Source organism: Labedaea rhizosphaerae (assembly GCF_004362825.1).
GTDB lineage: Bacteria > Actinomycetota > Actinomycetes > Mycobacteriales > Pseudonocardiaceae > Labedaea > Labedaea rhizosphaerae.
Window position 1 is genome coordinate 576,313 of sequence record NZ_SNXZ01000001.1, and the last position, 113,834, is coordinate 690,146.

111 protein-coding genes, 1 tRNA gene and 1 riboswitch (2 of these 113 only partly in view) are annotated in these 113,834 nt (G+C 70.3%); of the genes, 51 read left to right on the top strand and 61 right to left on the bottom strand.

The window, feature by feature from the left end; all coding sequences use genetic code 11:
* The 3 genes in view from modA to EV186_RS02440 are tightly spaced (at most 29 nt apart) and all read right to left on the bottom strand, a layout consistent with a single transcriptional unit that may run on beyond the window.
* On the bottom strand, window positions 1–34 hold the 5' portion of the coding sequence (gene modA, locus EV186_RS02430) for a molybdate ABC transporter substrate-binding protein (protein WP_133847429.1). 734 nt of this gene lie to the left of the window's left edge; the window shows 34 of its 768 coding nt (coding positions 1–34); it begins with the start codon at window positions 32–34; its stop codon lies beyond the left edge, outside the window.
* Between the two features lie 17 nt (window positions 35–51).
* Entirely contained in the window at window positions 52–444 is a 393-nt protein-coding gene (locus EV186_RS02435; protein ID WP_133847430.1) for a TOBE domain-containing protein, read from the bottom strand.
* Window positions 445–473: 29 nt separating this feature from the next.
* On the bottom strand, window positions 474–947 hold the full coding sequence (locus EV186_RS02440; RefSeq protein WP_133847431.1) for a MarR family winged helix-turn-helix transcriptional regulator: 474 nt from the start codon (window positions 945–947) through the stop codon (window positions 474–476).
* Window positions 948–1,044: 97 nt separating this feature from the next.
* Here EV186_RS02440 and EV186_RS02445 point away from each other — a divergent pair, with 97 nt between their 5' ends.
* The 4 genes from EV186_RS02445 to EV186_RS02460 all read left to right on the top strand — a co-directional run bounded on the left by EV186_RS02445 (window position 1,045) and on the right by EV186_RS02460 (window position 5,187).
* On the top strand, window positions 1,045–2,667 hold the full coding sequence (locus EV186_RS02445) for a DHA2 family efflux MFS transporter permease subunit (RefSeq protein WP_133847432.1): 1,623 nt from the start codon (window positions 1,045–1,047) through the stop codon (window positions 2,665–2,667).
* Window positions 2,668–2,688: 21 nt separating this feature from the next.
* Entirely contained in the window at window positions 2,689–3,723 is a 1,035-nt protein-coding gene (gene moaA / locus EV186_RS02450) for a GTP 3',8-cyclase MoaA (RefSeq protein WP_133848715.1), read from the top strand.
* Between the two features lie 85 nt (window positions 3,724–3,808).
* Window positions 3,809–4,048, top strand: a complete 240-nt coding sequence (locus EV186_RS02455; protein WP_243753912.1) for a MoaD/ThiS family protein — start codon at window positions 3,809–3,811, stop codon at window positions 4,046–4,048.
* Window positions 4,049–4,539: 491 nt separating this feature from the next.
* Entirely contained in the window at window positions 4,540–5,187 is a 648-nt protein-coding gene (locus EV186_RS02460; RefSeq protein ID WP_133847434.1) for a transglycosylase family protein, read from the top strand.
* A 255-nt stretch (window positions 5,188–5,442) separates the two neighbouring features.
* On the opposite strand, the gene EV186_RS02465 is transcribed toward EV186_RS02460, so the two are convergent.
* The gene (locus EV186_RS02465; protein WP_133847435.1) at window positions 5,443–6,420 is read right to left on the bottom strand and encodes a molybdenum cofactor biosynthesis protein MoaE; all 978 of its coding nucleotides are present in this window, start codon (window positions 6,418–6,420) and stop codon (window positions 5,443–5,445) included.
* A complete protein-coding gene (moaC, locus tag EV186_RS02470; protein ID WP_243753786.1) occupies window positions 6,417–6,896 on the bottom strand; it encodes a cyclic pyranopterin monophosphate synthase MoaC in 480 nt (159 codons plus the stop codon). The genes EV186_RS02465 and moaC overlap by 4 nt, the downstream gene beginning before the upstream one ends.
* A gap of 58 nt (window positions 6,897–6,954) precedes the next feature.
* Between moaC and EV186_RS02475 the strand changes: the two genes are divergently transcribed.
* Window positions 6,955–7,764, top strand: a complete 810-nt coding sequence (locus EV186_RS02475) for an LLM class F420-dependent oxidoreductase (protein WP_133847437.1) — start codon at window positions 6,955–6,957, stop codon at window positions 7,762–7,764.
* Here EV186_RS02475 and EV186_RS02480 read toward each other — a convergent pair.
* The gene (locus EV186_RS02480) at window positions 7,761–9,143 is read right to left on the bottom strand and encodes an NAD-dependent malic enzyme (protein WP_133847438.1); all 1,383 of its coding nucleotides are present in this window, start codon (window positions 9,141–9,143) and stop codon (window positions 7,761–7,763) included. The two genes, EV186_RS02475 and EV186_RS02480, sit on opposite strands and share 4 nt — an antisense overlap.
* A gap of 17 nt (window positions 9,144–9,160) precedes the next feature.
* On the bottom strand, window positions 9,161–9,343 hold the full coding sequence (locus EV186_RS02485; protein ID WP_133847439.1) for a hypothetical protein: 183 nt from the start codon (window positions 9,341–9,343) through the stop codon (window positions 9,161–9,163).
* A gap of 71 nt (window positions 9,344–9,414) precedes the next feature.
* Between EV186_RS02485 and EV186_RS02490 the strand changes: the two genes are divergently transcribed.
* Window positions 9,415–11,685 carry a helicase-associated domain-containing protein gene (locus EV186_RS02490; protein WP_133847440.1) on the top strand — a complete coding sequence of 757 codons (2,271 nt, stop codon included), beginning with the start codon at window positions 9,415–9,417 and terminating at the stop codon, window positions 11,683–11,685.
* A gap of 68 nt (window positions 11,686–11,753) precedes the next feature.
* On the opposite strand, the gene EV186_RS02495 is transcribed toward EV186_RS02490, so the two are convergent.
* From EV186_RS02495 to EV186_RS02510, 4 genes are read right to left on the bottom strand one after another with little or no spacing between them, the layout of a single operon-like run.
* Complete coding sequence (locus EV186_RS02495; RefSeq protein WP_133847441.1) at window positions 11,754–12,362, bottom strand: GTP-binding protein; 609 nt, start codon at window positions 12,360–12,362, stop codon at window positions 11,754–11,756.
* Entirely contained in the window at window positions 12,343–13,014 is a 672-nt protein-coding gene (locus EV186_RS02500) for a DUF742 domain-containing protein (protein ID WP_133847442.1), read from the bottom strand. Before EV186_RS02500 ends, EV186_RS02495 begins: the two co-directional genes overlap by 20 nt.
* 24 nt (window positions 13,015–13,038) lie before the next feature.
* The gene (locus EV186_RS02505; protein WP_133847443.1) at window positions 13,039–13,464 is read right to left on the bottom strand and encodes a roadblock/LC7 domain-containing protein; all 426 of its coding nucleotides are present in this window, start codon (window positions 13,462–13,464) and stop codon (window positions 13,039–13,041) included.
* Window positions 13,461–16,583 (bottom strand): nitrate- and nitrite sensing domain-containing protein, encoded by a 3,123-nt coding sequence (locus EV186_RS02510; protein ID WP_133847444.1) that lies wholly within the window; start codon window positions 16,581–16,583, stop codon window positions 13,461–13,463. Before EV186_RS02510 ends, EV186_RS02505 begins: the two co-directional genes overlap by 4 nt.
* Window positions 16,584–17,419: 836 nt before the next feature.
* On the opposite strand from EV186_RS02510, the gene EV186_RS02515 reads away from it, so the two are divergent.
* Genes EV186_RS02515 through EV186_RS02530 form a run of 4 tightly spaced genes read left to right on the top strand, consistent with a single transcriptional unit; the run spans window position 17,420 to window position 20,885 of the window.
* Window positions 17,420–18,451, top strand: a complete 1,032-nt coding sequence (locus EV186_RS02515) for an ABC transporter substrate-binding protein (RefSeq protein WP_133847445.1) — start codon at window positions 17,420–17,422, stop codon at window positions 18,449–18,451.
* 19 nt (window positions 18,452–18,470) lie between these two features.
* On the top strand, window positions 18,471–19,226 hold the full coding sequence (locus EV186_RS02520) for an ABC transporter permease (RefSeq protein ID WP_133847446.1): 756 nt from the start codon (window positions 18,471–18,473) through the stop codon (window positions 19,224–19,226).
* Entirely contained in the window at window positions 19,223–20,089 is an 867-nt protein-coding gene (locus EV186_RS02525) for an ABC transporter permease (RefSeq protein WP_208115456.1), read from the top strand. Before EV186_RS02520 ends, EV186_RS02525 begins: the two co-directional genes overlap by 4 nt.
* Before the next feature lie 7 nt (window positions 20,090–20,096).
* Complete coding sequence (locus EV186_RS02530; protein ID WP_133847447.1) at window positions 20,097–20,885, top strand: ABC transporter ATP-binding protein; 789 nt, start codon at window positions 20,097–20,099, stop codon at window positions 20,883–20,885.
* Window positions 20,886–20,888: 3 nt separating this feature from the next.
* Here the strand turns inward: EV186_RS02530 and EV186_RS02535 are convergent, their stop codons facing one another.
* Together EV186_RS02535 and EV186_RS39350 are read right to left on the bottom strand one after the other, a co-directional pair.
* Window positions 20,889–21,587 carry an LppU/SCO3897 family protein gene (locus EV186_RS02535; protein WP_133847448.1) on the bottom strand — a complete coding sequence of 233 codons (699 nt, stop codon included), beginning with the start codon at window positions 21,585–21,587 and terminating at the stop codon, window positions 20,889–20,891.
* Between the two features lie 84 nt (window positions 21,588–21,671).
* Window positions 21,672–22,490, bottom strand: coding sequence for an LppU/SCO3897 family protein (locus tag EV186_RS39350; RefSeq protein WP_208115457.1), 819 nt, complete (start codon window positions 22,488–22,490; stop codon window positions 21,672–21,674).
* A 150-nt stretch (window positions 22,491–22,640) separates the two neighbouring features.
* Between EV186_RS39350 and EV186_RS02545 the strand changes: the two genes are divergently transcribed.
* The 5 genes from EV186_RS02545 (at window position 22,641) to EV186_RS02565 (ending at window position 26,323) form a co-directional block, all read left to right on the top strand.
* Complete coding sequence (locus EV186_RS02545) at window positions 22,641–24,302, top strand: DNA repair helicase XPB (RefSeq protein WP_133847449.1); 1,662 nt, start codon at window positions 22,641–22,643, stop codon at window positions 24,300–24,302.
* A 180-nt stretch (window positions 24,303–24,482) separates the two neighbouring features.
* Window positions 24,483–24,998 (top strand): DUF4253 domain-containing protein, encoded by a 516-nt coding sequence (locus EV186_RS02550; protein ID WP_243753787.1) that lies wholly within the window; start codon window positions 24,483–24,485, stop codon window positions 24,996–24,998.
* Window positions 24,999–25,128: 130 nt separating this feature from the next.
* Window positions 25,129–26,070, top strand: a complete 942-nt coding sequence (locus tag EV186_RS02555) for a helix-turn-helix domain-containing protein (RefSeq protein WP_166658996.1) — start codon at window positions 25,129–25,131, stop codon at window positions 26,068–26,070.
* The gene (locus EV186_RS02560; RefSeq protein ID WP_133847452.1) at window positions 25,986–26,162 is read left to right on the top strand and encodes a DUF397 domain-containing protein; all 177 of its coding nucleotides are present in this window, start codon (window positions 25,986–25,988) and stop codon (window positions 26,160–26,162) included. The genes EV186_RS02555 and EV186_RS02560 overlap by 85 nt, the downstream gene beginning before the upstream one ends.
* Entirely contained in the window at window positions 26,159–26,323 is a 165-nt protein-coding gene (locus EV186_RS02565) for a DUF397 domain-containing protein (protein WP_133847453.1), read from the top strand. The genes EV186_RS02560 and EV186_RS02565 overlap by 4 nt, the downstream gene beginning before the upstream one ends.
* 4 nt (window positions 26,324–26,327) lie before the next feature.
* Here EV186_RS02565 and EV186_RS02570 read toward each other — a convergent pair whose 3' ends face one another.
* From EV186_RS02570 to EV186_RS02625, 12 genes are all read right to left on the bottom strand, one after another.
* A complete protein-coding gene (locus tag EV186_RS02570; RefSeq protein ID WP_133847454.1) occupies window positions 26,328–26,915 on the bottom strand; it encodes a DUF6461 domain-containing protein in 588 nt (195 codons plus the stop codon).
* A 475-nt stretch (window positions 26,916–27,390) separates the two neighbouring features.
* The gene (locus EV186_RS02575; protein WP_133847455.1) at window positions 27,391–28,512 is read right to left on the bottom strand and encodes an HNH endonuclease signature motif containing protein; all 1,122 of its coding nucleotides are present in this window, start codon (window positions 28,510–28,512) and stop codon (window positions 27,391–27,393) included.
* A 279-nt stretch (window positions 28,513–28,791) separates the two neighbouring features.
* Window positions 28,792–29,604 (bottom strand): serine hydrolase domain-containing protein, encoded by an 813-nt coding sequence (locus EV186_RS02580; protein ID WP_133847456.1) that lies wholly within the window; start codon window positions 29,602–29,604, stop codon window positions 28,792–28,794.
* A 10-nt stretch (window positions 29,605–29,614) separates the two neighbouring features.
* Window positions 29,615–30,160 (bottom strand): NADAR family protein, encoded by a 546-nt coding sequence (locus tag EV186_RS02585; protein WP_208115458.1) that lies wholly within the window; start codon window positions 30,158–30,160, stop codon window positions 29,615–29,617.
* A gap of 20 nt (window positions 30,161–30,180) precedes the next feature.
* Window positions 30,181–30,714, bottom strand: coding sequence for a DinB family protein (locus tag EV186_RS02590; protein ID WP_424981890.1), 534 nt, complete (start codon window positions 30,712–30,714; stop codon window positions 30,181–30,183).
* Between the two features lie 19 nt (window positions 30,715–30,733).
* Complete coding sequence (locus EV186_RS02595) at window positions 30,734–31,471, bottom strand: SRPBCC family protein (protein ID WP_133847458.1); 738 nt, start codon at window positions 31,469–31,471, stop codon at window positions 30,734–30,736.
* Window positions 31,472–31,544: 73 nt separating this feature from the next.
* Window positions 31,545–32,399 (bottom strand): FAD binding domain-containing protein, encoded by an 855-nt coding sequence (locus EV186_RS02600; protein ID WP_133847459.1) that lies wholly within the window; start codon window positions 32,397–32,399, stop codon window positions 31,545–31,547.
* Window positions 32,396–34,834 (bottom strand): xanthine dehydrogenase family protein molybdopterin-binding subunit, encoded by a 2,439-nt coding sequence (locus EV186_RS02605; RefSeq protein ID WP_133847460.1) that lies wholly within the window; start codon window positions 34,832–34,834, stop codon window positions 32,396–32,398. Before EV186_RS02605 ends, EV186_RS02600 begins: the two co-directional genes overlap by 4 nt.
* A gap of 4 nt (window positions 34,835–34,838) precedes the next feature.
* Window positions 34,839–35,366 carry a (2Fe-2S)-binding protein gene (locus EV186_RS02610; protein ID WP_133847461.1) on the bottom strand — a complete coding sequence of 176 codons (528 nt, stop codon included), beginning with the start codon at window positions 35,364–35,366 and terminating at the stop codon, window positions 34,839–34,841.
* Between the two features lie 308 nt (window positions 35,367–35,674).
* Complete coding sequence (locus EV186_RS02615; RefSeq protein WP_133847462.1) at window positions 35,675–36,811, bottom strand: XdhC family protein; 1,137 nt, start codon at window positions 36,809–36,811, stop codon at window positions 35,675–35,677.
* Entirely contained in the window at window positions 36,804–37,931 is a 1,128-nt protein-coding gene (locus EV186_RS02620) for a vWA domain-containing protein (RefSeq protein WP_133847463.1), read from the bottom strand. Before EV186_RS02620 ends, EV186_RS02615 begins: the two co-directional genes overlap by 8 nt.
* Before the next feature lie 304 nt (window positions 37,932–38,235).
* Window positions 38,236–39,756: an FAD-dependent oxidoreductase gene (locus EV186_RS02625; protein ID WP_133847464.1), complete on the bottom strand. Its 1,521-nt coding sequence runs from the start codon at window positions 39,754–39,756 to the stop codon at window positions 38,236–38,238.
* Window positions 39,757–39,817: 61 nt separating this feature from the next.
* Here EV186_RS02625 and EV186_RS02630 point away from each other — a divergent pair, with 61 nt between their 5' ends.
* A complete protein-coding gene (locus tag EV186_RS02630) occupies window positions 39,818–40,438 on the top strand; it encodes a TetR/AcrR family transcriptional regulator (RefSeq protein WP_133847465.1) in 621 nt (206 codons plus the stop codon).
* Between the two features lie 23 nt (window positions 40,439–40,461).
* On the opposite strand, the gene EV186_RS02635 is transcribed toward EV186_RS02630, so the two are convergent.
* A complete protein-coding gene (locus EV186_RS02635; RefSeq protein WP_243753788.1) occupies window positions 40,462–41,814 on the bottom strand; it encodes an IS4 family transposase in 1,353 nt (450 codons plus the stop codon).
* 602 nt (window positions 41,815–42,416) lie between these two features.
* Complete coding sequence (locus EV186_RS02645) at window positions 42,417–43,313, bottom strand: helix-turn-helix domain-containing protein (protein ID WP_166658997.1); 897 nt, start codon at window positions 43,311–43,313, stop codon at window positions 42,417–42,419.
* Between the two features lie 204 nt (window positions 43,314–43,517).
* Between EV186_RS02645 and EV186_RS02650 the strand changes: the two genes are divergently transcribed.
* Window positions 43,518–43,748 (top strand): hypothetical protein, encoded by a 231-nt coding sequence (locus EV186_RS02650; protein ID WP_133847468.1) that lies wholly within the window; start codon window positions 43,518–43,520, stop codon window positions 43,746–43,748.
* Here the strand turns inward: EV186_RS02650 and EV186_RS02655 are convergent.
* The 5 genes from EV186_RS02655 to EV186_RS02675 form a co-directional block, all read right to left on the bottom strand.
* The gene (locus EV186_RS02655; protein ID WP_243753789.1) at window positions 43,745–45,013 is read right to left on the bottom strand and encodes an MFS transporter; all 1,269 of its coding nucleotides are present in this window, start codon (window positions 45,011–45,013) and stop codon (window positions 43,745–43,747) included. The genes EV186_RS02650 and EV186_RS02655 overlap by 4 nt on opposite strands.
* A complete protein-coding gene (locus EV186_RS02660; RefSeq protein WP_133847469.1) occupies window positions 45,010–45,612 on the bottom strand; it encodes a winged helix-turn-helix domain-containing protein in 603 nt (200 codons plus the stop codon). Before EV186_RS02660 ends, EV186_RS02655 begins: the two co-directional genes overlap by 4 nt.
* 136 nt (window positions 45,613–45,748) lie before the next feature.
* Window positions 45,749–46,909 (bottom strand): S53 family peptidase, encoded by a 1,161-nt coding sequence (locus tag EV186_RS02665; protein ID WP_243753790.1) that lies wholly within the window; start codon window positions 46,907–46,909, stop codon window positions 45,749–45,751.
* A gap of 277 nt (window positions 46,910–47,186) precedes the next feature.
* Window positions 47,187–48,077: an AAA family ATPase gene (locus EV186_RS02670; RefSeq protein ID WP_133847471.1), complete on the bottom strand. Its 891-nt coding sequence runs from the start codon at window positions 48,075–48,077 to the stop codon at window positions 47,187–47,189.
* Between the two features lie 63 nt (window positions 48,078–48,140).
* Window positions 48,141–50,078, bottom strand: a complete 1,938-nt coding sequence (locus tag EV186_RS02675) for an NPCBM/NEW2 domain-containing protein (RefSeq protein WP_133847472.1) — start codon at window positions 50,076–50,078, stop codon at window positions 48,141–48,143.
* Window positions 50,079–50,262: 184 nt separating this feature from the next.
* Here EV186_RS02675 and EV186_RS02680 point away from each other — a divergent pair, with 184 nt between their 5' ends.
* The 7 genes from EV186_RS02680 (at window position 50,263) to EV186_RS02710 (ending at window position 54,146) form a co-directional block, all read left to right on the top strand.
* Window positions 50,263–50,469, top strand: coding sequence for a PspC domain-containing protein (locus EV186_RS02680; RefSeq protein ID WP_133847473.1), 207 nt, complete (start codon window positions 50,263–50,265; stop codon window positions 50,467–50,469).
* A 32-nt stretch (window positions 50,470–50,501) separates the two neighbouring features.
* Window positions 50,502–50,849, top strand: a complete 348-nt coding sequence (locus EV186_RS02685; protein WP_133847474.1) for a hypothetical protein — start codon at window positions 50,502–50,504, stop codon at window positions 50,847–50,849.
* A gap of 80 nt (window positions 50,850–50,929) precedes the next feature.
* Window positions 50,930–52,081, top strand: a complete 1,152-nt coding sequence (locus EV186_RS02690; protein WP_133847475.1) for a C1 family peptidase — start codon at window positions 50,930–50,932, stop codon at window positions 52,079–52,081.
* A gap of 17 nt (window positions 52,082–52,098) precedes the next feature.
* Window positions 52,099–52,539: a hypothetical protein gene (locus tag EV186_RS02695; RefSeq protein WP_133847476.1), complete on the top strand. Its 441-nt coding sequence runs from the start codon at window positions 52,099–52,101 to the stop codon at window positions 52,537–52,539.
* A 106-nt stretch (window positions 52,540–52,645) separates the two neighbouring features.
* A complete protein-coding gene (locus tag EV186_RS02700; RefSeq protein WP_133847477.1) occupies window positions 52,646–52,954 on the top strand; it encodes a protease inhibitor I42 family protein in 309 nt (102 codons plus the stop codon).
* 134 nt (window positions 52,955–53,088) lie between these two features.
* Entirely contained in the window at window positions 53,089–53,694 is a 606-nt protein-coding gene (locus tag EV186_RS02705) for an RNA polymerase sigma factor (protein WP_133847478.1), read from the top strand.
* A gap of 5 nt (window positions 53,695–53,699) precedes the next feature.
* Window positions 53,700–54,146, top strand: coding sequence for a carboxypeptidase regulatory-like domain-containing protein (locus EV186_RS02710; protein ID WP_133848720.1), 447 nt, complete (start codon window positions 53,700–53,702; stop codon window positions 54,144–54,146).
* On the opposite strand, the gene EV186_RS02715 is transcribed toward EV186_RS02710, so the two are convergent.
* Window positions 54,147–54,788: a hypothetical protein gene (locus EV186_RS02715; protein ID WP_133847479.1), complete on the bottom strand. Its 642-nt coding sequence runs from the start codon at window positions 54,786–54,788 to the stop codon at window positions 54,147–54,149. It lies immediately after the preceding gene.
* A 99-nt stretch (window positions 54,789–54,887) separates the two neighbouring features.
* On the opposite strand from EV186_RS02715, the gene EV186_RS02720 reads away from it, so the two are divergent.
* Window positions 54,888–56,630 carry a serine/threonine-protein kinase gene (locus tag EV186_RS02720; RefSeq protein ID WP_166658998.1) on the top strand — a complete coding sequence of 581 codons (1,743 nt, stop codon included), beginning with the start codon at window positions 54,888–54,890 and terminating at the stop codon, window positions 56,628–56,630.
* A gap of 260 nt (window positions 56,631–56,890) precedes the next feature.
* Here EV186_RS02720 and groL read toward each other — a convergent pair whose 3' ends face one another.
* The 3 genes from groL to EV186_RS02735 form a co-directional block, all read right to left on the bottom strand.
* On the bottom strand, window positions 56,891–58,513 hold the full coding sequence (groL, locus tag EV186_RS02725) for a chaperonin GroEL (protein WP_133847481.1): 1,623 nt from the start codon (window positions 58,511–58,513) through the stop codon (window positions 56,891–56,893).
* A gap of 217 nt (window positions 58,514–58,730) precedes the next feature.
* Window positions 58,731–60,047 carry a serine/threonine-protein kinase gene (locus EV186_RS02730; protein ID WP_133847482.1) on the bottom strand — a complete coding sequence of 439 codons (1,317 nt, stop codon included), beginning with the start codon at window positions 60,045–60,047 and terminating at the stop codon, window positions 58,731–58,733.
* A gap of 31 nt (window positions 60,048–60,078) precedes the next feature.
* On the bottom strand, window positions 60,079–60,714 hold the full coding sequence (locus EV186_RS02735; protein WP_133847483.1) for an AIM24 family protein: 636 nt from the start codon (window positions 60,712–60,714) through the stop codon (window positions 60,079–60,081).
* Between the two features lie 78 nt (window positions 60,715–60,792).
* On the opposite strand from EV186_RS02735, the gene moeA reads away from it, so the two are divergent.
* On the top strand, window positions 60,793–62,019 hold the full coding sequence (gene moeA, locus EV186_RS02740) for a molybdopterin molybdotransferase MoeA (RefSeq protein WP_133847484.1): 1,227 nt from the start codon (window positions 60,793–60,795) through the stop codon (window positions 62,017–62,019).
* Here the strand turns inward: moeA and EV186_RS02745 are convergent.
* On the bottom strand, window positions 62,003–62,575 hold the full coding sequence (locus EV186_RS02745; protein ID WP_133847485.1) for a nucleotidyltransferase domain-containing protein: 573 nt from the start codon (window positions 62,573–62,575) through the stop codon (window positions 62,003–62,005). The genes moeA and EV186_RS02745 overlap by 17 nt on opposite strands.
* Before the next feature lie 191 nt (window positions 62,576–62,766).
* Here EV186_RS02745 and EV186_RS02750 point away from each other — a divergent pair, with 191 nt between their 5' ends.
* The 4 genes from EV186_RS02750 to EV186_RS02765 all read left to right on the top strand — a co-directional run bounded on the left by EV186_RS02750 (window position 62,767) and on the right by EV186_RS02765 (window position 67,216).
* Entirely contained in the window at window positions 62,767–63,045 is a 279-nt protein-coding gene (locus EV186_RS02750) for a GlsB/YeaQ/YmgE family stress response membrane protein (protein WP_133847486.1), read from the top strand.
* Between the two features lie 208 nt (window positions 63,046–63,253).
* Window positions 63,254–63,958 (top strand): phosphatidylserine decarboxylase, encoded by a 705-nt coding sequence (locus EV186_RS02755; RefSeq protein ID WP_133847487.1) that lies wholly within the window; start codon window positions 63,254–63,256, stop codon window positions 63,956–63,958.
* Between the two features lie 3 nt (window positions 63,959–63,961).
* The gene (locus EV186_RS02760; RefSeq protein WP_133847488.1) at window positions 63,962–64,939 is read left to right on the top strand and encodes a CDP-alcohol phosphatidyltransferase family protein; all 978 of its coding nucleotides are present in this window, start codon (window positions 63,962–63,964) and stop codon (window positions 64,937–64,939) included.
* A gap of 18 nt (window positions 64,940–64,957) precedes the next feature.
* Window positions 64,958–67,216 carry an AAA family ATPase gene (locus tag EV186_RS02765; RefSeq protein ID WP_133847489.1) on the top strand — a complete coding sequence of 753 codons (2,259 nt, stop codon included), beginning with the start codon at window positions 64,958–64,960 and terminating at the stop codon, window positions 67,214–67,216.
* A 178-nt stretch (window positions 67,217–67,394) separates the two neighbouring features.
* Here EV186_RS02765 and EV186_RS02770 read toward each other — a convergent pair whose 3' ends face one another.
* Window positions 67,395–68,003 carry a LytR C-terminal domain-containing protein gene (locus tag EV186_RS02770; protein ID WP_133847490.1) on the bottom strand — a complete coding sequence of 203 codons (609 nt, stop codon included), beginning with the start codon at window positions 68,001–68,003 and terminating at the stop codon, window positions 67,395–67,397.
* On the bottom strand, window positions 68,000–68,296 hold the full coding sequence (locus tag EV186_RS02775; protein ID WP_133847491.1) for a DUF3263 domain-containing protein: 297 nt from the start codon (window positions 68,294–68,296) through the stop codon (window positions 68,000–68,002). The genes EV186_RS02770 and EV186_RS02775 overlap by 4 nt, the downstream gene beginning before the upstream one ends.
* A gap of 147 nt (window positions 68,297–68,443) precedes the next feature.
* Here EV186_RS02775 and EV186_RS02780 point away from each other — a divergent pair, with 147 nt between their 5' ends.
* The 3 genes from EV186_RS02780 (at window position 68,444) to EV186_RS02790 (ending at window position 70,942) form a co-directional block, all read left to right on the top strand.
* A complete protein-coding gene (locus EV186_RS02780) occupies window positions 68,444–69,013 on the top strand; it encodes a peptide deformylase (RefSeq protein ID WP_133847492.1) in 570 nt (189 codons plus the stop codon).
* Window positions 69,014–69,098: 85 nt separating this feature from the next.
* A complete protein-coding gene (locus tag EV186_RS02785; protein WP_133847493.1) occupies window positions 69,099–70,019 on the top strand; it encodes a S1C family serine protease in 921 nt (306 codons plus the stop codon).
* A gap of 308 nt (window positions 70,020–70,327) precedes the next feature.
* Window positions 70,328–70,942, top strand: a complete 615-nt coding sequence (locus EV186_RS02790) for a LysE family translocator (RefSeq protein WP_133847494.1) — start codon at window positions 70,328–70,330, stop codon at window positions 70,940–70,942.
* Here EV186_RS02790 and EV186_RS02795 read toward each other — a convergent pair.
* Window positions 70,899–71,543, bottom strand: a complete 645-nt coding sequence (locus tag EV186_RS02795) for a hypothetical protein (protein ID WP_133847495.1) — start codon at window positions 71,541–71,543, stop codon at window positions 70,899–70,901. The two genes, EV186_RS02790 and EV186_RS02795, sit on opposite strands and share 44 nt — an antisense overlap.
* 187 nt (window positions 71,544–71,730) lie before the next feature.
* On the opposite strand from EV186_RS02795, the gene thiC reads away from it, so the two are divergent.
* The 4 genes from thiC to EV186_RS02815 are packed head-to-tail and all read left to right on the top strand — an operon-like array spanning window position 71,731 to window position 75,810.
* Complete coding sequence (gene thiC, locus EV186_RS02800; RefSeq protein WP_133847496.1) at window positions 71,731–73,368, top strand: phosphomethylpyrimidine synthase ThiC; 1,638 nt, start codon at window positions 71,731–71,733, stop codon at window positions 73,366–73,368.
* Complete coding sequence (gene thiD / locus EV186_RS02805) at window positions 73,365–74,192, top strand: bifunctional hydroxymethylpyrimidine kinase/phosphomethylpyrimidine kinase (RefSeq protein WP_133847497.1); 828 nt, start codon at window positions 73,365–73,367, stop codon at window positions 74,190–74,192. Before thiC ends, thiD begins: the two co-directional genes overlap by 4 nt.
* Window positions 74,189–74,869: an MOSC domain-containing protein gene (locus EV186_RS02810; RefSeq protein ID WP_133847498.1), complete on the top strand. Its 681-nt coding sequence runs from the start codon at window positions 74,189–74,191 to the stop codon at window positions 74,867–74,869. The genes thiD and EV186_RS02810 overlap by 4 nt, the downstream gene beginning before the upstream one ends.
* A 5-nt stretch (window positions 74,870–74,874) precedes the next feature.
* On the top strand, window positions 74,875–75,810 hold the full coding sequence (locus EV186_RS02815; RefSeq protein WP_133848721.1) for an NADP-dependent oxidoreductase: 936 nt from the start codon (window positions 74,875–74,877) through the stop codon (window positions 75,808–75,810).
* Between the two features lie 230 nt (window positions 75,811–76,040).
* Here EV186_RS02815 and EV186_RS02820 read toward each other — a convergent pair whose 3' ends face one another.
* The 4 genes from EV186_RS02820 to thiO all read right to left on the bottom strand — a co-directional run bounded on the left by EV186_RS02820 (window position 76,041) and on the right by thiO (window position 78,509).
* Window positions 76,041–76,472 (bottom strand): MarR family winged helix-turn-helix transcriptional regulator, encoded by a 432-nt coding sequence (locus EV186_RS02820; protein WP_133847499.1) that lies wholly within the window; start codon window positions 76,470–76,472, stop codon window positions 76,041–76,043.
* Between the two features lie 35 nt (window positions 76,473–76,507).
* Complete coding sequence (gene thiG, locus EV186_RS02825; protein ID WP_133847500.1) at window positions 76,508–77,263, bottom strand: thiazole synthase; 756 nt, start codon at window positions 77,261–77,263, stop codon at window positions 76,508–76,510.
* A 2-nt stretch (window positions 77,264–77,265) separates the two neighbouring features.
* On the bottom strand, window positions 77,266–77,466 hold the full coding sequence (thiS, locus tag EV186_RS02830; RefSeq protein ID WP_133847501.1) for a sulfur carrier protein ThiS: 201 nt from the start codon (window positions 77,464–77,466) through the stop codon (window positions 77,266–77,268).
* Window positions 77,463–78,509 carry a glycine oxidase ThiO gene (gene thiO, locus EV186_RS02835; RefSeq protein ID WP_133847502.1) on the bottom strand — a complete coding sequence of 349 codons (1,047 nt, stop codon included), beginning with the start codon at window positions 78,507–78,509 and terminating at the stop codon, window positions 77,463–77,465. Before thiO ends, thiS begins: the two co-directional genes overlap by 4 nt.
* A riboswitch (TPP riboswitch) is annotated at window positions 78,501–78,610 on the bottom strand. It overlaps the preceding gene by 9 nt.
* 27 nt (window positions 78,611–78,637) lie before the next feature.
* On the opposite strand from thiO, the gene thiE reads away from it, so the two are divergent.
* Window positions 78,638–79,288, top strand: a complete 651-nt coding sequence (gene thiE, locus EV186_RS02840; RefSeq protein WP_133847503.1) for a thiamine phosphate synthase — start codon at window positions 78,638–78,640, stop codon at window positions 79,286–79,288.
* 49 nt (window positions 79,289–79,337) lie between these two features.
* On the opposite strand, the gene EV186_RS02845 is transcribed toward thiE, so the two are convergent.
* Together EV186_RS02845 and EV186_RS02850 are read right to left on the bottom strand one after the other, a co-directional pair.
* Window positions 79,338–80,477, bottom strand: a complete 1,140-nt coding sequence (locus EV186_RS02845) for a S1 family peptidase (RefSeq protein ID WP_133847504.1) — start codon at window positions 80,475–80,477, stop codon at window positions 79,338–79,340.
* 231 nt (window positions 80,478–80,708) lie between these two features.
* Entirely contained in the window at window positions 80,709–81,431 is a 723-nt protein-coding gene (locus tag EV186_RS02850; protein WP_133847505.1) for a hypothetical protein, read from the bottom strand.
* A 134-nt stretch (window positions 81,432–81,565) separates the two neighbouring features.
* Between EV186_RS02850 and EV186_RS02855 the strand changes: the two genes are divergently transcribed.
* Both EV186_RS02855 and EV186_RS02860 read left to right on the top strand, forming a co-directional pair.
* Complete coding sequence (locus EV186_RS02855; protein WP_133847506.1) at window positions 81,566–82,504, top strand: threonine ammonia-lyase; 939 nt, start codon at window positions 81,566–81,568, stop codon at window positions 82,502–82,504.
* A 181-nt stretch (window positions 82,505–82,685) separates the two neighbouring features.
* Complete coding sequence (locus tag EV186_RS02860; protein WP_243753791.1) at window positions 82,686–83,363, top strand: Crp/Fnr family transcriptional regulator; 678 nt, start codon at window positions 82,686–82,688, stop codon at window positions 83,361–83,363.
* Here EV186_RS02860 and EV186_RS02865 read toward each other — a convergent pair.
* The 3 genes from EV186_RS02865 to EV186_RS02875 form a co-directional block, all read right to left on the bottom strand.
* Window positions 83,335–83,556, bottom strand: a complete 222-nt coding sequence (locus EV186_RS02865; RefSeq protein ID WP_133847508.1) for a hypothetical protein — start codon at window positions 83,554–83,556, stop codon at window positions 83,335–83,337. The two genes, EV186_RS02860 and EV186_RS02865, sit on opposite strands and share 29 nt — an antisense overlap.
* 84 nt (window positions 83,557–83,640) lie before the next feature.
* Window positions 83,641–85,209: an MFS transporter gene (locus EV186_RS02870; RefSeq protein WP_133847509.1), complete on the bottom strand. Its 1,569-nt coding sequence runs from the start codon at window positions 85,207–85,209 to the stop codon at window positions 83,641–83,643.
* Window positions 85,206–85,961, bottom strand: coding sequence for a GntR family transcriptional regulator (locus tag EV186_RS02875; RefSeq protein WP_133847510.1), 756 nt, complete (start codon window positions 85,959–85,961; stop codon window positions 85,206–85,208). The genes EV186_RS02870 and EV186_RS02875 overlap by 4 nt, the downstream gene beginning before the upstream one ends.
* Window positions 85,962–86,126: 165 nt before the next feature.
* On the opposite strand from EV186_RS02875, the gene EV186_RS02880 reads away from it, so the two are divergent.
* The 5 genes from EV186_RS02880 to EV186_RS02900 all read left to right on the top strand — a co-directional run bounded on the left by EV186_RS02880 (window position 86,127) and on the right by EV186_RS02900 (window position 92,463).
* Complete coding sequence (locus EV186_RS02880) at window positions 86,127–87,179, top strand: SIS domain-containing protein (protein ID WP_133847511.1); 1,053 nt, start codon at window positions 86,127–86,129, stop codon at window positions 87,177–87,179.
* A gap of 59 nt (window positions 87,180–87,238) precedes the next feature.
* Window positions 87,239–87,667 (top strand): winged helix-turn-helix transcriptional regulator, encoded by a 429-nt coding sequence (locus tag EV186_RS02885; protein WP_133847512.1) that lies wholly within the window; start codon window positions 87,239–87,241, stop codon window positions 87,665–87,667.
* Entirely contained in the window at window positions 87,664–88,614 is a 951-nt protein-coding gene (locus EV186_RS02890; protein WP_133847513.1) for an N-acetylglucosamine kinase, read from the top strand. Before EV186_RS02885 ends, EV186_RS02890 begins: the two co-directional genes overlap by 4 nt.
* A gap of 1,185 nt (window positions 88,615–89,799) precedes the next feature.
* Window positions 89,800–91,554 carry a Xaa-Pro dipeptidyl-peptidase gene (locus EV186_RS02895; protein ID WP_208115459.1) on the top strand — a complete coding sequence of 585 codons (1,755 nt, stop codon included), beginning with the start codon at window positions 89,800–89,802 and terminating at the stop codon, window positions 91,552–91,554.
* 105 nt (window positions 91,555–91,659) lie between these two features.
* A complete protein-coding gene (locus tag EV186_RS02900) occupies window positions 91,660–92,463 on the top strand; it encodes an SGNH/GDSL hydrolase family protein (protein WP_133847515.1) in 804 nt (267 codons plus the stop codon).
* A gap of 158 nt (window positions 92,464–92,621) precedes the next feature.
* Here EV186_RS02900 and EV186_RS02905 read toward each other — a convergent pair whose 3' ends face one another.
* The 10 genes from EV186_RS02905 to cbiM form a co-directional block, all read right to left on the bottom strand.
* Window positions 92,622–95,438 (bottom strand): AfsR/SARP family transcriptional regulator, encoded by a 2,817-nt coding sequence (locus EV186_RS02905; protein ID WP_133847516.1) that lies wholly within the window; start codon window positions 95,436–95,438, stop codon window positions 92,622–92,624.
* Window positions 95,439–95,735: 297 nt separating this feature from the next.
* Window positions 95,736–96,638 carry an ectoine hydroxylase gene (gene thpD / locus EV186_RS02910; RefSeq protein WP_133847517.1) on the bottom strand — a complete coding sequence of 301 codons (903 nt, stop codon included), beginning with the start codon at window positions 96,636–96,638 and terminating at the stop codon, window positions 95,736–95,738.
* Entirely contained in the window at window positions 96,635–97,069 is a 435-nt protein-coding gene (locus EV186_RS02915) for an ectoine synthase (protein ID WP_133847518.1), read from the bottom strand. The genes thpD and EV186_RS02915 overlap by 4 nt, the downstream gene beginning before the upstream one ends.
* Window positions 97,070–97,087: 18 nt before the next feature.
* Window positions 97,088–98,335, bottom strand: coding sequence for a diaminobutyrate--2-oxoglutarate transaminase (gene ectB / locus EV186_RS02920; RefSeq protein WP_133847519.1), 1,248 nt, complete (start codon window positions 98,333–98,335; stop codon window positions 97,088–97,090).
* Window positions 98,336–98,375: 40 nt separating this feature from the next.
* On the bottom strand, window positions 98,376–98,882 hold the full coding sequence (gene ectA / locus EV186_RS02925) for a diaminobutyrate acetyltransferase (RefSeq protein ID WP_133847520.1): 507 nt from the start codon (window positions 98,880–98,882) through the stop codon (window positions 98,376–98,378).
* A 141-nt stretch (window positions 98,883–99,023) separates the two neighbouring features.
* The gene (locus EV186_RS02930) at window positions 99,024–100,208 is read right to left on the bottom strand and encodes a DUF445 domain-containing protein (RefSeq protein ID WP_243753913.1); all 1,185 of its coding nucleotides are present in this window, start codon (window positions 100,206–100,208) and stop codon (window positions 99,024–99,026) included.
* Between the two features lie 111 nt (window positions 100,209–100,319).
* Entirely contained in the window at window positions 100,320–101,156 is an 837-nt protein-coding gene (locus EV186_RS02935) for an Abi-alpha family protein (RefSeq protein WP_243753792.1), read from the bottom strand.
* 802 nt (window positions 101,157–101,958) lie between these two features.
* A complete protein-coding gene (locus tag EV186_RS02940; protein ID WP_133847522.1) occupies window positions 101,959–102,720 on the bottom strand; it encodes an energy-coupling factor ABC transporter ATP-binding protein in 762 nt (253 codons plus the stop codon).
* Window positions 102,713–103,651 carry a cobalt ECF transporter T component CbiQ gene (gene cbiQ, locus EV186_RS02945; RefSeq protein ID WP_133847523.1) on the bottom strand — a complete coding sequence of 313 codons (939 nt, stop codon included), beginning with the start codon at window positions 103,649–103,651 and terminating at the stop codon, window positions 102,713–102,715. The genes EV186_RS02940 and cbiQ overlap by 8 nt, the downstream gene beginning before the upstream one ends.
* Window positions 103,648–104,706, bottom strand: coding sequence for a cobalt transporter CbiM (cbiM, locus tag EV186_RS02950; protein ID WP_133847524.1), 1,059 nt, complete (start codon window positions 104,704–104,706; stop codon window positions 103,648–103,650). The genes cbiQ and cbiM overlap by 4 nt, the downstream gene beginning before the upstream one ends.
* 127 nt (window positions 104,707–104,833) lie before the next feature.
* Here cbiM and EV186_RS02955 point away from each other — a divergent pair, with 127 nt between their 5' ends.
* Window positions 104,834–105,178 (top strand): YciI family protein, encoded by a 345-nt coding sequence (locus tag EV186_RS02955; protein WP_133847525.1) that lies wholly within the window; start codon window positions 104,834–104,836, stop codon window positions 105,176–105,178.
* A 163-nt stretch (window positions 105,179–105,341) separates the two neighbouring features.
* Here the strand turns inward: EV186_RS02955 and EV186_RS02960 are convergent.
* Window positions 105,342–105,417, bottom strand: a tRNA-Thr gene (locus EV186_RS02960).
* A gap of 110 nt (window positions 105,418–105,527) precedes the next feature.
* Here EV186_RS02960 and EV186_RS02965 point away from each other — a divergent pair.
* From EV186_RS02965 to EV186_RS02985, 5 genes are all read left to right on the top strand, one after another.
* Window positions 105,528–106,967, top strand: coding sequence for a threonine/serine exporter family protein (locus EV186_RS02965; RefSeq protein WP_424981913.1), 1,440 nt, complete (start codon window positions 105,528–105,530; stop codon window positions 106,965–106,967).
* 201 nt (window positions 106,968–107,168) lie between these two features.
* Window positions 107,169–108,614, top strand: a complete 1,446-nt coding sequence (locus tag EV186_RS02970; protein WP_133847526.1) for an alpha,alpha-trehalose-phosphate synthase (UDP-forming) — start codon at window positions 107,169–107,171, stop codon at window positions 108,612–108,614.
* Window positions 108,615–108,637: 23 nt separating this feature from the next.
* Window positions 108,638–111,166 carry a trehalose-phosphatase gene (gene otsB / locus EV186_RS02975; RefSeq protein ID WP_133847527.1) on the top strand — a complete coding sequence of 843 codons (2,529 nt, stop codon included), beginning with the start codon at window positions 108,638–108,640 and terminating at the stop codon, window positions 111,164–111,166.
* 56 nt (window positions 111,167–111,222) lie between these two features.
* Window positions 111,223–111,792: an RNA polymerase sigma factor gene (locus EV186_RS02980; protein ID WP_133847528.1), complete on the top strand. Its 570-nt coding sequence runs from the start codon at window positions 111,223–111,225 to the stop codon at window positions 111,790–111,792.
* Window positions 111,785–112,795 carry a hypothetical protein gene (locus EV186_RS02985; RefSeq protein ID WP_133847529.1) on the top strand — a complete coding sequence of 337 codons (1,011 nt, stop codon included), beginning with the start codon at window positions 111,785–111,787 and terminating at the stop codon, window positions 112,793–112,795. The genes EV186_RS02980 and EV186_RS02985 overlap by 8 nt, the downstream gene beginning before the upstream one ends.
* 18 nt (window positions 112,796–112,813) lie before the next feature.
* Here the strand turns inward: EV186_RS02985 and radA are convergent, their stop codons facing one another.
* On the bottom strand, window positions 112,814–113,834 hold the 3' portion of the coding sequence (gene radA, locus EV186_RS02990; RefSeq protein WP_133847530.1) for a DNA repair protein RadA. 359 nt of this gene lie beyond the right edge of the window; only the last 1,021 of its 1,380 coding nucleotides appear in the window; its start codon lies off the right edge, out of view — the gene reads right to left on this strand; the stop codon is at window positions 112,814–112,816.

Genomic DNA, 113,834 nt, shown 5'->3' on the forward strand with positions numbered 1-113,834 from the left:
CGGCGAGCACCGCCGTGAGCTTCACCCTGTTCATCCGCGTTCTCCCCAGGCTCACGGCGTCTCGACGACGACCTGGGTCGCCTTGACCACGGCCACCGCCAGCACGCCGGGTTCGAGGCCGAGTTCGCGCACGGCTTCGGCGCTCATCAGCGACACCACCCGGTGCGGCCCGCACTGGAGCTCGACCTGGGCCATCACGGTGTCGGTGACGACGTCGGTGACCAGGCCGACGAACCGGTTGCGGGCGGAGCGGCCGACGCCCGTCGGGTCGGCCACCTCGTTGGCCGACGACTTGGCGAACGCGGCGAGCGCGGCCCCGTCGACCACCTTGCGACCGGCGCCGTCGGTGCCGACCGGGAGCGTCCCCGCCTCGGCCCACCGGCGCACGGTGTCGTCGCTGACCCCCAGGAGCTTGGCTGCCTCAGCCAACCGGAATTGCGGCATGCAGGAGAGATTAACGCCGCAAGTGCGGATCAGTCACCAGCGGCGGGCTTGACGTTCAGCATCGATCGCATCTCGTCCAGCAGCGCGCGCTGGTAGCGCTCGACGACCTCGAGCTCCTCCAGGGTGAACTGCTCCATCACCTTGCGCATGGTGTCGACGACCCCGCTGAACAGGTGCGCGAAGCGTTCGGGGTCCTCCTGGGACACCTCGATGAGGACCTTGCGCCGGTCGTAGGGGTCCCGCACGCGGCGGACGAACCCCCGCCGCTCCAGCCGGTCGATCACGCCGGTGACCGCGCCGGTGGACAGGCCGGAGAGCTCGGCGAGCCGGCCCGCGGTGATCGGCTCCTCGGCACGCATGGCCAGGTCGAGGCACTTGTGGTCGGTGCCGGAAAGCCCCATCTGCTCGGCGATGCGGGTGTGGAACATCACAGTCAGCGTGCTGCTTTCCCGGCCCAGTTCGCCGAAGCGCGCGAACAGGTCGGCAGGGATGTCGCTTGACATGCGGCCACACTCCTTCTACCGTCCAAGCATCTTAGTTCCTAAGAGACTTAGACCGTCATTCACTCTTCACTAGAGACATGATACCTGGGGGTGCCACATGGACCAGTCGTCTTACTCAAGAAGGTGGCTAGCGCTCACCGTCCTGCTCGTCGCGAGCTTCATGGACCTGCTGGACACCACGATCGTCAACGTCGCGCTGCCGGCGATCCGGTCCGACATCGGTGCGTCCTATACAGAGGTGCAGTGGGTGGCCGCGGGCTACACGCTGGCGTTCGCGGTCGGCCTGATCACCGGCGGGCGGCTCGGCGACCGCTACGGCCGCAAGCGGATCTTCCTGCTCGGCATGGCCGGGTTCACGGCGTTCTCCACGCTCTGCGGGGTCGCGCCGAACCCGGAGACGCTGGTCGCCGCGCGCGTGCTGCAAGGGCTGTCGGCGGCGATGATGGTGCCGCAGGTGTTGTCCACGCTGTTCGCGATCTTCCCGCCCAAGGAACGGACCGCGGCGGGCGGGCTCTTCGGTGGCATCGGCGGGCTCGCGGCCCTCGTCGGACCGCTGCTGTCCGGTCTGCTCATCGACGGTGACCTGTTCGGGCTCGGCTGGCGGGCGATCTTCCTGGTCAACGTGCCGGTGGGGGTCGTGGCGATGATCGCGGCGATCGTGATCGTGCCGGAGACCCGCTCGCCGAACCCGCTGCGGCTGGACCTGCCCGGCGTCGCCTTGCTCAGCGCGGCGATGTTCGCCATCGTCTTCCCGTTGGTGCAGGGCCGCGAGCTCGACTGGCCCGTGTGGACCTTCGTGCTGATGGCGGTCGGCCCGGTGCTGGTCGGGGTGTTCGTCTGGCACGCCCGGCGGCGCGAGGCACGCGACCAGGCGCCGCTGGTGCCGATGAAGCTGTTCAAGGACCGGCACTTCGCGATCGGGCTGTCGATGGGCGCGGTGTTCTTCGCGGCGATGAGCGCGTTCTTCCTGACCTTCACCCTCGCCCTGCAGATCGGGCTCGGGTTCACGCCGTGGCGCGCCGGCCTGATCACCCTGCCGTTCTCGGTGGGCTGCGGGATCGCCATCGGGGTGGCCAGCAAGCTGGTCGAGCGGTTCGGCGGCCGGGTCGCGACGGTGGGCGCGGTGGTGATGGCCGCGGGTGCCGTCGGCGCGAGCTACACGCTGGCGGGCGACTTCGACGCCGGGTTCTGGGCGCTGATGCCGTGGATGCTGCTCGGCGGGGTCGGCATGGGCGGCATCATCGGCCCGATCTTCGCGCTGGCCACGGCGGGCGTCGGCGGCCAGGAGGCGGGCGCGGCGTCCGGGACGATGAACGCGGTCAACCAGCTCGGCGGCGCGATCGGGGTCGCGGTGCTCGGCGTCCTGTATTTCGGGATGCTGCCGGGGCAGGCGGCCACGTCCTATGACGCGGTCGTGACCGGACCCGCTGCGGCGCAAGCGAAGGCCTGTTTCGTCGACCGCGTGACCGCGAAGGACCCGCTGCAGCTCCCGGCCAGTTGCATCGGCGTCCCGCAGATTCGGGACACCAGTCCGATCAGGACCGCAACTGCGGACACTTTCACCGCGACGCTCGTGCACACCTGCTGGTACGTCGCGGGTGCGCTGGTGCTGGTCGCCGTGCTGAGCCTGTGGTTGCCGCGCCGCGGGGCCAACGCCACGCAGCCCGGGCCGGTCCGTTCGGACGGGGACACCAAGGATTTCGCGACTACCCTGGCGTGAGTGACAGCCATCGATCTCGGCATGCCGGCCGTCCCGGCCGAGGAACCTGGTCAGCGCCCGGACACCCGGGCGCTGATCGACTCGTTCGGGCGGGTGGCCACCGATTTGCGGGTGTCCCTGACCGACCGGTGCAACCTGCGCTGCACCTACTGCATGCCCGCCGAGGGCCTGGACTGGATGCCCAGCGACCAGGTCCTCACCGACGAGGAGTTGCTGCGGCTGATCCGCATCGCGGTGACCGAACTGGGCATCACCGACATCCGCTTCACCGGCGGGGAACCGTTGCTGCGCAAGGGGATCACCGAGATCATCGCGCGCACGGCCGCGCTGGCGCCGCGCCCGACGATCTCGGTGACGAGCAACGGCATCGGTCTGGCCAAGCGCGCCGTGGAGCTCAAGGAAGCCGGTTTGGACCGGGTCAACATTTCGCTGGACACCATCGACCGCGAGCTGTTCGCGTCGATGACCCGGCGGGACCGGCTCCCCCACGTGCTCGCCGGACTGGCCGCGGCCCGCGAGGCGGGGTTGTCGCCGGTGAAGGTGAACACGGTCCTGTTGCGCGGGGTCAACGACGACGAAGCCGTGCCGCTGCTGCGGTTCTGCGTCGAGCACGGCTACCAGTTGCGGTTCATCGAGCAGATGCCGCTGGACGCCCAGCACGGCTGGAACCGCGCGAACATGGTGTCCGCCAACGAGATCCTCGACAAGCTGAGCGCCGCGTTCACCCTCACGCCGAGCCCGCGCAAGCGTGGCGCGGCACCGGCCGAGCGGTGGTTGGTGGACGGCGGACCGGCGGAGGTCGGCGTGATCGCGTCGGTGACCCGGCCGTTCTGCGAGGCGTGCGACCGGACCCGGCTGACCGCCGACGGCGCGCTGCGGTCGTGCCTGTTCAGCCAGGTGGAAACCGACCTGCGCGGGCCGCTGCGCGCGGGGGCCGACGATGACGAGATCGCGGGGCTGTGGCGTGGCGAGATGTGGCGCAAGCTCGCCGGGCACCAGATCAACGAGGCGGGCTTCGCGCAGCCCATCAGGCCCATGAGCGCCATCGGAGGGTGAGTTGACCAACGACGTCTATTCGCCCGAGCCCGGCGCTTCGCGGGCGCCGAGCGGGGACGAGGGGGGAACCGGCCTCGTCGTCCGCGTGCGGTACTTCGCGGGGGCACGCGCGGCGGCCGGGACGGCCGAGGAGAGCGTCCAGCTGCCCGTCGGGTCGACGGTGCACGACGCGGTGGCGGCGATGCGGGCACGGCACGGCGAGGGCCTGTCACGGGTGCTCGCCGCGTCCAGCTTCCTGGTCGACGGTGTAGCTGTGCGTGACCGGTCCGTCGTGCTTTCCGACGGGTCCGGGCTGGACGTTCTGCCGCCCTTCGCGGGCGGCTGAGGCCGCCATGAGGCCGCCGCAGTGCCGACCCGATCGGCCGAACGGTCCCGTGAACTGCATGATGCAGCTCTCACTTAGCGTGAATAATCTCGGTAAAGACACGGCCCGGTAACAGCCCGGTTCGCCACTTTGACCAGCGAAAAGGGCTGCAATCGTCCGAAGTGGCCGGACGTTACTGTGACCGTCGTCACCACCCGGTTCGATTTCATATCCCCCGTTTCGTTACGTACCGTCGCTTCTTGGTTGGCCCCGAACCAACCACGCATTACCCGGTGCCCTTAGCGCCGAGCCCTGTCCGAAGGGCGCCGGGTCGAAACGAACCCCCGAGTGAAAGCAACTTCCGGACAGGGGCGAGGGACCTAGGCGAACGCACCCCGTGTGCGTTCTGTAGCCAGGGATGTCGGCGACAGCCGGCCGGGCCACCCGAGGCCCGCCCGCCAACGCGTGCCGCGTGAACCGCGGCGCCGCGCAGGCGTGGGAGGGAGACCCTGATGGCGTACCGAGGTAAGCACCGCAAGGCATCGTCCGCTACCCGCACCATTGCTCGCGTCGTCGTTGCCGGCGTCGCGGTGGGCGCACCACTGGCCGTCGCGGCCAGCCCCGCGTCCGCTGACAGTGGCGTGAACTGGGACGCCGTCGCGCAGTGCGAGAGCGGCGGCAACTGGCACATCAACACCGGCAACGGCTACTACGGCGGTCTGCAGTTCACGCAGAGCACGTGGCGGGCCAACGGTGGTTCCGGCAGTCCGCAGAACGCCTCCCGTGCCGAGCAGATCCGCGTGGCCGAGAACGTGCTCAAGACCCAGGGCATCGGCGCGTGGCCGGTGTGTGGTCAGCGCGGCGGTTCGGCCCACGTGTCGGCCAGCGGCAGCACGCACCAGAGCACCAGGCACCACCAGAGCACCACGCGGACCCAGTCGCAGCACCGCACCAGCACCCCGAAGTCGACGCACAAGCACGCGCCGACCAAGGTGCTGACCGGCAACGGTGACTACACCGTCGTCGCGGGCGACACGCTGTCCAAGATCGCCGACCAGCTCAACGTGGCCGGCGGCTGGCACAAGCTGTACGACAAGAACAAGAACATCGTGCAGGACCCGAACCTGATCTTCCCGGGTCAGAAGCTGGTCACCAAGTGACCCAGCGGTAATACCGCGAAAAGGCTGGTCCTGACGACCCAGCGATGAATACCAACAGCCCCACCGCCATCCCCCGGCGGTGGGGCTGTTCGTTCACTACGAAACCCCGAGCCATTGGGTTTTCCCGAACCACCACGCCTCAAACATCGCAACCGCCGGCCAATGGGGAACGGAACGCAACCCAGCCACGGAAACCCACGAAACCGCAGGCCAAACAACGCAACCCAGCCATTTCCGGAAATTCCGGGGAGGCGGCTACGGACAGTTGACCCATTCGTCGGTGCCGTCGGCGAAGGTCTGGTGCTTCCAGATGGGCAGCTGTGCCTTCACCTCGTCCACCAGCTCCGCGCACGCCACGAACGCCTCGCGCCGGTGCTCGGCCGCCACGGCCACCGCCAGGGCCACGTCGCCGACCTTCAGCGGCCCGATCCGGTGGCTCACGGCCACCGCCCGCAGGCCCGGGTGCCGCGCCCCCACCTCGGCGGCAACCCGCTCGACCACCTCGGCCGCGCTCGGGTGCCCCGTGTAGTCCAGCGTCAGCACGTCGCGGCCGTGGTCGTGGTCGCGCACGGTGCCCGCGAACGTGACCACGGCGCCGGTGCCCGCGTCGCCCACCAGCACGGCGTGCTCGTCGACCGACAGCGGTTCCTCGGTCACCACGGCCCGGCGGAGCTGCGCGGGGCCCTGGAACCGCGGCGCGTCGTGTCCGTGCTGCGCAGCGTGGCCCCCGTGCTGCCCAGCGTGGTCACCCTGGCCGGGCCTGGGGTGGTCGACGCCCTTGAGCTGCTCGACGGCGTGGTCCAGCACGTCGGCGAGCACCCCGAGGCCGTCACGCACCCCGCCGGTCGAGCCGGGCAGGTTCACGACGAGGGTCCGCCCGGCCACCCCGGCGACCCCGCGCGACAGCACGGCCGTCGGCACCTTGGGCAGCCCGGCGGCCCGGACGGCGTCGGCGAGGCCCGGGACCTCGTAGTCCAGCACCGAGCGGGTCGCCTCGGGGGTGCGGTCCGTCGGGCTGATGCCGGTGCCGCCGGTCGTGACCACCACGTCCACGCCCTCGGCCACGGCGTCGCGCAGCGCGGCCGCGACCGGGTCACCGTCGGGCACGACGACCGGCTCGGGCACCGTGTACCCGCGTTCGGCGAGCCAGGCGGCGATCACCGGGCCGGTGCGGTCCTCGTACACGCCGGCCGACGCGCGGTTCGACGCCGTGATCACCCGAGCGACGCTCATCGATCCTCCTTGCGGGTCCAGCTGCCGGTCTTGCCGCCCTCTTTGCGCTCCACGCGTACGGCGTCGAGCACGGCGTCCGGATCGACGGCCTTGATCATGTCGTGCACGGTCAGGCCCGCGACGGCCACCGCGGTCAGCGCTTCCATCTCCACGCCGGTGCGGTCGTTGGTGCGCACGGCGGCGGTGATGCGGACCTCGGTCTCCCCCAGCTCGAGGTCGAGCTCGACCCCGGAGATCGCGATGGGGTGGCACAACGGGATCAGGTCCGGCGTGCGTTTGGCGCCCATGATCCCGGCGATGCGCGCGGCCCCCAGCGCGTCGCCCTTGGGCAGGCGCTCCGCGTCGAGCAGCGCGATGACCTCGGCGGTGGTGCGCACGACGCCGGTCGCGACGGCCGTGCGCGCGGTGGTCTGCTTGCCGGAGACGTCGACCATCCGGGCGGCGCCGGAGGCGTCCACATGGCTCAATTCACCCACGTACCGATGGTAGAGAACTCCGTCGCCGATCTCTTCGGCGGCGAGCAGAATCGCCACCATGAAGATCGGCATCATCCTTGGCAACGGCCACACCCCGCACCCCGGCGAGCTCGGCCGCGCGGTCGAGCAACGCGGCTTCGAGTCCTTGTTCTACCCCGAGCACACCCACATCCCGGTGCGCAGCAAGCGCGCCGACGGCACGCCGACGCGGAACTACGCGCGCACGCAGGACCCGTTCGTCGCGCTCGCCGCGGCCGCCGCGGTGACCTCCCACATCCTGCTCGGCACCGGGGTTTGCCTTGTGCCGCAACGGGATCCGTTCACCACGGCGAAGGCCGTGGCCACCCTCGACGACCTGTCCGGCGGTCGCGTGCTGCTCGGCGTCGGGGCCGGGTGGAACCGCGAGGAGATGGCCGACCATGGCACCGACCCGCGCACCCGGATGGCGCTGATGGCCGAGCGGGTCAAGGCGATGCGCGCGATCTGGACCGAGGACGAGGCGTCCTTCCACGGCGAGTTCGTCGACTTCGAGCCGGTCTGGGCCTGGCCCAAGCCGGCGCGCCCGGTGCCGGTCCTCGTCGGCGGCAACGGTCCGGGCACCGAGGACCGCGTCCTGGACTTCGGCGACGAGTGGATGCCCCAGTGCGGCCCGCTCGAGACCGTCGACGAACTGCGTGACCGCATCGCCCGGCTGCGCGACCGGGCCGGGCGGTACGTACCGGTCACCCTGTTCGGTGTGCCGCACAGGCGGGACCTGCTCGACCAGTTCACCCAGGCGGGCGTCGACCGCTGCCTGCTGCCGATCCAAGGTCCCGACACGGCCACCATCATGTCCACTCTGGACGCTCTGGTGCCGCTGCTCGGTTAGGCGTGGGCCGCCTTGCGCACCGCGTCGGCCACGGCCGTGGCCACGGCCGGGTCGAACACGCTCGGCACGATGAACGACGGGTTGAGCCGGTCGCCGTCGACGACGTCCGCGACGGCGTCGGCGGCGGCCAGCAGCATCGCGTCGCTGATGCCGCGGGCCTGCGCGTCGAGCAGACCCCGGAACACGCCGGGGAACGCGAGCACGTTGTTGATCTGGTTCGGGTAGTCGCTGCGCCCGGTGGCGACGACGGCGGCGTGCTTCTGCGCCTCCATCGGGTCGACCTCGGGGTCGGGGTTGGCCAGGGCGAACACCACCGCGCGGTCGGCCATCGTCGCGACCTGCTCGGCCCCGAACAGGTTCGGGGCGGACACGCCGATGAACACGTCCGCACCGACCAGGGCGTCGTGCAACCGGCCGGTCATGCCCTCGCGGTTGGTGGTGTCGGCGATCGAGCGCAGGTTGTCGTCGAGGTCGTCGCGACCCTGGTGCACGATGCCGTTGACGTCCACGGCGATCACGTCGCCCGGGTTCTTGTGCAGCAGCAGCCGGATGATCGCCGACCCGGCGGCGCCGACCCCGCACACGACGATCTTGCAGTCCTCGATCTGCTTGTCCACCACGCGCAACGCGTTGCGCAGCGCGCCGACCACCACGATCGCGGTGCCGTGCTGGTCGTCGTGGAAGACCGGGATGTCCAGCTTCTCGCGCAGCCGCGCCTCGATCTCGAAGCAGCGCGGCGCGGCGATGTCCTCGAGGTTGATCCCGCCGTAGACCGGCGCGATCAGCTCGACCGCGCGGATGATCTCCTCGGTGTCCTGGGTGTCCAGGCACACCGGCCACGCGTCGACGCCCGCGAACTTCTTGAACAGCGCGGCCTTGCCCTCCATCACCGGCAGCGCCGCCGCCGGGCCGAGGTTGCCCAGGCCGAGCACGGCGGAGCCGTCGGTCACCACGGCGACCGTGTTGCGCTTGATGGTCAGGCGCCGCGCGTCCTCCGGGTTGGCCGCGATCGCCTCGCAGACCCGGGCCACGCCGGGGGTGTACGCGCGGGAGAGGTCGTCACGGTTGCGCAGGGCGACCTTGGAGTTGACCTCGATCTTGCCGCCGAGGTGGATCAGGAACGTCCGGTCGGAGACCTTGCGGACCGCGACGCCGGGCAGCGCCTCGAGCGCGTCGGTGATGTCCTTCGCGTGGTTGGCCGACACCGCGTTGCAGCTGATGTCGACCACGATCCGGTCGGCGTGCGACTCGACGACGTCGAACGCGGTGATCACGCCGCCGACGCGGCCGATCGCGCCGGTCAGGTCGCCCGCGGCGCTGGCGGACGGGGGTGCCTCCACCCGGACGGTGATCGAGTAACCAGGGCCGGGCACGGGCATCGGGTTCGCTCCAGCGACTACTTGTTGATCTCGGTTACCGGGTGTTCGTAGCCGAGCTGCTCCACCGGCAGCGGGAACTCCAGGTCGCCGAACGGGGACATCGAGCCGGCCACGTCGGCGCGGAGCTCGTTGACCACGTGGTCGTCCGGGGACTTCGCCGGCCAGGTGGGGTCGATCCTGTGCGAGAGGTCCTTCGCCACGAGTCCTCCAAGTCCTCACTGCTGCCGGATCGAGAGAATACCCGACTCACCGTGCGTATACCGTGGTCAGGGTGCCCGCTCTCACCTTGATCGACTGGCTTCGCCAGCAGGACGACGAGGCGCTGGCCACGCTGCTGCAGGCGCGCCCCGACCTGGCGACCCCACCGCCGGCGGACACCGGGGTGCTCGCGGCCCGCGCGGCCACCCGCGCGTCGCTGGCCCGGGTCGCCGAGCAGCTCGACGCGTTCACCCTCGCCGTGCTGGACGCGCTGCTGGTCGCCGACGCCGACCACGAACCCGTGCCGCTGACCGAGGTGGCCGCCCTGCTGGGCACGGGTGTGCCGGCCGACCGCGTGGCCGCTGCCGTGCACCGGTTGCGCGAGCTCGCCGTCGTGTGGGGCGCGGACGAGACCCTCTCGCTCGTGCCCGCGGCCCGCGAGGCGGGCACCGCGTTCCCCGGCGGGCTCGGCGCCCCATCCCCGGAGCTGGACAGGGTCGACCTCCAAGCCCGGCTGTCCACATTGGACGAGCCCGAGCGGCACATGCTGACCGCCCTCGCCCAGGGCAGTCCGATCGGGCGCACCAAGGACGCCGCCCGCGTGGTCCCGCTCGACGAGGCGCGGACCCCCGTGCAACGGCTCCTCGCCCTGGGCCTGCTGGTGCGCCGGGACGCCGAGACCGTGGAGCTGCCCCGTCAGGTCGGGCTGGCACTGCGCAGCCCGGACAGTCCACTGGGGACGGTCCCGGTGGACGAACCGGCGATGGGTGTCAAGAAGCACGACCCCGACAGGGTGGACGCCACCGGCGCCGGCGAGGCCATGGAACTGGTGCGGCGCATGGAAAGCCTGCTCGCACTGTGGTCCGCCGAGCCGCCGCCGGTGCTGAAGTCCGGCGGTCTGGGCGTGCGCGACGTGCGCCGGCTCGCACGCGAGGTGGAGACCGACGAGCCGACCGCGACGTTCCTGGCCGAGCTCGCCGCCGGGGCCGGGCTGGTGGCCGACAGCGAGGCGCTGAGCCCGGAGTGGGTGCCGACGACGCAGGCCGACGTGTGGCTGGTGTCGAGCCAGGCCAACCGGTGGGCCGCGCTGGCCGCCGCGTGGCTGGAGCTGCCCCGGCTGCCGGGTCTGGCCGGGCGGCGCGACGACAAGCAGCGGCTGCTCGCCCCGCTCTCCGACGAACTGCGCCGGCCCGCCGCGGCCATCGAGCGCGCGAACGTCCTGGAGGTGCTCGCCGACCAGCCGGTGGGCGCGGGCGTCGCCGAACCGGACGACGTGGCCGACGTGCTCGCGTGGCGGGCGCCCCGGCGCGGGTCCTCCCGCTTCCGCGACGACCTGGTGCGCTGGACGTTCACCGAAGCCACGGCCCTGGGCGTGATCGCGCTCGGGGCGTTGACCTCGCCGGGCCGCGCGTTGCTGCTCGACGGCAGCACGGACGCGGCGAAGCGGATGCAGGCGGCGATGCCCGCGCCGCTCGACCACGTGCTGGTGCAGGCCGACCTGACCATCGTCGCGCCGGGCCCGTTGCAGGCCGACCTGGCCGCGATGATCAACCAGCTCGCCGACGTCGAGTCCGCGGGCAGCGCGACGGTCTACCGAGTGAGCGAGGAGTCGGTGCGGCGCGCGCTGGACGCCGGGCGCACGGCCACCGAGCTGCACGAGCTGCTGCGCACACGCTCCCGCACCCCGGTGCCGCAGGGCCTGACGTACCTGATCGACGACGTCGCCCGTCGGCACGGCCGGCTGCGGGCCGGCTCGGCGCTGTCGTTCCTGCGCTGCGACGACGAGGTGCTGCTGACCGAGGTGCTGACCCACGCGAGCGCGGCACGCCTGGAGCTGCGCCGGATCGCGCCGACGGTCGCGGTGAGCCCGGTGCCGCTGGCCGACGTGCTGGACGAGCTGCGTTCGGCCGGGTTCACGCCCGCGGCGGAGGGTCCGGAAGGCGAGATCGTGGACCTGCGTGGCCCCGGACGCCGGATCCCTGCGCGGCCCCGGCGCAAGCTCCCGGCCCCCCGGGTGGCGTCGCGGGAGCGGCTGCTGGAGATCGTCCGGGACCTGCGCTCCCACGACACCGCGGCCGGGATCCGGCGTGGCCGGACGGTGGCGCTGGCCGGTGGCGCGGGCGCGGACACGTCGCAGACGCTGGCGTTGCTGCAGGAGGCGGTCCGGTCGGGTCAGGACGTGTGGATCGGCTTCGTGGACTCCCACGGGGTGGCGAGCCAGCGCGTGATCCGCCCCGAACGCGTCGGTGGTGGCCTGTTCGTCGGCCGCGACCGCGCCCACGGCGAGACCCACCGCTTCCCGCTGCACCGCATCACGACCGCGTCGCTTGTCGACCCCGCCTGACGCCCGAACCCTACCCAGCGCGAAGAGCCCGCTGGGGGTGCCAGCGGGCTCTTCGCGAAAGCCGGGACCTAGACCGCGCGGGCCGACATGCGCTGGTGCATCGCGTGCTCGACCAGGGTGATCAGGGTTTCCTTGGTCGACGCCCGGTCGCGGGCGTCGCAGGTCACCACCGGCACCGACTGCTCGATCGTCAACGCGTCGCGCACGTCGTCGACCCGGTGGTGCAACACCCGGTCGAAGCAGTTGATCGCCACGATGTAGGGCAGCTGCCGGTCCTCGAAGAAGTCGATCGAGGCGAACGCGTCGGCCAGCCTGCGGGTGTCGACCAGCACGACGGCGCCGATGGCCCCGCGCACCAGGTCGTCCCACATGAACCAGAACCGGTGCTGACCGGGCGTGCCGAAGAGGTACAGCACGAGGTCGGAGTCGAGCGACACGCGCCCGAAGTCCATCGCCACCGTCGTGGTGACCTTGTTCGGCGTCGCCGAGAGGTCGTCCACGTCGACGCTGGCCTCGGTCATGACGGCCTCGGTGGTCAGCGGGACGATCTCGGACACCGAGCCGACCAGCGTGGTCTTGCCGACCCCGAAACCGCCGGCGACCACGATCTTCGCGGAGGTCGTCGGCTGCGGCGCCACGCCGCTGGGGTTCGGACGACTAGAGCCTGCGGAGCCCACTGAGCACCCTTTCCATGAACTCGATCGACGGCCTGTCACCGACGACCATGCCGCTCTGGTGAATCAGGACAAGGCCCATGCCCGCCATGTCACCGATCAGTACGCGCGCAACACCCAACGGCAACCGTAGATGGGCCGCAACCTCGGCCACCGACCTGGTGTCGAGGCAGAGCCCGCAAATGGACCTGTGCTCGGGCTGCACCACGGATTCCAGCGTCTTGCCACGCTCGCTGGTGGACACCAGCGCCTCGATGGCCAGGTCGTAGTCGGACCTGGTCCGGCCGCCGGTCTTCGTGTAGGGCCGCACCAGCGACCCCGTCTCGACCATCGGCTCGGGGATCGGCGGCAGGTCGGGCACCACCGGGATGTGGTCGGAGTTCCAGTCGGACTGCGCCGGCACACCACCGGAGTCGCCGTACAGCGTCGCGCTCGGACCGCCGAACAGACGCGTGCGGAACCCGTCGATGTCGAACCGGTTCGGCATGCTGCCCGTCCCGTGGTCCGGGAGTTCCTGCCACGCTTGCTCGGTCATGTCCTGCGGCCTCCGCCTGTCACCCCTCTGCTCCTGCTGCTCGCCGCGCCCCCGCGCGAACCCGTCCCCCTCGTCGCCGAGCCGTCGGCGCGGACGACGAGGCGGACGCTCGGCGTTCATCGCACGCTCATCTCCTCGCCCCGGTCACCGACGGTGCGCGCCCTGCAGCTGCGCACGCAGCTCCGGCGTCATCTGCTGACCCACGCGCTCCACGAGCAGGGTCATCTCGTACGCCACGAGACCGATGTCGCAGTTGGGGGCGGCAAGCACGGCGAGGCACGAGCCATCGGAGATGGACATCAGGAAGAGGTAGCCGCGGTCCATCTCGACCACGGTCTGGTTCACCCCGCCCGCCTCGAAGCAGCGAGCCGCACCCTGGGTGAGGCTCACCAGCCCGGATGCCACCGCGGAAAGCTGCTCGGCGCGGTCCCTCGGCAAACCCTGGGAGCCGGCCAGCAGCAGCCCGTCCGCCGAGACCACGACTGCGTGTGCCACTCCGGGCACCTGACGGACGAAATCTGTGATCAGCCAGCCAAAGCTGCCTGGCTGCTGAACGGACGCGGTCGTCACTCCTGCTCCTCGTCTAGACGGCTCTGGATAGAGCCTGACCTGTCACCAGGGTATGCCTCAACCAAAGCGTGCCGACCACGGCGCAAGCCCTGCTGGAAGCTGGACATGCGCCCACGGATCGCCTCCGCCGAGCGCGGTGGCAACTGCGGCGTCGGCCGCAGCTGTTGCTCCTCGTGCGTTTCGCGCTGCTCCTGCGTGTGGCGGGGAGCGGCGGAACCGGGCACGAGATGGGCTTTCGGCACGCGCTTGGGCAGGCCTGCCGTGGTCTTGGCCTCCTCTTCCTGTGGTGCGTTCAGCAATGCTTGCGCTGCTTGCCAACCCTCGTCGCCGGGCGACTGCCACGCGGCAGCGCGCTCGTCGGCGGCGTCGGCGGCGGTGGGCTGGTGGCCGTTGGCGCCGTTGGCACCGCTGCCGTTCGTGCTGACCTTGCCGTTGCCGTTGGTGGCGGCCTGCGGCGCGGGCGGCGGGTTCATCGACTCCGAGTCGGCCTCGAACCACTGCGACAGGACGGCTTCGTAGATCGGCAGCCGTTCGGTCGGCGAGTCCATGGCCTCGGCCGCGGGGTCGGGCTCGGGCGGGGCCGGCGGACCGGCCTGCTCGGGCTCCTGCAGCGGCAGCGGCTCGCCGAACAGGGCGAGGCTGCCGAAGTCGCCGGTCTGCTCGACCGGGCGCGGCGGCTCGGGCTCCGGCAGCCCGGTGGGCACCGGCGAGAACGGCTCGGCGGAGCGCGAGATCTGCTCCTCGCTGCGCCCGCCGCGCTTGGGCAGCGGGATGTTCGCGCTGCTGTCGGACGGGTCGAGCGGCATGAACCCGGTCGTCGGCGCCGAGGTCGGCATCGACAGCGACGAGGGCCCCGAGGGCGGCGGTGACATGGCCGTCGTGGGCTGCTCGCCGGTCCGCTCGGGCCAGCGCGGCTCGTCGGGCACGTCCGGGCGCTGCCTGCTGCCGCTGAACGCGTCGGCGATGCCGCCGGTCTTGACCTGCGGCTCGGCCGGGTCGACCGGGCCGAACGCCGTCGTGATCGGCGCCTGCGTGCCGGTGATCGCCGGCATGGACATCGAGGTCGACGCCGAGGTCGGCAGCATGGTGCCGGTCGCGCCGAACCCGCCGCCCCGCATGGGCTGGATCAGGTCGGCCGGGACGGTGATCCGGGCGATCAGGCCGCCCTCGATGTCCTCGTTGTCCCGCAGCCGCACCACGATGTTGTGCCGCTTGGCCAGCCGCGCGACCACGTACAGACCCATTCGGCGGGTCACGGCGACGTCCATGTCCGGCGGGTCGGCCAGGCGCGCGTTGGCGGCCTCGATGTCCGACTCCGACATGCCGACACCCTGGTCGGTGATCTGGATGGCCAGTTCCTTCTTGCGGGTCACAGCCATCCGCACGACGACCTTCTTCTCCGGCTCGGAGAAGGTGGTGGCGTTGTCCAGCAGCTCGGCGATGAGGTGCACGAGGTCGTTGACCGCGCGGCCCATCACGGCCACGTCCGGGGCGGACGTGACCTCGATGCGGGCGTACTGCTCGACCTCGGACACCGCGGCGCCGACCACCTCGGCGCCCGGGACCGGGCGGGCGAGCTGGCGGGACAGGCCGGTGCCGGAGAGCACCAGCAGGGACTCCGAGTTGCGCCGCATGCGGGTGGCGAGGTGGTCGAGCTCGAACAGGCTGGCCAGCTGGTCGGGGTCCTGCTCGTCCTGCTCCAGCCGGTCGATCAGGTTCAGCTGGCGTTCGACCAGCGCCTGCGACCGCCGCGACAGGTTGACGAAGATCGAGTTGATGTTGTCGCGCAGCAGCGCCTGCTCGGCCGCCAGGCGGACCGCCTCGTTGTGCACCTTGTCGAAGGAGCGGGCCACCTGGCCGATCTCCTCCGTGGTGTACACGGGCATCGGCTCGACGGCACGCCCGGCCGCCTCGACCGGGTCCGGGGCCCGCAGGATGTCGCGGACCTCGTCGGGCAGCCGACGCTCGGCCAGGTCGTCCGACGCGCGGCGCAGGGTGCGCAGCGGCCGCAGCAGCGACCCGGTGACGACCAGCATCAGGATCAGCGCGAGGACCAGGGCGGCGGCGATCAGCACGGCGTCGCGGATCCAGCTCGTGGTCGCGGTCTTCGCCAGGTTCTTGGTGAGCGTGTGCAGCTCGTCGAGCTGCTGGATCTCCACGTCGCGCAGCTTCTTCATGGTGCCGCTCGCGGCCGGGTCGAGCTTCGCGATGTCGATGCCGGTGGGCTGGTTCGCGTCACCCTTGTTCAGGGCGATCTGGGCCAGCTGCTCGCGGTTGTCGACCTCGGTTCCGGCCACCGTGTTCTGGTAGTCCTCGCGCTCCTCGGACGTCGCACCGTTGTTGAAGTCCGCGAGGGCCGCGGTGAACTGCGCCTGCGCCGCGCGCAGGGCCTGCACCTGGCCGGGGCCGAACGTCTGGCCGAGGGCCGCGGCGCGCAGGATCGAGTTCTCGATCCCCATCTGCTCCTTGGCCCGCCCGATCGCGTCGATCACGTCGGCCTTCTCGGTCACACCACGGTCGTCGGACACGCGGGTGATCTCGCGGCCCAGCTGCAGGACCTCGGCGATGACCAGGTTGTACTGCCGGATGAGGTCACCGGCGGGGTACTGGGTGGTCGCCGCCTCACGGAACGACGTGAGCGCGCCGGGCACTTCCGGGTGCCCGGCGGTCGCCGGGGTCCCGAGGCGCGCGACGACGGCGTCGTAGAGCCGCTGCACGGCGGGGTCGAGGTCGCCGATCTTCGACCGCTCGGCCTGCAGCGCGAGGATCGCGTTGCTGGTCTGGGCGACCTGGTTGTTCACCGGGGACTTGTCGGCCCGGCCGCCGCCGGCGACGAAGCCGACCTCCTGGTCCCGCTCGCCCTGCAGCTTGTCGGCCAGTTCGGCGGTGACCTGGGTCAGCTCCACCTGGGTGACCGCGCGGTTGTAGTCGTTGGCCCGCTGGACCTCGGTCTGCACGCGCAGGCCACCCAGCACGATCGCGAGGATGGCGGGCACGAGCAGGACCACGGCCATCTTCGTGCGCACGCGCCAGTTGCGCAGGCCATGGGTGACGGAACGGGGCCGCGCGGCGAGGATCGCCTCGTCGCGCTCGGCGCCGGCCGGTCGGTCTGCGACCACTTCTCAGCACGCTCCCCGGGTCGATGCCGGGATGTCCGCCCGGCCGGAGTCGAACGGGCACGCCTGAGACGCCCTCATGCCGGGACACGCCTGCAAGCTCGCCATCACCGCAGCACTCCCCGACCACAACCCGTGGAACACACCGGAACCTCTCGTCACCGCTGGCGGTCGCCCCGACCGACTCTCCCGGCGGACAAGGGGCACAGCGCTGCGCTGGTCACCTGGCCGGCAACCACGCCAGACCTGGTGCTTGTGAAGCCGGCCGTGGGACGGCCGTTGGGTGCTTCACCGAGTTCCCGGGGGAGCGGGGTGGGGTACATCGCGCCAAAAGGTACCGAACAGTACTGGGAGATGTCAGCCCTAAGGGTGACTAACTCGTCACGGACTTACGGACTGTGGACATTTCGTGCACCCCATTGCGACTCATGGGGCACTCGCCTGCCTGCGACGCTAGGTGCGCTCGTCCACGAGAGGCACCTGACCGACTACCTAAAGTCACCGACACCGTTACGTGACGCACGTCACAGTTGACTACGGGCTGCGACCGGTCCGTCGCAGGTCGCACGTCCTGTTCCGGCCAGGAGGGTTGCCGGGCGGTAGCCGAACCGTTACGCGGCATCGGAACTCGCTAGGCCGATCGGTGCATTTCTCTAACGCCTATTCCGGTGACAGTTGCACACGAAACTTGATCGTTATCGCACCCGCTGCTACCTGCGGTAACCGGTGGGCCGCCAACAGGTGACACCCAAAAGCATGCATCTTGTTGGTGGCTACCATGGCCCGCGTCCGACCGGCGACCTGTCGGCGACAACCACTCGCGCAAATGGAGAACACGCATGACTCGAACCAAGGGTGTCGGCTCCTTGACCAGACGGGCTGGATTCGTCGCGGTTGCCGCACTGGCCATCACGGCGCTGGCGGGGTGCAGCGCGTTGGGTGGTTCCGATTCCGGCAGTTCGGGTGGCAACGGCCAGGTCGAGAAGGCGAAGATCAAGGTCGCGGTGATCCCCGGCCTGATCGACATCGCCGGTTACAAGCGTGCTCAGGCGGCCGGCTACTTCAAGGCCGAAGGCCTCGACGTCGAGGACGTCTCGATCAAGACCGGAGCGGACGCCCCGCCGCTGCTGATCAACAAGTCGGTCGACTTCGCGTTCGGCAACTGGACCTCCGCGCTCGGCGCGCAGGCCAAGGGCACGTACAGCAAGGTCGGTGGTGAGGTGGCCGTCGCCGACGCGCTGACCGCCACGGAGGGCATGACCGCCCTTGTCGCCCTGCCGAGCTCCAACATCAAGTCGCCCAAGGACCTCAAGGGCAAGAAGATCGGCGTCAACGCGCTGAAGAGCAACGTGACGCTGACCTCGGACGCCGTGCTGGCCGCCAACGGGCTGCAGAGCTCCGACGTCACCTACACGAAGGTGCCGACGGCGGACGCCCTGAACGCGCTGACCAACCACCTCGTCGACGTCATGTCGCTGCAGGAGCCGAACCTGACCCAGGCCAAGCAGAAGCTCGGCGTCGTGACGGTGGCCGACCGCGCGACCGGCCCGGTGGCCAACTTCCCGGTCTCGGGTTACGTGTCCACGGGTGACTTCGTCAAGGCGAACCCGAAGACGGTGGCCGCGTTCCAGCGTGCGGTGGCCAAGGGCCAGGCCGACATGACCAACCGCCAGACCCTCGAGGACACGCTGCTGCAGTACACCCCGATCGACAAGAGCGTGGCCAAGCTCGTGGTGGCCGGTGTCTTCCCGACCGTGGTCGACAAGACCCGTCTGCAGCGGCTCGCCGACCTGATGCTCACGTACAAGATCATCGACAACAAGCTGGACGTCTCGCCGATGTTCGTCGCGGCGCCGGCCCAGGGGCAGTGACCCAGGTAGTGCTGGTTCCATGCGCCTGATCCGCAATGTGGCCGGAGTGGTCGTCTTCCTCCTGATCTGGGAGGGATTCGGCCGCTCCGGCTACCTGCCGGTGGACTACTTCCCGCCGCCCACGGTGGTGGCGGGAACGCTGGCGGACCAGTTCAGCTCGCCGGAGTACCTGCGCGCGCTGGTCGCCACGCTGCTCACGTGGCTGATCGCGTTCGGCATCTCGGTCGGCGTCGCCGTGCCCGTCGGGCTCGTCCTGGGCAGCGTGCCGTTCGTCCGGGACGCCACCCGCTCGGTCATCGAGTTCCTGCGGCCCATCCCGGCCGTGGCCATGATCCCGCTCGCGCTGGTCCTGTTCGGCAACGGTCCGAGCATGAAGATCACGCTCGCGGTCTACGCGGCGATCTGGCCGATCATGTTCAACGTCATCTACGCGCTCGGCCAGGTGGACCAGCAGTACCTGGACACCGCGCGCTCGTTCGGGCTCGGCCGGGTGCGCACCACCCTGCGGGTCAAACTCCCCGACGTGCTGCCCTTCGCGATCACCGGCTTCCGGTTGTCGGCGACGGTCGCGCTGCTGGTGATCGTCGCCATCGAACTGGTCAACGGCGGTTCGATCGGCATCGGCACCTACGTCATGCAGTACGGCGAGAACGTCGGGCACATGGACATCGTGTTCGCGGGCGCGGTCGTCGCCGGTGCGCTCGGCGTACTGATCAACAGCGGCATCGCCCTGCTGCAGCGCAAGCTGGTGCCCTGGGGCGGGGGTACCGAATGACCGCGACGGCCGAGCGGTCCGTGGCGCCGGCGACCACCGAGGCCCCGCGACCGCGCCGCCCGCTCCCCCTGCGCCTGCTCATCGGGTTCCTGCGGCACTGGCTGCTGTTCATCGTGCTGATCCTGCTCTGGCAGTGGTACACGGTGGGGGACGAGGACCCGTACTTCCCGCCACCGACGGAGATCGTCGGCAAGATGCACGATCTCTGGTTCTCCGGACCGGCGTGGCACCTGTGGCTCACCCAGGACGCGATCGACAACGTGCTGCCCAGCATCGGCCGGCTGCTCGGCGGCTGGGCGATCGCGTCGGTCATCGGCGTGCTGCTCGGCATGGCCATCGGCCGCTCGCCGGTCCTGCGCGACTTCGTGAACCCGCTGGTGTCGTTCCTGCGCGCGGTGCCCGCCCCGCTGCTGCTGCCGGTTTTCATGATCATCTTCAAGTTCGGCCTGGCGATGCAGGTCGCCACGATCGCGTTCGGCGTCGTCTGGCCGGTGCTGCTCAACACCGCGGACGGGGCCGCCTCGGTCGACAAGACCCAGGTCGACACCGCGCGCTCGTTCCGCATCCCGCGCCTGCAGTGGCTCTTCGGGGTCGTGCTGCCCGCCTCGCTGCCGAAGATCCTCTCCGGCCTGCGCATCGGCCTGGGCCTGTCCCTGGTGCTGATGGTCGTCTCCGAACTGGTCGGCACGACCAACGGCATCGGCTACGAGCTGCTCAACGCCCAGCAGAGCTTCGAGAACGCCGCTTTGTGGGCCGGGGTCGTCCTGATCGGCATCCTGGGTAACGTGCTGAACGGGCTGTTGATGCTCGTGGAGCGCCGTGCCCTGGCGTGGCACGGCGCGAACTCCCGCGAGAAGGAATGAGGCAACGATGCTGGATGTGACTGGTCTCGGTCACGCGTTCGGCGCCAACCAGGTCTTCACCGACATCTCGCTCACGGTCAACGAGGGCGAACTGGTCTGCATCGTCGGCCCGTCCGGCTGCGGCAAGTCCACGCTGCTGCGTTCGATCTCCGGGCTGATGACGCCGAAGTCCGGCGAGATCCTGCTGCACGGCCAGCCGGTGCGGGGCAAGGTGCCCGGTGACCTCGCGGTCGTGTTCCAGGACTACAGCCGCTCGCTCTACCCGTGGCTCACCGCGGCGGGCAACGTCGAGTTCCCGCTCAAGCGGCTCAAGCTCACCACCGCCGAACGCAAGGAGCGGGTCCGCGAGGCGCTCGAGTGGGTCGGCCTCGCCGACGCCGGCAAGAAGCGGCCGCGGCAGATGTCGGGCGGCATGCAGCAGCGCGTCGCGATCGCCCGCGCGCTGGCGTACCGGCCGGCGCTGATGCTGATGGACGAGCCGTTCGCCTCGGTGGACGCGCAGACCCGCTTCGAGCTCGAGGATCTGCTGCTGCGGGTGCGCCGTGAACACGACTGCACGGTGCTGCTGGTCACCCACGACATCGACGAGAGCGTCTACCTGGGCGACCGGGTCGTCGTGCTGTCCCGCCCACCGGCGACCGTCGCGGCCGACATGAAGGTCGAACTGCCCGCCCAGCGCGACCAGATCAAGACTCGCGCGTCGGAGGCGTTCGTGTCCCTGCGCAGCGAGGTCGCCCGCCTGCTGCACGGCAGCGGGAATTCGGAGGAGAACGAGACCGAGGCCGCCGAGGAGTAGCCGTCAGGTCCCAGTGACCTCGTTCAGGCAGAGCGTCTCGCCGGGTTCCGGGTACACCAAGGTGAGCCCGGTGTCCGCCGGGCAGGCGCTCTCGGCGGCCTCACCGTTGACCACCTTGTCCGCGCGGGCCTCGGCATCCGCGGCCGTGCACGCCACCTTCGCGGTGGTGCCGCTGGAGACGTGGCTGAAGCAGTCGCCTTCGACGGCGTTGAGCATGAGGCACAAGGTGAACTCGTCGCCGCGACCGGACTGCGTGTAGGTGTCGTAGGAGTCCGACGGGCACTGCTCGTGGGTGCCGTCCATCTTGGTGCCGACCTTGAACACCGCGTCGGGTGAGGTGCAGTCGACCTTCTCGACGCGGGCGTCGGTGGTCGAGGCGGAAATGACCTTGATGCAGTCCCCAGCCACCGCCTGCGACGGCTGGGCCTTCGCCCATTCGACGGGGCTGCGGTGGTCGTTGTTGACCACGACGAACGCGATCACGCCCAGCACCACGGCGATCGCGATGCCGGCGACGACGAAGGGCGCCTTGCGCTTCGGCGGGACCGGCGCCTGCCCGTATTGGAACGGCACCTGCACGGGTGGCCGCGGAGGCTGCTGTGGCCACGGCTCGCCTCCGCCGCCCGGCGGCTGCTGCGGCGGGTAGGGCTGCATCGTCGACTCCGAAGGGACGGGCCGGAAGTACCACTCGAATGTAGCCACCCGGCGGGCCCGTCGGGGCCGGGTTGACCGAAGACCCGCCTGCCGCCACGGCGGTGACGGCGGCAGGCGGGTGCTCTGGTTATGTCAGGAACCCTGGCCGCTGCCGACCGGGTCGACGCACACGGTCACCCCCGGCTTGGGCTCGGGGTAGTCCAGCGGGAGGCCGGTGTCCTCCGGGCACGCCTTGACGTCGGCCTTGCCGTTGATGACCTTGGTGACCTTGCCCTCGGCGTCGGGCGCCGTGCACGCGACCCGGGTGGTCTTCTTGTTCTCGTCCTGCGAGGTGAGGTTGGCGAAGCACTCGCCTTCCTTGGTGTTCAGCATCAGGCACAGCGAGAAGTCGTCGCCCTTGCCGGACTGCATGTACTGGATGTACGAGTCCGTCGGGCAGTCACCGGTCGCGGTGTCGAGCTTGATCCCGACCTTGTACACCGCGTCGGGCGAGGTGCAGTCGATCTTCTCGACGTCGGCGTCGTTGGCCGCCGCGGAGTTGACCTTGATGCAGTCGCCCGGGTTGGCCGACGAGGGCGCCACCTTGCCCTTCTGGATGGCGTAGATCACGGCGACGACGATGACCACCAGCACGACCCCGGCGGTCACGAACAGCCGCGTCTTCGACTTCTTCGGGGTGGGCGGGTAACTCGGCGTGGCGGGCACCGGGCCACCCGGCATCTGCGGCGGCTGCTGGCCGGGCATGCCCCCGGGCGGCGTCCCCGGTCCCCCGACCGGCTGGCCGTACGGTGGCTGCTGCGGCGGGCGCTGCGGCTGCTGCTGGCCGTAGGGCTGCTGAGGCGGCGGCTGCTGACCGTACGGTGGCTGCTGCGGCTGCTGCGGCTGCTGCGGCGGCCGCGGGCCGTAGCCGCCCCCCGGCGGCGGTGGCTGCGGCGGGTACTGCTGGGTCATCGAGACTCCGAACGGGAGAGATTTGGGGTGCCAGGCCCTCGCTGGCCGGAGCAATGTATCCGGCCGGGATGACATCGCGACGCGCAACCGTTGAAGTTCTCTGCAGGGTGACCAAATGATCGCTGACCGAAAACAAGGGAGAATGCGTACGTGACCGACGGCCCCTTGATCGTCCAATCCGACAAGACGCTGCTGCTCGAGGTGGACCACGAGCTCGCCGACGACGCGCGCATCGCGATCGCGCCGTTCGCCGAGCTGGAGCGCGCGCCGGAACACGTGCACACGTACCGCATCACCCCGCTCGCGCTGTGGAACGCCCGCGCCGCCGGGCACGACGCCGAGCAGGTCGTCGACGCGTTGTCGCGGTATTCGCGTTATCCCGTTCCGCAGCCGTTGTTGATCGACGTCGTGGACACGATGGGCCGCTTCGGACGTTTGCAATTGGCAAATGACCCGGCGCACGGCCTGGTGATGAGCACGACCGACCGCGCGGTGCTCGAAGAGGTGCTGCGCAACAAGAAGGTCGCGCCCATGATCGGCGCGCGCATCGACGACGACACCGTCGTGGTGCACCCGAGCGAGCGCGGCCGGCTCAAGCAGGTGCTGCTCAAGGTCGGCTGGCCGGCCGAGGACCTCGCCGGCTATGTGGACGGGGAGGCGCACCCGATCGAGCTGGACGAGGCCGACTGGCACCTGCGCGACTACCAGCGCAACGCGGCGGCGGCGTTCTGGGCCGGCGGCTCCGGTGTGGTCGTGTTGCCTTGTGGCGCCGGGAAGACGTTGGTCGGCGCGGCCGCGATGGCGCACGCCAAGGCGACGACGTTGATCCTGGTGACCAACACCGTCGCCGGCCGGCAGTGGAAGCGCGAACTGGTCGCGCGCACGTCGCTCACCGAGGACGAGATCGGCGAGTATTCCGGTGAGCGCAAGGAGATCCGGCCGGTCACCATCGCGACCTACCAGGTGATCACCCGCAAGACCAAGGGCGAGTACCGGCACCTGGAGCTGTTCGACTCCCGCGACTGGGGCCTGGTGATCTACGACGAGGTGCACCTGCTGCCCGCTCCGGTGTTCCGCATGACCGCGGATCTCCAGTCGCGGCGGCGCCTGGGTCTGACGGCGACGCTGGTGCGTGAGGACGGCCGCGAAGGCGACGTGTTCTCGTTGATCGGCCCGAAGCGCTACGACGTGCCGTGGCGCGACATCGAGGCGCAGGGCTGGATCGCGCCGGCCGAGTGCATCGAGGTCCGGGTGACGCTCACGGAGAACGAGCAGCTGCAGTACGCGACCGCCGAGCCCGAGGAGCGGTACAAGCTCTGCTCGACGGCGAACTCGAAGCTGGCCGTCGTTCGGTCCATTGTGGACAAGCACGCGGGTGAGCCGACGCTGGTCATCGGCGCGTACCTCGACCAACTGGAATCGTTGGGCGCGGCCCTGGACGCGCCGATCATCCAGGGCTCCACGAGCAACCGCGAGCGCGAGTCCCTGTTCGACCAGTTCCGCCGGGGCGAACTGCGCACGCTCGTGGTCTCGAAGGTCGCGAACTTCTCCATCGACCTGCCGGAGGCGTCGGTCGCCGTGCAGGTCTCGGGCACCTTCGGCTCGCGGCAGGAGGAAGCGCAACGGCTCGGGCGGCTGTTGCGGCCCAAGGGCGACGGACGGCAGGCGCACTTCTACTCGGTCGTGTCGCGGGACACGTTGGACACCGACTACGCGGCGCACCGCCAGCGCTTCCTGGCCGAGCAGGGCTACGCGTACACCATCGTCGACGCCGACGACCTGCTCGGACCGTCCCTGCCCGACATTCGCTGAGCTTTTGTCGGTGGCTGGTGCTAGCCTCAGGCTCGAACATCAGTTCGAACGTGAGTGAGGCGAGTCATGACCGTCGTTGCACCGGCAGTTCCTGCCGTTGACCTGCCCTCCGGCCGTCGCCACGGCCGGTTGTGGGTGAGCGATGCGCCGGTGACGGACCCATGGCTCTATCCCGCGTGCGTGTCCCGGTTCGAACGCACCGGGCAGTGGCCGGTGCTGATCCCGGTGGACACGAGGTTCAGCAGTCCCGAGGCGCGACGGGTGCTGGTGGACTGGGTGCTGGCCGACTGGGCCGTGCCGCACCCCCGGGAGGCCGAGCCACCCCGCTACGAGACGGATCCGTTGGCCGACGCGGCAAACACGGGTTCGGTGCTGACCGGAGCCGGCGGCCGTCACGGGTTACACCGGCTCGGCCTGGCCGAGGTCGACGACCCGGCCGACATCCCCGGCCTGCTGGGCTGGGGGCCTGGTGGCGCGGGCGCGGTGCTGCGCAGTTGGCAGAGCCGTTTCGGCGCGCGGCTGGTCGTGCTGGGCACGCAGACGATGGTGCTGTCGGTGGCCCGGCCGCCGACGACCATGGCCCAGGCGGAACGGGTCGCGGCCGAGCACAAGGTGTTCAAGTCGGAGACGGCGAACAAGCGGTCCTACGCGAGCTCGCTGGTGCGGGCGCGGAGGTGGCGCCTACGGTATGCGTAAGGATTTTGCTTGCCCTGCAAGCGAATCGGGTGTGATGCCCCCTTTGAGTGGACTTGGCTTGCGCTGACACCATTCGCCGCCCTGATCGTTCTAGGTTGGTTTTCCGGAACGCAAAGGGGTGGTGGCAGTGGTGGAACACCGGGAGTCGTCCGCGCTTTCCCGCGAGCTTGGCGCTGAGTTGCGCAAGGCTCGCGAGAAGGCCGGGTATGTGGGGTACCAGCTCGCGAACCGTTTGGGTTGGTCCGCGAGCAAGGTCTCGCGCGCGGAAACGGGCCTGCAGCCACCAAGCGAGGTGGACACGGCGATCTTCTTGTCGTACTGCCATGCGGAGCGGGACGAGATCAAGTACTTGATGGGCGTCGCCCGCGAGCTGAGCGACGCGTATCACTTGCGCCCGCACGGTTCCGGCCTGCCCGATGAGCTGCGCACCCTGATCATCCAAGAGACCACCGCCGACGTGATCACCGAGTTCGAGGTCACCCGCATCCCCGGCCTGCTACAGACCGATGACTATGCGCGCGCGCTCTTCATGGCTGGCGTTGTGCCGCCAAAGGAAATCGGTGCGCGGGTCCAGGCCAGGGTGGATCGGCAATCACTGCTTGCGCGTCCCAAGCCCGACATCACCTTTTTCATCCACGAGTCGGCACTACGCACACCGGTTGGCAGCAATCGGGTGATGCACGAGCAGTGCTTGAAGCTGCTCTTCGACGTACACCGGCATGGCTCGGTCATCCGGGTGATCCCGATCGAGCACGGTGCGCATGCCGGGATGTCAGGCGCTTTCCGGATCATGCAAGTCACCGGCTACAACCCTGTGGTGTACGTGGAAACCCAGACGGTGAGCCTCTTCCTCGAGAAGGTCTCGGAGGTGACAACATACCTCCGGATGGTCGACAAGCTGGCTCTCGCTGCGCTGGATGAGGGACAATCGCGAGAGCTGATTGCACAGCTCGCAAGCGATTACGACCGACCCGAAGGATCCATGACATGGCCCGCGCTTGGCGCACCAGTTCCCACAGCGGCGACAACGGGAACTGTGTTCAGGTCTCCCTCACCACCACCGACGCCCTAGTCCGCGACTCCAAGAACACCACGGCGCCCGTCCTCGACTTCACCCCCGCCGCGTGGCGCACCCTGCTCACCCGACTCGACCAGCAGCCATGACGCGGACCTGGCGCACGAGTTCCCACAGCGGCAACGTCAACTGCGTTCAGGTCTCCCTCACCACCGCCGATGCCCTAGTCCGGGACTCCAAGAACACCAGCGGCCCCTCCCTGCGCTTCACCCCGAAGGCGTGGCGCGCCCTCGTGACCCGCATGCCGTAGCCGGTCACGGCAGCCGCGCGCCGGGCACGTCGCGCAGCAGGACGTCGGGGTTGGGGATCCGGTAGGTGGGCGCCTTGAGGGTCAGCCAGAACCGGTCGAACGAGATCCTGGTCCGCTCTTCCATGGCGGCCAGGCTGGCCGCCTTGTAGTGCTCGATGTCGAAGTCGCTGCTGAGCCAGTCCGGGTGGATCGCCCCGGCGCCGGGTCGCGTGTCGGCGAACAGGGGCTCGAAGTAGGCGGTGATCTTCCCGTCTTGGGCCTCGGTCACGTATGCGTGGCCGTGGCGGTTCCAGTAGACGCCGAAGTACCGCCCGCCCTGGCGGGTCACCCGCCGCGCGATCTCCGGGACTTTGCCGCTCCAGCCGTTGTTCTCGGTCATCGCGACGAACCCCGGCGCGGCCAGGATCCGCAGGCAGAAGTACTGCCCGAACTCGTCCGCGGGCACTGCCGACTGCTCGAACGTCCGCGTGCCCATCCGTATGTCCGGATCCCCGCCGTGCGCCCGCACGACGTTCGACGCCAACACCCCGTTCGTGACCGCGATGGTCCACGCCAGGCCCTGCTCCTCCTCGATCCACGCGTACTTAGCCACCGAGCTGTGCATCCGCTTCCTCCACGACGTCGCCGACACCCACTAGCAAGCACCCATGCGCCCAAGACAAGCAAGTAGCCCTTTCAGGCGAATTTCGTGCCCGGCTCCGGCCTCCGCTTCCCCGCCCCCGTCAGCCTGCGCCCCGATCCCTCTCGCCGAACTGAGCAGCTCGCCGGCGTGATCTCGGCTCCCGACTCGGCGGTTGCTCTCGAAACGAGCGTCGCTTGCCGGGGTGGTGGCTGGAATGGGTGGCTGATTGGGGGTTGAGTCTTCGGGGATGGCTGCTCTCGACCGGGTGTTGCTGCCGCGGGTGTTCGCCGCCGGTGGCTGGGTTGGTCTCGGGGTTGGGGGCGGCGAACACCCTTGCCACCGGTGCCGGTGGTTGCGCTGCGAGGGTGGCCCGGTTGAGGGGTTGCGTTGCGTGGGCAGCCTGCAGCGGGCGCGGTGGTGCCGGCGGTGGCTGAGTTACAAGAATTTAGGAGGCGCGTTGTAGCCAGGGTGGTGGGGTGAATACCGGCAGCCCGTTATCCATGTGCACCGACCATTCGGTGTGATGGATCAACCGATGGTGGTATGGGCATACCAGCACGAGATTATCCAATGTCGTTGATCCGCCGTCTGCCCAATGCTGAATGTGGTGGGCGTGACATTGATGCGGTGTTCGCGCGCACCCGGGGGCGGCGCAGCCTTGGTCGCGGATGGCGAGGGCTCTGCGCAATCGCTTATCGGCCAGGCGTCGGGTTTCCCCGATATCCAGTGGCTGGGATTTGCTGTCGAGGACGATGGGGATGAGTTTCGCCTCGCACGCCACGCGGCGGGCCTGTTCTGGGGTCAGGGTGCGGGCGTCGTCGAGGATGGCCCGGCCGATGCGGGTTTGCAGGGTCTCCAGGGAGACCGTGACCGCGATGTGGGGGCGTTCGCCGCCTTCGGCGGGGGCTTGGCCGGAGTCGGCGGCGAACCCGATGATCTCGGCCAGCGCGTCGCCCTGCCGCTCGCTCAGGATCCGGTCATCCTGAGGCTGGGGCTTGGCCAGTGGGGAGAGCAGCGCGCGCAGCACGCTCGCGTCCTCGGTGCCGAGCCGGAACTGGCCTGACAGGGATCCGTCGCGGTGTTCGTAGAGGTCCAGCGTGTTCTGCGCGTCCACCACAGTCGGCTCGACCGGCTTGCGACCGTCGGGGTTCAGCGCGTCGACGATGCGCTTACCGAGGTGGATGAGCTGGGTCGGGTTGAACTCCCGAGCCAGCTCGGTCATGTCTACGTCGACCTGTTCGGCGTGCTCGACCGGGACGAGTTCCACCGCGGTGGCGATCTTGTCGACGTGCGCGCCAGAGATCTCCCCCGCGGCCATCGCCGCCCGCGCGGCAGGCAGCCGCGGCGGGATCGACTGGCCGGTGATCCCGACCTTCGGGCACAACAACTCGACGTGATGTTCAAGACGCTTGGCTTCAGGAGCGGTCAGATGCAGGACATCCTGCAGAAACCGCCACAACTGGGGATACCCGGACTCTTTCCACTCCAGGTGGGAAATGTCGTCGAGCAGCTTCAACTCCAGTTGTCGCATCTGCGCGACAGTCGAGTTAAGCTCCCCCAGCTCCATACCCCGATCATACCACAACAAACGACCAAACGGCCTAATCGAAGAATGGTGGAATATTCCGGTTCTTCCACGCAGCCCAGCCACCACCGGGACCACCCGCAAACGGCAGGAAACAACGCAACGCAACCATTCAACCGGCCACCCAAGCAACGCAAACCGCCGGCACCGTTGGCAAGGGTGTTCGCCGCCCCGACCCGAGACCAACCCAACCACCCGGCGGCGAACACCCGCGGCAGCCGCCCTTAATAGCTCCTAATCGAGCCCCAAGCGCCAGAGACCTCAGGCGAACTCGGCCAACACGGCATCCGTGAACGGCGTCCACGCCCCGACCGCCCACGGCCCGAAGTCCTTGTCCGTCAACGCAACGCAAGCCAGCTTCGCCGCTGGGTCGACCCACAGGAACGTCCCCGACTGTCCAAAGTGGCCGAACGTGGCGGGCGAGCTGTTCTTGCCGGTCCAATGTGGACTCTTGTGGTCACGCAGCTCGAAGCCCAGACCCCAGTCGTTCGGCTTCTGCATCCCGTATCCCGGCAGCACGCCGTTCAACTCCGGGAACGCCACCGACGTCGCCTCCTCGACCGTCGCCGAATCGACGAGCGTGGGCGCCTGCAGCTCGGCCGCGAACACCGCCAGGTCATCGCAACTGGACTCGGCCCCGGCCCCGGCGGATCCGACAAGGCGCGTCGAAGTCATCCCCAGCGGCTGGCAGACCGCTTGGTCGAGGTACTCCGCGAACGCGATCCCCGACGCCCGCGCGACCGTCTCGGCCAGCACCGCGAAGCCGGTGTTGGAGTAGATCCGCCGCGTCCCCGGCAACGCCTGCTGCTGCTCGGTGTCGAAGGCCAGCCCGGAGGTGTGCGCGATCAGGTGCCGCACGGTCGAACCGTCGGGACCAGCCGGGTCGGTCCACTCGACGGCACCCTCCTCGACCGCGATCAGCACGGCGTACGCGCTCAGCAACTTCGTCACCGACGCCAGCGGGAACACCCGCCCGCCGTCGCCGTACCGGCCGATCACGTCGCCCCCGGACGCGACGACCGCGACCGCCGCGTTGTCCACCGGCCACGACTCGATCAAGCGCGCGCTGTCCATGCGCCGCACCCTATGACACCAGCCGGTCCCGGACTTCCATCAGTGCGAACCCCAGCAGGTTCGTGCCGCGCCAGGTCGACGGGGTGGTCGCGCGCGGGTCGTCGGCCGCGAGCCCGATCCCCCACACCGGGTCCACCGGGCTCGCCTCGACCAGCACCGCGTCGCCGGTGCCCACGAGGAACTTGCCCAGGTCGTCGTGCTGATCGAACTTGGCCAGGTTCCCGCGCACCACGATGTCGAAGGCCGCCGCCTGCCAGGTCTCGTCGTCGAAACCGCGCACGGTCCGGCCCAGCTTCTTGGCCGCCGCCGGTTCGTCGGTCTCAAGGATCTTCATCGCGGCTTCCTCGTCGCCGAACAGCCGTGCCTTGCCGACCATCATGAAGTGCTCGGCGGTCGCGAACCGCTCACCACCGACCACGAACGCGGCGGGCCACCACTGGCTCAGGCAAGCGGTCCCGATGCGCCCGTCCTTGCGCGGCCGGTGCCCCCAGAACCGCACGTACTCGATGTTCTCCCCGGCGGCTTCCCGCCGCACCAACTCCGCCACCCGGTCCACGGGCGCACCCTAACCGCGGCTCAGGCCTGAGCGGCGCGCGCCGCGCTCTCGATGGCCGCGCACCGGGCGATGGCGTCCTTGCTCGGCGGGGCCGCGCCGTCGACGCCCACCGCGCCGTCGATCGACTCCCGCAGGATGTCGGCGTGGCCGGCGTGCCGGGTGGTCTCGGTGATCATGTGGAGCAGCACGCCGAAGAGCGTCACCTCGGGCTTGCGCCACCACGACACCCGCCCGGGCGCGTCGAGCGGGAGGCCCTCGATCGTCGCGTCGGTGTGCGCCCACACCGAGCGGTAGAACTCGACGACCTCGGTGCGCGACTCGTGCTCGGTCGCCCACAGGTCGGTGCCGCGCGGAGGCAGCGGCCGCGGGAACGGCCGGTCGAAGACCTCACCGAAGTAGCGGGCCTCCCAGGTCGCGAGGTGTTTGACCAGGCCGAGCAGGTTGGTGCCGGTGGGCGTCAGCGGCCGGCGCACGTCGTACTCGGAAAGCCCGTCGAGCTTCGCGAGCACCGCGCCGCGGACGAACCGCAGTTCTTCGTGCAGGGTGGCTTTCACATTGATCAAAGCTGATCACTCACCGCCGTCGCCGGATGATCAGGAAGATGATGAGCGCCAGCAGCGCGGCGGCCACCGGAGCTGCTCGCTTCGCGACCGACGCGCCGGCGAACTCCATCAGGTCGATGGGCTCCGACGTCGGCTGCGGTTCGACGAGCCGGGGCTTGGCGGCGGCGGACTCAGCGGCAGGCGTCTCGGCGGCGGGCTTCTCGGCGGCGGGCGGCGGCTCGGCCTTCTCGGCCGCCGACTGCCCCGGCGCCTCCTCAGCCGGAACCGAGGACGAGGACGCGGCCGGCGCCGAGGAAGCATCAGGGGTCGTGCCGAGCTTGGCCGCCAGGCATTCCGAGAACGCGTTGAGGATCTTCCCGCCGACCTCGGCGATGAGCCCACGGCCGAACTGGGCGGGCCGGCCGGTGATCGCCAGGTCGGTGTGCACCGTGCCCTCGGTGCCGTCGTCCACCGACGCGAGGGTCACCGTCACCGTGGCCGCGGCGGTGCCGTTGCCCCGGGAGTCCTTGCCGGAGGCCTTGATCACCACCTTGCGGGCGGCTTCGTCCTGCTCCAGGAACTCGCCGGAACCCTTGTACAGCAACGAGATCGGCCCCAGCTTCACCTTCACCGTGCCGGCGAAGGTGTCGCCTTCGACGCTGGTGAGCGTCGCACCGGGCATGCACGGCGCCACCCGCTCGGGGTCGAGCACCGCCTGCCACACGGTGTCGATCGGGGCGGGGACTTGGAACTTGTGCTCGAGCTGCACGGTCGGGCCTCCTTGAGAAAACGACCGGGGTGGTGTCCGTTCTACCCGGACACCACCCCGTTCGCACATCTGATCAGGAACCGGCGGCGGCCGCTACTGCCCGTCCGGTCAGTACCTCGGCGAGGTGCTTGCGGTAGCGCTCGTCGGCATTGCCGTCGGCGGTCGGGCTGGTGCCCTCGGCGGCGTGCGCGGCCGCCGCCTTGATGGACTCGGCGTTGGCGGGCTGCCCGACCAGGGCGTTCTCCACGCCGGTGGCCCGAACCGGCGTCGCCGCCATGTTCGTCAGGGCGACCCGGGCCTCGGCGATGGTGCCGCCGTCGGCCCGCACACAAGCCGCGACGCCGACGATCGACCACGCCTGCGCGACGCGGTTGAACTTCTCGTAGTGCGCGCCCCAGCCGGTGTGCTTGGGCACGCGCACCTCGACCAGCAGCTCGTCGGGCTGCAACGCCGTGGTGAAGAAGTCCACGAAGAACTCCGCCGCGGGCACGGTCCGCCGCCCGGACGGCCCGGCGATCACGAACTCCGCGCCCAGGGCCACGGCCGGGGCCGGTAGGTCACCGGCGGGGTCGGCGTGCGCGAGGGCGCCGCCGAACGTGCCGCGGTGGCGGACCTGCGGGTCGGCGACCGTGTCCGTCGCCAGCTTGATCAGCTCCGCGTGCTCGGCGACCAGCGGGTCGCGTTGCACCTCGTAGTGCGTGGTCATGGCGCCGATCACGATCGCGTCGCCGTCCTCGCGCACGCCCCGCATGTCGCCGACCTTGCGCAGGTCGACGATCGTGGTCGGCGCGGCCAGGCGCATCCGCAGCACCGGCAGCAGGCTCTGCCCGCCGGCCAGCACCTTCGCGTCCTCGCCCGCCTCGGCGAGCGCGCGCACCGCCTCGTCGACGCCGGCCGGGGCCACGTAGTCGAAGTTCGCCGGAATCACTGCTGACCTCCTGGCACGTCGATCGAGCCGAGACCGCCGCCGGACTCGCTGCCGAGACCGCCCGCGTCGGACGGTCCGCCGTTGATGGCCGTCCACACGCGCATCGGCGTGGTCGGCATTTCGATGTCGTTCACGCCGAAGTGCCGCACCGCGTCGACCACGGCGTTGACCACCGCGGGCGTCGAGGCGATCGTGCCGGCCTCACCGACACCCTTGACGCCCAACGGGTTCGTCGTGGACGGCGTCTCGGTGCGGTCGGTGGTGAACGAGGGAAGGTCGGCCGCCGAGGGCAGCAGGTAGTCGGCGAACGTGCCGCTCTGCAGCGTGCCGCTCTCGTCGTACACGGCCTCCTCGTAGAGCGCCTGCGCGATGCCCTGCGCGAGCCCGCCGTGCACCTGGCCGTCGGCGATCAACGGGTTGACCACGACGCCGATGTCGTCGACGCACACGTACTTGCGCAACGTGACGCGGCCGGTCTCGGTGTCCACGTCGACCGCCGCGAGGTGCGTGCCGTGCGGGAACGAGAAGTTCTCCGGGTCGTAGACGGCCTCGGAGTCCAGCGTCGGCTCCACGCCGTCGGGCAGGTCGTGCGCGGCGAACACCGCGAGCGCGATGTCCTGGATCGCCGTGGACTTGTCGGTACCCCTGACGGTGAACTTGCCGTTCGCGAACTCGAGGTCGTCTTCTGAGGCTTCCATCATGTGCGCGGCGATCGGCTTCGCCTTGGCGATCACCTTCTCCGCCGCCTTGACCACGGCGATGGCGCCGACCGCGAGCGAACGCGAACCGTAGGTGTCCAGCCCCTTGTGCGAGGACTGGGTGTCGCCGTGGAGCACCTCGACGTCCTCGAACGGCACGCCCAGCTGGTCGGCGACGATCTGGCTCCACGCCGTCTCGTGGCCCTGCCCGTGCGGCGAGGAACCGGTGATGACCTCGACCTTGCCGGTGGGCAGCATCCGGATCGCACCGTGCTCCCAACCGCCGGCGCCGTAGTCCAGCGAGCCGAGCACGCGTGACGGCGCGAGCCCGCACATCTCGGTGAACGTCGAGATGCCGATGCCCAGCTGCACCGGGTCGTTCCGGTCGCGGCGTTCCTTCTGCTCGCGGCGCAGGCCGTCGTAGTCGAAGAGCTCCATCGCCTTCGACGTCGCGGCCTCGTAGTTGCCGCTGTCGTAGGTCAGCCCGCACACCGTCGTGAACGGGAACTCCTCGTGCTTGATCCAGTTCTTCTCACGCAACTCCATCGGGTCCATGCCGAGCTCGACCGCGAGCTCGTCCATGATCCGCTCGATGGCGAAGGTGGCCTCCGGACGACCGGCGCCGCGGTAGGCGTCGGTGATCGTCTTGTTGGTGAACACGTTCGTGCACGCGAACCGGTACGCGGGGAACTTGTAGATCGCGTTGAACATGAACGCACCCAGGATCGGCACGCCCGGCGCGACCAGGCCCAGGTAGGCACCCATGTCGGCGATCAGGTCGACCTTGAGGCCGGTGACCGTGCCGTCGCGCTTGGCCGTGATGGTGATGTCCTGGATCTGGTCCCGGCCGTGGTGCGCGGTCATCATGCATTCCGAGCGCGTCTCGGTCCACTTGACCGGCTTGTTCAGCTTCCGCGCGACCGTCACCGTCAGCAGTTCCTCGGGCAGCACGCCGATCTTGCCGCCGAACCCGCCGCCGACGTCCGGCGCGATGACCCGGATCTTGTGCTCCTCGATGCCCAGCGTCAGCGCCGTCATCGTGCGCAGGATGTGCGGGACCTGGGTGGCCGACCACATGGTCAGCTGGCTGCTGGTCGGGTCGACCAGCACCGAGCGCGGCTCCATGAACGCCGGGACCAGGCGCTGCTGGCGGAACCGGCGGGTGACGGTGACCTCGGCGTCGCGGATCGCGTCCTCGACGCTCGCGCCCGTGCCCGCCTCGCCGGAGTCGAACACCCAGAGGGCGTTCTTGTTGGTCTCCAGGTCGGGGTGCACGAGGTCGGCGCCGTCCTTGAGCGCCTCCTCGATGTCGAGCACCACGGGCAGGTCCTCGTAGTCGACCTCGATGGCCTCCATGGCGTCGCGGGCCTCGGCGGCGCTGCGCGCGATCACCACGGCGACGCCCTCACCGGCGAAGTTCACCGTGTCGGCGGCGAGCATCGGGCGGCGCGGGGCCTTCATGTCCGGGGTGATCGGCCACGCGCACGGCATGCCGATCGAGCTCTCGGGGTCGACGTCCTTGGCCGTGTAGACGGCGACGACGCCGCGCATCTTCTTCGCCTCGGTCGTGTCGATCGAGGTGATCTTGGCGTGCGCCATGGGGCTGCGCAGGATCGTCGCGTGGAGCATGCCCGGGACGGTCAGGTTGTCGGTCCAGCGGGTCCGGCCGGTGATCAGCCGCGCGTCCTCCTTGCGCAGCCGGGCCTTGCCGATCTCCGGTTCGATGGTCGCGGTCATGTGGTCACTCACCTCCGGCGGCGTGGCTGGGGGTGCGCTCGTCGACGCGTTCGGCCTCGGGGCCCGCGCCGGGACGCATGTGGTGGGCCGCGTCCCGCACCGCCTTCACGATGTTCTGGTAGCCGGTGCAGCGGCAGAGGTTGCCCTCCAGCCCTTCGCGCACGGCCTTCTCGTCCGGGTCCGGGTTGTCGGCGAGCAGGTCGACCGACTGCATGATCATCCCGGGGGTGCAGAACCCGCACTGCAGGGCGTGGTTGTCGTGGAACGCCTGTTGCACCGGGTGCAGCGTGCCGTCGCGGGCGAGGCCTTCGATGGTGGTCACCTCGCTGCCGTCGGCCTGCACCGCCAGCACCGAGCAGGACTTGATGCTGTGCCCGTCGAGGTGGACGGTGCACGCGCCGCAGTTGCTGGTGTCGCAGCCGATGACGGTGCCGGTCTTGCCCAGCCGTTCACGCAGGTACTGCACGAGGAGCATGCGTGGCTCTACATCATCGGAGTACTCGGTTCCGTCCACGGTCACGGTGATGCGCATGAGGCCTCCACGACGGTTCGTCCGCAGAACAACCGGCCCGACACCAGTACGTCAGTGATCGGGCTCACAGAGTGCAGCCTTCACCCCTGCGGCCATTCGGACAACCCCGTGTAGGCCACTCCGCCGGAATACACCCGACCGGACGGGGCACTTGTGACGAACCAACACGCTGACGCCCGGTACCTGTGGATCATCACAACGGCGATACCGCACGGTATGGCCTTGACCTGGGCATCTGTTACCTGCTCACCGAGTTGTGGACATACCCGGTGAGCGTTGTGCGGCGCGAGCGGAGTGTCGAACGCCGGTCAGCGGATCCCACCTTCGGCGGGCTCGTGGTGGATCTTGCCCGCGGTGTCGGCCAGGCGTGCGCCCGCGCCGCCCCAGCGCAACGAGATGATCTCCGCGGCGATCGACACGGCCGTCTCCTCGGGCGTGCGGGCGCCGAGGTCGAGCCCGATCGGCGACGCGAGCTTGGCCAGCTCCTGCTCGGCGACACCGGCCTCGCGCAGCCGCCGCATCCGGTCGTCGTGCGTGCGCCGCGAACCCATGGCGCCGACGTAGCCGAGCTTGGCCCGCAACGCGACTTCGAGCACCGGAACGTCGAACTTCGGGTCGTGGGTGAGCACGGTGACCACCGTGCGCTCGTCCACCCGGCCCGCCTCGATCTCGGCGGCCAGGTAGCGGTGCGGCCAGTCGACGACGACCTCGTGGGCCTGCGGGAACCGGCTGCTGGTGGCGAACACCGGCCGCGCGTCGCACACCGTGACCCGGTAGCCGAGGTAGCTGCCGAGACCGGCCATGGCGGCGGCGAAGTCGATGGCGCCGAACACCAGCAGGCGTGGCGGCGGCTCGAAGGAGTTGACGAACACGGACATGCCCTCGCCGCGCCGCTGTCCCTCGGGTCCGTAGTGGACGGTCGCGGTGCGGCCGGTGGCCAGCAGCCCGCGGGCGTCGTCGGCCACCGCGGCGTCCATCCGGGCGCTGCCCAGCGACCCGGCGATGCGGTCGGGCCAGACGACCATGCGCTTGCCGACCATGGCCTCGTTCTCGTGCGCGACGATCGTGGCGAGCGCGACCGGGACCTCCGCCTCGACCGACTCGGCCAGCTCGACCAGCTCCGGGAAGCCCGCGCTGTCGACCGGCTCCACGTACACGTCGAGGATGCCGCCGCAGGTCAGCCCGACCGCGAACGCGTCGTCGTCGCTCACGCCGTAGCGCTGCAGCACAGGCTTGCCGCTCTCGACGACCTCCTGCGCCAGCTCGTAGACCGCGCCCTCGACGCAGCCGCCGGAGACGCTGCCGGTGACCGACCCGTCGGGGGCGACCAGCATCGCCGCGCCCGGCGAGCGGGGCGCCGAGGAGAAGGTCGCCACGACGGTGCCGAGGCCGACGGTCTCGCCGGCCCGGTAGCGACGGAGCAACTCGTCAAGGACGTCACGCACGGCGCACCTCCACCAGCAGTTCTTCCAGCGTCGCCAGGCTGTGCCCGGCGAGCAGGCGGTCCACGTGGGGCAGGGCAGCCGCGATGCCGGACTGGACGGGTGCGTAGCCGTCGTGCCCGGCGTGCGGGTTCACCCAGATCACCGAGTGGGCCAGTCTTTGCAAACGAGCCACCTGCTCCTTGAGTAACGCCGCGTCGCCCCGTTCCCATCCATCCGAGAACAAGACGACGATGGCCCGGCGGGCCGCGCCGCGCTGGCCCCAGCGGTCGAGGAAAGCCCGCAAGGTCTCCCCGAGCCGGGTGCCGCCGGCGAAGTCCGGGACCGCCAGAGCGGCCTTGGCCAGCGCGTTCTCCGGGTCGCGTTGGCGCAGTTGGCGCGTCACGCGGGTCAACCGGGTACCCAGGGTGAAGACCTCGGTGTGCATGGGTGTGCGCCGCGCCACGACGTGCGCGAACCGCAGGAGCGAATCGGCGTACGGGCTCATCGAGCCGGAGACATCGACCAGCAGCACGACGCGGCGCGGTCGCTTGCCGCGGCGGTGGCGCTTGAGCCGGATCGGCTCGCCGGCGGTGGCCAGCATCGCGCGCAGCGTGCGATCGGGGTCGAGGTCGCCGCGGTGGTGTGGGCGCAGGCGCATCGCCGCCCGGCGCGGTGGCTCGATGGTCAGCGTGGCGAGCAGTTCGCGCAGGTGCTTGCGCTCGGCCGCGCTGAGCTCACCGAGGTCGCGGTGGCGCAGCACCTCGGTGTCGCTGGCGGCGACCTTCAGCGAGTCGTCGCCGGGTTCCGGGGTCGGACCCGCCGCCATGGCGAGCTGCTGCAGCGCCGCGATCTTGGCCCGTTTGGTCTTCTCCTTGCGGGCGCGGGGCGCGCGCGAGGAGCGTTGAGGCATGAACCAGGACGCGAACGCCTCGTCGTAGCAGGGCAGGTCGTCGGGCTCACCGCACAGCGTCAACCGCCCCGCCCAGTAGACCTGGGTCGGGTCGGCGGCGTCGAGGGTGTCGACGGCGCGCAGGAACGCCTGCACGCGCTCCGGCTCGCAGGCCAGGCCCGCGTGGCGCAGAGCCGCGGCGAACCCGACCAGACCCGGGACGGGATCGGCTGCGCTGGTTGTTGCGGACACAATCTCATTGTCCAGCAAATCCGCGCCGCGCGCTCCTACCCATCCGGGCGCGCTCACCCCGGCACCGGTCGAGGTGACCGGTGCCGGAGCCGCCCGCGAACAGATGCGGGCGATGCCGCTCCGCGCTGCTTCGGGCCCGGTCGGGTGAGCGGGCACGGCGCTGCGGAGCGCTTCACGCGGCGAGCGCGGGGAGTTTTGGGCACTGCCGGTGAAACCGCGCCGCCACTCGTCAGCCCCACCGTCGCGCCGCGCATTCCGGTCCCGCGTTCGCAGGACCAACTATGACAAGCGGATGTCCGGTTTCCTAATGGTTTTCCGCTCGCTCGAACCAGCGGGCCACCGCCTCGGCCAGCCCGTCGGTGGTGCCGTCGTCGGTCGCCCAGGCAACGTAGCCGTCCGGGCGGATGAGCACGCCCGTCCACTCCGGGTGCGCGCCGCAAATCGTTGTCACCACACGGATGTCGGCACCCTCGACCGCCTCCCGCAGCGCCGCCGAGTCGTCGAGGTCCAGCAGGATCGCGCTGCCGTCCTGCTGGAGTTCGCCGATCCGCCTGCCGTCGGCCAGTTCCGGGTCCGGCGCGCGCCGCCCGACCAGCGGGTGGTCGCCGAGCGCGTACGTCTGCGTCATGCCGGAGATGAACTTGGTGAAGTACTGGTTGCCCTCGTCGAGGTCCATCAAGTCCGAGACGACCGTGCGCAACGCCTCCACCAGCGGGTCCGGGCGCATCAACGCGACCTGGGCCCGCGTCATCTCCAGCACGCGGGCGCCGAGCGGGTGGCGCTCCTCGGTGTAGGTGTCGAGCAGCCCGTCGGGCGCGGTGCCCTTGACCGTGGCGGCGAGCTTCCAGCCGAGGTTCATCGCGTCGCCGATGCCCAGGTTCAGGCCCTGGCCACCGAACGGCGAGTGCACGTGCGCGGCGTCCCCGGCCAGCAGCACCCGGCCCATCCGGTAGGTGGTGGCCTGGCGCGCGTTGTCGGTCCACCGGGTGGCCGTGCGCACACCGGTGATCCGAACGTCCTTTTGCGACAGTCGACGCAGGCTGTTCTCCAATTCCTGCGCGGTGACCGGGTCGTCGCGGTCGGCAGGCGGGCCGTCGAACTCGACGGTGAGGATGCGGCCCTTGATCGGGCCGTGGACGTACATGCCGTCGGGCACCCGCTGCCAGCCGACGCCGAGCAGCTCCGCTCCGTCGATGTCCACAATGGCCTGGTGGCCGGTGATCGTCGGGGCCGTGCCGGGGAAGTCGAAGCCCGCCGTCTTGCGCACGGTGCTGCGCCCGCCGTCGCAGCCGACCAGCCACGCGGCCTCCACGTCACCCTGTCCGGTGTGGACGGTGACGCCGTCCGCGCGCGCGGTGAACGACGTCAGCGCGCAGCCGCGCCGCAGCTCGACACCGAGTTCGAGCGCGTGCTTCTCCAGCAGTTCCTCGATCTGCTGCTGCGCGACGGCGACGATCGCGGTGGCCTTGTCGCTGGCGACCACGTCCGGGTCGGCCGGGTCGAGCCGGGTGGGGTCGAGCTTGAACAACCCGGCGAAGTGCCCGCCGATCTTCTTCATGCCGCCGCGCTCGAACATCTTGCGCACCTCGGGCAGCAGCTCCGCGGTGCGCTCCATGACGGCCGTGCTCAGCGGGGCGAGCAGGCCGCGCCGGTAGAACGCCTCGGCGGTCGGCACGTTGATGGCGCCCGCCTTGATGGTGTCGCTGCGCTCGGCCAGGGGGTCGAGCACCAGCGTCGACACACCCCGCAGGCGCAGCTCGCAGGCGAGCATCAGGCCGACCGGGCCCGCGCCCGCCACCACAACGTCGTAACTCTCCTCGGTCATGGTTCCGAGTGTGCCCGCAAAGTTGTACCGAGTCAAAAATTTTATCGGGTAAAGTCCGGCCGTGGCTGGTTTGCGGGAGCGCAAGAAGGCGGAGACGCGCCGCCGGATCTCCGACATCGCGACGCGGCTCTTCCTCGAGCGCGGGTACGCGAACGTGACCGTCGCCGAGGTGGCCGAGGCCGCGGGCGTGTCGAAGATGACGGTGTTCAACTACTTCGCCACCAAGGAAGACCTGCTGCTGGACCGGCAGCCGGAGAACATCGAGATGCTGCGCGACGCCGTGCTGAACCGGGGGCCCGGCCAGTCGGTGAGCGCCGCGCTGCGGGAGTGGTGCCAGGACATGCTGGCCGCCCGGCACCCGATGGCCGCGGTCGGCGCCGGCGTCACCACGTTCTGGCACGAGGTCCTGTCCAACCAGGACCTGCGCAACCGCGCGCTGCAACAAGCCGAGGAACTCGGCGAGGCCCTGGCCGACGTGCTGGTGCACGCCATCCCCGACGACCGGTGGCACGCCGAAGCCGCGGCCCGGCTCCTCGGCGCCACCATCGGCACCGTGTTCACCACGGCCATCAAGAAGCAACTGTCAGGGGTTCCGGTCGAGCAGGTCCGCGCCGAGCAGATCGACGTCATCGACGCGGCCTTCGACCTCCTCGACGGCGGCCTGGCGAACTACGGCGCCTAACCGCAATGCCGGGAAGTTAAGGGTCATGGGTCGGTTGTCAACCCGGGCAGGATCTTGATGGTGATCTTGGTTGGATAGTTGGTGCGGTCGATCGAGCCTTTGGCGCGGTGTTTGGAGATTGCGCGTTTGACCACGCGGGGACAGAGCCGGGTTCGGCGTGGGGGTAGGAGGTAGGCCCGCACGGCGTGCCCGATCTTGCCCACGAGATCGATGACGGTGTCGGTGATGATTCCGGCCGCGTGAACGAGTTGATCACGTGCGGCGTTCAGTGCGACGGTGAATCCGGCGCGATCTGGTGGGATGTTGTGTCCGAGCAGCGCGTCGGCCATCGCCAGGCGCAGCGCCTGGTAGCCGCTGAGCAGTGCGTAGATTTCCTGCTCGATCCCGGTGGGGGTTCGCGCGCGTAGGACCTTTCCGCCCAGGAGGGTGGATTTCATCTCCAGGAATGTTGTCTCGATCTCCCAGCGCTGGTGGTAGAGAGCGACGATCTCGCGGGCGGGGTAGCGGTGGTGATCGGTGAGTGTGGTGAGCAGCCGGTAGTGGCCGGTGTGCTGCTTGCGGCCGCCGAGGGTGGCGGTGATCTCGGCGTCGATCACCCGGATCTCGAGCCCGCCAAGGCGAGACAGCCAGGATCGGTCGGGCAGGTGGTTGATCGGGGGAAGGGCTCGGTTGTTCTTGGCGCGGATGAGCAGGTCCGCTCCGGTGGCGGCGATGCGGGTGATCAGGTCTCCGGCGGCGAAGTTGCGGTCGCCCAGCAACAACATTCCCGGTCGCAGGCTCCCGAGCAGGCGTGGCGCCATGCTGGTCTCGCCGACCCGCCAGGACCCGAACGCGATGTCGAGGACGGTGCGGGTGCCGCAGGCCACCACCGCCATCAAACGCAGCATGGGATACCCCGAGGGCCCGTTGCCGCCGCCCTGGTAGGGGAAACGGGTCAGGTTGGCGGGACTGTCCGGGACGAACAGGGTGGTGCTATCGATGGCGCAGACCAGCAGTTTCCGCCAGCGGACCGCTCCAGCGGCGGGACCAGCGAGCAGCCCGAACACCGCGGCCAGCGGAGCAACCCCGACCCGACGACGAGCCTGGGTCAGCGCCGAGGAACTCGGCCTGGCCACCGAGATGCCGTCCAGTCCGGCGATCAGCCGCGCCCAAACCTGCAGGTAACCGAGCTCGCTGAACAAGCCGGCCGCGATGAGCAGATACACGACCACCCGAGAAGGCAGATCCCGGAGCCGTTTCTGAGTTGCCCTGGTCACCGCGAGCGCCTCGTCAACCAACTCGAACGGGACGAGACGGGTCAGTTCACCCAGATGACCAGGCGCGAAACGACCCTGAGCCACACACACGCGACGCGTGATGAAACACTGATCTTCCAACGGAGTTCCTGCCGAACGGTGATCTTGGTCGACGCTGTTCTAGCAGGAACTCCGTTGCCCATCTCAGCGGGTTGACACCCACGCCCAACTCTTAACTTCCCGGCATTGCGCCTAACCGACCGGCTGGGGCAACCGCATCTCCGTTGGTCCGAGGATTGATTGCTCTACGGATCTTTTGAATTCGTGCCAAGCGAGCCGTCGTTGCAGCCGCCAGCCAGAAGGTCGCATCACGTAGTCACGCCACTCGACCGAGTCGAGCGAGAACCCGGGGGTCACTCGTTCGGGTCGCAACAACGCGACCTCGTCATCACCGTCCTGCTCCCACCCCAACTCGGTGGTACTGCAGAGCATGCCCCAAGAACTCATCCCACGATAGGTGCGTCTGCGCATCTTCGTCGCACTGCCAGGCACACGAGAGCCTGGCGGGGCCACCGGAACGAAGTCACCAGGAATTACGATATCGGGCCCGCCAAATACTATTTGCTGTTTTGCGTGTCCAACATCCACTTGTGCACGTCTGATCCAATTGGCATCCAGCGAGCACGCAACCTCGATTACCTGCCCCGCTACCACACCAGTCGTCTTCACATCATCTCGCATTCTCACAGGCTTCTTGCACTTTTCCACAGTCGATCGAAGGTCGTCCGCGCCCGGTCCCGATGGTGTCCGGTCATGAGCATGTCGCTGTTGGTCACGGAGTTGGGCCGGATCACGTAGGCCAGCCCGCCGTCAGAACTGATGTAGTCACTCAGCTGCGCGTACAGCGCCGCCTCTTCAGAGCGGACTCGTTGCACGTCGAGCTGGTAGAGACCGGCTCCGGTGACAACCGGGTGATCAGTGCGCCGGAATTCACAGTTGGCCCACACCACGCCCTCGCCGACTTTGTCGGTGAGCAGCCCACGGAAATCGGGAACCTTGTCCTCGACGTCGCCGGGAACCAAGAATCTGTACCTGCACCCTCGGGTCAGATTGCCCGCCACGACATCGAGGAAGGTACCTGCCGCAGGCGACTCACCGGCCACTTCGATCAGGTCAAAGCCAAGATCGACACTGAGAATGTCGGCTTTGACACAGAACCGCTCGAGCCGGGCGGATTCGTCATCCTGAATCAGCCCTTCACGTCCCGCGGTCGCCGACTCCGCCAGCTCACGAGCAACCGAATCGACCCGATCCGCGAGCACCCGGCCGATCCGGCCGACCAACGCGCTGTGCTGGGACACTCTCGTGCGCACCGAAGTGAGCGACACGTCGATGAGTTGGGCCATCGACGAATGATCTACGCGCTGTTCGCCGGCGCCTTCGCCGTGGACCAGGTAATCGAGGCTGACGCCGAAGAAGTCGGCGAGGTCGAGCAGCTTTTGGAAGCTTGGTCTGGTCTGGTTGCGCGTGTATTGGGACAACGCGGCCGCACTGACACCTACCGCTCGCAAGATCTCCTGGCGATTTCTACTGAAGCCGCGCTCCTCGATCAGGCGGCTCAACGTCTCGCCCAGCTTCACTTCGCGTGGTGGCACTTCACTCGCCCCACCGTTCGGGGTACCTGAACGACATCAAGTCCGCCTGATAGTCAAGTTTGGCCGAAGTTTCAAAAAGTGACACTTTCATGACGGCCGTTGACCGCCGCCGTGACAGGGGGATACTTCTCCCTGAGCGGCTCGGAATCAAGTGCACCTCGACACTGTTTAGTTGGGGCGGTGGGCGCGATGGTTGTGCTGATCTTCTTGCTCGGAGCTTTACTCGGCGTCGTCGTCGGAGTGATCGTCTGCATCCGGTACGTCCGCCAGGAGATGACCGCCCGGATCGAGCCGACGATGCAGTTGGTGCAATCCCGGCTCGCGAACGTCCAATCCTCTGTGGACATGGCGCTGGCAGCATGGCACGCGGAGATGCACAGCCATCACCTCGGACGGGCGAGCCGGGACGCGACTGACTAACCGACCGGCACCGGCGCGCGGCCCGGCATCTCGGACGGCAGGTCGCGCAGCCGGCGGATCGGGCCGGTGAGCACCACCGCGCCGGCCAGGACGAGGGCGGTCATGCTGAGCACCATCGTCGGGCGCAGGCCGATCGCGTCGCCGAGGGCACCGCCCAGCAGGGCGCCGACCGGGATGGTGCCGTAGCTGAGGAACTGCCAGCTCGCCGAGATCCGGCCGAGCATCTCCTGCGGGCAGTACGTCTGCCGGAACCCGCCCTGCAGCACGTTGCTCACCACGATCGCCCCGATGAGCATGAACCCGCCGACCAGCGCCAACACGAGCCCGGCGCCGGGACCGGCGAACGCGACGAGCAACCCGAACGGGGCCGCGGACAACTCGACGCCCAGCAACGCCCGGGCCGTACCCACCTTGCGTCCCAGCCAGTTGGCCGTGGCCGCCCCGGCCAGGCCGCCCACGCTCATGACCGCCAGCACGGTGCCGACCCCCGCCGCACCGACGCCGAGCACCCGGATCAGGAACAGCACCAGCACGGCCTGCGCCATGTTCAGCGCGAGGTTGGCCGCGGCGCTCGACAGCGCGAGCGTGCGCAGCAGCGGATCACGCACCGTCAACCGGAAGCCCTCGGCGATCCCCGCCCACAGCGCCACCGGCTCGGCGGCCGGCGCGGGCTCTCGTTTGCGGATGCCGAGCAGGCACACCACCGACACGAGGCTGCTGGCCGCGTCCAGCGCGAGCCCGGTGACCACGCCGAAGAGCTGGCTGACCACGCCGGCCAGCCCCGGCCCGGCGACGTTGGCGAACGCCTCGCTGCCCTGCAGCTTCGCGTTGGCCTCGGGCAGCTCCGGCTTGGCGACCAGGCTCGGCAGGTACGCCCGGTACGCGGTGACGAAGAAGACCCGCGCCACCCCGGTCACCAAGGCCGCGAGCAGCAGGTGGGTGAACGTCAGCACGTCGCACCAGGCCGCGATCGGCACGCTGGCCAGTGCGACGACGGTGACCAGGTCGGCCGCGATGAGCACCGGCCTGCGGCGCATGCGATCCACCCACGCGCCCGCAGGCAGGCCGATGAGCAGCCAGGGCGCCCAGCCGATCGCCGTCAGGGCGCCGACGTCGAAGGCGTTGGCGTGCAAGACGAGCACCGCGAGCAGCGGAATGGCCACTTCGGACACCATGGTGCCCAGCCCGCTCGTGGTCTCGCCGATCCACAGCAGCCGGAAGTCGCGCTGCCACCACAGGCCGCCCAGGCGCCGGCCCGCGCTCACGACTGCTCCTCGTCGCCGGGCCGCACGGCCCGGTGCGGGAACGATTGGTACTGCACGACAACGATCTCGCTGCCTTCACCCACGCAGGCCTCGTCCGGGTCGTGCTCGGCCTTGTACCGGTCGACGATCGCGGTCACCTCGGCGTTGAGCGCCTTCAACGCATCCGGCGTCAACCGCAACCGCCAGTCCGACGCGGCCGCCGCGCGGTACCACTCGGCGTCCCAGTCCTCGGACAGGAAGTTCGTCAGCCGGTTGCTCACGGTCTGCACCTGCTCGTACAGGTAGACCGACAGCGGCCCGCGCAGGTCCGGGTTGGCCAGGAACTCGGCCGGTTCCACCGACATGCTGCGCGGCTTCATGCGCCACCAGCGCTCACGCTTGGTCCCCCGCTCGACGTCCTCCTCGATGAAGTCGTGCTCGGCGAGGTGGCGCAGGTGCCAGCTGACCGTGCCGCTGCTCTCCCCGAGCCGGCGGGCGAGGCCGGTCGAGGTCGCCGCGCCGTCGAGCCAGAGCAACTCCATGATCCGCACCCGCAGCGGGTGGGCGATGGCACGCAGGCTGCGCGCGTCGAACTGTTTGTGCCCCCGGTCCTCACTCATGAGGCCAAGGTAGCTTGCAGAGGCTCATTTGCAAAGAGTCCTCTGCGAAGAAGTCTCTGCAACCGAGATGGAGCGGGGCGGGGCCGGTGGGTGAGCCGGCCCCGCCCCTGGTCACGAACCGATCAGAACGAACCGATCAGAACGCGGTCGCCCCGTTCGGGGTGCCGAGCCCGGTCGGGCCGTCGTAACCGGTCTTGCCGGTGCACAGGTACGAGCCACCGCACGAGCCGTTGCTGCCGCTGGTCACGTCGTACAGCGAGCCCGCGTTGGCGTACACGGTGTTCGCGCCGTTCACGCCGGACACGCCGTTCAGCGCGTACACCGAGCCGACGACCGGCGCGGCGACGCTCGTGCCGCCGAACACCAGCCAGCCGCTCAGGCCCTGGTAGGCCGTGCTGTCGTACACGGCGACGCCGGTCGCCGGGTCGGCCACCGCGCTGACGTCGGCGACGGTGCGCTTCGAGCAGCCGGTGTCGGTCTGCCACGACGGCTTGCCCACGTACTTCGAGCAGCCGCTGCCCGCGCCGCTCCACACCGTCTCCGACCAGCCGCGCGCGGTCGAGGCCGTGCGCAGGCTGGTGCCGCCGACCGCGGTCACGTACTTCGACGCCGCCGGGAACTCGACGCCGTAGCCCGCGTCCCCGGAGCTGACCGTGATGGCCACCCCCGGGTGGTTGTAATACGTGTTCTCGTCGCTGGTCTCACCCGAGTACTCGGTGCCGCCGTAGCTGTTGCTGACGACCTCGGCACCCAGGCGCACCGCGGTGTTCACCGACGTACCCAGGTTGACCAGGGACGACGAAGAAGCCTCGACGAGCAGGATGTTGCATTTCGGGCAAATCGCGGACGCCATGTCGACGTCGAGCGAGATCTCCTGCGCCCAGCCACCGTTCTTCTTCGGGTAGGTGGTGCCGCCGTTTTGGTCGGACTTCGCGAAGCACGCGGTGGTGCTGGAATTGATCGACGACGGCGAGCAGGACGCGAGCGCGGGAATTCCGTATTGCGCCCGGTAGACATTCACGTCGGCGAACGCGGTCGGGTCGTCGTAGGCGTCGACGATGGCGATCGTCCGCCCCGCGCCCGCGCTGCCCGACAAGGACGCGACGTTGTACGCCGACCGCAGGTCGGTCGGCCCGTAGCCGGACGGCGTGGCCGCAAGCCCTTGCTTGCCAACGATGTCCGTGCGGACCCACGCCTGGCACGCCGCTGCGCCGGGGGCGGTCGCCGCGCACGAACGCTGCGCGTGCACGCCCGCGGCCGCACCCGGCGTGGGTGCCGCGGTCGCGGATTGCGCCATTCCGGTGACAAGCGTCACCAGAGCGGCGGCCGCCGCTAATCCGTAGAGAGAACGCAAAGGAACCTCCGGGGGAAATTGCAGGGAACCGGATCGGGGATCCGGCGCGCCCTCGAAGGTACGTCCGCGTTTGCCAACAATCAGGTGTTGATTTCCGACGCCGAACATGGTGGCTAGCGGACCGTGGCGAAAATCCTTGCCTGAACACGCCCAGTGATGGTTGCCAATTGCCAATCCCGGCGTGGCGCCGAGTGGTGAACCGGCCAAAAGGACATAGTGGTCAGCCGGCGAGCAATTGGTCCAGGCTCGCGGCCACGACCCGTTCGGCGTCCTCGCGGTACTTCAGCACCGCACCCAGCGTGGTCGCCGCGGACTCCGCGTCCAGCTCCGTGCGGCCGAGCGCCAGCAACGCCTGCGCCCAGTCCAGCGTCTCGGCCACCCCCGGCGGCTTCAACAACTCGGCCTCACGCAGCCGGCGCACCGCGGCGGCGACCTGGGTGGCCAGCCGCTCGCTGATGCCCGGCAGCCGGCGGCGCAGGATCGCCACCTCGCGGGTCAGGTCCGGGTGCTCCAGCCAGTGGTAGAGGCACCGGCGCTTCAGCGCGTCGTGCACCTCGCGCGTGCGGTTGGACGTCAGCACCACCAGCGGCGGCACCTCGGCCTTGACCTCGCCGAGCTCCGGCACGGTCACCCGGTTCTCGCCGAGCACCTCGAGCAGGAACGCCTCGAACTCGTCGTCGGCGCGGTCGACCTCGTCGACCAGCAGCACGCACGGCGCCTGCTCCAGCGCCTGAAGCAACGGCCGGGCCAGCAGGAACCGCCGCGTGTAGAGCGACTGCTCGGCGGCGTCCGCGTCCAACTGGCCACCCGACGCGGCTTCCAGCGCACGCAGGTGCAGCAACTGGCGCGGGAAGTCCCAGTCGTAGAGCGCCTGCGAGGCGTCGATGCCCTCGTGGCACTGCAAGCGGATCAGCTGGACGTCGAGCGCGGCGGCCAGTGCGGCCGCCAGCGACGTCTTGCCGGTGCCCGGTTCGCCCTCGCAGAACAGCGGCTTGCCCATCCGCAACGCGAGGAACGCGGCGGTCGCGACGCCCTCGTCGGCGAGGTATCCGACCCGGTCCAGGGCACCGGCGAGATCGTCAGGCGAGTCCACCGGTGCCCAAGCGTTCATGCCGACGAGCCTAATAGCCGTTGCCGGATCTCGGCCGGTCGAGCGCGAAGTCCGCCCTAAAGGTCAGCACGTGACCGCCGCACCCGCCCAGTCGGCGTGGTCGTAGGTGTTGCCGTCGCCGCCGTCGGTGACCCGCAGGTCGAGCACCCGCACGCCGGACACGTCCACGTCCACCGGAACGGCCGCGACACCCTTGTGCTGCACGCCGGTGGCCGCGAGCCGCGTCCCGTCGCCCCAGACCTCGAACGCCACGCTGCCCGCGCCGGTCTCGTCGTCCAGCCCGACCAGCGCGGAGAACGACGAGCAGCCACCGCCCAGGAACACCCGCACCGAGGAGGGCGCGTGCGTACCGAGGCCCGTCGGGTAGACGGTGCCCGCGATGGTGATCGGGTGGCCGTCCCCGGCGGCGGTCTCGCCGTTGCTGGTGTCGCGTTCGACCGGTCCCCAGCCGTTGCTGCTCGACACGAACGGCAACGCCGAGACCTGCGACTCCCCCGCCGCGGGCGGCTGAGCCGTCACGGTGGACGCCGTCGCGGACCTCGTCACCGAGGCCCCGCCCGCCTTGTACGTCACCGAAGCGGCCAGCTCGGCCGGCCCGGTGCCGGACGGGTGGACGGTCCAGTCGTGCCGCCACGCGCCCTCGACGCTCGGCGCCGACGCGGTCGTCCCGCCGTCCACGGTCCACCCGGCCGGCACGGTCAAGGTGGCCTGGACGTGGGTCAGCGCGGGCGATCCGTCGTCGTGCAGCGTCGTGGTGACCGTGAACGGCCGGTCCACGGCGGTCACCTCCGGCGTCGTCAGGGCCAGGGTGGTCAGCGGCGGCTGCGCGCCCCCGCCCGGCCAGACCCGGTAGACCACGGCGCCGTGCGAGGCGGCCGTGCCGTGCAGCGTGCCCGCGCTCTGGCTCTCCGCGCCGGACCACAGGTCCCGCACCCGGTAGTGGTCGGCCGTGGGCAGCCCGAGCTCGGCCGCGGTCACCGCGATGTCCGCGCCCGACCCGCCCCGGTTCAGCAGCACGACCGCGACCGAACCGTCGGACATCGGCTTGGCCCAGACCTCGGCGTCACCGTCGTCGCGGAGCTTGTGGCCCTGCACGCCGCCCCAGTCCTTGTCGACGGCCACGAGGTCCTTGTTCTCCAGGATCGCCTTGGTCGCGCCGTCCATCGCGCGCAGGTCGTTGCCCGCGATCAGCGGCGCGTTCAGCAGCGCCCACAACGCGAAGTGCGCGCGGTACTCGGTGTCGCTCATGTGCCCGTTGCCGACCTCGAGCATGTCCGGGTCGTTCCACGCGTTCGGGCCGGAGTGCGCCTCCAGCCCGACCTGCTGGTCGAGGATGCCCATCACGCTGCCCCAGCTGTCGTTGATGTCGCCGGTGGTGCGCCACAGCTCGCCGTACTGCGCGGCCCAGTTCCACGGCTGGTTCGAGCCCCACTCGCAGATCGACAGCACGATCGGCCTTCCGGTGGCGCGCAAGGCATCCGACATCGCCTTGTACCGCTCCTGGGCCGGGCGGCCCTGGTTGTTGCAGTTGTCGTACTTGAGGTAGTCGACGTCCCAGGACGCGAAGCTGCGCGCGTCCGCGGTCTCGTGGTCGAGGCTCGCGGGCAGGCCCTGGCACGTCGCCGTGCCCGCCGAGGAGTAGATGCCGAGCTTGAGCCCGCGTACGTGCGCGTAGTCGGCGAGGGCCTTGATGCCGTGCGGGAACCGCTGCGGGTCGGGCTGCAGGTTGCCGTTCGCGTCGCGTTGCGGCGCCATCCAGCAGTCATCGATGTTGAGGTATGTGTACCCGGCATCGCGCATACCCGTCGACACCAGCTCGTCGGCGGTCTCGCGGATCAGGTCCTCGTCGATGTCGCAGCCGAACTTGTTCCAGCTGTTCCAGCCCATCGGCGGGGCGGGCAGCAGGTTCTGGCCGGGCACCGCGGCGGCGGACGGCCCGAACACCGCGGCGGTCGCGGTGACCAGCACCGAAGTCAACAAACCGATCAAGATCCGACGCATGTGACCACCTCGAACGTTGGCAACCTCCCCTGATCTACGCACAAACGAACAAGAACCGTCAATACTCCACAGGAGGGTCAGGGTCGCCGCTGGTCCTCATCCAGCAGGTCAGGGCGAACCCTGAGGCCGGATTTCCGGGCCGATCCCCGATGTCACGGCGAGGTGCGCGACGCATCCTTGAGCCATGACGAACAACGCGACCACCACCACCAAGCTGACCCGCAGCCGCGACGACCGGATGATCGCCGGTGTCTGCGGCGGCTTCGCCAAGCGCTTCGGGCTCGACCCCGCGCTCGTGCGGGTGCTGCTCGCCGCCGCGACCGTCCTCGGCCTCGGCTCGGGCGTCGTGCTCTACGTGATCTGCTGGCTGGTGATGCCCGAGCAGGGCTGACCGAGTCAGTTCGCGCCACTACGCTGCGCCGGGTGAGCGAGCAGGAGGAGCCTCCCGGCGCCGCGACGAGCCAAGCTATGACGAGTCGGGCGCTGGTGTTGCTCGGCTCGGCACTCGCGCTGGCCACGTCCGGGGTCGTGAGCTTTCTCGTCCTGGTCTTCTGGCCGGTGCTCGCCCACCTGCAGGGGCTCACCGCGGGTGTCGTCTTCGGGGTCATCGGCTACGTTTTATTGGTCATTTCAACAATTGCGGCCGCTAACTTCATGGTGATCCGCCGCGTCCGTTCCGGGCCGGTCGCCATGATCGGCTGCGGCACCCTGATCGTCGGCACAGTGATCGCGTTTGGCCTGCTCATCGCCGTCCTGGCCGGATCTCGATAAGGCCCTTCGGCCCGTATCCCCCTGCCTGGGACGGGTACCTAATTGAGGTCCCCCTCCACCATTTTTTGCAGGGAGCAATCATGAGCCCTGACCGACCTCATTTGTCCGAACTCGCCACCGTCCGCGCCGCATTGTCCGATCTCGGCCAGCCCTGGCAGGCGGCCGAGACGCGGATGAGCAGGCTCTCCCCCGAATGGCGGGCGGCACGCCTGGGCGTGCCCACCCCGACCGACCAGGACCTGTCCGAACGCCGCGGCCAGCCCGAGGCCATGGCCGCCGCCGCGCTCGCCGCGCACGGGCAGTCCGTCACCGCCGCGAACGCACCGCAGGCGAGCCTGCCCGCGTCGTTCGACCTGCGCAACGTCGGCGGCAACAACTACGTCACCGCCATCCGCGACCAGGGCGGCTGCGGCAGCTGCGTGGCGTTCGGCTGCGTGGGTGCCATGGAGAGCACCGCCGCGTACACCCACGGCAGCCCCGGCATGGCGCTGGACCTGTCCGAACAGCACCTCTTCTTCGTGCACGCCAAGGCCCGCGGCTACACGTGCGCGACCGGCTCGTGGCCCGACGACCTCTTCTCCGACTGCGCCGCCAAGGGCATCACGTTCGAGGACTACCTGCCGTACCACGACAACGGTTCCGGCACGCTGAACGCCGACTGGCCCAACCGCCTGGCCAAGGCCGTGGGCCTGGTCAACCTGACCGGCGACCCGGCCGCCATCAAGCAGCACATCTACAGCTACGGCGGCGTGGCCTCGTGCTTCGTGGTCTACAACGACTTCTTCCACTACCGCAACGGCGTCTACAAGCACACGACCGAGGACGTGGCCGGCGGGCACTGCATCACGCTCATCGGCTGGGACGACGCGGACGGCTGCTGGATCGGCAAGAACCAGTGGGGCACCGGCTGGGGCGACGGCGGCTTCTTCCGCATCGCCTACGGCGACTCGTTCATCGAGGACTACCCCGGCGACCGGCCCACCGTGTTCGGCTGCACCGGCGTGAACCTGCGGGCGTGGCTGCCCGCGCAGCGCGTGCTGCGCCTGTTCGCCACGGCCAACGACGCCAACGGCTGGGCCTATCTGCAGAACTTCGGCTGGGCGCACCTCGCGGGTGGCCCGCACACCACCACCAACAAGCTGGACGAGCTGACCCACGCACGCGCCAGCGGCCACGCGGTCGCGCCGTTCCTCGACGGCTCCGAGCTGTCCAGCGTGCTGGTCTACGACTGAACCGGAAAGGACACACCATGACCAGCACCGGAAGCCGCACCCGCAAGCCGAAGCCCGACCACGCACCGCCGGACGTGCACGGCATCACCACCGCCGCCACCCCGGGCGCCGACCCCTCGACCATGCCGCCCCCGCCGCCGGACACGCTGACCGGCACCCCGGTCAGCGCGACCACGATGGACGTCAGCGCGCCGCGGCCGCCGCAACTGGACCCGCAGGGCATCAGCGCGCCCGCCGCCGGCTGGGTCTACGGCCGGGTGATCACGCACCTGTGGTCCTACGACGCCTCGACCGGCGTCTGGGCCTGGGTGGACGGCATCGGCTGGAAGCGGCTCGCGCCGAACTCGGAGTTCGGCCACAGCCACATGGCCTTGCTGGCGACCATGGCCACGCACGGCAACCTCACCGTCGACTACCACGAGGACGCCTCGGGCCGTATCGATCAGGTGCTCGCCTGACGATAAGGGCGTGATGGCATCCGATCGGTACGGACCTCGGCATGGACGCGGTGCCCGGACGAAGGCAGGGGATTCGTCCGGGCACCGCGCCCGCTCTGGAGCAGTTATGGCACTGGTTCACCTCGCCGAGGCGGACGCGGCCAAGACCACCCGGCTGCGCCGCGGCGACACGGTCGAACTGCGGCTCGCGGAGTCGCCCACCACCGGTTACCGGTGGCAGGTGCGGCCCTCCGTGGGCCTCGCGACGATCACTGACGAGCACATCCCGGCGGCCACGCGACCGGGGGCCGGCGGCGAGCGGCGGGTGGCCCTCGACGTGACCGAAGCGGGCACCCACGAGCTGCGGGTCGAGCTCGCCCGGCCGTGGGAACGTGAACCTGACCGCGCTCTGACGTTCTTGATCGAGGCAGAATGAGACATTTGGATCGGGTATGCGGCCGTTCGAGTGACTTGGATCTGCACGAAGCACGATTCGGTAGACACGGCGTCGCCACGGCGCGATATCCCTTGACGCGACTGCGAGACGAATCGCGGAGTGGGGTGGGATCGATGGGCGAGCTCGGCACGACGAGCACAGGCGTGCCGTGGGACGGGCTGCAGGGCACGGAACGGCACGCTGCGTGCCTGACCGCGGCCAGGGCCGGCAACTCCGCGGCGCTGGACGTGCTCGTCGCCGAGTTGACGCCGTTGGTCTGGCACGTCGCCCGCGGCCGGGGCCTGGACCGCGGCACCGCCGAGGACGTCGTGCAGACGGTGTGGCTGTCGCTGCTCAAGCACCTGGATCGCCTGGAGCAGCCACGCGCGCTCGTCGGCTGGCTGATCACCACCACGCGACGCGAGTCGCACCGGACCTGGCAGCGGCGCACCGATCACGTCGAGTTCACCCCCGACGTGGTCGAGCAGGTGCCGAGCATCGAACCGCAGCCGGAGGCCGTGGCGTTGCGCGAGGAGCGCGACCGCCAGCTCTGGGCGGCGTTCGGCCAGTTGAGCCAGCGCTGCCAGGAACTGCTGCGGCTGACCGTGCTCGCCGGTCGCGCGGAGTACCGCTCGGTGGCCGAGGCGCTGCACATGCCACACGGGAGCATTGGCCCGACCCGGGGTCGTTGTTTGACGTCGCTACGAGCGCTGCTCGACGAAGATGGGGGAGCCCGGTGAAGACCATGGAACCGTACGACGAGGAGCAGTTGCTCCGGAACCTGGACGCCCTGCTCGACCTCGCCGACCCGGTGCCCGCCGACCTGGTCGAACGCGTGAAGTTCGCGATCGAGATCGAGGACATCGACGTCGAGGCCGCCCGCTGGGAGCGCAGCCAGCTCGCCGGCGTGCGCGGCGACTCGCCCGGCACGATCACCTTCTACGTCGGCGACCTCACGGTCATGTTCAACGTGACCCGCACCGGCGAGTCCCACCGCATCGACGGCTGGCTGGTGCCCGCAGGCGAGCACGGGGTCGAGGTGCGCGTGGCCGAGCACGGCTCGACCACGACGACCTCCGACGAGGGTGGCCGGTTCGTGCTGACCGAGGTGCCGCGCGGGATCACCCAGATCCTGGTCCGGATGAACGGCGGCACACCCCGGACCGTCGTCACCCCGACGGTCGTCCTGTAGTCAGCCCGCCAGCTGCAAGGAGTCCTGGACGGCGCCGAGGACCTTCTCGGCACCGGTTTGCTCGCTCGCCGGGTAGTAGACGCCCATCCGCGCCTGGGTGATGTCGTCGATGCCGATGAACCGGTAGGTGCACTGGACGGTCTGCCCGTCGCGGCTGAACTGGTAGACGATTTCCGCCGCGCCCAGCCCGGTGGGTCCGCCCGGCGCCAGCGTGCGCTGGCTGATCATCCGGAAGCCGTCGGCCGCGTTCACCCGGTTCAGCTCGTCGGCGGCCGCCTTGGCCGGGGCCACCTGCAGGTCCGTGCCGGTCAGGCCCGCCGTGACGTCCACCCGCAGCCGCACCTGACCGCTGGGGTCCAGGAAGTCCGACCAGTACGTGTCGCGCTTGGTCTCGGTCCAGCCCCGCGGCACCTCGACGAACGCACCGGAGCCGCCGTTGGCCGGGTCCGGTTTGTAGGTCCAGGACTTGTCCACATAGGTGTCCGGCTCGACGAACGGCCGCGCGGGCGTGGTGGTCGTCGTCTTCGTCGGGGGCGTCGTGTTGGTCGTCAGGGGGTCGACGCCGGAGACCTGGGTCGGCCCGGAGCAGGCCGCGAACCACAGCCCTGACGCCGTGACCAGCCCAGCCAGCACCCGCCTCATGTCGCCCCCGATCCCCTCACCGTGTCCGCCGTGCGCTTCTTGTGATGCCACATACGGGCACGAAGTTGGCGCGGACAGCGAACAGGCATGATACGGGCCATGGCGGTGCCGGAACGGATCGGTCGATTCGACATCGAGGGGCGGATCGGCGGCGGTGCGTTCGCGACGGTGTGGAAGGCGCGCGACGAGGCGCTCGACTCCGACGTGGCCATCAAGGTGCTGTCGGAGAACTGGCTGGACTCCACGGACGTGCGCGCCCGGTTCCTCGCCGAGGCCCGGTTGCTGCGCCGCGCCGAGTCCGACCGCGTCGTGCGCGTGCACGACCTCGGCGAACTGGAGGACGGCCGCCCGTACCTGGTGATGACCTTCGCCGACCGCGGCACGCTCTCGCAGCGCCTGGCCGACGGCCGGTTCTCCTGGCGGGTCGCCACGGACGTCGCCATCGAGATCGGCAAGGGCCTCGTGGTGCTGCACGCGGCCGGGGTGCTGCACCGCGACATCAAGCCGTCGAACATCCTCTACCGCTCCACCCCCGGCGGCGGCGAGCAGGCGATGCTCGGCGACCTCGGGCTGGGCAAGCTGCTGGCCGAGGCGTCGATGCTGACCCTGGCCGGCGGCACACCCGCGTACATGGCGCCCGAGCAGGCACAACCGGGTGCGCCGGTGAGCGTGCGGACGGACGTCTACGGCCTGGCTTCGTTGCTGTACCGGGCGTTGACCGGTCGCACGACGCACAGCGCGGCCTCGCTCGCCGCCGTCGCCGACCCGTCCCGCTCGGCGGTGGCGCCGCCGAGCACGTTGATCCCCGACATCCCGCGCGCGCTGGACGCGGTGGTGTTGCGCTCGCTGGAGCCGGACCCGGACCGCCGCCACCCGGACGTGCGGTCGTTCATCGCCGACCTGCGCGACGTGCTCGAGGACCGCGTCCCGGCCGACGACTCGACCGTCGCGGGCACGACCCGCGTCAACCCGGTCGTGGACTCCACGGTCCCGGTGGCGCGGTCGACCCTCCTGCCCGGAGCTCCGCCGCGGGGTCCGCAACCGTCGACCCCGCCGAGCGGGATGCCGCCGCACTCGACCCCATTGCATTCGGCCCCGCCACATTCGACCCCGCCGCAGGGCTTCCGCTCGTCGACGCCACCGCAGGGCTTCCGCCCGTCCACCCCGCCGCAGGGTGTCCCCCAGCACCAGAGCCAGGTGTACGGCGGCCAGCCACCGCGACCGCCGGTGCACACACCGCCAGGGCAGACACCGTCAGGGCAGACACCGTCGGGTCCGGCCGCCGCCCGGCCGCGACGCCGCCGCCTGCTGATCGCCCTGGTGGCGACGGTCGTGCTGTTCGGCCTCGCCGGGGCCGCGGGTGTCTGGTACTACCTGCGGCAGCCGGTGGACGTGCTCAACAGCTCCGGTGAGATCCAGGTCAGCGTGCCCCGCCCGTGGGCAGGCGAGTCCCAGGACGGCTGGCAACCGAGCGCCCTGACCGGCGGCACCGACAAGACGCAGGCGCCGGGCCTGCTGGTGGCCGAGTCGGCGGGTGAGTTCGCGCAGACCCGCAGCACCAAGCCGGGCATCTTCGTCGGCCTGCTGCCGAAGGGCACGAAGCTGTCGGCGGACAAGTTCCGCACCGCCGTGACGGCCGCGGGCTGCACCGAAGCGACGCCCCTCCCCGTCCAGGCCCCGACCGTCTCGGTGGCCCAGCAGTGCAACACCCTGCTGCTGAACGACTTCCTGGTCACCACGCCGTCGGGCCGCCTCGCGTGGGTGCGCATCAAGAAGCCGACGAGCGACAACACCAACCCCGCCGACATCCTCACCAAGATCCACCTCAACCCTCACCCCTGACCCACACGCGTTCAGCGGGCTTAATCCCGCAAGGCCCCTTGACCAGGGCGGATGTGATTCAGCGGGCTTGATCCCGCCACCCCGCACACCACCGCCGAACGCGAAGATGATTCAGCGGGCTTAATCCCCAGGACCTCGCTGACCTGCGGAAATGGGTTCAGCGGGCTTAATCCCCGCGGCAGGTGGAGACAAGCAGAGGCCCGGATGCGCGGGGCGCATCCGGGCCTCTGGGTCAAGCAGGTGTTGCTAGATGGCGTGGATCAGAAGTCCATGCCGCCGGCGTCGGGACCGGCCGGGGCGGCCGAGGCCTTCTCCGGCTTCTCCGCGACGACAGCCTCGGTGGTGAGGAACAGCGCGGCGATCGACGCGGCGTTCTGCAGCGCCGACCGGGTGACCTTGGTCGGGTCGATGATGCCCGCGGCAGGCAGGTCCTCGTACTCGCCGGTCGCGGCGTTCAGGCCGTGACCCGGCTGCAGGCCCTTGACCTTCTCCACCACGACGCCACCCTCGAGACCGCTGTTCACGGCGATCTGCTTGAGCGGAGCCTCGACGGCCACGCGAACGATGTTCGCGCCGGTCGCCTCGTCGCCCGTGAGCCGCAGGCCCTCGAACGCGATCTGGGCGGCCTGCAGCAGCGCGACGCCACCACCGGCGACGACGCCCTCCTCCACGGCGGCCTTGGCGTTGCGCACCGCGTCCTCGATGCGGTGCTTGCGCTCCTTGAGCTCCACCTCGGTGGCGGCACCGGCCTTGATCACCGCGACGCCGCCGGCCAGCTTGGCCAGCCGCTCCTGCAGCTTCTCGCGGTCGTAGTCGGAGTCCGACTTCTCGATCTCGGCGCGGATCTGGTTCACGCGGCCCTGGATCTGCTCCGCGTCACCAGCACCCTCGACGATCGTGGTCTCGTCACGGGTCACGACGACCTTGCGGGCCTTGCCCAGCAGGTTCAGGTCGGCGTTCTCCAGCTTGAGGCCCACGTCCTCGCTGATGACCTGACCACCGGTGAGGATGGCCATGTCCTGCAGCATCGCCTTGCGGCGGTCACCGAAGCCCGGGGCCTTGACGGCGACGGACTTGAAGGTGCCGCGGATCTTGTTGACGACCAGGGTGGCCAGGGCCTCGCCCTCGACGTCCTCGGCGATGATCAGCAGCGGCTTCGACGCCTGCATGACCTTCTCCAGCAGCGGGAGCAGGTCCTTGACGTTCGAGACCTTCGAGCCGTAGAGCAGGATGTACGGGTCCTCGAGGACCGCTTCCTGGCGCTCGGCGTCGGTCACGAAGTAACCCGACGTGTAGCCCTTGTCGAAGCGCATGCCCTCGGTGAGCTCGAGCTCGAGGCCGAGTGCGTTGGACTCCTCGACGGTGATGACGCCTTCCTTGCCGACCTTGTCCAGGGCCTCGGCGATCAGCTCACCGATGGACTTGTCAGCGGCGGAAATCGAGGCGGTAGCAGCGATCTGCTCCTTGGTCTCGATCTCCTTGGCGGCCTTGTGCAGCTGCTCGGTCACAGCCTCGACAGCCTGCTCGATGCCGCGCTTGAGCGACAGCGGGTCGGCGCCGGCGGCGACGTTGCGCAGGCCCTCGCGAACCAGGGCCTGGGCCAGCACGGTCGCCGTGGTGGTGCCGTCACCGGCGACGTCGTCGGTCTTCTTGGCAACTTCCTTGACGAGCTCGGCCCCGATCTTCTCCCAGGGGTCCTCGAGCTCGATCTCCTTGGCGATGGAGACGCCGTCGTTGGTGATGGTCGGCGCGCCCCACTTCTTTTCGAGCACGACGTTGCGGCCTCGGGGGCCGAGCGTCACCTTGACGGCGTCGGCGAGGGTGTTCAGGCCACGCTCGAGACCGCGGCGCGCGTCCTCGTCGAACGCGATCAACTTGGCCATGCCTAGTTGTCCTCCAGTGCGGACAGGTGCTCGGCCAGGCTCGGTGCCCGCGACGGACGACCGGTCCCGGAGTGACCCGGATCCGATCTCACCGTTCTGACCTTGACTCCAATGACTGGCACTCATCAACCGTGAGTGCTAACACCGTGTTTAGCACTCGGAGCCATCGAGTGCAAGGAGCGCAGGTCGGGCGCGTCCCAGCTCGGGGTGGCCAGGCTCAGGGATGGCCGGGCTCGATCGGCAGGCCGCTGCCGCCACCACCGTGGTTCGGGATCGACAGCGACGGGATGGTCGGGATCGTGCCGCCGCCGGGGATGGTCGGGTGACCCGACGTCGGCTGCTGGCCGTCCGTGGGCTGGTTGCCGCTGGTGCCGACGGGGATCTGCGGGACGCTGGTCGACGTCGTCGTGGTCGGGGTGCCACCCCCGCCGCCAGGCTTCTCGTCGCCGCTGCTGAACCACAGGATGGCGCCGACGATCAGGCCGATGGCCACCACGCCGACGATCACCGGCGCGATCCACCGGTTGCCGCCGTTCTCCCCGGACGTGGTGAACGCGGTGCTGCCGGCGGGCACGGGCGGGCGCAGCCGCACCGGGTCGGCGTTGCTGCTCTGCTGGTGCGACGGGAAGGTCGCGGTCGGCTGGCGCAGCGTCATGCCCGGCCCGGTCCCCGGGCCGAGGTTGGGCTGGCCGCCCTGCTGCCGCGCGCCCGACAAGGCCTGCGCGGCGGCCGCGATCAGTTCGCGGCACGTGCGGTAGCGGGTCTCCGGGTCCTTGGCCATGCCCCGGCGCACGACGTCGTCGATGCCGCGCGGCAGGTCCACCCGCGAGGTCAATGCGGGCACCTCGGTGTTGAGGTGGCCCTGGATCACGGCGGGCACGGTGCCCTGGAACGGCGGCTTGCCGGACAGGCACGTGAACAGCACGCAGGCCAGCGAGTACACGTCGGTGCGGCCGTCGACCGGCTCGCCCCGCAGGTGTTCGGGCGCCGCGTACGTGGGCGAACCGAGGAAGTCCCCGCCTCGGGTGCGGTGGCCGGTGGCGCCGCGCCTGGTCAGGCCGAAGTCGGCCAGGTAGACGTGCTCGGCGGCCGATTCACGCGAGGTGACCAGCACGTTCGCCGGCTTGACGTCGAGGTGCACCAGACCGCGGTCGTGCAGGTTGTCCAGGGCCTCGGCGACCTGGCGCAGCAACGCGATGGCGCGTTCGGGCTTGAGCGGGCCGCCCTTGACCAGGCTGGCCAGGTCGGAACCGTCGACCAGCCGCATGGCGATGTAGAGCAGCCCGTCGACCTCACCGAAGTCGTAGAGCGGCACGACGTTCGCGTGGTCGATCGCGGAGGTGTTGCGGGCTTCGTCGACGAACCTCTCGCGGAACTCCGGGTCCTCCGTGAGGTGCTCGGCGATGACCTTGAGCGCGACCTTGCGGCCGAGTCTCACGTCGGTGGCGCGGTACATCACGCTCATGCCGCCCTTGCCGAGCACTCCGTCGATCCGGTAGTGGCCCAGGCGACGCCCGGTGAGATCCTCCGACACGTGACGAGCCTAACGAAGCAGTGACAGTGGCTTATACGCGGTGCAACGCGGCGGCCAGCTCCGCCGGTGTGCGGGTGTGCGTGAGCACCTTGCCCGGACCTGCGAAGTCCAGCAGCAGACCTTCGCCGGTGCGCACCGACTGGTGCCCGGACTGGCTCACCGCACGCAGCCGGCACTGCACTGTATCCGCGTAGGCGAGCAGATACCGGGGATCGACGGTCACGAACTCGTTCTGCTCGAGGTTGATCACGTCGACCGCGCCGCAGCCGGCGAGCACCATCGCGCCCTGCCCGGAGATGTGCTCGACGAACCCGTGCTCGGCCCCGAAGAGCTGGTGGAACCCGGCCCACGAGGCGTCGGTGCGGATGGTGCTGGCCAGCGCCAGCCTGCTCCCGCGCGCGACGCACCAGCCGGACACGCCGTCGAGCTCCAAGGTGTAGACCTCGCCGGGCAGCGCGGGGGCCAGGTCGACCCAGCCGCCCTCGACCGGTGCGGTGAAGACCGCGTCCCGCCCCTTGGAACGCGAGGACGTGCGTGCTCGCACATCGATCACCACGCCGAAGCTGGTGGCGATCATCGCGCCGAAGTCGGCGAGGGCCGCCTCGCCAGGGGCGAGCAGCAGCCTGGCGACGCCGAACGCCGGGGTGTGCCGGGTGCGGACCTGCACGCCTCGTTCCTCCCTCCGTCACCGTCGCGACGGCAGTGTGTCACGTGCCGGTGTCGCGTCCGGCACGGACGAGGCAGGATGACCGGCGTGTGTGCCGAAGCCAGGACTGCGCTGCAGGTGAACGAGTACCGGGACAGGGTCGCGGCGCTGCTGCCCGCGATGCCGGTGCGGCAGACGCGCGTCATCGACTGCCTGGGCCTGGTGCTCGCCGAGGACGTGACGGCGCCGATCTCCCTGCCCCCGTTCGACAACTCCGCCATGGACGGTTACGCCGTCCGCTCGGTGGACGTGGTGGGCGCGACCGTGGACGAGCCGGTGGTGCTCCCGGTCGCCGCCGACCTGCCCGCCGGCGCCGGGGACCTGCAGGTGCTGCAACCCGGCACGGCGCACCGGATCATGACGGGCGCGCCGCTGCCCCCGGGCGCCGACGCGGTCGTGCAGGTCGAGCTGACCGACGGCGGGACCGAGCAGGTGCGCATCGACGGTTCGGTGCCGCCGGGAACGCACGTGCGCCGCACGGGCGAGGACGTGGTGGCGGGTTCGGTCGTGCTGACCGCCGGGACGGTGCTGCGCTCGGGTCACCTGGGCCTGGCGGCCGCGGTCGGGGCGACCGCCCTGCCGGTGCGGCGCAGGCCCCGGGTGTTGTTGCTGTCGACGGGTTCGGAACTCGTGCCGCCGGGCGAGCCGCTCGGGCCCGGCCAGATCTACGAGTCGAACGGCATGCTGCTCGCCGCCGCGGTGACCGAGGCCGGCGCCGAGCCGATCCCCCTGCACTTCGTGCCCGACGACGTCGCCCGGTTCCGGGAAACCCTCGCCGACCACCTCGCCGACGCGGACCTGCTGGTGACCTCGGGCGGCGTGAGCATGGGCGCGTACGAGGTGGTGAAGGACGCGCTGACCGACCAAGGCGTCGAGTTCGTCAAGGTCGCGATGCAGCCGGGCGGGCCGCAGGGCTGCGGGCGCTACCAGGGCGTGCCGGTGGTGACCCTGCCGGGCAACCCGGTGAGCACGGCGTTGTCGTTCGAGGTCTTCGTGCGGCCGGTGTTGTTGGCCGCCATGGGTTTCACGGACGTCGCGCGTCCGACGGCACGGGCGTCGCTGACCGCGGCGATGCGCTCGCCGAAGGGCAAGCAGCAGTTCCGCCGCGGCCACTACGACCCGGCGGCCGGAACGGCGGTGCCGGTCGGCGGTCCGGGTTCGCACCTGCTGGCGTCGTTCGCGGCGTCGAACTGCCTGATCGTCGTGCCGCCGGACGTGACCGAGGTCGCCGAGGGCGACGAGGTCGAGGTCATCCTGATCTCTTGAGCTCGTCCGCGAGCTCCCGAAGGCCGGGCTCGATGGCGACGCACGCATCGGCCAGGTCGTACGGGGAGCCGGTGTTCGCGCGGCCGATGCGCGCGAATCCCCGTTCCAGCAAGCCTTCCGCTGACCGGCCACGCCGTTCGGCCTTGACTGCGGCGATGGCGTTCTCGAGCGCGCTCGCCGCCGCCGACCAGCCGTCGGTGCTGCGTGCGGCCGGGTTGTCCACGTCGTAGTGCTCGTCGTCGGCCACCGAGGCAGCACGGACGTCGAGGTCGATCCGCCAGAACAACGGCAAGCCGGGAAGCCGGAGGAAGACCAGCCGCCGCCGGTCGGACCGCGCGAAGTCCGGATCCACCCGGCGGGTGGCCGCCGTCAGGGCTTGCGGGAGCCCGTCCAGGGCAGCGGTGAACGACGCATCGGGCACGACCCAGAGAAGGTCGATGTCGCTGTACTTGTCGGCCGTCCCCCGAGCGAGCGAACCCCGCAACGAGACCCGCGACCCGGGCACCAACCCTTCGAGCGCGGCACCCACCTGATCGACGACTCGGAGCCTGTCCACGCGCCAACTCCCCACCGAAACAACCCCGTTTTCGGCGCTCCCTCGCGTAGGCAGCCCCCGCCCTCCCGGGGGCACCCCGTACTCCCAGTCTATCGGGAAAGCGGGCTGACCAGGGGCTTCGGCTAAATCTGTGGACAACCACCGCCTGTGGAAAACCCCTTCCGCAGGAGTGATCAGATAGGGTTCGCGCCGTGGGGATCATCGCGTGGATCGTGTTCGGGGCGCTGGCCGGCTGGGCGGCGAACCTGGTCGTCGGCGGCCGTGAGCGGCAGCGGCAAGGCTGTCTGGTCAGCATCCTCGTCGGCGTGGTCGGGGCCGCGCTGGGCGGGTTGATCTACCGGCTCTTCACCGGCCGGGACAAGTTCTTCGAGTTCGATTTCCCGAGTTTCGGGGTCGCCGTGCTGGGCGCGATCGTGCTGCTCGTGATCCTTCGCCTCGCGCAGAGCGCAGGCCGGCGTAACCGTCAGTAGTCGACTTATCTCGTAAAGCGTTGATTACTGCCAGCATCCGGCTTTACACTCTGTGGGCAATTCACGATCATCCGGCCGGCGCGTGCGCCGTCGGGGGGCGCACGGGCCGGTCGGATCCAACTCCTGATCCACCTGCGTATGTCTCGGCGCACCTGGCGTAGCGTTTGACCTCCATCCGCCGCCGGCCCGCGAGGACGACCCAGCCGCCATGACCGAGAAGAAAGCGCTTGCGCACGCCGTCGACCTGGCTCGAAGCGTCGTGCCGCCCATGCACCCCGCCGGTCGCCCGTTCGTCGCGGGTGGCCTCGCCCTCACCTTGGCGCTGCGCCGGTTCTCCCGGCCCGCGGGCGTCGCGGGCGCCGTCCTGACCTCGTGGCTCGCGTGGTTCTTCCGCGAGCCCAACCGGGTCACCCCGCAGCGCCCCGGCATCGCGGTCGCGCCCGCCGACGGCACCGTCTCGCACGTCGTCGAGGCCGTGGCACCGCCGGAACTGGGGCTCGGCGACACCCCGATGCTGCGGGTCAGCGTGTTCCTGTCCGTCTTCGACGTGCACGTGCAGCGCGCGCCTGCGACGGGTTCGATCGCCAAGGCCGTCTACCGGCCGGGCAAGTTCCTCTCCGCCGACCTCGACAAGGCCAGCGACGACAACGAGCGCAACACGCTCCTGCTGCACACCGACGACGGCCACCAGCTCGTCGTCGTCCAGATCGCGGGCCTGGTGGCCCGCCGCATCGTCTGCCACGTTAAGGACGACGACAAGGTCGTCGCCGGGCAGACCTACGGACTGATCAGGTTCGGGTCGCGCGTCGACCTGTACGTGCCGCGCGGCAGCCGCGTGCTCGTCGAAGCCGGTCAGCGCACCATCGGCGGCGAGACGGTGCTCGCCGAGCTGCCGCCCCACCCGGAGGCCTGACGAATGGCACCCGCCACCCCCGGCGTCCGGTTGCTGCCGAACGCCATCACGGTGCTCGCCATGTCCGCGGGGCTGTCCGCGGCGTTCTTCGCGCTCAACGGCAACTACCCGATCGCGATCGCGGGCATCGGCGTCGCCGCGGTGCTGGACAGCCTCGACGGCCGCATCGCGCGGCTGCTCGACGCGACCAGCAAGATGGGCGCCGAGCTGGACTCGCTCTCCGACGCCATCGCGTTCGGCGTCTCGCCCGCGCTGGTGCTGTTCAGCTGGAAGCTCGGCCACGGCGACAAGATCGGCTGGATCGCCACGCTGGTCTTCGCGGTGTGCATGATCCTGCGCCTGGCCCGGTTCAACACCCTGCTCGACGACACCGACCAGCCGGTGTACACCAAGGAGTTCTTCGTCGGCGTGCCCGCCCCGGCCGGCGGGCTGGTGGCGTTGCTGCCGTTGATCCTCACGCACGCGATCGGCCACGAAGGCTGGTGGTCGTCCTATGTGGTGGTGATGCTGTGGACCGTCGCCACGGCCGCGCTGCTGATCAGCCGCATCCCGACGTTGTCGGTGAAGACCATCAAGGTGCCCGCCAAGTTCGCGGCGCTGCTGCTGGTGCTCGTCGGGCTGCTGGCGGCCGCGGTCATCACCTACCCGCTGGCGACCCTCGCCGTGGCGGCGATCGGCTACCTGCTGCACATCCCGTTCGCGGTGCGCCGCCACCGCTGGCTCGCCAAGCACCCCGAGGCGTGGGACGTCCCGCCGCGGGAACGGCGGGCGATCCGGCGCAGCCGGGTCAACCGGCGCCTCGGGATCCGCCCACCGCTGCGCAAGGTCGCCGGTGCCGCCCGCCGGGCCGTCCGGCTGCCGCGGCGCGGGACCGACGACCACGTCCGGGTTCCGCTCGTGGCCCAGCGCGGCCGGCCCAACCCGCGCCGGTGGAGCCGCATCGGGTTGCGTCGCAACAACACGCGTCCCGGGGACCGCTGACCCCTTAAGCTCGTCGCCGTGTCGTCGCCACAGATCACGCTGACCGCCCGGCTCTCCCCGTCCGCACTGGACACCCGTCGCGGGGTGGTGCGCCTGCACCCGGAGGTGCTCGACGCCCTCGGGCTGCGGCAATGGGATGCGGTGCGGTTGGTCGGTGCCCGGGTCAGCGCGGCGATCGCCGCCGAGGGCGACCCGGCCGCGCCGACCGGCGTCGTGCTGCTCGACGACGTGACGATGTCCAACCTCGGCATCACCGAACAGGCCGAGGTCGTCGTCGGCCCGACCCAGGTCGTGGCGGCGCGGTCGGTGACCGTCGCCGGGTCGCGCCTGGCCACCAAGACGCTGAACGCGCAGACGTTGCGGCTGGCGCTGGCCGGCAAGGTGCTGACCGTCGGCGACGCGGTGTCCCTGCTGCCGCAGGACCTCGTGCCTGAGTCCGGCGCCGATCCGACCACCGCGCGCCAGAAGCTCTCCACCGCGCTCGGGGGCACGTGGACCACCGAACTGCTGACGGTCACCGCGACCGAGCCCGCGGGTCCCGTGGCCGTCCACCCGTCCACTGTGGTCAGTTGGCGCGACGGCACCCCGTCATCACCCGCACCGACAGCGGACGGGAACACGCAGCTCACCGCGACCACGACGCAGCAGGCGCCCGTGACGACCGCGCCCATCGTGACCGAGCAGCAGGAACCACCGGTCCCGATCGCCGACCTGGCGGGCGCGGGCACCCAGGCCCGCAAACTCACCGAGTGGTTCGAGCTCGCGTTCCGCCAGCCGGAACTGCTGCGCAAGCTGGGTGCGGCGCCGCGCCTGGGCGTGCTTGTCAGCGGACCGGAAGGCGTCGGCAAGGCCACCCTGGTCCGCTCGGTCGCGCACGCGGTGGGCGCGGGCGTGATCGAACTGGCCGCGCCCGCCGTGGCCGCGCTGGAGGCGAACGCGTCGGCCGCGAGCGTCGGCGAAGCGGTCGGCAAGGCGGTGGAACGGGCCGAGACCGGCGAGCCGACGGTCCTGCTGATCACCGACATCGACAGCCTGCTGCCCGCCACGAGCCCGCCGCCGGTGTCCACAGTGGTGTTGCAGGTGCTGACCACGGCGGTGTCGACGCCCAGCCTGGCGATCGTGGCGAGCACGGCGCGCCCGGAGTCGGTCGACCCGCGGCTGCGCAGTGTCGAGCTGTTGGACCGTGAGCTGGCGTTGCCGTTGCCGGAGGCCAAGACCCGCACGGAGTTGCTGCGCGTGCTGCTGCGCGACCTGCCCCTGGAGTCCGAAGTGGACTTCGGTGCGCTGGCCGAGCGCACGCCCGGCTTCGTGGCCGCGGACCTGGTGGCGTTGCGCCGGGAAGCAGCCGTGCGGGCGGCGTTGCGCCAGCGCGAGGTCGACGAGCCGCGCATCTCCGAGACGGACCTGAAGGGCGCGCTGGAGACCGTGCGGCCCACGTCGATGTCCACTTCGGACAACCTGCAGACCGGCGGTCTCACGCTGGAAGAAGTCGGCGACATGGTCGAGGTCAAGCAGGCGCTGACCGAGGCCGTGCTGTGGCCGTTGCAGTACCCGGACTCCTTCGCCCGCCTCGGGGTCATGCCGCCGCGCGGGGTGTTGCTGTACGGGCCGCCGGGGTGCGGCAAGACGTTCCTGGTGCGCGCGCTCGCCGGAACCGGCCAGCTGAACGTCATGTCCGTCAAGGGCGCCGAGCTGATGGACAAGTGGGTCGGCGAGTCCGAACGCGCGGTGCGCGAACTCTTCCGCCGCGCCGCCGAGGCCGCCCCGACGATGATCTTCCTGGACGAGGTGGACGCGCTGGCGCCCCGGCGCGGGCAGTCGTCGGATTCCGGGGTGGGCGACCGCGTGGTCGCCGCCCTGCTGACCGAACTGGACGGCGTCGAACCGGTCCGCGACGTCGTGGTGCTGGGCGCGACGAACCGCCCCGAACTGGTCGACCCCGCGTTGCTGCGCCCGGGCCGGCTGGAGCGTGTCGTGTACGTGCCGCCGCCGGACGCGGAGGCGCGCGCCGAGATCCTCAAGGCCGCCGCCCGCAAGACCCCGTTGACCGAAGGCGTCGACCTGGCCGAAATCGCCACCACCCTGGACGGCTACTCGGCCGCGGACTGCGCGGCCCTGATCCGCGAGGCGGCTCTGACCGCCATGCGCGAATCGCTGGAAGCCACCGAGGTGACCGCCGACCACCTGGCCGCCGCCCGCGAGAAGGTCCGCCCGTCCCTGGACCCGGTCCAGCTCGCGAACCTGGAAGCCTTCGCCGCCAACCGCGCCGCCCCATAAGCGAACGCAACGCACAACGCTGCTACATAAGGGAACTAGCGCAGCCCCCACCCTCCTCGGGGGGCACCCCTGCAGCCAGTCTATCGGCTTTGGGCGGTCCGATGGGCGCGGTGGAGTCTTCTGTGGACAACTGGGTGCCTGTGGAAAACTCCGCCGCCGAACCCGGACTCGGTGCGGGTCAGCCCTTGCCGGGCTTGCCGGTGTAGTCGTTGGTGACGATCACGATCACGCCCGGCGACGCGGCCTGGATGCCCGCGAACCGCGGCTCCACCCGCAACCCGTACGTCCGCGCGAGTTCCCGCGCCGCCGCCTCTTCGGCGGTGCCCGGCCGGTAGTACACGGTCGCGGTCGCGATGATGCCCTGCGAGTAGTTGCCGACCTCGACGACGTTCCAGCCACCGCCGCGGATGTCCTTCGCGGCCTGCGCGGCCAGCCCGTGGATGGTGCTGTTGTTGTAGATCCGCACGGGCTGCGCGTGCGTCGACGGCGGCGCGGACGTGTGCGGTGGCGGCTTGGCCGTCGTGGTCGTGGTCGTGGCCGGGGGCGGGGTCGACGACGACGTCGAGGCGGGCGGCGGCTTCACCGACGTGCTCGGCGGCGGCTGCGGCGAGGTCGGCGGCGCGGCCGACGTCGTGGTGGTCGACGGGGACGGCGTCGGACCGGCGTTGTCCTTGCCTGATCCGCCGAACAGCGTGATCACGCCGATGACCAGCGCGATGGCCGCGATCCCGAGCAGTAAGAAGCCCGCGGCTCGTGCCGAACGGTTTCCGGGCGGCGGTGTGGTCATCGCGGCTCGACACCGAACCGGCGAGCCGCGCGCGCCCGCAGGCGCCCGGCGCGCAGCCGGCGCAGCCGCTTGACCAGCATCGGGTCGGCCTGCACGGCCTCCTGCTTCTCGATCAGCTCGTTCAGCAGCTGGTAGTACCGGGTGGACGACATGTCGAAGATCTCGCGGATCGCCTGCTCCTTGGCGCCCGCGTACTTCCACCACTGCCGCTCGAAGGCCAGTATCGCGTGCTCACGACTCGTCAGCCCGTCGTTCGGCTCCGCTTGCGGTACCAGGGCCTCTGCGGCGTCCATCTGGCTCCTCGCCTCGCGGTCTGGACTCCTTGCGCACCGGGGAATCACACTCGTGGAATTCCCCGGTGACCATTACATCACGTCGTCACGCCGCCGCGACCGTGCCGCCCCGGCATGTCTCCTATCTGTACCAATAAGGTCTGACACATGGCCGTGCACCCCATCCGCATCGTCGGCGACCCCGTGCTCGCGGAGCCCGCCAAGACCGTCGAGACCTTCGACGACGACCTGCGCACGCTGATCGCGGACATGTTCGAGACCAACACCGCCGCCAACGGCGCCGGGCTCGCCGCGCCCCAGATCGGTGTGCCGCTGCGGGTCTTCGTCTACGACTGCCCCGACGACGAGCGCATCCGGCACAAGGGCGTGGTCGTGAACCCGGTGCTGGAGACCTCGGAGATCCCGGAGACCATGCCGGACCCCGACGACGACCTCGAGGGCTGCCTCTCGGTGCCCGGCGAGACGTTCCCGACCGGCCGCGCGCACTGGGCGAAGGTGACCGGCCAGGACGGCGACGGCAACCCGGTCGAGGTCGAGGGCACCGGCTTCTTCGCGCGCTGTCTGCAGCACGAGTGCGACCACCTCGACGGCCTGCTCTACCTGTCGCGGCTGACCGGCCGGCACGTCAAGGCCGCGAAGAAGACGGTCAAGAAGAACGGCTGGGGCGTGCCCGGCCTTTCGTGGGACCCGGCAGTCGAGGAGGACCCGTTCGCTTGAGGTGAACGGGTGCCTGGGAACACCAGGAATCGGCGCACACTTGTACTACCTGCAACGGTGTAATTCGTGAAAGTGGGTAGTCGCGATGACGGATCTCGAGGCCCTCGACGCCTACTCGCGCACGGTCAGCGCGGTCGCTTCGGAACTGACCCCGCACGTGGCGAGCGTCCGGCTCGGCAACGGCGGCGGCTCGGCCGTCGTCTTCGACACCAGCGGCCACCTGCTGACGAACGCGCACGTCGTCGGCTCGTCGCAGCGGGGGACGGCGACGTATTCCGACGGAACCGAGGCCGTCTTCCGGGTGGTCGGCACCGACCCGTTGTCCGACCTCGCGGTCCTGCACGCGATCGGCGACACCCCCAAGCCCGCCCGCATGGGCAACGCGGACGAGCTCGTCGTCGGTCAACTGGTGGTGGCCGTGGGCAGCCCGCTCGGCCTGGCCGGATCGGTGACCGCCGGCGTGGTCAGCGCGCTCGGCCGCTCGCTGCCGACGCGCACCGGCGCCGCGGGCCGCGTGATCGAGAACGTGATCCAGACCGACGCGGCGCTGAACCCCGGCAACTCCGGCGGCGCGCTCGCGGAGTCGTCGGGCAAGGTCGTCGGCGTGAACACCGCGGTCGCGGGCTTCGGCCTCGGGCTCGCGGTGCCGATCAACCAGACGACGTGGCGGGTCATCGAGACCCTGCTGACCGAAGGCCGGGTGCGCCGCGCGTACCTGGGCATCGTCGGCGTCCCCGCGCCGCTGCCCGACGACGTCGCCGAGCGGACCGGGCAGAAGGCGGGCCTGCGCGTGGTCGAGGTCGTTCGCGGCGGCCCGGCGCACAAGGCGGGACTGCGCCCCGGCGACCTGATCTTGACCGTCGGACGGTCCGAGGTGGCCGACGCCCAGGACATCCAACGCATGCTCTTCGGCGAAGCGATCGGCACCGACCTCCCGGTGACCGTCCTGCGCAACGGCGCGATGGTCGACGTGTTCACCGTCCCCGCCGAACTGGCCGCCTCCTGACCAAGAGGTTTTCCACACCGCGGCAGTTGTCCACAGATTCCGCCAACGCCCGCCTGACCAGCCCAAACCCGATAAACTGGACCTCGGGGAGCCCCCGGTGGCGGGTGGGGTTTGCTTACGCGAGGCGAAATTTGTCCGATTCGCCCATCCACCCAAGAAGACCCCGCTGACCTGGTGGTTCGTGATCCAGCGGGCTTGGTCCCGCGCCCGGCGTGAACCCGCGACCGACGCGGCAACGCCCCCGAGGATCGTGAGCCGGGGCGTAAATGCGTTGAGGCGAAGTGCCGTCCGCCGCGACCATCACCCGCGTGACCACGAGCCTCATCACCTTCTTCGCCGCGTCGCTGCTACTGGCGCTGTTCCCGGGACCGGGAACGGCGCTCGTGCTGCGACAGGCGGTGCGCGGCGGACGCAAAGCCGCGCTGGCCACGGTGATCGGGATGGAGCTCGGCGTGCTGGTCTGGGCGCTGGCCGCCGCGTTCGGGGTCTCGGTGCTGCTGACCGCGTCCGAGATCGCCTACACGACCTTGCGGATCATCGGCGTGATCGTGCTCGTCTGGATCGGCATCCGGTCGCTCCTGCACGCCCGCCGCCCCGACACCGGACCGGCGCAGGCGCCGTCGACGGCACAAGGGGTCCGCGCGGGGCTGCTGGTGAACGTCGCCAACCCGAAGCTCGGCGTGTTCGCGGTGTCGTTCCTGCCGCAGTTCGTCGCGCCCGGCCCCGGGCACCAGTCGACGCTGGTCGTGCTGGCGCTGCTCTGGGTGGTCGTCGACACCCTCTGGTACCTGGTGGTCGTCGTGCTGCTCGACCGGATCAGCCGGTTCCTGCAGCGCGCGAAGGTGCGCAAGCGCCTGGAGCAAGTCTCCGGCACCGTGCTCATCGGGCTCGGAGTGCGACTCGCTCTCGATTCGTCCCGCTGAACCCGCGCCAGGGCAAGCCGGTGCCGGCGAGCACCTCGGCGAGCGAGTTCAGCGACGCTAACTCGTCCTCGCGCCCGGCGAGCACGGCGACGCACACCCGCCGCCGCTGGTGCGAGCTGAGCGTGTCGCCTTCCAGCACGAACGGCAGGCACAGCCGCCAGGTCGTCAGCACGGCCGGGCGCACCCGGTGCGGCGCACGCAACGCGAGGGTCCCCGACCGCAAGGCGGCCTGCCGGTCGTCCGGCGTGGTCCACCGCCACCGGTGTGCGTCGGCGGCGCCGCACCGCGGGCAGTCCAGCTCACCGCTGCCGAGGGTGCCGCGGCAGTCGCGGCACGGCAGCAGGGTCAGCGCCTTGTCGACGCAACGCCACGGTCGCTTGTCCGGTTTCTCCGACACGACCTTCTCGGCGAGGTTGCGTTCCTCGACGCTGCCGGCGCTCACACCTTCGCCATGGAGCAAGGTCCGCCAGTCGGTGAGCAGTACCTGCTCGACGCGTTCGGTGCAGCCGTCGCAGCCCGGGTAATTGCGTCCGCGCAGGTCACCGCACGCAGGGCAGTAGAGGGCCGCGTCGGTGCGGGTGCGAGTGGTGCGCAAGGCCACGCGTACACGCTACGCGCTCCGGCCTTGGCAGGCCGGGCAACCCTCGCCTATGGTCGGTCGCACAACACAAAACACGCGGGAGCTCGCGCCACAGCGGGCTGAGAGGGCGGCTGGTGTCCATCGATGGACCCGGTGCCGCCGACCGCCGGAACCTGACCGGGTAATGCCGGCGTAGGGAGCATTCGCGATGACCGCACTGCAAGACCGTTCTGTCCGCCCGTCCGTCACCACCGGGCCGATCACCGGATCGCACAAGACCTACCGCGAGGTCGACGGCCTGCGCGTGCCCGCGCGCCGGGTCGAGCTCAGCACCGGCGAGCACGTCGACCTGTACGACACCTCCGGCCCGTACACCGACACCGACGCGACCATCGACGTCCACAAAGGACTGCCGAAGTTGCGTGAGCCGTGGATCGCCGGCCGGGGATCGTTGACCCAGCTGGGTTTCGCCAAAGCCGGCGTGATCACCGAGGAGATGCGCTTCTGCGCCGCGCGGGAGGACCTGAGCCCGGAGTTCGTCCGCGACGAGGTCGCCCGGGGCCGTGCGGTGATCCCGGTCAACCGCAACCACCCGGAGTCCGAACCGGCGATCATCGGCAAGAACTTCCTGGTGAAGATCAACGCCAACATCGGCAACTCGGCCGTCTCTTCGTCCATTGAGGACGAAGTGGAGAAGATGGTCTGGGCCACCCGGTGGGGCGCCGACACGGTGATGGACCTCTCGACCGGCAAGCGCATCCACGAGACGCGCGAGTGGATCCTGCGCAACTCCCCGGTCCCGATCGGCACCGTGCCGATCTACCAGGCGCTGGAGAAGGTCGGCGGTGACCCGGCGAAACTGTCGTGGGAGGTCTACCGCGACACCGTGGTCGAGCAGGCCGAGCAGGGCGTGGACTACATGACCGTGCACGCGGGGGTGCTGCTGCGCTACGTGCCGCTGACCGCCCGGCGCGTCACCGGGATCGTGTCCCGCGGCGGGTCGATCATGGCCGCGTGGTGCCTGGCGCACCACAAGGAGAGCTTCCTGTACACGCACTTCGAGGAGCTCTGCGAGATCCTGCGCGAGTACGACATCACGTTCTCCCTCGGCGACGGCCTGCGTCCCGGTTCGATCGCCGACGCCAACGACGAGGCGCAGTTCGCCGAGCTGCGCACGATCTGCGAGCTGACGCACGTCGCGCACGACCACGACGTCCAGGTCATGATCGAAGGCCCCGGTCACGTGCCCATGCACAAGATCGCGGAGAACGTGCGGCTGGAGGAGGAGCTGTCCGGCGAGGCGCCGTTCTACACCCTCGGTCCACTTGCGACGGACGTCGCGCCCGGCTACGACCACATCACCAGCGCGATCGGCGCAGCCCAGATCGGCTGGCTCGGCACCGCGATGTTGTGCTACGTCACACCGAAAGAGCACCTGGGCCTACCCAACCGCGACGACGTGAAGACCGGCGTGATCACCTACAAGATCGCCGCGCACGCCGCTGACCTGGCCAAAGGTCACCCCGGCGCGCAGGATTGGGACGACGCGCTGTCGGCCGCGCGGTTCGACTTCCGCTGGGACGACCAGTTCAACCTGTCCCTCGACCCCGACACGGCCCGGTCGTTCCACGACGAAACGCTTCCCGCCGAGCCGGCCAAGACGGCACACTTCTGCTCCATGTGCGGTCCGAAGTTCTGCTCCATGAAGATCACCCAGGACGTGCGCCGGTACGCCGACGAGCACGGGATGTCCACAGTGGACGCCATTGAGGCAGGCATGGCGGCCAAGTCGGCGGAGTTCGACGCGGCCGGCGGCAAGGTCTACCTGCCGGTGGTCGAACAGTGACGGCAGACGCGACCACACCGCCACGGGTGCTGACCATCGCGGGCTCGGACTCCGGCGGTGGCGCCGGGCTGCAGGCGGACCTGCGGGCTCTCTTCGCGTGCGGCGTGCACGGGATGACCGCGGTCACGGCGATCACCGTGCAGAACTCGCTCGGCGTCACCGGCGTCGTGGAGATCCCGGCCGACAAGGTCGCGGCGCAGATCGTCGCCGTCGCCACGGACATCGGCGTGCAGGCGACGAAGACCGGCATGCTCGCGTCGGCGGAGATCATCGAGGCGGTCGCCGACGCTTGCGACCAGGTCCACATCGGACAGTCCGGCACGCCGTTCGTCGTCGACCCGGTGTCCGCCTCGATGCACGGCGACCAGTTGTTGCACGACAACGCGTTGGACGGCCTGCGCACCCTGCTCTTCCCGCGTGCCACGCTGATCACCCCCAACCTCGACGAGGTGCGGCTGCTGACCGGCATCGACGTCCGGGTGCGCGAGCAGCAGCGCGACGCCGCGAAGGCATTGCACGAGTACGGCTCGCGGTGGGTGCTGGTGAAGGGCGGGCACATGACCGGCGACCCGGAGTGCCTCGACCTGCTCTACGACGGGCACGACTTCGTCGAGTTCGTCGGGCCGCGGCTGCCGACCAAGCACACCCACGGCAGCGGCGACAACCTCGCGTCCTCGATCGCGGCGGCGCTGGCCAAGGGCGCGGACGTACCGACGGCGGTCGGGTTCGGCAAGAAGTTCGTGATCGAGTCGGTGCGCAGCGGCTACCCGCTGGGCGCGGGGGTCGGCCCGGTCTCGCCGAGGTGGCGGCTGCCGGCCGAATGAAGGTCGCGACGCTGGCGCACTACCCGGTCAAGTCGACCGGCGGCGAGTCGCTGCGCAAGGCCACTGTGGACGGTCGTGGCCTTGCGCACGACCGTCGCTGGGCGGCCTACCTTGAGGACGGCGGGATCGCCAGCGGCAAGACCACCCGCCGGTTCCGCAAGGTCGACGGCCTGCTGGCGTGGCACTCGCGCATCGTGGATGGCACACCGGAGCTGCGTGAACCGGACGGCGAGTGGCTGCGCGTCGACGACCCGGCGGCCTCGGCCGCCCTCAGCTCGGCCTTCGGACGATCGCTGGAACTGCGGCCGGAGACGGAGATCCGGCACCACGACGAGTCCGGCGTGCACGTGGTCACCACGTCCGCCCTGCGTCAGGTCGCGCAACTCGTCGGCGCACCGGTCGACCCGCGCCGGGTGCGCGCCAACATCGTGCTGGAGACCGACGGCGTCGGGTTCGTCGAAGACGACTGGGTCGGCGCGGAACTCGCCGTCGGGCCGGAGGTCGTGCTGCGCCTGGGTGAGGGCATGACGCGGTGCGTGATGGTCGACTACCCGCGCGGCGAGGTGCCGGTGCTGCGGGCGCTCGGCCGGGCGCACGACCTGCTGCTGGGGCTGAAGGCGCACGTCGTGCGGCCCGGCGTGATCAGCGTCGGCGACGAGGCTATGTTCGTTTCGTGACGAACATGCGCGTGGTCGAGGTGTCCGAACTCGGCGGACCGGAGGTCCTGCGAGTCGCCGCACGTCCCAAGCCGGAGCCTGCGCCGACCGAGGTGCTGGTCGCCGTGCACGCGGCGGGCGTGAACCCGGTCGACTGGAAGGTGCGCCGCGGAGGCGGGTTCCTCGGCGAGCCGCCGTTCGTCGTGGGCTGGGACGTGGCCGGGGTCGTCGAGGCGGTGGCCGGCGGTGTGACGTGGCTGGCCCCGGGCGACGAGGTGCTCGGCATGCCGTGGTTCCCGCGCCAGGCGGGGGCTTACGGCGAGTACGTGACCGCGCCGGCCCGGCACTTCGTCCGCAAGCCCGCGTCGCTGGGCTTCGCCGAGGCGGCGGGCCTGCCGTTGGCCGGGCTGACGGCGTGGCAGGCGCTGGTGGACACGGCGGACGTGCAACCCGGTCAGCGCGTGCTGGTCAACGGCGCGGCGGGCGGGGTCGGGCACCTGGCGGTGCAGATCGCGAAGGCCCGCGGCGCGCACGTGCTCGGCACGGCCCGCGCGGCCAAGCACGACTTCCTCCGCTCGCTGGGTGTCGACGAGCCGATCGACTACACGACCGGGGACGTGGCGGCGCAGGCCGGCCCGGTGGACGTCGTCTTCGACATGATCGGCGGCGCCCACACGGCGACGCTCGCGCCCGCGGTGCGCGAGGGCGGCACCGTGATCCCGTTGACCGGCGGCCTGACGGAGGAGACCGCGGAGCTCGCGCGAGCGCGTGGCGCACGGGCGACCGGGTTGCTGGTCGAGCCGGACCACGCCGGGCTGGCCGGGTTGGTGGCGCTGATCGAGTCGGGCGCGTTGCGGGTGCACGTGGAGCGGACGTTCCCGCTGGCGCAAGCCGCCGAGGCGCACCGGCTGGGCGAGGCGGGCCACGTGAGCGGCAAGCTCGTCCTCACAGTCCGCGACTGAAAGCCCGCCCGACCACGACGAACACGGGCCCGGCAACCCGCGAAAGAACCCTTGAGCCGCAACCTTTCACGCGCTCTTGGGTAAACCCAAACCCCCACCCTCCCGGGGGCACCCCTGCGTCCAGTCTATCGGGAATGGGGTTTGACCAGGGGGTTCAGGGCAAATCTGTGGACAACTGCGATCGCGAAGGGCATCCCCGCGGCGATTAGTCGGCGGGAAGCCGAGCGCACTCAGTCCTCGACGAGCAGCTCCTCGAGCACCGGCAACGCGGCGATCAGCAGGGCACGACGGTCCTCCGTCAGCCGGTCCATCCGCTTGCGCAGGTCCTGCACGCGCGTCGACCGCAGCCCGGACACCATCCGCTCGCCTTCCTCGGTCGCCGTCACCAGCCAGGCGCGGCGGTCGACCGGGTCGGGCTTGCGGCGGACGTAGCCGGCCTCGAGCAGGGCGGCCACGATCCGCGACATGGTCGGCGCGGCCACGCCTTCGCGTGCGGCCAGGTCGCCGAGGCGCATCTCGCCGATGTAGACCAGCGTCGACAGCGCCGAGATCGAGCCGTGGCCCAGTCCCGGCGTGCCCGAACGCCGCAGCGCGCGCGACAGCCGGCCCACCGCCAGGTAGAGCCGTGAGGGGATGTCCTGCACGGTCGTTGAAGCCGTCACGTCGCGCCTCCCGGAGCTCGTTATCCGCCCATTATTCAACGAGGAGGACTGGACGCCTGCGCCCAGAACCGTTTCGGGACCCGTTCGGCCCCCGAGGCCAGCCGTCCGGCGCGCACCGCGTGGCGCATCGCGGTGGCCATCCGGACCGGGTCGCCGGCCCGCGTCACCGCGGTCGCGAGCAACACGGCGTCGCAGCCGAGTTCCATCGCCAGCGCCGCGTCCGACGCCGTGCCGATGCCCGCGTCGAGCACCACCGGCACCCGCGAACGCGCCACGATCAGCTCGATGTTGTGCGGGTTGCGGATGCCGAGCCCGGTGCCGATCGGCGAGCCGAGGGGCATCACCGCCGCGCAGCCGACCTCCTCCAGCCGCAGGGCGAGCACCGGGTCGTCGTTGGTGTACGGCAGCACGGTGAACCCGTCGTCGACGAGGGTGCGGGCGGCGTCGAGCAGTTCGACCGGGTCGGGCAGCAGGGTCCGGTCGTCGGCGACGACCTCGAGCTTGACCCAGTCGGTGTGCAATGCCTCGCGCGCGAGGTGCGCGGTGAGCACGGCCTCGGCCGCGGTCCGGCAGGCTGCCGTGTTCGGCAACGGGTCGATCCCGTTGCGGCGCAACACGTCCAGGACACCTGTGCCGCCGGCGGCGTCGACCCGGCGGATCGAGACGGTGGTCAGCTCGGTGCCGGATGCGACCAGCGCGCGTTCCAGCACCTCGAGGTTCGTCGCGCCACCGGTGCCGGTGATCAACCGCGACGAGTACTCCCGCCCGGCGATGACCAGTGGGTCGTCCATGTTCAGCCTCCCTGCACGGCGGTGAGCACCTCGAGCACGGCGCCGTCCGGCACCGTCGTCGACGCCCACCGCACCCGCGGCACCACCGTGCCGTTCATCGCCGCGGCCACGCCCGGCCGGTCGTAGCCGAGGTCGTCGAGCAGTTCCCGCACGGTCACGTCGTCGGCGAAGTCGTGGTCCGTGCCGTTGACCCGGGCCCTCACCGGCTCGCCACCAGTTCGAGCACCCGGTCCGCGGTGACCGGCGCGAGCAGCAGCCCGTTGCGGTGGTGCCCGGTGGCCGCGAGCACGCCCGGCTCCAGCCAGTCGATCACCGGCCGGTTGTCGGTGCTACCCGCGCGCAGGCCCGCCGCGGATTCGACCAGCGCGTAGTCGCCGAGCGACGGCCACACGCGCCGCGCGTCGGCGAGCAGGTCCGCGACGCCCGAGACGGTGACGTCCGAGTCGTAGCCGACCTCGTACTGCGTCGCGCCCACCACGAGTTCGCCGCCGGGCCGCGGCACCAGGTACAGCGGCCGCGACTCGACCAGCGCGCGCACGGTGCGCCGAGGTGGCGGCAGCGAACCTCGGCGCGCCCGCAACCGCAGGATCTCGCCCTTCACCGGCCGCACCAGGCCGGCGAGCGCGGGGTGCAGGCCGGCGCTCCACGCCCCGGCCGCCACCACGGCGACGCCACACTCCACTGTGGACTCATCCAGCGCCACCGAGCCCGGGCCGACCGACACCACCGGCTCGCGGACGAACCTCACGCCCCGGCGGCGGCACCCCTCCAGCAAGGCCGAGAGCAGCCGCCGGTTGTCCACGGCGAGGTCGCCCGGCACCGAAAGTCCACTCCGGACGGTCGCCGCGACGCCCGGTTCGACCGCGCGGAGCTCCCGCGCCGACAACCTTTCCACGTCCCGGCCGAGCTCACCCAAATGCGCGGCGAGCAGCTCCAACTGCCCGCTGTCGGCCGCGTCCACGGCAACTATCAGCGTCCCAGTAGCATTGAGCAACCCACTGCCCAGCTCGTCGGCGAACGCGGGCCACCGCTTCACCGATTCCAGCCCGAGCGCGAGCCCGGCCTCCTCGCCCGGCCACGCCTCCGTGACCGGCGCGAGCATCCCGCCGGCGATCCACGACGCTCCCGAAGCGGGAGCCGGATCGACGAGGACCACCCGTCGCCCGCTCCCGGCCAGCCGCCACGCGACGGACAGCCCGATGACGCCGCCGCCGACGACGGCCACTTGTTCTGACGCACCAACCATTTCCTCGCTCCCTGCGCCGGCATGACCCGGATCAGGTTCGACGGTCGGAACTGGCAAGTTCCCTCTCAGCCCGGTTCCTCCAGGCTCCCGTGCGGACCACTTGCACCATAACCACTACCGTCGCCACCATGCCAGGCCTCCCCGCCGCCGAGATCCGCGCCAAGCTCGCCGACGCACAGCTCTACCTGTGCACGGGCATGCGCGACGAACTCGCCGAGTTCGCCGACGCGGCGCTCGCGGGCGGCGTCGACGTGCTCCAGTTGCGGCAGAAGGGCATGGAGGCGCGCGACGAACTCGCGGCGCTGGACGTGCTCGCCCAGGCCTGCGCACGCCACGGCGCGCTGCTCGCGGTGAACGACCGCGCGGACCTCGCGTTCGCCGCACAGGCCGACGTCCTGCACCTCGGCCAGGACGACCTGCCCGTGCCGATCGCCCGCCGGATCGTCGGCGACGACGTGGTGATCGGCCGCTCCACGCACGACGCGACGCAGGCCGGCGCGGCGGCGGTGGAAGCGGGCGTCGACTACTTCTGCACCGGCCCGTGCTGGCCGACCCCGACCAAACCCGGGCGCCCCGCGCCCGGCCTCGACCTGGTCCGGCACACCGCGGCGGCGAACCCGGATCGCCCGTGGTTCGCCATCGGCGGCATCGACGCCGGTCGGTTGCCGCAGGTTCTCGAAGCGGGTGCGAGCCGGGTGGTCGTGGTGCGGGCGATCACCGAGGCCGACGACCCGCGAGCGGCCGCGCAGCACCTGAAGTCGGTGCTGCGCGGCCGGTGATGCGGAGGAACCGGAAGGCAGGGTTCAACCGGTTCCCTCAGCCGTTGCTTCAGCCGGTGACCAGCGACAGACCCCAGTAGGACAGGGCCTCGTTGACCGGCTGGAAGAACGTCGTGCCGCCGGAGGAGCAGTTGCCCGAACCACCGGACGTGAAGCCCTGGGCCTGGCTGCCGGTGACCCACGAGCCGCCGGAGTCGCCGGGCTCGGCGCAGGCGTTGGTGCGGGTCAGGCCGGTCACCGTCGGACCGCCGGAGTAGGTGACGGTCTGGTTCTTGGCCTGGATGGTCCCGCAGTGCCAGCCGGTGGTGGAGCCGGAGCGGCACACCGACGAACCCGTGGCGGCCTCGGACGAGCCGGTCACGTGGACGTCGCTGCCGCCGTAGTGGTTCACCAGACCGGTGAGCGTCCACGACGAGCTGGTGACGCTGACCCGGCCGAAGTCACCCGTGCTGCCGAACACGCTGCCCGACATCGAGCCCATGGTCACCTGGTTGTAGCCGTAGGCCGTGCCGCCGCCCGCGGTGCAGTGACCGGCGGTCAGCATGTACTTCGCGCCGGAGCTGCTGCGCGCGCTGAAGCCGACCGAGCAGCGGAAGTTGCTGCCGTACCAGGCGTCGCCGCCGCGCACGTTGTACAGCGGGCGGGCCTTCGTGCCGTGCACGGTGCGCACGGTCACGCCCTGCGCCTTGGCCAGGAAGGCGTTGGTGGCGGCGGTGGGCGCCGAGGTCGTTTCGACCACCACGCTGTTGGTGGTGGTGTCGACGTACCAGCCGGCCACGTTCGCCGGGGCCTTGGCGGCGTCGAGCGCGCTCTTCGCCGCGTTCAGCTGGGCCTCGGAGTTGTGGACCACCTTGGGAGTCGCGCCCGCGGCGGTGACCTTGGCGGCCTGCGCGGCGTCGGTCACGCCGACGATCAGGCTGGTGCCCTCGATGTAGGCGCCGCCGAACGCCGAACCCAGCTGCGTGCGCAGGGTCTGCTCGGTCGCGGAGGCGTGCTGCTCCATCGTGATCCTGGCCATCGCCTGGTCGGCGGTCAGGTGCAGATCACGCTGCATGGCGCTGAGGACCTGGGGGTCCACGGACGGGGCACTGCTGGCCGGCGCTGCCGTCGCCGGCACAGCGAGCGCCACGGCCGTTCCGGTCGCCAGGACGGCGATGCCGAACAACCGCGCCACTTTGCTGCGATTCATGCGATGTCTCCCTCGCTACGAGTTGCAGGGCTCGGGAGCGGGCGGTTGCGCCGGCTTCCCGAGGGAGAAACGAGGTCCTGGTCTTGTGACGGACCCCACATGAACCTAAGAACCGGGGACAGCTATCGATAGGTCCGATCGGGGAACCCGGAACCGGACATTTTCCCAGTTAATTACACGCAGAGTAAGACGGTAATCAGTGAACCTGTGACCGAAGATCGTCCGAACGGCTCACTGCGACGGAACGTCGCCGTTCGGCGTCGTGGTCGTCGGGGGTGGGGTGGTCGTCGTGCCACCGGGCGTCGTCGTGGTGGTCGGCGGCGCGTCGGTGGTGGTCGACGTGCTCGACCCGCTGGTCATGGGGTGGCCGGTGGGGTCGGCGGGCACGGTCACCGTCTTCGTCGACGGGCCCGGCGTCGTCGTCGGGGCCGGCGAGTCGTCGTCCTGCCGCTGCTGCTGTTGCTGCTGCTTCGGGTGGATGACGCCGCCGACCGTGGTGCCGGTGCCGCCGGAGAGCGAGCCGCCGACCAGGCTCTCGTAGCCGGTGATCGCCAGCATGCCCAGCACGAACGCGAGCAGGCTGCCCGCGACGACCGCACCCCACCGGATCGCCCGCGCGGCCGGCGGGCGGTCGGTCGGCTGTACTTCCTCACCGTCGGGTTTCGCCTGGTCAGACCGGTCTTCGGTGGTCACTTCGCGCTCGATGATCACCCGGCCGGTGACACCGGACCGGACTCGTTCGCGGACCAACTGGACGCCGGCCTTGGTCCGTTCGAGTGAACGCAGGTACAGCGCACCGGCGACCGTGGTGACCACGCTCGCCAGGCCCGCACCGATCACCGTCCCGGCAAGACCCATCGTCGAACCGAGCACCGCGGCCGTGACTGCGGCCAATGCCGCCGAAATCACCTGGCCCGGCCGAACACCGAGGCCCTTGTCCTTCTCCTTGCTCATGAATCCTGTTCTGGTCGAAGACGTCTCATGGGTTCCAACGTGGGAGACGCCTGAGATGCTCCCCCGGTGCACCCATCGTGAGCAGACCCACTTTGTCCACAGTGGACATTGGCGTGCGGTGGCAAGATGACCTCATGGACCTTGTGACGATCGAGGACGTGCGGGCGGCAGCGGAGCGGATCAAGGGCGTCGCGGTGCGCACCCCCTTGCTGAGGTGCCTGTGGGGCGACCCGGAACGTCCACTGTGGATCAAGCCGGAGAACCTGCAGCCGACCGGTGCGTTCAAGATCAGGGGCGCGCACAACGCGGTGGCCCGCCTCGCCGGCCAGCCCGTGATCGCCCACTCGAGCGGCAACCACGCCCAGGCCCTCGCCTACGCGGCCCGCGCGGCCGGTGTCCCCGCCACGATCGTCATGCCCGACTCGGCGCCCGCGGTGAAGATCGAGCGAACGCGTGCACTGGGCGCCGAGGTGATCTTGGTACCGATCGCCGAACGCGAGGAACGCGCGGCCGAGCTGGTGAAGGAGCGCGGTGGCGCGTTCATCCCGCCGTTCGACCACCCGGACGTCATCGCCGGGCAGGGCACGGTCGGGCTGGAGATCGCCGCCGACCTGCCCGATGTCGAGGTGGTGCTGGTGCCCGTCAGCGGCGGCGGCCTGATCTCCGGCGTGGCCACGGCGATCAAGGCGCTGGTCCCGTCGGCGCAGGTCATCGGCGTCGAACCGGAACTGGCGGCGGACGTGGCGGCAGGCTTGCACCAGGGCGCGCAGGTCCACCTGCCCCTGGCCGACCGGGCCCGCACCATCGCCGACGGCCTGCGCATGGAGCCCTCGGAGCTGACCTACGCGCACATCGCCGCGTACGTGGACGACGTGGTGACGGTGACCGAGGACGAGATCCGCTCCGCCATCCGCACGATCGCGCACGAGGCCCGCCTGGTCACCGAGCCCAGCGGCGCGGTGACGATCGCGGCGTACCTCAACCGTGCGGAAAACCTGCCCCGCGGCCGCACCGTGGCGGTGGTATCCGGCGGCTCCGTGGACCCCGAGGCATTCCGCCAGTACCTTTCGTGACCCTTAGGTGACATTTTGCGGACACAGTTCCGCGAATGCTGCGTTCGCGCCGGCGTGATGGGTGATCATCGAAAGGATTCCCCCGGCCGCGGAGGCCCGCATGCCCGCCCGACCTGAGCCCAACGGATCTGAGCCCACCGGATCTGGCCCCAACGGATCTGACCCCAACGGATCTGACATCGTGCCCGGCACGCTGCTCAGCCACCTGCACCCGGACGCGCGTGCGTCGTTGCTGGCGGCGGGCGTGCGCCGGCGTTTCGACAGCGGCGAAACCCTGCTGCACCAAGGGGATCCGACCGACCACGTGCTGGTGCTCAGGTCCGGCTGGGTCCGGGTGTCGGCGACGACGACGGACGGCCAGGCGGTCCTGCTCGCGTTGCGCGGACCGGGTGACGTGCTGGGCGAGCTCGCCGCGTTGCACGGCTGGCCGCGCACCGCGACCGTGCGGGCACTGGAACCCGTTGTGGTGGCGCAGTTCCGCGCGCCGGTGTTCCTCGAGGTGCTGCACCGCCAGCCCGCGGTCGCCGTGGCGTTGCTGAAGCAGCTGTCCACGCGGCTGCGCGACGCCGAACGGGCCCGGGTCGACTCCGCGACGCTCGACGTCGCGCACCGGGTCGCCGCGCATGTGCTGCGCCTGGCCGAACAGCACGGCGAGGCTGAGGGACGCGTGATCGTCGTGCGGATGCCGTTGACCCAGCAGGACATCGCCGACCAGATCGGCGCGTCCCGGCGCGCGGTCGCCCGGGCGCTCGGCACGCTGCGCGAACGGCGGGTGGTGACCACCGGCCGCCGGCTGATCACCGTGCACCAGCCCGACGTGCTGCGCGCGTTCACCGCTTCTGCGCCAAATGGCACATAGCGCGAGCGCCACGGTACGTCGTCGCATCAGCGGTTTCCGAAGAAGCTGTTTTCAGACCAGAAAACGCCGAAAGGAAACCGACATCGTGCTGCGCCTGGTGTTCTGGCTGTTCATCTTCGGAATGGCCATCGGAATCCTGCTCGGCGTGCGGGTCTGAATTCACGATTCGCATCGCGGCAAAGGAGATGGCCATGCAGAGCCACATCATCGTTCTCGTGACGACGCTGCTCGCAGCCCTGCTGGGCAGCTGATCGGGAGACCCCAGGCCGGGAACGCGTCAGGCGGCGCGTTCCCGGTCCGGCCGGATGTGGGTCGGCGGCGCCTCGACGCCACAGGTGAAGCAGTCCCCCGGCTTGGGGTGCGAGGACCCAGCCGGCGTGGACTCGGCCAGCGTGGAATCCGCCGGAGCAGCGACGTCCGCGGGAGCGGATTTCGCCGCCGCGAGCACGTCGTTGCGCACGCCGAGCGCGATCACCCCGCCGACGGCCGTGAGCCCGGCGCACACCCAGCACGCCATCCGCCAGCCCGCGGTCAACGCCACCGGGTCCGCGTAGGCCGAGCCGCTCAGTCCGGCGACCGCGGGCAACACCGCGACCGCGAGCAGGCTGCCCGCCCGGGCGACCGCGTTGTTCACCCCGGACGCGACGCCCGCGTACCGGTCCGGCGCGGCCGCGAGCACGGTCGCGGTCACCGGCGCGACCACGATCGCGAGGCCGAGCCCGAACACCACGATCGCGGGCAGCACCGCACCCACGTAGGTCGCGCCGGGCGCGACCCGCAGCATCAGCACCATGCCGCACGCGACGACCAGCGGCCCGACCACCAGGAACCACTTGGGCCCGTACCGCTGGGCGAGCTTCCCGGACCGCGCCGAGAGCAGCAGCATGATCACCGTGATCGGCAGGCTCGCCACGCCCGCGGCCGTCGGCCCGAACTTCAACGACACCTGCAACTGCAGGACGAAGAGCATCATCACGCCGCCGAGCGCGGCGTACACCACCAGCGTGAGCGCGTTGGAGAGCACGAAGGTCCGGTCGCGGAAGAGCAACGGCGGCACCAGCGGGTCGTGTGAATGGCGTTGCAGCGCAACGAAAAGCCACAACGCGAGCACACCGAGCACGGCGCAGCCGACCACCAGCGGGTCGAAGCCGCGCACCGGCCCCTCGACCAGGGCCGCCGTCACCCCGGCGAGCCCGAGCGCACCGAGCGCGGAGCCGAACACGTCGGGATGGCCGGGTTGCAGTTGCCGGTCGCACGACTCCGGCACGAACTTGCGGGCGAGGACCACGACGATGATCGCGATCGGCACGTTCACCAGGAAGGCCAGGCGCCACGACCACGCCTGCACGAGCAGGCCACCCAGCAGCGGCCCGATCGCCGACGCGACGCCACCGAGCCCCGACCACGCGCCGATCGCCCGCGCGCGTTCCTCCCGCGCGAACGACGACTGCAGGATCGCCAGCGAGCCAGGGGTGAGCAGCGCGCCGCCGACGCCCTGCAGCACGCGCGCGATGATCAGCGTCAACGCGTTCGGCGCGGCCCCGCACAGCACCGACGCGGCGCCGAACCACAGCACGCCGAGCACGAACATCTTGCGCCGGCCGTAGCGGTCGCCGAGCGAACCGGCCACGAGGATCAGGGCCGCGAGCGAGAGCATGTAGCCGTTGATGATCCACTGCAGACCGGCCATCGGCACGTGCAGTTCGGCGCCGATCTTCGGCAGCGCCACGTTGACGATCGTGCCGTCGATCATGGCCATGCCGGAACCGAGGATCGTCGTGGCGAGCACGCCGCGCGCGACCGGCGTCCCCCACCGGACCGGCGCGTCGTCGACCGGGGCGGTCACGGCCGGTTCAGGGTGGCGACGAACTTGTAGCGATCACCGCGGTAGACCGAGCGGACCCACTCGACCGGCTTGTCCTCGCGGTCGAAGGAGTGCCGCGAGAGCAGCAGCATCGGCATGCCGACGTCCGCGCGCAGCAGGTCGGCCTCCTCCGGCCCGGCCAGCGCGGTCTCGATGGTCTCCTCGGCGTGGCCCATCTCGACGCCGAAGCGTTCGCGCAGCACCTCGTACAGCGAACCGCCACCGCTGACGTGCTTGCGCAGCCCGCGGAAGCGCCCGAGCGGCAGGTGCGTGGTCTCGATGGCCATCGGCTCGCCGTCGGCCAGGCGCAACCGGTGCAACCGCAGGATCTTCGCTCCGGCCCGCACCCCGAGCAGGCGGGCGAGCTCCACTTCGGCCGGTACCTCGGAGACCTCGAGCAGCTTGGTCGACGGCTCGCGCCCCTGCGCCCGCATGTCCTCGGTGTAGGAGGAGAGCTGCAACCGCTGCGCCACCTTGGGTTCGGCGGCGAAGGTGCCCTTGCCCTGCACGCGCAGCAGCCGGCCCTCGACGGTGAGTTCGGCCAGCGCCTGGCGCACGGTGGTGCGCGAGACGTCGAACTCGGCGGCGAGCGAGCGTTCGGTCGGGATCGGCGACCCGGGCGGCAGCGAGCTGAGCAACTCGAGCAGGTGTCGCTTGAGCCCCCAGTACTTCGGCTCGCGTTGCAGCCGAGCCCCGACGGTCTCGGCCGCCCCCGCGGGCGATGTGTCCAGCATCAGATCCTCCTCGAACGTCTCCCCGACACAGGATGCCCTGTACACGGTCGGTTCCGCGATCAGGTCACCGTCGCGGACCCGGGTGGTGACCATCCGCGACCGGGGTGATCAACGCCCGCACCGGTTACTATTGGTCTAGACCTGAATCAACCGAAAGGCTGGGCGATGACCGAGCACCTCCCAGGCGCCGCTGGCCAGTCCATGAGCGCCGAGATCGCCGCGCAACCCGAGGTGCTGGCCGCATCCGCGCTGCGCCATTCGGAGATCGCCGAGGTGGCGCGGGTCGTTTCAGCTCGCAGGCCGCGGTTCGCCCTGCTCGCCGCGCGCGGCTCCAGCGACCACGCGGCGACCTACGCCAAGTACCTGATCGAGGTCCTGCTGCAGCTGCCCGCCGGCCTCGTGTCCCCTTCGGCCACGACGTTGTACGGCGCGCGACCCGACCTGAGCGACGTCCTGGTGATCTCGGTCAGCCAGAGCGGCGGTTCACCCGATCTGGTGGAGGTCACCGAAGTGGCCCGCGGCCAGGGCGCACTGACGGTGGCGGTGACGAACACACCCGACTCGCCGCTCAACGCCGTCGCCGAACTCGCCGTAGACATCGGCGCCGGGCCCGAGGTGGCGGTCGCCGCGACCAAGACGTACACCGCCACCCTGCTGTCGCTGTACCTGCTGATCGACGCGGTCCGCGGCGGCAAGGCCGAGGCCGTGCGGGACATCGGCGCGCTGGCCGCGTCCGCGTTGGACGACACCGAGGAGCAGGTCGCCGAGTCCGTGCGGCGGTTGCGGTTCGTGGAGCGCGTGCTCACCACCGGCCGGGGCTACTCGTCGGCATCGGCGTCGGAGGCGGCGTTGAAGCTCGCCGAGACCAGCTACCTCGCGGCCCGCGCGTACAGCGGCGCCGACCTGCTGCACGGTCCCGTCGCCGCGGTGGACGAGGAGACCGCGGTGCTCGCCGTGACCAGCAAGGGCAACGGCGGCGCCGCCATGGTCGACGTGGTCAAGGCCGTGCGCGAGCGTGGCGCCGACGTGCTGGCGGTCGGTTCGGCGGCCGGCGAGATGGACGCGAGCTCGCGCCTGATGCTGCCCGACAGCTCCGAAGAGGTCGCGCCGATCCTGGAAATCCTTCCCCTGCAACGCCTCGCGCTCGGTCTCGCGCTCGCCCGCGGCGGCGACCCGGACAACCCGCGCGGCCTGCGCAAGGTCACGAAGACCCGATGACCACCGGGAACGCGCGAAGCGCGACCACCCGCAGCCACTAGTCGCTTACGCTGCCCGCCATGCGTCGCACGTCGTTCGCCGACTGGCCGTGCCCGGTCGCCCGGACCATGGACCTGCTCGGCGACCAGTGGACCATGTTGGTGCTGCGGGAGTGCTTCCGCGGCCTGACCCGGTTCGACGAGTTCGCCGCGTCGCTTGGCATCGCGCGCACCACGCTGACCGAGCGGCTGGACCGGCTGACCGGCGCCGGCCTGCTGTCCCGCCAGCGGTACCAGTCGCGGCCGCCGCGGTACGAATATGTGTTGACCGAATCCGGCCGCGACTTCCTGCCCGCGCTGGCCGCGTTGATGCGGTGGGGCGAGCAGTGGCTGATGGACGGCGACCCGGGCACGACCGTGCGGCACGCCGACTGCGGACGCACGGCGCACGGCGTCGTCATCTGCTCTTCCTGCGGTGAACCTCTGACGAACGGCACGGTGCGGGTATGAAGTACGTGATCGGGGTGGACGCGGGCGGCACGTCGACGCGGGCCGCGACCGTCGACATGTCCGGCGAGGTGCTGGGTCGCGGCACGGCCGGCGGCGCCAACCCGAACTCGCACCCACCCAAGGACGCGGCCGCCCGGATCGCCGACGCCATCGAAACCGCGATCGGAACCCTGGATCCGGGCCAAGCGGCGGCGTGCGTGGTGGGCATGGCGGGTGCGGGCAAGCTCGCGGACCCACGGGTGGCGGCGATCTTCGACGCGGCGTGGGCGGGGCTGCGGCTGGGCTGCCCGGTGCGCGTGGTGACCGATCCCGAGGTGGCGTTCGCGTCGGCGACGACCGACCCGGACGGCACCGTGGTGATCGCCGGAACCGGATCGGCGGTCGCCCGCATCGCTGATCGCCGGCTGGTGGGCCTGGTCGGCGGGTTCGGCTGGCTGCTCGGGGACGAGGGTTCGGCGTTCTGGCTCGGGCGTGAGGCGGTCCGCGGCACCCTGGTCGAACTGCAGGGATCGGCGCCGCTCTCCGCGTTGGCCACCGCCGTCCTGGCCGAGGCCGTCGGCGCGACTGTGGACGAGACGTGGGAGCAGCGGCGCCCGGCGTTCTCGAAGCTGGTGGCCGCGTGCAACGCCGTCGCCCCCATCGAACTGGCCCGCTTCGCGCCGCTGGTCAGCGCCAACGTCGGCGACCTCCTGGCCGACACGATCATCGCGGCGGCGGTCGAGCACCTCTTCGCCTCGGTCCTGCGTGCCAACACCTCCGGCCCGGTAGTCCTGATCGGCAGCGTCGCGGGCCCGTCCAGCCCGGTCGGCGCGGCGCTGCGCACCCGACTCGAATCGTCCGGCCGCCCCGTCCACTACGCCGCCGACGGCGCCCTCGGCGCCGCGTGGCTGGCGGCCGTAGACCTGCACGGCCCCACCGCGCCCCACCCCACCCGCACCCTCACGTGATCCAGCGGCCTTAATCCCACCCCAACGCGAACACGACCACCGCCCCGCAGGCTTCTCCACCGAAAGTCACCCTGACCTGCACCATCAGGATTCAGCGGGCTTAATCCCCCACGCGAACCCGAGCATCGCCCAGCAGGCTCGTTCACCCGAGAGCGCCCCGACCTGCAGCTTCGAGATTCAGCGGGCTTAATCCCAGCCCGGCATGAACGTGAGCGTTGTTCAGCAGGCTTGTTCACCGGAGGGCGGCCTGACCAGTGGGATCGGGATCGAGCGGGCTTAATCCCAGCCCAGCGCGAACATGAGCATCGCCCAGCGGGCTCGTTCGCCCGAGGACGGCTGACCTGCAGGTTCGGGATCCGGCGGGCTTAATCCCAGGCGGACGCGAACGCGAGAGGTGTTCAGCGGGCTTATTCACCGGAAGGGGCTGACCTGCGGTTTGGGATTCAGCGGGCTTAATCCCGGCCGAGCGCGAACGTGAGCGTCGTTCAGCGGGCTTGTTCACCCGAGGACGGCCCGACCTGCAGGTTCGGGATCCAGCGGGCTTAATCCCAGCCCAGCGCGAACATGAGCATCGCCCAGCGGGCTCGTTCACCCGAGGGTGCTCTGACCTGCCGGTTCGAGATTCAGCGGGCTTAATCACGCCGGACGCAAACGCGAGAGGTGTTCAGCGGGCTTGTTCACCCGAGGACGGCCCGACCTGCAGCATCGCCCAGCGGGCTCGTTCACCCGCGGGCAGCCTGACCAGCGGGATCCAGCGGGCTTAATCCCAGCCGGACGCGAACACGAGAAGTGTTCAGCGGGCTTGTTCACCGAGGGCGGCCTGACCAGCGGGTTCGGGATCCAGCGGGCTTAATCCCGGCCGGGCGCGAACGCGAGAGGTGTTCAGCGGGCTTATTCACCGGAGGGCAGCCTGACCAGCGGGTTCGGGATCCAGCGGGCTTGATCCCAGCGGGACGCGAACATGAGGGGCGTTCAGCGGGCTTGTTCACTCGAGGGCGGGCTGAGCTGCGGGTTTGGGAATTAGCGGGCTTAATCCCGGGCGGGCGGGGGACGTTCGTGGGAGGGGTGAGCGGGAGGTGGGAGTGGGGATTGGGGGCGCTGGAGGCGGAGGGCGGAGGTGGGTGGGAGGTAGCGTCAGGGGTCATGCGGCGGCGGGGTTGGTTGTGGGTTGTCGACCTTGGGTTGGTGCTGCTGCTGGGAGCCACGCTGGTGAGCGGATTCGCGCAGGTCGGCGACGCGGGCAAAGCCCAGCCGAAGGCCAGTGAGCCGGTCTACGACTACAAGCACGCCGTCCGCGAGACGGTCTGGGTCGACATCGGCCTCGATGAGGACCGCGACGGCAAGAACGACCGGGTCGCGGCCGACATCATCCGCCCCGAGGAGGCCGCCGAAAGAGGCGTCAAGGTTCCCGTGATCATGGACGCCAGCCCCTACTACCGCTGCTGCGGGCGCGGCAACGAGTCCCAGAAGAAGCAGTACTCCGACGGCAAGCCCACCGACTTCCCGCTCTTCTACGACAACTACTTCGTCCCGCGCGGCTACGCGGTCGTCCAGGTCGACCTCGCGGGCACCAACCGGTCCACGGGCTGCACCGATGTCGGTGGCCCCTCGGACATCGCCTCCGCCAAGGCCGTCATCGACTGGCTGAACGGCCGCGCCACCGCCTACACGAACGTCGCGGGAAACACCCGAGCCCAAGCGAGCTGGGCCACCGGCAAGGTCGGCATGATCGGCAAGTCCTGGGACGGCACCATCGCCAACGGCGTCGCGGCCACCGGCGTCGACGGCCTCGAGACCATCGTCCCGATCTCGGCCATCAGCTCCTGGTACGACTACTACCGCGCGTCTGGCGCCCCCTTCCTCGATGGCCCAGCCACGCTGACCAACATCGACGAGGCCGCCCGGCGGACCCGGTGCAAGCAGGTCGACGACGCCATCGGCCGAGGCGCCCGCCCCGATGGCAACTACAACGCCATGTGGGCTCAACGCGACTACGTGGCCGGCGCGGCGAAGGCCAAGGCCAGCGTCTTCATCGCCCACGGCCTGAACGACCTCAACGTCCGCACGATCCACTTCGGCCAGTGGTGGGCCGCTCTGCCACCGACCGTCGAAAAGAAGATCTGGCTCGCTCAGACCGGCCACGTCGACCCGTTCGACTACCGCCGCGCGGTCTGGGTCGAGACCCTGCACGCGTGGTTCGACCACTACCTGCTCGGTGTCGACAACGGCATCGACCGCGCCCCGCAGGCCGACATCGAACGCGCCCCCGGCCAGTGGACTACCGAGCCGGTCTGGCCCGCACGCACCACCCCGACCACGGTCGCCCTGAACAACAAGGTCCTCCAACCGCAGGGCGATGCCTTCACCGACGACCCCGGCCACGACGAGACCGACTGGACGAAAGGCCCGGCGAAGGACCACGTCACCTTCACGACCGGACCGCTCGCCGCGGACGTCCGCATCTCGGGCACGCCGTCGATCACCGTCACCGCCAGGTCGTCACGACCCCGAGCACGCCTGACCGCGATCCTGGTCGACCTCGGCAAGACCAGGACCCGCGACTTCACGGCCAAGGGCGAGGGGGTCAAGGACCTCGCCACCAGGTCCTGCTTCGGCGCGAGCACGCCCGACGACAGCGCGTGCTACCTGGACACGACCGCCGACCCGCTGACCACGACCACGTACGTCTTCAGTCGGGGCTGGGCCGACCTCGGCCACTACGCCACCCGCACCGAACGCCACGACCTGCGCCCCGGCACCGACTACTCGATCAAGTTCACCCTGGCGACCACCGATCACGTCGTGCCTGCCGGACACCGCCTCGAGCTCATCGTCGCCGGGACCGACCACGGTCTGCTCGAGCCGGTCGACGGCACCCCCGAGGTGACCGTCGAGCTAGGCCGTTCGTCCTTGTTCGTGCCCCTGACCGGCGCACTGTGAGGCATCGACAAAAATCACGCGAACCAACGGTGGCGTAGGTACAAAGATAAGGGGCATTCTCGGTATTGGTTGGTGCAGCCAACTACCGGTAGAGGGAGGGACACCGTGATCGAAAGCTGGATAGCGATCGGGGACAGCTTCACCGAGGGCGTGGGGGACGAAGGGCCGGACGGCGTGTGCATCGGCTGGGCCGATCGCCTCGCGACACAGCTCGCCGCCGTGAACCCGTCGTTCTCCTACGCGAACCTCGCGCTGCGCGGAAAGATGATGAAGGAGATCCTCGACGACCAGGTGCCGATCGCGGTCGCGGAACGACCGGATCTGATCACGCTCTGCGCGGGCGGCAACGACATCATCGTGCCGGGCGTCGACATCGACGAGATCGCCGCGATGTTCGACGCCGCGGTGGCCGCCTTGCGCGCGACCGGCGCCCAGGTGCTGGTGTTCACCGCGCCGGACGTGAAGTTCCAGCCGGTGGTGCGCATGGTGCGCACGAAGGCGGCCATCTACAACGCGCACATCCACGCGAGCGCCGATCGCCACGGCGCCAAGGTCGTGGACCTCTGGTCGATGTCGACGCTGCGCGACCGGCGCGCCTGGTCGGATGACCGGCTGCACTTCGCCCCCGACGGGCACCGGCGCATCGCCCTGCGCACGGCCGAGGTGCTCGGCCTGCCGGTGACCGAGGACTGGCGTGAGCCCCTCCCCGAGCAACCGCCGTTGCGTTGGCTGGACATGCGCCGCATGGACGTGAGCTGGGCCCGGGCCCACCTGATCCCGTGGATCGGCCGCCAGCTGCGTGGCCAGTCGCTGGGCGACGGCCTGGCCCCGAAGCGCCCCCGGCTCACCCCGTACCGGATACCGAAGGAACCTCAGCTGCAGAGCCTGAAGGACGTCACCACCTGCTGAAACGGGACCGGCCGGCGCTCTCCCCTGGTCGCCGGCCGGTCCGCAGGCGACACGTCCCCACCTTGTCCCATTCGTGCCGCCCGAGTGGCGCGGGACACCGCCAGCCCCGCGCCGCCCGACAGGGTGTCAGGTTCTTTCCGGTCAGCACTAAATGTCGGCTAAACATCTGGTTGCAGACGGTCGAGGTCGGCTTGGACCTCGGCCGCGGCCCGCTGGGAGACGTCGGCGTAGCGGCGTGCGGCGGCCACCAGCTGACTGCGTGCAGCCGCCTTGTCACCCTTGGCCAGCAAGACTTTGCCGAGCACGTGCCGGGCGAATCCTTCCTGGAGGGTCAGCGCCGAGGTGACGGCCTGGTCGACGGCCGCGCGGGCGTAGCGCTCGCTGTCGTCGAGCTCGCCGCGTTCCAGGTGCAGCTCGCCCAGGTTGGCCACGGCGAACACCGAGAACCCGAGCTCGCCGATCTCCCGGTACAGCTCGACCGCCCGCTCGGTCGCGGCCACGGCGTCGTCGAGGCGGGCGAGGTCGCGGTAGACCTGCGCGAGATTGTTCAGCAGCGCCGCCTCGACGGGCTTGAACTCGGCGCGCCGCGCCAGTTCCAGGGCCTTCTCCAGCCGGGCGACGGCGGGTTCGTGCTGGCCCTGGTGGTACAGCGCGGTGCCGACGTCACGGAACGCGATCGCCATCAGGGCCGGGTCTCGCAACCGGGTGGCGATGGCGACCGAGCGTTCGGCGTCCGGCAGCATCTCGTCGAGCCGGCCCAGCCGGTAGCGCGCCGAGCACCGGCACGACAGCATCCAGACCTCGCCGACGCCGTCGTTCGCCGCTCGCGCCGCCGCGAGTCCTTTGTCGAGCAACGCCAGCCAGTCGTCGCGGATCGACCGCACAGCACGGAAATCGTGCACGAGCCGGGCGAGGTGCCACACCTGGACGTGGTGCTCGGCCGCGGCCGCAGCGTCCAAAGTGGACATCAGGTTGGCCCACTGCGAACCGAACCAGTCCAGTGCGGACTCGGAGTCGGTGACCGGCGCCAAGGACTCCTTCGGGTAGTCCGAGGCGTAGTCGAGGCCGTCCGCGGGCGGGCGCAGGAACCGCCGGGCCTGGTCGGCCGCCGCGAGGTAGTAGGTCTCCAGCCGGCGCAACGCCTCGGATCGCTGGTGCTCGTACAGGTCCGCGCGCGCGAGGGTGGCCGCGTGCATCCGGACCAGGTCGTGCAGGTGGTACTCGCCGTCGGTTCCGTCCGGCACCAGCAGGGACCAGTCGGCCATCGTCCGCAGCCGCTCGGCCGCCTCCTCGACCGGCACCCCGCACAACGCGGCCGCCGCGTAGGCGTCGAGCATGGGGCCGGGGAACAGCCCCAACAGCCGGAACGTGGCGGCGAGCCGGCCCGGCAACGCCCGATAGGTCGCATCGAGCGCGGCCCGCACGCTGACCTGGTTGTCTTCGGCCGCAAGCACATCCAGCTGGCCCTGGCCGGAGAGCTCGTCGGCCAGCCGCGCCGCCGTCCACTGTGGATCGGCGGCGAGCCGGGCGCCCGCGATCCGCAACGCCAAGGGCAACCCACCGCACAACTGGGCCAGCCGGATGCGATCGGCGCGTTCGTCGTCACTGCCCGGGCCCGCGGTCGACGCGAGCACCTCGAGCGCGTCCTCGCGCGGCAGCGTGCCGAGGGTCAGCATCCGCGCGCCGCTGCCGACGACCAGCGCGTCCAGCCGGATCCTGCTGGTCACCAGCACCAGCGCCGACGCGCTGCCGGGCAACAGCGGGCGCACCTGCTCGGAGTCGCGCGCGTCGTCGAGCACGACCAGCATCCGGCGGTCGGCCAGCAGCGACCGGTAGAGCGCCGCGCGTTCGTCCAGCTCGACGGGCACCTCGCCGACCGGGACACCGAGCGCCAGCAGGAACCGCAGCAACAGCTGGGCCGGGTCGGCCTTGGCCCGGTGCACGTCGAACCCGCGCAACGACGCGTAGAGCTGGCCGTCCGGGAACCGCCGCGCCACCCGGTGCGCCCACCGCACCGCGAGCGCGGTCTTGCCCACCCCCGCCGGGCCGATCAGCCCGGCGATCGGGGTCGCCGCCATGTCCACAGTGGAGAGGTGCTCGTCCAGCCATGCCAGTTCGGCGGCCCGCCCGGCGAAACCCGCCGTGGTGTTGGGCAACTGCGCGGGCACCAGCACCCCGACCATCGGCGGGCGGGGCGTCGGCTGTTCGATGTCGAGCAGGGACGTGTCGTCGTGCAGCACGCGTTCGTGCAGCATCCGCAGCTGCGGACCGGGATCCATGCCCCGCTCGGTCCCGGCCCGGCGCGCGAACCGCTGGTAGGTCTCCAACGCCGCCGCGCGCCGGCCCGACCGGTACAACGCCAGGATCAGCTGGCGCACCAGGTGTTCGCGGAACGGGTGCTCGTCGACCAGCGCCGCGAGCTCGCCGACGAGTTCGTCGTGCGCACCCAATTCCAGGTCGGCGTCCACCCGGGCCTCGAGCACGGCCAGGCGCAGCTCCGCGAGCTCCGGCGCGGGCACCCGGTCCTTGATGTCGGCGAGCGCGGGACCACGCCAGATCCGCTGCGCCTCGCGCAGCAGTTCGGCCCGCCGCCGTGCGGGCTCACCACGCGAGCGAGCCAGCAGCCGCTGCGCCCACGTCACGTCGATCCGGCTCTCGTCGACCACCAGCAGGTACCCGGGCGGGCGGGTCTCGATCGCGACCGAGCCCGACGGGTCGGTCTCGGCCAGCAGCTTGCGCAGCCGCGAGATGTAGCCCTGCACGATGGTGCGCGCCGTCGCGGGCGGTTCGTGGGCCCACAGGACGTCCACCATCCGGTCCAACGGGACGACCTGGTTGGCGTTCAGCAGCAGCAACGCGAGGACGGCACGCGTGCCCGGCCCACCCAGCGGGAGGGGATCCTCACCGACCAGCGCGGCGATCGGTCCGAGCAGGCGAAATCGCACGCCGCCGGCCGCCGCCGCTCTACCACCCATACCCCGAACCCCCCTGCCACCGCCGTCCGGCACTCCCCCATGCGACGGCGTGGAACCAAACTAGGGGCGATCACACGCGATGGCTCGCAAACGGGATGTCCATCAACCGTTCGGAGTAGCGGGAACAGCACGCAACCCCGCACCACCCGGTCCCGATCCGGCCGGTGCGGGGTCACGCTTCGTGCGGATGGCGACCACCAGCTGAGCGGACCTCGCCCCGAGTAAAAGGAGATCCGGCTCGCTGACGCTCGCCAACGCGCTCACCTTACCGTGTGCGAACGAGCGACTACTGGGCCATCACCGGCGCAGCGGCTCGAACTCCCGGCTGGCGATGAACGTCGGCCGCGGCGACGGCGCCGCGTACGGCTCGACGAGGGTGTTCTCCACGCTGTTGAAAACCACGAAGATGTTCGAGCGCGGGAACGGCGTGATGTTGTTGCCCGAGCCGTGCATGATGTTCGAGTCGAACAGCAGTGCGGAGCCCGCCGGCCCGGTGAACTGGTCGATCCCGTACTTCTCGGCGAGCGCGGTGATGTCGGCCTGGCTCGGCACGCCGATCTCCTGCTCCTTCAGCGACGCCTTGTAGTGGTCCGCGGGCGTTTCCCCCGCGCACTGCACGAAGCTGCGCTGCGAACCCGGCATGACCATCAGCCCGCCGTTGAACGGGTAGTTCTGGGTGAGCGCGATCGACATGCTGACCGCGCGAGGCAGCGGCATGCCGTCCTCGGCGTGCCAGGTCTCGAAGTCCGAGTGCCAGTAGAAGCCGGTGCCCTTGAAGCCCGGCATGTAGTTGACCCGGCTCTGGTGCACGTAGACCTCGGAGCCGAGCACCTGCCGCGCCCGGTCGAGCACCCGCGGGTCGCGCACGAGCTCGGCGATCAGCTCGCTGATCTTGTGCACCTCGAAGATCGACCGGACCTCGCCCGACGCCTTCTCCACGACGGTGCGCTCGTCGGCCTTGAGCCGCTCGTCGGTGGCCAGCCGGGTCAGCTCGTCGCGGTAGGCCTGGACCTCGCCAGGCGAGAGCAGCCCCTCGTAGATCGAATAACCCTTGGCGTCGTGCGAAGCCAGGGTCGCCGGGTCGATCGGCCCGTCCCCGTGCCCCCACACGGTGGGATCGGTCCGCTCGATCAGGCCGGGTTCACCGGTGATCCGGGTGATGTACCGGTCCTCGGTCGTGGTGTCGGCGATCGCGGTCATGCCGTGGTCCTCCTTCCGGCGCCCTGGACTTCCTCGTCGGGCTGTGGCTCGACGATCAGCGGGTAGACGCCGTTCTCGTCGTGCACCTCCCTGCCGGTGACCGGCGGGTTGAACACGCACACCGTCTTCATCTCGGTCCGCGGGCGGAGCTGGTGGTGCTCGTGCCCGTCGAGCAGGTACAGGCTGCCCGGGCCGAGCTGGTAGGTGATGCCGGTTTCCTTGTCGAGCAGTTCCCCTTCACCTTCGGTGACGAACACCGCCTCGACGTGGTTGGCGTACCAGAAGTCGTTGACCGTGCCCGCGTACAGCGTGGTCTCGTGCACCGAGAAACCGACTCGGTTGCGGGCCAGCACCACCCGTTTGCTGCGCCAGTTCGGGGTCTTGATGTCGTCGTCGGTGTCGGTGACCTCGGCCACGGAACGCACGAACATGTGGTTGCTCCCTCTCGCTCAGCTGACCGTGCGGACGGCGTCGGCGAGGATGTCCAGCCCGCCGTCGAGTTCGTCCTCGGTGATCGTCAGGGCGGGCATGATCTTGGCGACCTCGCCCTGCGGACCCGAGGTCTCCATCAGCAGCCCGCGGTCGAACGCGGCGCGGCAGACCTTGTTCGCGGTGTCGCCGTCGGGGAACTGCAGGCCACGAGCCAGGCCGCGGCCCTTCGCGGTCAGCCCGCTCGCCGGGAACTCGACGACCAGCTTCTCCAGCCGGGCCGCCACGTGCTCGCCCTTGGCCAGCGTGGCCTCCTCCAGCTCGCGGTCCGACCAGTACGTGGTGAGCGCGGTGCGCGCGGCCACGAACGACGGGTTGATGCCGCGGAACGTGCCGTTGTGCTCACCCGGCTCCCACACGTCCAGGTCCGGGCGCAACAGCGTCAACGCGAGCGGAAGTCCATAGCCACCAATGGATTTCGACAGGCAGACGATGTCCGGGGTGAACCCGGCGCCCTCGAAGCTGAAGAACGGCCCCGTGCGCCCGCAGCCCATCTGCACGTCGTCGACGATCAGCAGCATGCCGTGGCGCTTGCAGAGTTCGGCCAAGCCGCGCAACCACTCCAGTCGCGCGACGTTGATTCCGCCTTCGCCCTGCACGGTTTCCACGATCACGGCGGCCGGTTCGTTCAGGCCGCTACCGCTGTCAGCCAACAGCTTTTCGAACCACAGGAAGTCGGGCACCTGGCCGTCGAGGTAGTTGTCGTACGGCATCGGCGTGGCGTGCACGAGCGGGATGCCCGCGCCACCGCGTTTCATCGAGTTGCCGGTGACCGAAAGCGCGCCCAGCGTCATGCCGTGGAACGCGTTGGTGAAGTTGATGACCGACTCGCGGCCGGTGATCTTGCGGGCCAGCTTGAGCGCGGCCTCGACCGCGTTCGCCCCCGCCGGCCCGGGCAGCATCACCTTGTAGTCGAGGTCGCGCGGGGCCAGCACGACGTCCTGCAGCGTCTGGAAGAACTCGCGCTTGGCCACGGTGTGCATGTCCAGCGCGTGCGTGATGCCGTCACGCATCATGTAGTCGATCACGGCCTGCTTGAGCACGGGGTTGTTGTGCCCGTAGTTGAGCGCGCCCGCCCCCGCGAAGAAGTCCAGGTACTCCCGGCCGTCCTCGTCGTAGAGCCTGCTGCCGACGGCGCGGTCGAACACCACCGGCCAACTGCGACAGTAGCTGCGAACCTCGGATTCGAGGTCTTCGAAGACGTTCAACTCAACTCCTTTGTGGTGCCGTGGCGCATTACCGCGGCACTTACCGACTAAACGGCCCGATTCGGTGCAGCACCTCTGTTTCATGCTCATCCGGAAACTGCTCTCGGATGAACAGATCGGTGCGTTCGTGCTCGGTTCTCAGCCGTCGCGCGAGCCCGGTGAACAGCGCCACCGAGGCCTCGTTGTCCGGGGTGACCGTCGTCTCGAGGTACCGCGCACCCTTCGCCGCGACGTCCGCCACCAACTCGTCCAGCAGCGTCGCGGCCAGCCCCTGGCCACGAAACCGCTGGTCGACGGCGACCTGCCAGACGACGAGCGTGTCCGGCGCGTCCGGCCGGAGGTACCCGGTCACGAAGCCGGCCACCTCACCGTCGATGCGCGCGATCCGCGAGGTGGCCGCGAAATCACGGCACCACAGCAAATACGCGTAGGACGAGTTCAGATCGAGCTTGCCGGAGTCGCGCGCTATTCGCCACAGTGCGGCGCCGTCCACAATGGACGGCGCAACGACAACCACATCACCGCGCTCGGCGCGTTTCCCCGACATACCAGAGCAACGTAACCAGAAGGCTTTTCCGTGGCCAGCCGACGATGGTCGGGAACCCCGCGATCACCTGGGGATTCGCAGATGGCCGCGTGAGAATGGCAACACCGCTGTTGCCCCTGGTCCGCGCCCTGCGGTAGCGCCTCAGCGGGCGAAGTTCTCCACCATGAGTACCTGGAGTTCGCCGACCGCAAACCCCAGAACCGCGCCGACCGTGATCAGGATCCACTCGTCCTGCTCGAACGCCGGGCGGATCAACGCCTCGAACTCCTCGGTCGTGAGCTCCTGCATCTTCGTGACCAGCGTGTTGCGGATGTCCATGGCCTCGCCGGCGTAGTCCTCGATGTAGCTCATGGTCTCCGGCAGCCGGTCCATCACCTTCTCGGCGATGCGGTGCTTCATGGCCTGGTACTTGCGGCTGCCGACGGCGAGCACCACCAGCGGGCGCACGAGGCCGGACTGGCGGTCGATCACGTCCTGCACCTGCCGGTGCACGACGGCGAACACGCGATCGGCCAACGGTCCTTTGAGGACCGCCTCGATCACGTTGTGCGGGGTGATGATCTCCCGCGCGATCAGGTCGCCGTAGTCGGCCGCGACCTCCTTGCGCCGCTTGAGGAACAGGCCCTGCCACTCGAACAGTCCGAGGTAGCGCACCGGCTCCTTCGGGTTGAAGATCATCTTCAGCGCGAGCCAGTCGGTGAACCAGCCGGTCATCAGGCCGAAGAGCGGCATCACCCACGCCGAGTGCAGCGCGGCCCAGGCGAACATCTGGATCAGGCCGATGCCGAAGCCGAAGAAGATCCCCGAGCGGGCGATGAACTGGAACTCCTTGCGCCCCGCCTCGCGGAAGATGCGGTTGAGCAGCGCCTTGTCCTTGACCAGGTTGGTCACGACCATTGACTTGAGGTCGAAGACCTGGTCGATGTCCTGCTGCAGGGTTTCCATGATCGCCGCGACCATCTTCGGCGACTCGGCCTGGATGCGGCGGATCAGCAGCCGCCGTGCCGCGTCCGGCATCGACTCCCACAGGCCGGGCTGGTACTCGGCGGCGACGTCGCGGGTGATCTCCTCGACCGCGTCGAGCAGTGGCTTCTCGATCTCCTTGGCCACGCGTTGCGGGTCGAGGCGGCCGACCACCTCGGCGGCGGAGATCAGCTTGTCGGTCATCGTGTCGCAGGCGATGCTCGCCATCCGCGCCGCACGCCGCGGCACGATGCCCTGCCAGCCGAAGAACGGTTTGCGCCCGACGAACTCCAGCGGCTCGAACATCATCTTGATGGCGACCAGCTTGGTGATGTACCCGATGACCGCCGCCATGACCGGCATCGAGAGGTAGACGTACCAGTGCGCCTGGAAGTCCTCGAGGAACGCGCGCAACCGATCACCCCCGGGTGTTTGGCCGGAAGCATCTCACGGGCCGGGCCGGATCAGCGCTGGTCACCCGGGTGGTAGTTGCTGGATGCTCGGGTCGCAGGCCTGCCAGAACCGGTGCCCGAACGCGGAGAGCCGGAGCGTGTGCCGCAGGTACTTGGGGCGCTTGGCCTGCTTCTCGGCCTCGCGCACGTAGGTCTCGGTGAGCAGGATGTCGTACTGGGTCGCGAGGCCCGGGTCCTCGTCACCGACCTCGGCGACGCCGGCGGCCAGCAGGCGGGAAACGTAGAGCGGCGTCAGGTCCGGCAGGGTCACACCCGCGGCCTTCCCGACGGTCGAGGCGTTCTGCAGGATGACCTGCTGGCCTTTGCCCGCGACGTGCACCAGCGGGTACGCCGTGCCGTCGGACAAGGCGGCCACGATACGGGCCTCGTCGGGCGTGAGCTGGCGCATGACCCCGACGAAGAGGTGGTTCTCGGCTTCCTTGCGGGTCTCGCTGACCGACCGGTTGAGCAGCGTGGCCATCGCCCCGCGCAAGGGGTCGCGCTCGAACGCCCGGACCTCGACGGCCTCGTCGTCATCCTCGGGCGTCGGCCAGCCGGTCGGCCCGTCGACGCCGTCGAGCCGCTTGCGCACCTCGTTGACGGCGAGGTCTTCCAACTTCCGCAGCTGCTGCCCGGCCAGCTCCGCGCCCGGCAACCGCTTGGTGACGCTCAACCCGGCCTTGAACAACCACCCAGCCGCTCGCCCGGCACCCGCGACGGCCTCCTCGACAACCCCGCGGTCCTCGTCCCCCTGACCGGCCCGGCCATCACCTTGCCCGCCGCTTTGCCCGTCACCGCGGCTCTTCGCCACGGCATCCCGCGCCCGCGCCACCCGCGCCAACTCACCCCGCTCAACCACCGCGCCATTACACCACCGCCCCACCCCACCCACCCGCGTCCAGCCACCCTCAAACCCGAAAAGAGTTCAGCAGGCTTAATCCCCCGCAACCCCCTGACCAGCCGCTTCACCCCTCCTGGGCCTCACCCCAGTCACCCCCGCCGAGACTCCCCGAACATGAGCGGCATTCAGCGGACTAAATCCCACCCAACCCACTGACCTGCGGATCTGGAGTTCAGCGGGCTTAATCCCACGCCCAGCCAGACGCGAACAGGCCTCAGGGACCTCGCTCCCCCGACAGGTGCTGACCAGACGATCCGGACGTCCGCAGACTCGATCCCCAACGCCCTTGGTGAGCCCCGAACGTGAGAGGTGTTCAGCGGGCTAAATCCCGCGCAAGCCGCTGACCTGCGGATTCAGAGTTCAGCGGGCTTAACCCAGGCCCGGCAAACATGAGGAGGGTTCAGCGGGCTTGTTCACTCCAGAGTGCGCTGACCTGAGGACTTGGAACACGCGGGAGTCGGTCGGCGGCGGCGCCAGCGGGTGCCGAAGGTGAGAGGTGTTCAGCGGGCTTGATCCTGCCGATGTCCGCTGACCTGCGGGTTCGGAGTTCAGCGGGCTTAATCCCGGGCCGGGCAAACGCGAAGAGGGTTCAGCGGGCTTGTTCACCGGGGAGTGGGCTGAGCTGGGGGTTGGGTTCAGTGGGCTGATCTGGAGGGTGGGGCGAGGGGTGGGGTGGGTTATTGGTGCTGTGGGTGGTGGGAGGAGGGGTTGTCGCCCGAAAGGGCAGTTATCCCCAGCTTGATCCACAGCGGTGGACTACTCAGCGCAACTTTGTGCGTTCGTGCACAAGGTTGACCTCGAGCAGCAGCGCCCGCTCGCCGAGCACCTCGCCGGGCGTGCCCCCGGCGACGATCCGGTGATCCTCCCCGAACACCAGACAACGGTCGGCGATGCGGTCGAGCACGTCCAGGTCGTGGGTCGCGTGCACGATCGTCTTGCCCGCGCCGGAGAGCTGCTCGATCAACTCGATCAGCCACATCTGGGTGCGCGGGTCCAGCGCCGCGGTCGGCTCGTCGAACAGCAGGACCTCCGGGTTCATCACCAGCACCGACGCGATGGCCACCTTCTTCTTCTGGCCACCCGAGAGCTGGAACGGCGCCCGGTCGGCCAGGTCGGCGATCCCCAGCATGGCCAGCACGTCGTCAACGCGCGCCGCAGCTTCCTCGCGGCCGAGGCCCAACTGGAGCGGCCCGAACGCGATCTCCTCGCGCACGGTCGGCGAGAACACCTGCGCGTCGGAGTTCTGGAACACGAAACCGACCCGTGAGCGGAACGCCTCCGACATCTGCTCGTCTTCGAGCGCGTCCTCGGTGACCTCCTGCCCGAACGCGTGAAAGGTGCCCCGATCAGGGAAGATCAACCCGTCGAGGACCTTGAGCAGGGTCGACTTGCCGCACCCGTTCGCGCCGAGCAGCGCCAGCCGCTCGCCACGCGCGACGTGCATCGACACACCGTCCAACGCGGTGAACTTGTCGAGGTACGCGTAGTGCAAGTCCTTGCACACCAACAGTTCCTCAGACAAGAAGACCGTCCACGAACAGGGCCGCGAACGCGATCGCGGCGGCAGTCAGCAGGCAAACCCCGTCGCGCAGCGACAACTTCGGCGCGTCCAAGGTCTTGGCGTCGCCGCGGAACCCGCGCGCGGTCATCGCCTGGTGCACCTCTTCGGCCAGCTGGTGCGCTTTGCCGATCGTCACGCCGGCCGTCGCGGCAACGAACCCGCGCGCCGCCTTGTCGTGCTTCTGCTTGCCGATGGTCCGCGCCTTGCGCGCCTCGTACATGTCCATCACGACCGTGAGCAGGTGGAACAGGTACCGGTACGCCATGCCGATGACCAGGATGAACATCTTCGGCACACCCAGCCCGCGCAGCCCGGCGAGCAGCCGCGACCACGGCGTCGTCAACGTCACCAGCACGACGATGGAGATCGACACCGCGACCCGCAGCACCAGCCGCGCCGCGGTCGCAAGTCCTTGCGACGTAATGCCTTCCACCGTGCCATCCCACGTCCACAGTGGAATAACGACGTGCCCGGCCGTCACGATCGACAGCGTAGCCGGCAGGACGACGATGCCGGTGAAGATCGGCACGAACAGCCACACGCGTTTGACGAAGAACCCCAGCGGCAGCCCCGAAGCGGCGGCGGCCGCCAAGGTCAACGCGTAAAGCCCGACGAGCACGAGGCTCGAGTGCACGAACCCGGCCGCGAGCAGCAGGCCGACCATCGTGAGCACCTTCACCCGCGGATCGACGCGTTGCAGCAGCCCGCCGCGCGTCGCCGTGTCGTCGCTGAACACCACCTGGCGCAACACGCTCGCGCCGCCACGCAGGGTCTTCTCGACGAAGGAACCCTTGTGCCGCTTGCCGATGCAGCCGCACGGGCAGAGCCCGGGTTCTGCCCGCAGCAACCACTCCGGAGTGGACGTCGTGGGCCGGTCGATCAACTCGGTCATCGCGCGACCCCGGCCTCGACGTCGTGCCGGGTGAACCGCGCGATCAGCTTGCCGACCAGGAACACCACGAGCCCCACCACCGCGATCCCGACCACCGCGGACACGAGGTAGCCCAGCCACGGGTGCGCGTCGCCGCCGAAGTCGTAGCCGTCGAACAAAGCGTTGTGCCAGAAGCCGTTGTACTTGTTGAGGCCCTCGGGAATGGCCTGCAGGTTGACCTTGCCGAGGTCCAGGTCCGCCGGCGCGTCCTCGCCGAACGCGCCGCCCGGCGCGAGCAGGCCGATCGGGGTGAGCAGCGCCATGATCCCCACGGCGATGCCCGCGACGGCGATCGGCCGGACCTTGCGGGTGGTCCGCTCGTGGTCGACAGGCACGTCGGGGTGGTTGAGCTTCAACAGCGGCTGGTTGGCGCGCTGCAGGTAGGCCAGCACGCCACCGGAAAGCGCGCCCTCGGCGAAGCCGGCGACGACGAGGTGCGCGAGCAGCATCGCGGGAATCGCCTGGCCCAGCGAGTAAGGCGAGTAGAGCGGCGCGCCGGACGCGTCGTGGAACAGGCCCGGCTGGATGCCCAGCTCGATGCCGGTGAGCAGCGCCGAGACGTTCAGCCCGACGTAGCCGCCGAGCGCGGCGCCGAGGATGCGGCGCGGGCTGCTCAGCGCGCTGCTGCCGGAGATCAGCTTGTACAGCCCGTACGCGACGAGCGGCAGCGCGATGGCCATGTTGACCACGTTCACGCCGAAGGCGAGCACCCCGCCGTCGCCGAAGAGCAGCGCCTGGAACGCCAGCGCGACGGTGACCGCGATCATCGCCGCCCACGGCCCCAGGATGATCGCGATGATCCCGCCGCCGACCGCGTGCGCCGTGGTGCCGTCCGGGATCGGGATGTTGAACATCATCACGAGGAAGCACATGGCGGAGAACAAGGCGAGCGTCGGCACGTGGCGGGTGCGCACGACCGTCCGGACCCTGCGGGCCGCGAGCGCCAGCGTCGGCACGGCGACCGCGAAGCCCGCGATGCACGTCTGCGGGCTCAGGTATCCGTCGGGAATGTGCACGCTTCCTCCTCATGACCAGGCATGACGCCCTGTTGCCAGTCTTCTGCATTAACCAGGTCTGGGCAACACTTCCGCAGGATTGACCGCAACCGGCCATTCCGGCGCGCTGACCTGCGAGGATGCGTGGATGAAGTACATGCTGCTGATCTACCAAAACCCCGCCGCGTGGGCCGCCCTGCCCGAGGACGAGCGCACCGAGGTCATGGGTGAGGCGGGCACGATCATGGGCGAGCTGGAGAAATCCGGTGAGTGGGTCGGCGGCGCCGGCCTGCTGCCACCCGCCGAAAGCAAGGGCGTTCGCCTGCGTGACGGCGCCCCGGTCGTCACCGACGGTCCCTACATCGAGGCCAAGGAGTACCTGGCCGGGTACTTGACCGTGGACGTGGCGAGCGAGGAACGCGCGATCGAGATCGCCGCCCGCTGGCCGGACGCGCGCTACTGGGGAATGGAGGTCCGCCGCGTCGCAGGCTGAGCGCCGACCGCAAAGCGAAGGACGATCCACCGCTGGTCCAAGATCAACCAGCCCGCGCTTGATCGGTCGGAGCTCGCACCGTGGGGGTCCCGGGGCTCGGCCCCCGGGCAACACGCGGAACAGCCGTGGCGAGCGCTTCTCGCGAGCATGGGTCGCCCAGCTGTGGAGCCGGTGGCGGGACTCGAACCCGCAACCTTTCGCTTACAAGGCGAGTGCTCTGCCAATTGAGCTACACCGGCGTCGGGGGTCATCGTAGCGGGGTGGTGGAGGACACCACCGGGACCTGCAACGGTCGGGATGCGCGTCTCGATGGCATGGGCGACGATCACTTGCGAGGAGGTCTATACCAGTGTGGTTCGCGCACCGGTCCCGCAGCGCCCGGCCGCACCGCTGGCACACGCTCGCCCAGTCGCGTGGCACCACTGTGGACGGTGGGACACCCCAACCCGTTGTCGGGCCCGCGGTGCCCGACGACTACACGGTGCACGCCGTGCTCGACCTCGCCCTGCGCATCGGTGAGGTGCAGATGTCCTCGGGCGCGGGCGCGTCCGACGTCACCGCGACCATCCTCGCGGTCACGGCCGCCTACGGGCTGCCGCACTGCGAAGTGGACGTGATCTTCACCTCGATCACCGTCGCCTGCCACCGCGGGACGGAGGCCGCGCCGATCACCTCACTGCGCGTGGTCCGCACGCGCGGCCTGGACTACACCCGGCTCGCCGCCGTCGAACAACTCGTGCGCGACATCGCCCGCCACCGCATCGGCGCCGGGGACGCCGCCGCAGAGCTGCGCAAGCTGAGCGAGGCGCCGCACCCGTACCCGCGCTGGCTTGCGACCGTCGCCTACGCGGGCATGGCCTACGCGGTCGCGATCCTCATCGGTGGCGACGCGGCCATGGCCCTGTTCGCCGCGGCCATCACCGCGCTCGTCGACCGGGTCGGCCGCCTGCTGAACAAGCGCAACCTGCCGTTCTTCTTCCAGCAGGTGGTCGGCGGCGCGCTGGCGACCGGCGGCGCGCTCGGCCTGCTGGCCAGCGGCTGGCTGCCCACCGAGGTGCGCCCGACGCTGGTGGTCGCCGCGTCGATCACCGTGTTGTTGTCGGGCCTCTCCGTCGTCTCGACCGTGCAGGACGCGATCACCGGCTACAACGTCACGGCGGCAGGCCGCACCATGGAGGTCTCGCTGATGACGGCGGGGCTGATCGCCGGCGTGGTGTTCGCGCTGGGTGTCGCGGTCAAGCTCGGGATGCCGAACGCGCCCCTCGCGGACGCCCTGCCACCGTCGGCGCTGCGGCTGCCGCTGCAGGTCGTCGCCGGCGCCGCGGCCGCGTTCTGCTTCGCCTTGGCCAGCTACGCCACCCCGCGCTCGCTGATCACCGCCGCGCTCGCCGGCGGGGCGGGCACCGCCGGGTACAGCTTCCTGGTCCTGCTCGGCGCCGGGCCGATCCCCGCCTCGGCGGTCGCGGCGGCGGTGATCGGGTTCGCGGGTGGCGTGGTCTCGCGGCGGCTGCGCATCCCGCCGTTGGTGGTGGCCGTGTCCGGCATGGTGCCGCTGCTGCCCGGCCTCACCACGTACCGAGCCCTGTTCCAGCTCGCGGTCGAGCGATCGCCGGCCGGGGTGTCGACGTTGATGGTCGCGATGGGGATCGCGCTGGCCCTGGGCGCGGGCGTCGTGCTCGGCGAGTACCTGGCCCAGCCGGCTCGCGCGGGCCTCGGCCGGCTCGAGCGGCGCCTGGCCGGACCTCGACTCTCCGGCCCGCTCAACCCCACCGACCGGCCCCTGCACTGAGCATCCTCGCTGGCTCCGAAGGGTTCAGCGGGCTTGTTCCCGGGTACCTGGAGCAGGCAATTCGTGATTCAGCGGGCTTGTTTTCGGCGACGGCGCAGGGTGAGCACCGCCACGGTCGAGGGACTGGCGGGGGCCGTGGTGCTCAGTAGTGTCGATACGGAGAGTGCGCTCGGTGACTTTCTGGCGAGGAGGCACGGGTCCGTGAGTGAAGCCCCGACCACAAGACAAGAGGCCGATTTCATCGTCGTCGCCAACAGGTTGCCGGTCGACCTGGAGCGGCTGCCCGACGGCACCAAGCGCTGGAAGCACAGCCCCGGCGGCCTGGTGAGCGCGCTGGCGCCCTTCCTGCGCAACCAGGACGGCGCCTGGGTCGGCTGGCCGGGGGTCGCCGACGCCGACGTGGAGCCGTTCGAGGAAGACGGGCTGCTGCTGCACCCGGTCGCGCTGTCCGCCGACGAGGTCCGCGACTACTACGAGGGCTTCTCCAACGCGACCCTCTGGCCGCTCTACCACGACGTCGTCGCGCCGCCGGTCTTCGAACGCGACTGGTGGCAGAGCTATGTCCGGGTCAACAACCGCTTCGCCGACGCCGTGGCCAAGACCGCCGCGCCGAACGCCACCGTCTGGATCCAGGACTACCAGCTCCAACTCGCCCCCGCGATGCTCCGCGAACGCCGCCCCGACCTGCGGATCGGCTTCTTCCTGCACATCCCGTTCCCGCCCACCGAGCTCTTCATGCAGCTCCCCTGGCGCACCGAGATCGTCCGCGGCCTGCTCGGCGCGGACCTCGTCGGCTTCCACCGCCCGGGCGGTGCGCAGAACTTCCTCTGGCTGGCGCGGCGGCTGGCCGGCCTCGAGCCCAGCCGCGGCACCGTCGGCGTGCGCACCCGTCCCGGCCTCGTGCAGGTCGGCGACCGGACGGTGCGGGTCGGCGCGTTCCCGATCTCCATCGACGCGAGCGGCCTGGACGCGATCTCCCGCAAGAAGGAGACCATCAACCGCGCGGCCGAGATCCGCCGCGAGCTCGGCAACCCGCCGAAGATCCTGCTCGGCGTCGACCGCCTCGACTACACCAAGGGCATCGACCTGCGGTTGCGCGCGCTGCAGGAACTGCTGGCCGAGGGCCGGGTCGACCCGGGCGAGGTCGCCATGGTGCAACTCGCCACGCCGAGTCGCGAACGCGTCGAGCACTACCAGCGGATGCGTGACGACATCGAGCGCGTGGTCAGCCGGATCAACGGCGAGTTCGCGCGGGTCGGGCGCCCGGTCGTGCACTACCTGCACCAGTCGGTGGACCGCAGCGAGCTGGCGGCGTTCTACCTCGCCGCCGACGTCATGGTCGTGACGCCGCTGCGGGACGGGATGAACCTCGTCTGCAAGGAATACGTGGCGTGCCGCCACGACCTCGGTGGGTCGCTGCTGCTGAGCGAGTTCGCCGGCGCGGCCGCGGAACTGACCAGTGCCTTCCTGGTCAACCCGCACGATCTGGAAGGTGTGAAGAACTCCTTGGTCGAGGCCCTCTCCATCGATCCTGCGGTCGGCCGCCGTAGGATGCGCGCGCTACGGCGTCAGGTCCTCACGCACGATGTTGACCGGTGGGCGAAGTCTTTCCTTGACGCCCTGCGGTCGGAGCCGACGCCCCAATAGAACGTCGCGCGCGAAGGAGTTCCATGACCGCCGAGGCCCTCCCCGCCGACCTGCGCCGCGCGATCGTCCAACTGGCGCGCACCCCGCGGCTGCTCGTCGCGTGCGACTACGACGGCACGCTCGCGCCGATCGTGGAAGACCCCGACCACGCCCGCCCGCTGCCGGAATCCGTTGGGGCACTGCGGTCACTGGCCGGCCTGCACGAGACGACGACGGCGGTGATCTCCGGGCGCGCGCTGCGGGACCTCGCGACGCTCTCGCGGTTGCCGTCCGAGGTGCACCTGGTCGGCAGCCACGGCTCGGAGTTCGACATCGGCTTCGTGCACGCACTCGACAGCGCCGCCCGCGACCTGCACCGCAGGCTCGAAGCCGAGCTGGACGGGCTGACCGACGGCAAGCCCGGCGTGCAGCTCGAGGTGAAGCCCGCGAGCATCGCCGTGCACGTGCGGCGCGCGGAACCCGATGTGGCGCAACAGGTCCTGGACGCGGTGCGGGAAGGCCCGTGCACCTGGGACGGTGTGCAGGTCACCGAGGGCAAGGCGGTCGTCGAGCTCGCCGTCGTGCAAACGGACAAGGGCCGGGCCCTGGACACGCTGCGCCACCAGGTCGGCGCGACGGCCGCGGTGTTCCTCGGCGACGACGTGACCGACGAGAAGGCGTTCGCCCGGCTTTCCGGACCCGACGTCGGCATCCACGTCGGCGAGGGGCAAACGCTCGCCGGCTACCGGATCGAGAACACCGACCAGGTCGCGACGGTCCTCGCGTTCATGCTCGAAGAGCGGCGCAGCTGGCTCTACGGCCAGCAGGCCACGCCGATCGAGCGGCTGACCATGCTCGCCAACGAGCGCTCGGTCGCCCTGCTCACGCCCGAGGCCAAGCTGACCTGGCTCTGCCACCCCGAGCCCGACTCGGCGGCGGTCTTCGCGGACCTGCTCGGCGGCCCGGCGGCAGGCCACTTCTCCGTCACGCCCGAGCGCGGCGGTCTCCCGCTCGGTCAGCGCTACCTGCCCGGCACGATGACGGTCGAGACCCGCTACTCCGGGCTGATGATCACCGACTACCTCGACCACTTCGCCGAGCCGCACCGCACGGACCTGATCCGGGTGATCACCGGCACCGTGCCCGCGGTGATCGAACTGGCGCCCCGCCCGGAGTTCGGCCAGGTGCAGATGCGGCTGTTGCAGGCCGAGGACGGGTTGCGCGTGCTCGGTACCGGTGACCCGATCGTCCTGCGTGCGCCCGGCGTCGACTGGGAGATCACCAGCGACGGCATGCACGAGACGGCGCGCGCCGTCGTCACGCCGGAGCCCGACAAGCCGATCGTGCTCGAACTGCGGTGCGGCACCGAGGACCTCGGCCCGCACGTCGTCGCCGAGCCGGAACGCAAGGAACGCGCCGCGCGCTACTGGACCGACTGGCTGGCCAAGCTGACCCTGCCCGCGGTCGAGCGCGACCTCGTCGCCCGCTCGGCGTTGGTGCTGCGCGGGCTCTGCCACGCCGAGACCGGCGCGATCATGGCCGCGGCCACGACGTCGCTGCCCGAGGAGATCGGCGGCATTCGCAACTGGGACTACCGCTACTGCTGGCTGCGTGACGCGTCGATGACGGCGAAGGCGCTGGTCACCCTGGGTTCGACCGAGGAGGCGGAGAAGCTGCTGGCCTGGCTGCGCGGCGTGCTCGACACCCTGCCCGGCCCGGAACGGCTGCACCCGCTCTACACGCTCGCGGGCACGACGCTGCCGCCCGAGGCCGTCATCGACACGCTGCCCGGTTACGCGGGTTCGCGTCCCGTGCGGGTCGGCAACCTCGCGAACCAGCAGGTGCAGCTGGACGTGTTCGGCCCGGTCGTCGATCTCGTGGTCACGCTGGCCCAGACCCGCGGCAAGATCACCGACGACGAGTGGCAGATGGTCTGCGCGATGGCCGAGGCCGTCGCTCACCGCTGGCATGAGCCGGACCACGGCATCTGGGAGGAACGCCACCGCCCACGCCACCACGTGTACTCGAAGGTCATGTGCTGGCTGACCATCGACCGCGCGTGCAAGCTCGGCGAGACCTACGGCCGCGAGACCGACCTCAGCTGGGCGGGGCTGCGCGACCGGATCGCCGCCGAGGTGCTGGAGAAGGGCTGGAACGACGAGGTCAAGGCGTTCACCACGGCCTACGACGGCACCGATCTGGACGCCGCGACCCTGTTCATCGGCATGGTCGGCCTGATCGACCCGGCCGACGAGCGGTTCCAGTCGACGGTCACCGCGATCGAGGCCGAGCTGCGGAGCGGGTCCACGGTCTACCGCTACCACCGCGACGACGGCCTGCCGGGCAACGAGGGCGGCTTCCACCTGTGCGCGGCGTGGATGATCGAGGCCTACCTGCTGACCGGCCGGCGCCCGGAGGCCGAGGACCTGTTCGCGCAGCTCGTCGACGCGGCGGGCCCGACGGGTCTGCTGGCCGAGGAGTACGACCCCATCGCCGAGCGCTCGCTGGGCAACCACCCGCAGGCCTACTCGCACCTGGGGCTGATCCGCTGTGCCCAGCTCCTCGGCGCCTGATCGGCTGCCTATGAAGGCGTTCGGAACGGGGAAGGCGCGTTCGGGCAAGAACCAGTGTGACCACGACGAAGCCGGACGCGGCCGTTCCCACCGATGAGCCGCGCCTAGCCCTGGCGGCGCTCTTCGACGGCCACGCCCGCGAACTGCACCGCTACCTCGCGCGGCGCCTGGACCCGGCGAGCGCCGAAGACCTCGTCGCGCAGACCTTCCTGGAAGCCTGGCAGCACTGGGACCGGTACCGCCCGGAGGCCGGGTCGCCGCGGGCGTGGCTGTACGGCATCGCGACCAACCTGCTGCGCAGGCACAGCCGCGACGAGGAGCGCCGGCTGCGCGCCTACGGCAAGGCGGGCGCGATGGCACCCACCGACGAGCCCGCCGACACCCGTGCGGACGCACGCGTCGACGCCAGTGGGCAGTCGGCCGCGCTGGCCACCGGCCTCTCCGCCCTGCGCGCCGAGGAGCGCGACGTCCTGCTGCTCGTCGCCTGGGCCGGGCTGACCCCGGCCGAGGTCGCAGAGGCGCTGAGCCTCAACCCACCGACCGTCCGCACGAGGCTGCACCGGGCGCGCGCCGCCCTGCGCAAGCACATCGGCGCCACCGCACCCCAGGAGCACAACCATGGCTGAGATCACCGACGACCGCCTCGACGAGCTGCTCGGCGGCTTCCGCGCCGACGTGCCCGAGCCCAGCACGCAGACCATCGACGACCTGCGCGCGGACCTGCTCGCCGCCACCGTCCCGCCCGAGGTCCGGCCGCTGGCCCCGGACGCGGTCCGGCCGCTGCGCCCGACCACACCTCGTGGTCGCCGTCGCGCGCTCATCGGCCTGCTCGCCGCGGCCGCAGTGGTCGCCGCGCTCGCCATCGGCGCGGTGGCGTTCCTGCCCCACGCCGACGAGATCACGGTCGGCGGTTCGCACGCCGTGGGGCTGCCGCCCATGCCGGACAAGCCGATCAACCGGGCGGGCGAGCTGAGCAGGCACGTCACGATGCCGAAGCTCGGGCCGGGCCAGTACCTGTACCTGCGGGACGCCACCACGCAGTACCCGACCGCGTCCGGCCCCGGCGGCACCGTGACCGGCGAGCAGTGGGTGACCTACGACCCGAAGGACCAGTGGCGCGAGCACCGCACGTCCACCGGCGAAGCGCAGGGCGGCACCGACCGCAACCAGCCGGAAGATTGGCGCGGTCCCGGGACGGACATCGGCAACGGCAACACGGCGGCGATGCGCGCGCTGCCAAGCGATCCGGCCCAGTTGTACCGGTGGCTCGCCAAGAAGTTCGCGCACGACCAGGACGCACCGACGAAGGCGGTCAACTACCTCTTCCACAGCCTGTACGTGGACTACTCCATTCCTGCCGCGACGAAGGCGGCGATGTACGAGGTTCTCGGATATCTGCCCGGCGTCCAGGTCACGCGCACCACGTTGCCGGACCACACGCAGGTCACGGTGCTCACCCGGATGTACGAGGGCCTGCGGGTCCAGTTGTTCGTCGACCCCCGGGACGGGCACGTGGCCGGATACCGCGACATCGCCGCCGAGGACCAGAACGGCGTCAAGGCAGGCTATGTGATCCTCGTCGGCTACAACACGATGTCCGTTGTGGACAGCATCGAGAGCAGGCCCTGACGCTCCACTGTGGACGCTTCAGGTGGTCAGATCGGCAGCCACCTGAAGCGCCGCACCGATGTTCGGCACGACCTTCACCCGGATCCCCGGCGGCACTTTGCCCGAGTCGGGCGGCACCAGCGCGCGGGTGAACCCGAGCCGGGCGGCCTCCGCCAGCCGCCGCCCCACTCCGCTCACCCGGCGCACCTCGCCGGCCAGGCCGACCTCGCCGAGCACGACGAGGTCGCTCGGTAATGCGACATCGTGTGCTGCGGAGGCCATGGCCAGCGCCAGCGCCAAGTCCGCGGCCGGTTCGGTCACCCGCATGCCGCCGACGGTCGCGGCGAACACGTCGTTGCCGCCGATGCGCACCCCGCCACGGCGTTCCAGCACCGCCAGCACCATGGCCACCCGCGCGGAGTCGAGCCCGCTCACGGCGCGCCGGGGCACCGCGAGCGCGGACTTGGAGACAAGCGCCTGCACCTCGCCGAGCAGCGGCCGCTTGCCCTCCACGATCACCGTCACGGCGGTGCCCGGGACGTCGGCGTCACCGCGGTTGAGGAAAAGCCCGGACGGATCCGGCACGCCCTCGATGCCGTCGTCGACCATGTCGAAGCAGCCGACCTCGTCGGCCGGGCCGAACCGGTTCTTCACGCCGCGCAGCAGCCGCAACGTGGAGTGACGGTCGCCCTCGAACTGCAGCACCACGTCGACCAGGTGCTCGAGCACCCGCGGCCCGGCGACCGAACCCTCCTTGGTCACGTGGCCGACCAGCAGCACCGGCAGGCCGCGCTCCTTGGCCAGGGCCACCAGCGCCGCGGTGACCGCACGCACCTGCGTCACCCCGCCCGGCGAGCCGTCGACCACCGGCGACGACATGGTCTGGACCGAGTCCACGACCAGCAGACCCGGCTGCACGGCGTCGACGTGCCCGAGCAGCGCCGACAGATCGCTCTCGGCCGCCAGGAACACGGCCTCGTGCACGTTGCCCGTGCGTTCGGCACGCAGCCGGACCTGGCCCGCCGACTCCTCACCGGTGACGTAGAGCGCGCTCGTGCCC

Excerpts from the sequence above, each read along its gene's own strand:
- EV186_RS02755 (WP_133847487.1), top strand. The coding sequence starts at position 63,254 with ATGACCGAGAAGAAAGCGCTTGCGCACGCCGTCGACCTGGCTCGAAGC.
- EV186_RS02560 (WP_133847452.1), top strand. The coding sequence starts at position 25,986 with ATGGCCCGCGCTTGGCGCACCAGTTCCCACAGCGGCGACAACGGGAAC.
- EV186_RS02440 (WP_133847431.1), bottom strand. The coding sequence starts at position 947 with ATGTCAAGCGACATCCCTGCCGACCTGTTCGCGCGCTTCGGCGAACTG.
- EV186_RS02695 (WP_133847476.1), top strand. The coding sequence starts at position 52,099 with ATGACCAGCACCGGAAGCCGCACCCGCAAGCCGAAGCCCGACCACGCA.
- EV186_RS02675 (WP_133847472.1), bottom strand. The coding sequence starts at position 50,078 with ATGCGTCGGATCTTGATCGGTTTGTTGACTTCGGTGCTGGTCACCGCG.
- EV186_RS02705 (WP_133847478.1), top strand. The coding sequence starts at position 53,089 with ATGGGCGAGCTCGGCACGACGAGCACAGGCGTGCCGTGGGACGGGCTG.
- EV186_RS02720 (WP_166658998.1), top strand. The coding sequence starts at position 54,888 with ATGGCGGTGCCGGAACGGATCGGTCGATTCGACATCGAGGGGCGGATC.
- EV186_RS02650 (WP_133847468.1), top strand. The coding sequence starts at position 43,518 with ATGGTTGTGCTGATCTTCTTGCTCGGAGCTTTACTCGGCGTCGTCGTC.
- EV186_RS02610 (WP_133847461.1), bottom strand. The coding sequence starts at position 35,366 with ATGCGCATCACCGTGACCGTGGACGGAACCGAGTACTCCGATGATGTA.
- EV186_RS02915 (WP_133847518.1), bottom strand. The coding sequence starts at position 97,069 with ATGTTCGTGCGTTCCGTGGCCGAGGTCACCGACACCGACGACGACATC.
- EV186_RS02810 (WP_133847498.1), top strand. The coding sequence starts at position 74,189 with ATGAAGGTCGCGACGCTGGCGCACTACCCGGTCAAGTCGACCGGCGGC.
- EV186_RS02515 (WP_133847445.1), top strand. The coding sequence starts at position 17,420 with ATGACTCGAACCAAGGGTGTCGGCTCCTTGACCAGACGGGCTGGATTC.
- EV186_RS02605 (WP_133847460.1), bottom strand. The coding sequence starts at position 34,834 with ATGACCGCGACCATCGAACCGGAGATCGGCAAGGCCCGGCTGCGCAAG.
- thiO (WP_133847502.1), bottom strand. The coding sequence starts at position 78,509 with ATGGTTGGTGCGTCAGAACAAGTGGCCGTCGTCGGCGGCGGCGTCATC.
- EV186_RS02890 (WP_133847513.1), top strand. The coding sequence starts at position 87,664 with ATGAAGTACGTGATCGGGGTGGACGCGGGCGGCACGTCGACGCGGGCC.
- EV186_RS02715 (WP_133847479.1), bottom strand. The coding sequence starts at position 54,788 with ATGAGGCGGGTGCTGGCTGGGCTGGTCACGGCGTCAGGGCTGTGGTTC.
- EV186_RS02670 (WP_133847471.1), bottom strand. The coding sequence starts at position 48,077 with ATGAACGCTTGGGCACCGGTGGACTCGCCTGACGATCTCGCCGGTGCC.
- EV186_RS02500 (WP_133847442.1), bottom strand. The coding sequence starts at position 13,014 with ATGAACGCCGAGCGTCCGCCTCGTCGTCCGCGCCGACGGCTCGGCGAC.
- EV186_RS02775 (WP_133847491.1), bottom strand. The coding sequence starts at position 68,296 with ATGGACGCCGCAGAGGCCCTGGTACCGCAAGCGGAGCCGAACGACGGG.
- EV186_RS02690 (WP_133847475.1), top strand. The coding sequence starts at position 50,930 with ATGAGCCCTGACCGACCTCATTTGTCCGAACTCGCCACCGTCCGCGCC.
- EV186_RS39350 (WP_208115457.1), bottom strand. The coding sequence starts at position 22,490 with ATGACCCAGCAGTACCCGCCGCAGCCACCGCCGCCGGGGGGCGGCTAC.
- EV186_RS02475 (WP_133847437.1), top strand. The coding sequence starts at position 6,955 with ATGAAGATCGGCATCATCCTTGGCAACGGCCACACCCCGCACCCCGGC.
- thpD (WP_133847517.1), bottom strand. The coding sequence starts at position 96,638 with ATGACCGCGATCGCCGACACCACGACCGAGGACCGGTACATCACCCGG.
- moaA (WP_133848715.1), top strand. The coding sequence starts at position 2,689 with ATGCCGGCCGTCCCGGCCGAGGAACCTGGTCAGCGCCCGGACACCCGG.
- EV186_RS02665 (WP_243753790.1), bottom strand. The coding sequence starts at position 46,909 with ATGGCGCAATCCGCGACCGCGGCACCCACGCCGGGTGCGGCCGCGGGC.
- EV186_RS02845 (WP_133847504.1), bottom strand. The coding sequence starts at position 80,477 with ATGAATCGCAGCAAAGTGGCGCGGTTGTTCGGCATCGCCGTCCTGGCG.
- EV186_RS02700 (WP_133847477.1), top strand. The coding sequence starts at position 52,646 with ATGGCACTGGTTCACCTCGCCGAGGCGGACGCGGCCAAGACCACCCGG.
- EV186_RS02885 (WP_133847512.1), top strand. The coding sequence starts at position 87,239 with ATGCGTCGCACGTCGTTCGCCGACTGGCCGTGCCCGGTCGCCCGGACC.
- EV186_RS02435 (WP_133847430.1), bottom strand. The coding sequence starts at position 444 with ATGCCGCAATTCCGGTTGGCTGAGGCAGCCAAGCTCCTGGGGGTCAGC.
- ectA (WP_133847520.1), bottom strand. The coding sequence starts at position 98,882 with ATGTCGGGGAAACGCGCCGAGCGCGGTGATGTGGTTGTCGTTGCGCCG.
- EV186_RS02850 (WP_133847505.1), bottom strand. The coding sequence starts at position 81,431 with ATGAGCAAGGAGAAGGACAAGGGCCTCGGTGTTCGGCCGGGCCAGGTG.
- EV186_RS02780 (WP_133847492.1), top strand. The coding sequence starts at position 68,444 with ATGGCCGTGCACCCCATCCGCATCGTCGGCGACCCCGTGCTCGCGGAG.
- EV186_RS02985 (WP_133847529.1), top strand. The coding sequence starts at position 111,785 with ATGGCTGAGATCACCGACGACCGCCTCGACGAGCTGCTCGGCGGCTTC.
- thiE (WP_133847503.1), top strand. The coding sequence starts at position 78,638 with ATGCCAGGCCTCCCCGCCGCCGAGATCCGCGCCAAGCTCGCCGACGCA.
- EV186_RS02565 (WP_133847453.1), top strand. The coding sequence starts at position 26,159 with ATGACGCGGACCTGGCGCACGAGTTCCCACAGCGGCAACGTCAACTGC.
- EV186_RS02855 (WP_133847506.1), top strand. The coding sequence starts at position 81,566 with ATGGACCTTGTGACGATCGAGGACGTGCGGGCGGCAGCGGAGCGGATC.
- cbiQ (WP_133847523.1), bottom strand. The coding sequence starts at position 103,651 with ATGACCGAGTTGATCGACCGGCCCACGACGTCCACTCCGGAGTGGTTG.
- EV186_RS02465 (WP_133847435.1), bottom strand. The coding sequence starts at position 6,420 with ATGAGCGTCGCTCGGGTGATCACGGCGTCGAACCGCGCGTCGGCCGGC.
- EV186_RS02660 (WP_133847469.1), bottom strand. The coding sequence starts at position 45,612 with ATGAGTGAGGACCGGGGGCACAAACAGTTCGACGCGCGCAGCCTGCGT.
- EV186_RS02760 (WP_133847488.1), top strand. The coding sequence starts at position 63,962 with ATGGCACCCGCCACCCCCGGCGTCCGGTTGCTGCCGAACGCCATCACG.
- groL (WP_133847481.1), bottom strand. The coding sequence starts at position 58,513 with ATGGCCAAGTTGATCGCGTTCGACGAGGACGCGCGCCGCGGTCTCGAG.
- EV186_RS02770 (WP_133847490.1), bottom strand. The coding sequence starts at position 68,003 with ATGACCACACCGCCGCCCGGAAACCGTTCGGCACGAGCCGCGGGCTTC.
- EV186_RS02680 (WP_133847473.1), top strand. The coding sequence starts at position 50,263 with ATGACGAACAACGCGACCACCACCACCAAGCTGACCCGCAGCCGCGAC.
- EV186_RS02480 (WP_133847438.1), bottom strand. The coding sequence starts at position 9,143 with ATGCCCGTGCCCGGCCCTGGTTACTCGATCACCGTCCGGGTGGAGGCA.
- EV186_RS02580 (WP_133847456.1), bottom strand. The coding sequence starts at position 29,604 with ATGGACAGCGCGCGCTTGATCGAGTCGTGGCCGGTGGACAACGCGGCG.
- EV186_RS02530 (WP_133847447.1), top strand. The coding sequence starts at position 20,097 with ATGCTGGATGTGACTGGTCTCGGTCACGCGTTCGGCGCCAACCAGGTC.
- EV186_RS02880 (WP_133847511.1), top strand. The coding sequence starts at position 86,127 with ATGACCGAGCACCTCCCAGGCGCCGCTGGCCAGTCCATGAGCGCCGAG.
- EV186_RS02930 (WP_243753913.1), bottom strand. The coding sequence starts at position 100,208 with ATGCCGGTCATGGCGGCGGTCATCGGGTACATCACCAAGCTGGTCGCC.
- EV186_RS02875 (WP_133847510.1), bottom strand. The coding sequence starts at position 85,961 with ATGCTGGACACATCGCCCGCGGGGGCGGCCGAGACCGTCGGGGCTCGG.
- EV186_RS02905 (WP_133847516.1), bottom strand. The coding sequence starts at position 95,438 with ATGGGTGGTAGAGCGGCGGCGGCCGGCGGCGTGCGATTTCGCCTGCTC.
- EV186_RS02785 (WP_133847493.1), top strand. The coding sequence starts at position 69,099 with ATGACGGATCTCGAGGCCCTCGACGCCTACTCGCGCACGGTCAGCGCG.
- EV186_RS02460 (WP_133847434.1), top strand. The coding sequence starts at position 4,540 with ATGGCGTACCGAGGTAAGCACCGCAAGGCATCGTCCGCTACCCGCACC.
- EV186_RS02955 (WP_133847525.1), top strand. The coding sequence starts at position 104,834 with ATGAAGTACATGCTGCTGATCTACCAAAACCCCGCCGCGTGGGCCGCC.
- moeA (WP_133847484.1), top strand. The coding sequence starts at position 60,793 with ATGACCGGCGTGTGTGCCGAAGCCAGGACTGCGCTGCAGGTGAACGAG.
- otsB (WP_133847527.1), top strand. The coding sequence starts at position 108,638 with ATGACCGCCGAGGCCCTCCCCGCCGACCTGCGCCGCGCGATCGTCCAA.
- EV186_RS02575 (WP_133847455.1), bottom strand. The coding sequence starts at position 28,512 with ATGGAGCTGGGGGAGCTTAACTCGACTGTCGCGCAGATGCGACAACTG.
- EV186_RS02865 (WP_133847508.1), bottom strand. The coding sequence starts at position 83,556 with ATGGCCATCTCCTTTGCCGCGATGCGAATCGTGAATTCAGACCCGCAC.
- EV186_RS02710 (WP_133848720.1), top strand. The coding sequence starts at position 53,700 with ATGGAACCGTACGACGAGGAGCAGTTGCTCCGGAACCTGGACGCCCTG.
- EV186_RS02625 (WP_133847464.1), bottom strand. The coding sequence starts at position 39,756 with ATGACCGAGGAGAGTTACGACGTTGTGGTGGCGGGCGCGGGCCCGGTC.
- thiG (WP_133847500.1), bottom strand. The coding sequence starts at position 77,263 with ATGGACGACCCACTGGTCATCGCCGGGCGGGAGTACTCGTCGCGGTTG.
- thiC (WP_133847496.1), top strand. The coding sequence starts at position 71,731 with ATGACCGCACTGCAAGACCGTTCTGTCCGCCCGTCCGTCACCACCGGG.
- EV186_RS02525 (WP_208115456.1), top strand. The coding sequence starts at position 19,223 with ATGACCGCGACGGCCGAGCGGTCCGTGGCGCCGGCGACCACCGAGGCC.
- EV186_RS02445 (WP_133847432.1), top strand. The coding sequence starts at position 1,045 with ATGGACCAGTCGTCTTACTCAAGAAGGTGGCTAGCGCTCACCGTCCTG.
- EV186_RS02520 (WP_133847446.1), top strand. The coding sequence starts at position 18,471 with ATGCGCCTGATCCGCAATGTGGCCGGAGTGGTCGTCTTCCTCCTGATC.
- EV186_RS02815 (WP_133848721.1), top strand. The coding sequence starts at position 74,875 with ATGCGCGTGGTCGAGGTGTCCGAACTCGGCGGACCGGAGGTCCTGCGA.